This is a genomic window from Gordonia sp. CNJ-863, assembly GCF_001942325.1.
Lineage (GTDB): Bacteria > Actinomycetota > Actinomycetes > Mycobacteriales > Mycobacteriaceae > Gordonia > Gordonia alkanivorans.
The window spans coordinates 1-96388 of the sequence record NZ_MKKG01000014.1; the positions used below are offsets into that span (position 1 = coordinate 1).

The following is a 96388-nucleotide window of genomic DNA, read 5'->3' on the forward strand; positions in this document are numbered from 1 at the left end:
ACGAAGGTCTCCCGGTTGTGAAGTGTGTGTCGTAGCAGCTCCACTTCACGACGGGAGACCTTCGCTGTTCAACGACCCACTACCGCGTGTCGTCGCAATCCCTCAACCAACCTGCCTGGGCAGTACATCTAGCGGCCTAGGACGCGCCCTCTCAAGGCGGTAGCGCGGGTTCGAATCCCGTCGGGGCTACAGAAGCACCCTCCCTCTGTCCAGCAGGGGGAGGGTGCTTTTCTCTGTGCGACAGAGCAACTCGCCCGTATCGCGATGTGGTGATCGCGAGACGGGCGAGTCCGTGAGTGCGGGGATTGGGTTACAGGTACTGCGCGGTGCTTCCCGACGCCGGCATCTCCGGGATGCCGAGCTTGCGGTGATCCCACGAGCGGACGCGTGAGGGCACCAGGCGGACGGCCACGCGCTTGTGCATCATCTGCTCGACGAAGGGACGCGACTCCTCGGTGTAAGGGGCCGTGTAGCGCTCCCAGACGCTGATCCCTATCTTCAGGCAGGAGTCGGGGTCGTCGAGGATCTCGGCGGTTCCCTCGAAGCTGACGCCGCGCAACGTGTCGTAGGTGTCGCCGTCCTCGATCATCACCGTGCACCGGTTGTTGCGGCGGAGGTTGACCGCCTTCTGCGACTTGGACTTCGTCTCGAACCAGATCTCGCCGTCGATGACGCCGTACCACATGGCGACGAGGTGGATGCCGCCGTCGGGGCCCGTGGTCGCGAGGGTGGCCGTGCGGCTGCGTGTGACGAAGTCCTCGATCTCGGCGTCGGACATGACGATCTGGTTGCGTTGGTTGACTCCCATGTGACGAAGCTATCCGACGGACCCGTCGCACGGAACGGTCACTATCGGGAGCGGCCGTGAAGGTTGGCAGGTCCCCGATAACCGGTCCAGTCGGTCCTAGAGCCAGTTCTTACTTGCGGTCGGTCAGTCGATCTCGCAGCCCACGGGGTGGTGCTGGTGGGTGCATCGGGCAGCGTACTCGGCCGGGGTCTTGTAGCCCAGCGCTGAGTGGCGGTGTCGGTGGTTGTGGTCGTCTTTGAAGTCTTCGATGACCACGCGGGCCTCCAACAGGGTGGGCCAGCAGTTGCGGTTCAAACACTCGTCGCGCAACCGGTTGTTGAACGACTCGATGAACCCGTTGTTCCACGGCGTGCCAGGCGGAATGTAGGAGATCCCCACCGACCCTGCACAGAACGTCTGGAGGGCCTCAGAGATGAACTCAGGGCCGTTGTCCATGCGCAGCACCTTCGGTGGGCCACCCCAGATCGCGAAGGTCTTCTTCAACTCCTCGATCAACCGGTCGGCGGCGATCGAGCGATCCACAATGTTGAGCAGCGACATCCGGGTGTGTTCATCGACCATGGACGCGATCTTGATCTTGTGTCCGTCGACAGTGGAGTCGAACTGAAAGTCCAATGCCCACACCACTTTCGGTGCGTCCGCGGTGACAATCGGCACCGACGACTGGCCGGCCCGTTTACGCCGCGGCGCCCGGCGCCCGGCGCACCTGCAATCCTTCTTCCTTCCACAGCCGGTGGACCTTCTTCTTGTTCACGGTGTCGCCTTCGTCGAAACGCAGCCAGGCCCACGCCCGACGGAACCCGTGGCGTGGGTTCTGACGGGCGTAGGTTCGTAGCTGCTGGCGCAGGCCAGCATCCGGGTCAGCCGGGGTGTGCGCTTGCGGCAGTTGACGATACGCTGAACGAGCAAGCCCAACAACCTTGCACGCCTTGCGTTCTGACATGTTCATCACGTCTTTGAGCATGTCGATGGCGGCGCGTTTGGCGGTTGGGCTCAGAATTTTCCCTTGGCGATCTCCCGTAGCGCGTCCTTCTCCAACTCGGCATCGGCGAGCAGCCGCTTGAGCCGGCCGTTCTGCTCACGCAGCTCCTTGAGCTCCTTGGCCGCGTCACCGTCCATGCCGCCGTACTGGCGGCGCCAGTTGTACAACGTCGCTGCCGACACCTCGAGGTCGGCGGCGATCTCCTCGCCGGTCTTGCCCTGCGCCGCCAACTCGTCAGCCCGGCGCAACTTGCGCACAATGTCCTCTGCCGAGTGGCGCTTGCGTCCTGCCATGATCCTCATCGTCCCTTCTCTGCCCTCAACAGGGCAATCAGGACTCTAAAACAGACCGGACCGGTTCACGGGGGACACGCCAAGGTGACTCAGGCGCGGGAGGTCTGCAGGCGCTTGTGGATCGCGTCTGCGGCGGCGAGGAGATCGGCGGCCCACCGGGCGCCGGGCCGTCGGCCCATGCGGTCGATCGGGCCGGACACCGAGATCGCCGCGACGACGTCGCCGTTGCCGTCGCGCACGGGCGCAGAGACGCTCGCCACGCCCGCGGCACGTTCGCCGGCACTCTGGGCCCAGCCGCGGCGTCGGATCTCGTGCAGTGTCCGTTCACCGAAGACGCTGTCGTGCAGCAGTGCGCGCTGCGTCGCGGGGTCGGCCCAGGCGAGCAGGACCTTGGCCGCGGAGCCGGCGGTCATCGGGAAGCGCGTTCCGACGGGCACGGTGTCGCGGAGTCCGGTCGGCGGTTCCATCGCCGCCACGCACACGCGCTCGGCACCTTCGCGGCGATAGACCTGTACCGATTCGCCGGTGATGTCGCGGAGCCGGGGAAGGACCATCAGGGCCGACTCGGTCACGGGATCGTGGGCGGATGCGGCGAGTTCGCCGAGGGCCGGCCCCGGCTGCCAGCGGCCGGTGATGTCGCGGGCGAGGAAGCGGTGGGTCTCGAGACCCACCGCCAGACGGTGGGCCGTGGCACGCGGGAGCCCGGTCCGCTCGCACAACTCCGAGAGGTTGCACGGGGCCTCCGCGATGGCATGGAGCACAGCCACGGATTTGTCGAGTACGCCGATTCCGCTGCTGACTCCGGATGCGCTATCCTTTCCCATAGGACGATACTAGCTGTCCAAATAGTGAGATGCACGTTTCATCGCGAGATGGGCGTGCACCGTCCGCCGAACCCGAGAAGATATCGAGTGCAGCCATGAGCAACAGCCCAGCCCAGCCGCTTACTCTTGCCGAGAAGGTCTGGCGCGACCACGTTGTCGTGCCCGGTGAAGCAGATGCGTCCGGAACCAGGAACCCGGACCTGATCTACATCGACCTCCATCTCGTGCACGAGGTCACCAGTCCGCAGGCCTTCGACGGCTCCGGTTGGCGGGACGTCCCGTGCGGCGTCTCGACCTGACGATCGCGACCGAGGACCACAACGTCCCGACGATCGACATCGACAAGCCGATCGCCGACCCGGTGTCGCGCACCCAGGTCGACACCCTCCGCAAGAACTGCGAGGAGTTCGGTGTCCGGCTACACCCGATGGGTGATGTCGAGCAGGGCATCGTGCATGTCGTCGGCCCGCAGCTGGGTCTGACGCAGCCCGGCATGACCGTGGTGTGCGGTGACAGCCACACGGCCACCCACGGCGCCTTCGGATCGATCGCGATGGGTATCGGCACCAGTGAGGTGGAGCACGTCCTCGCCACGCAGACGCTTTCGCTGCGTCCGTTCAAGACGATGGCGATCAACGTCGACGGCGAGCTGCCGCCCGGCGTCACGGCCAAGGACCTCATCCTGGCGATCATCGCCAGGATCGGCACCGGCGGTGGGCAGGGATACATCCTCGAGTACCGCGGCGAGGCGATCCGCAAGCTCTCGATGGAAGCCCGGATGACCGTGTGCAACATGTCGATCGAGGCCGGCGCCCGCGCCGGGATGATCGCTCCCGACGAGGTCACCTACGAGTTCCTCAAGGGGCGTCCGCACGCCCCGAAGGGTGCCGAATGGGATGCGGCTGTTGCCTACTGGGACAGCCTGCGCACCGACGACGACGCCGTCTTCGACGCCGAGGTCCACATCGACGCCACCGAGCTGACCCCGTTCGTCACCTGGGGAACCAACCCGGGCCAGGGCGCCCCGCTGGGATCGACCGTTCCGAACCCCGCAGAGTTCGGTGACGAGGTCGCGTCGAGCGCCGCTGCGAAGGCCCTCGAGTACATGGACCTGAAACCCGGTACGCCGTTGCGTGACATCAAGGTCGACACCGTCTTCGTCGGATCGTGCACCAACGGTCGCATCGAGGATCTGCGCGCGGTCGCCGACGTGCTCAAGGGGCGCAAGCTCGCCGACGGCATGCGGATGCTCATCGTGCCCGGCTCGATGCGGGTCCGCGCCCAGGCCGAGGAAGAGGGTCTCGGGGAGATCTTCCTGAACGCCGGCGCCGAGTGGCGTCAGGCCGGTTGCTCGATGTGTCTGGGAATGAACCCGGATCAGCTCGCGCCCGGCGAGCGTTGCGCGTCGACGTCGAACCGCAATTTCGAAGGGCGGCAGGGCAAGGGCGGACGGACCCACCTGGTGTCCCCGGCTGTCGCGGCCGCGACCGCGATCCGCGGGACGCTGTCCGCTCCGGCCGATCTCGGTTGAGTAACCCCCAGACCACATTCCAGACAACTTCCGAACAGGGGCTTTGAAAAATGCAGCCGTTCACCGAACACACGGGCATTGGCGTCCCGCTGCGCCGCAGCAACGTCGACACCGACCAGATCATCCCGGCCGAGTACCTGAAGCGCGTGACCCGCACGGGCTTTGAGGACGGTCTGTTCGCCGGGTGGCGCACCGATCCGGACTTCATCCTCAACAACGAGCCGTGGAGCAACGGCTCGGTGCTCGTCGCCGGTCCGGACTTCGGCACCGGTTCCTCGCGCGAGCACGCGGTGTGGGCGCTGTCCGATTTCGGGTTCCGCGTGGTGATCTCGTCTCGTTTCGCCGACATCTTCCGCGGGAACGCCGGTAAGGCCGGGCTCGTCGCTGCCCAGGTCGAGCAGTCCGACGTCGAATTGCTGTGGAAGCGACTCGAAGAGAGTCCCGGGATGGAAATCACGGTGAGCCTTGTCGATAAGACCGTCACCGCCGGAGACCTCGTGGTGCCGTTGGCAATTGATGACTACACGCGGTGGCGCCTGATGGAGGGTCTCGACGACATCGGATTGACGTTGCGCCAGGTAGACGCGATTTCCGAGTACGAATCGAAGCGCCCGTCGTTCAAACCGAGGACTCTCGAGGACTGACCGGAGACCCTTGTCGGCCGCGCGAACGGCCGGGTCCCGCCGAAGCGGAGACCTTGTGAGCTGACATGCGATTTCGCAACACGGCGTCTTAATTGGCGTGGAAGATGGACGTTTTCAAATTCGACGTTTACCGTGTGTTGGTAGCTGGCCGAAAATCGGTCAGATCAGCTTGCGGAGGTACTCATGAACAAGGCGGAGCTCATCGATGAGCTGACCAAGAAGCTCGACGCGGATCGCAAGACTGCGACTGAAGCCGTCGAGCTCGTCGTCGACACGATCGTTCGCGCGGTCCACAAGGGCGAGAGCGTGACGATCACCGGCTTCGGTGTTTTCGAGAAGCGGAAGCGCGCGCCGCGCGTGGCTCGCAACCCGCGCACGGGCGAGACCGTGAAGGTCCGTGCTACTTCGGTTCCCGCGTTCCGTCCGGGCGCTCAGTTCAAGGCCGTCGTGGCCGGCAAGCAGAAGCTTGCTGCCAGCGGTCCGGCTGTGAAGCGCGGCAGCGGCACCACCACCACGGCGGCCAAGAAGGCGGCCCCGGCGAAGAAGACCGCGGCAAAGAAGGCCACCCCGGCCAAGAAGACCGCGGCCAAGAAGGCGCCGGCCAAGACCACGGCAGCGAAGAAGACCACCGCGGCCAAGAAGCTGCGCCGGCGAAGAAGACGACCGCAGCAAAGAAGACGACGACCGCGGCGAAGAAGACCACCGCGGCCAAGAAGCTGCGCCGGCGAAGAAGACCGCGGCAAAGAAGGCTCCGGCCAAGAAGACTGCGGCCAAGAAGGCTCCGGCCAAGAAGTCGACGCGTCGCTGAAAACCGGCCCGGTAGGGCAAACCTCTCAGATCAACCCCTGGTGACTTCCCCGCCAGGGGTTGATCTGTGTCCGGGGGTGCTCAGCCCGGGGGCAGTGGACTCGCGATGTGATCGGCCGCCACGAGCCGGCCGTCGAGAAGAGAGCAGACCCATACGCTGCCCTTGCGGTTCGACGCCTTCGGCAGCGTGATCCCGTCCTGCTCGGCCCACCATTCCATGAGCGGCGGGATCACCTTGCCCTGGCTGCACACCGCCAGGGTGTCCGGCATCTCGGACGCCAGCTCCCGGATCCGGCGTTGTGCCGCCGCCGGATCCGCGCGGTAGACCTCTTCGGAGAGATCCGGCTCGCTCCGCGCCTCGACCTCGAGGCGGTCCCGCAGCGGCTCGAGCGTCTGCTCGCAGCGCACCCGATCTGCGGCGTGAACCCGACGGGCGCCGAAGGCCAGCAGAAGGGGGACGAGCGCCGCCGACTGCGTGCGTCCGACGGCGTCGAGCGGACGGAGGCGGTCGTCGCCCTTGTACTGAGAGCGCCGACCGGCCTTGGCGTGGCGCACCAACAACAGGGTGTGCAGATCGGCCGGCAGCCGCGTGAACTCGCTCAGGATCTCGCGATCCAACTCGTGGCTCAGTGTCTCACGCGCCTTCTCGACCGTGAGCCAGCGCAATTCGTCGACCTCGTCGTCCGGGGTGAACGCAGCGTCGCCACCGCGCGCCGACCAGTAGCGCACGTGTTTGCGACCTGCCTCGACGTCGTAGTGGACATCGCCCAGGTGCCGTCCGAGGACGACGTGTTGTCCGGTCTCCTCGGCGATCTCGCGAACCGCGGTGTCGACGAGGGTCTCGCCCGATTCACCCTTGCCCTTCGGGATCGTCCAGTCGTCGTAGCGCGGCCGGTGGACGACGGCGATCTCCACGTCCTCCGTCGCCGTCGAGCCCGACGTCCCCGGACGCCAGACCACGGCGCCCGCGGCCCACACATCCTTCGGCGGGTTCTTACTCATCGGTGATCACCGTCGGGACGGGGCGCCGAGATCGGCCGGTCACGAAATGGTCTCCGGCCGACGACGATTGCGGCGCATCATCTGCCGCTGGTGATCGCGGACCTCTTCGCCGGCGGCGGGTGAGGCCACCCAGCTACCGTCGGTCTGCAGGACCCAGCAACGGGTGCGGGGGTCGAGGGCCGAGTCGAAGATGTCGCCGAGCTCGCCGGCAAGACGCTTGTCGCGTACGTTCACCATCACCTCGACGCGGCGGTCGAGATTGCGGTGCATCATGTCGGCGCTGCCGATCCAATACTCGTTCTGGGCACCGAAATGCAGGATTCGCGAGTGCTCGAGGAACTGACCGAGGATGGACCGGACGTTGATGTTGTCGCTGACACCTTCCATCCCCGGGCGCAGTGCGCTGATGCCGCGGACCACCACGTCGACCGGAACCCCGTTCTGGGACGCGCGATACAGCGCGTCGATCACCTGCTCGTCGACCAGCGCGTTGGCCTTCAGCTGCACGCGGGCACGATCGTCGCCCGCGCGGAACAGTTCGATCTCGCGGTGGATTCGCTCGATGATGCCCGCCCGGATGCCCTGCGGGGCAACGAGGATGTTCCGGTACTCCTTCTTGCGTGAGTATCCGGTCAGCGTGTTGAACAGGTCGGTCAGGTCCGCGCCGATGTCGGGGGCGGCCGTCAGCAGGCCCACGTCCTCGTACAACCGCGCGGTCTTCGGGTTGTAGTTGCCGGTGCCGATGTGGCAGTAGCGCTTGATCGTCGAGCCCTCACGCCGCACCACGAGACACGTCTTGCAGTGCGTCTTGAGTCCCACGAGTCCGTAGACGACGTGCACTCCCGCCTGCTCGAGTTGCCGGGCCCACTTGATGTTGGCCTGCTCGTCGAAGCGGGCCTTGATCTCCACCAGCGCCACGACCTGCTTGCCTGCCTCGGCGGCGTCGATGAGCGCGTTGACGATCGGGGAGTCACCCGAGGTGCGGTACAGCGTCTGCTTGATCGCGAGGACCTGAGGGTCGGCCGCGGCCTGTTCGATGAAGCGCTGCACGCTCGTCGAGAACGAATCGTAAGGGTGGTGCACGAGGACATCACCCTCGCGCAGCGTGGAGAAGACGCTCTTGGGCGTCTCCCGTTCGCCGAACGCCGGGTGCGTGCCCGGCACGAACGGGCGGTCCTTCAGATGCGGCCGATCGAGGTCGTAGAGCTCGAAAAGCGAAGACAGATCGAGCAGACCGGGCACCTGGATGACGTCGGCCGGGTTCACGTCGAGTTCGCGCAGCAACAGTTCGAGCATGTGCTCGCTCATGTCGTCGGCCACTTCGAGTCGGACCGGCGAGCCGAACCGGCGTCGGGCGAGTTCCCGCTCGAGCGCCTGCAGGAGATCCTCGTCGCGATCTTCCTCTACCTCGAAGTCGGCGTTGCGGGTGATCCGGAAGGCGTGATGCTCAACGACTTCCATGCCAGGGAACAGGTTGCCCAGGTTGGCGGCGATGAGGTGCTCCATGGGGAGGTACACCGCCTGTTTGGGGCGCCCGTCGTCGGCGCCGCGGTACGGCACCAGCTGATCGACCCGGATGAAGCGGTTCACATTGTCGGGGACCTTCACTCGCGCGAAATGCTCGCCGCTCTCGTTGATGTCTTTGACGGTCACCGCGAGGTTCAGCGACAGGCCGCTGATGTACGGGAACGGGTGAGCCGGGTCGACGGCCAGCGGCGTCAGGACGGGGAAGACCTCGTCCTGGAAGTAATCGACCATGCGGGCGCGTTGTTCGTCGGTCAGCTGCGACCAGGAGACGACATAGATGTCGTTGGCGGCCAACGCCGGCCGGACCGAGTCGAGGAAGACGCGGGCATGGCGGTCGGCGATGCTCTGCGTGCGGCCGGCGATGCGCATCAGCTGCTCGCGCGGGGACAACCCGTCGGCGGACCGGACCGACAGACCCGTCTCGTCGCGACGCTTCAGGCCGGCGACCCGGACCATGAAGAACTCGTCGAGGTTGGAGGCGAAGATGGCGAGGAACTTCGCCCGCTCGAGGAGCGGCAGCGAGGTGTCCTCGGCGAGGGCCAGCACACGGGAGTTGAAGTCGAGCCAACTCAATTCGCGGTTCAGGTACCGGTCCTCGGGCAGGTCCGCGGACTCGTCGGGGACGAGGGTTGCGGCCGGCGGTGCATTGGGGATCGGCGTGGTCGTGACCGTTGCGGTGGTCGTTGAGGTGTCGTCGGCAGGGCTCACCCGTCAATCATGGCTCAAACTCACCGCGCTTGGGATGGGTCGGAGGCCGGAACCTCACCGTCGGCGGCACGATGTCCGAATCGGCACGGTGCGACAGGCGAAGTCGCGCACCCTCAGACGTGACGCGGACCGATCGTCACAGACGACGCAGAGCGTCGGCGGTGTGGAGGCCGAGGCCGAGTGCGCGTGCGGCGTCGAGATCGGTTGCGGTGTCGACGTCCGTACGCAGATCGGTCCACCGCGTGTGCGCGGGGTCGAGTTCGACGGCGCCGGCGGCTCGGTGCGCAGCCGCCGATCCCGGGCCGAAACGCGGTGCGTCGTCGAGCGCGCCGGGGTCGTCGGGGGTGAAGGTGCCGTGCAGCAGAACGGTGCCGGTCCCGTCGCGGTCGGTGAGGAAGCTGAGTCGGTGGGCCGGCGCCTCCTGCAGAACCTCGCGCATCGAGTCGCTGGTGGCAGCGGGCAGATCGGCCTGGACGAACACGACCCGCGTCGAATCCGGCCACGTCTCCCGCGCCCACCGTGCACCGTGACCGAAGGCGACGTTGAGTCCCGGGCCTGCGGGCGGGGAGACCACCTCGGGCAGCCCATGGGTACCGGCGCGTTGCGCGGCGGCGAGCACGTCGTCGTCGGGACTGACGACCACCACCCTCGAGACGCCGGCACCGCGCAGCGCCTCGACCGTGTCGAGGAACATCGCCAGGACCAGCCAGCCGCGGGTCGTCGGATCGTCGTGGCCGAAGGCCGACGCCAGCGTGGCCGCCAGCCTCGACTTCGCGCGATGCAGACTCTTGACCGCCAGCACGGCCGCGACCGTCGCCCCGCCGGCCGCGGGGCTCCCCGAGGCGGCGCTGAGGTCGACGCTCATGTCGACGGCGCTGTGGTCCATGCTGACCATCATGGTCCACCACGGGACCGTGGGTGACATTCCGGGTCGGTCAGAAGTGGACTGGCATTAGGGTGGGCAGGTAGTCGTTCGGTCCGGTGAAACGGACACGGGGCAGGAGGAGTGCGGTGCGCGCGGCGGTCATGGGTGCTGGTTCCTGGGGTACGGCGGTGGCGAAGGTTCTCGTCGACGCGGGGACCGAGACGGTCATCTGGCTCGACGCCCGGAACTGGCCGATGCGATCAACTCCGAACACGTCAATCCGAACTATCTGTCGGACATCACGCTGCCCGGAGAACTCACTGCGACCAGCGACCCGGTGGCGGCCCTGAGCGGCGCCGACATCGTTGTCTGCGGGGTGCCGTCGCAGTCACTGCGGGAGAATCTCAAGCAGTGGACTCCGCACATCGGCTCCGATGCGTCGCTGGTGTCGCTCGCCAAAGGCATCGAGACCAGCACGCTGCTGCGGATGAGCGAGGTCATCGCCGAGGTCACCGGAGTGGCCGACGACCGGATCGCGGTGCTCACCGGACCCAACCTCGCGCACGAGGTCGCCGAAGGGCAGCCCGCGGCGACCGTGATCGCCTGCACCGACGAATCACGCGCGGTCACCCTGCAGAGTGCTTTCAGCACGCGCTACTTCCGCCCCTACACCAACACCGACGTCATCGGATGCGAGATCGGCGGCTCGGCGAAGAACGTGATCGCCCTCGCGTGCGGTATCGCCAGCGGCGTCGGATTCGGCCAGAACACGCTCGCCACGATCATCACCCGCGGTCTCGCCGAGACCATCCGCCTGGGCGTTGCCGTCGGCGCAGAAATCGAGACCCTCGCCGGACTCGCGGGTGTGGGCGACCTGGTCGCAACCTGCTCGTCCCCGCTGTCGCGGAACCGGAGCTTCGGTGCGCGGCTGGGCGAAGGGGCGACGATGGCCGAGGCGCAGGCGGCCACCAACGGGCAGGTCGCGGAGGGCGTGAAGTCGTGTTCGTCGGTACGCGCGCTCGCCGAGAAGCATCAGGTCCCGATGCCGCTCACGGACGCGGTGCACAAGGTGTGCCACGACGGGCAGTCGGTCGCCGACGCCATCAACTCACTGCTCGGCCGCAGTGCCAAGCCGGAGATCTACCGGGACTGAGCCCGGCGGAGCCGACCCGCGGAATCCGGCGGCAGGTCAGCCGAAGTCGAGTGGGCCGCGTTCGAGTGTCTGGTCGATGAAACCCGAGATGTCGGTGATCGGACCGTTCCCGGCATTCGACGGAACCCACAGCGCGACGTAGGGACGGTGGTCGACGCATACGTAGGCCTGGCCGGAGCCGTCGACGGTGTCGGTGATGAACCACTGCACACCGGCCTGGCCCGCGGCGTGGATCTCCTGGAGGTTGCTCGTCGGGGACAGTTCCGCCGGACGGGTCACACCGCAGCGGAGCGTCAGATCGTCGCCGGACCCCTCCGCGGGCCAGGTCGCGCGGTCCCCGGAGATCTCCTTGCTGCCGAATCCCTCGAACGTCTGCGGCACCGCCTCGAGCAGTCGCGTGCAGTCCGCTGATGCGCTGCCGTCCGCGGCATAGGACTCGACGGGATTCACTGTGTCGGGGCGCAGCGCGGCGAACGCTATGAATCCCGCGATCACCATGATGGGGATGGCGACGAGGGTCGCGATGAGCGCAGGACTCAGCCGGGAGTCGGTGCCGTAGCGCTCGTCGGCGACGGGGTCCTCGGTGGCTGTGGCGTCGTCGCCACGGGCCGGGTCACCGGCGACCGGGTCGTCCACGGGATCCTGCGGGGTGTCATCCGAACCTGCTGACGTCACGCCACCACATTAGGAGCCGTGCACGTCTGCGCCGACGCCGGGACCGGGGAACCGTGACCCGCGGGTGTTGCCGACCACCGAGCAGGTCAGGGTGCGGGTGATCCCGTCGACCTTCTGGATCTGAGGAACCACATTCTCGGTGAGTTGCGTCGCATCGGCGGCATCCACCCGGACGATCACGTCATAGGGTCCGCTGACCTCTTCGGATGAGGCGACCCCCGAGATCTCGGCGATCGTCGCCGCCGCCAGGGCGGCTCTACCGACCTCGGTCTGGATCAGTATGTATGCCTGAACCACGGACATCCTCTCCGTTCGTGCCCCATCGCCGACACGGGCTGTCGAATCCGGCGGCAATGGGTGCTGCGCGGCGAACACCGTTCGCCGTGAGCCCAATACACTGTGGCACACATTGTCACCGACAAACCCGCTCGCGCGCGACTCAAAGCGGACCCGACGAGAGTGAGACCCGACAAGTGACCCCCGAGGAAGTCGGTACCAACGGCCCCGACAACGTCGGTATGGACAGGTCCGACAGCGGTGGCTCAGACGGCCCCGACTCCGTCGGTATGGACAGGTCCGACTCCGTCGGTATCGACAGGTCCGACTCCGTCCGTATCGACAGGTCCGACTCCGTCGGGGAGATCGGCGAGCGGGCGGTGATCGCCGCACTCACCGCGGCAGCGACCGCGGCCGGGCCCGTTGACGACATCGTGATCGGCTCGGGCGACGACGCGGCCGTCCTCGACATCGGCGGGTCGGCGGTCATCAGCACCGACACGGTGGTCGAGGGACGGCATTTCCGGTTCGACTGGTCGACGCCGCAGCAGATCGGGGCGCGGGCGGTGGTCCAGAGTTCGGCCGACGTCGCCGCGATGGGTGGTCGGACGACAGGGCTGGTGGTGTCCATCGCCTGCCCGGCTGCGACTCGAGTGGGCGTCATCCTCGACCTCAACGACGGTGTCGTCGGCGCCGCACATGCGCTGGGCGCACGAGTTCTCGGCGGGGACCTGGTGGCGGCGGAGCAGGTGGTCGTGAGCGTCACCGCGGTCGGGGCGCTCGAAGGTCGACGGCCGGTGTCGTTGGGCGGTGCCCGTCCTGGCGACGTACTCGCCGTGAGCGGTCCCCTGGGTGCGAGCGCCGCCGGGCTCGCGGTGCTGTCGACGCCCGGCGTCGACGATGCGCAGTGGACGGAAGTGGTTGCTCTGCATCGTGTTCCGATGCCTGATCTGAGTCAGGGTCCCGTCGCGGCCGCTGCCGGAGCGCATGCGATGACCGACATCTCCGACGGTCTCGTCGAAGAACTGATCACCATGTCGCGGGCCGCGCAGGTGGCGATGGCCGTCGAGGTCGCCGCGGTGCCGCGACGACCCGATCTGGCCCGCCTGGCAACGGAACTCGGAGCGGAAGTGGACGAATGGGTTCTGACGGGTGGCGAGGATCACCACCTGCTCGCGGCCTTCGACGCCGCGTCCGTGCCCGACGGTTGGACCGTGATCGGGTCGGTCCGCGAGGCCACGTCGACGACCCCGGAGGTGTGGGTCGACGGCCGGCGCGTCGGCGGACCCGACGGACCGGACCTGCACGGGTGGCAGTCGTTCGCCGAGCCGCGCGGATGATGTGCCGAATCCGTACGGTTCCGCCACCGGAACCGCCGCGCTCCACGACACTGTGGACATGGACTCGCGATCCGATTCCGCCGGCGACTCATCGTCGTCGATCCTCCTCGCGACCGTCGTCAACCCGGCCGGACTGACGCTGGCGAAGACGGTCACCCCGGAACGCGTCCCGGTGTTCGCGTCGGTGGGGCTCGGCGCCAGTCCGTCGTGGCATGCCTTCGCGATCGACCAGACCGGAATCGCGTTCAGTGACGAGGTCGGGGTGGTGGGGGACCAGCGCATCCGGATCGATCTCGGCGCGCGGGTGGAGGTGGACCCGACGCTGAGCTGGGCGCCCGGCGAGTTCTTCGGCCTCGCCGGGGATCCGGTGCCGCAGTGCGCCCGTGGCACCCTGCGTCGCGTCGTCGCGGAACTGGCGGATGCCGGCCTGCACGCCATGGTCGGCCACGAACTCGAGTTCGTTCTCCTGGCTGCGGACGGATCGCCGCTGCCGTCCGCTCCGTGGACCCCGTATGGCGCGGTCGGGCTGCTGGAGTACGAGGAGTTCGTGCGGGACGTCCTCGTCTCGTGTCGTGCCGCGGGTATCACGGTCGAACAGCTGCATCCGGAGCATGCGCGTTGGCAGTTCGAGGTTTCTCTGGGGCCGGCGGACCCCATCACCGCCGCCGACCGGCTGGTACTCACGCGGCTCATCATCGGTCGCCTTGCCCGCAAACACGGTCTGCGCGCCGGCTTTTCCCCTAAACCCTTCGTCGACGAAGCCGGATGCGGTGCTCATCAACATGTCTCGTTACACCGTGGAGGTCGGCCCCTGTTCTCGGGCGGAACCGGCGTCGCCGGGATGACGCCAGACGGTGCCCACGCGGTCGCAGGCATAGTCGACGCGCTCCTCGAACTACAGGGTGTGCTGTGCGGATCGGTGGTGTCAGGCTTGCGCATGCTGCCCGGTCAGTGGGCCGGCGCGCACGTCTGTTGGGGCGTGGAGAACCGCGAAGCGGCGGTGCGCCTGGTCCGTGCGGACTCGGCAGACGCGAGTGCCGCTGATGCCCGGCGAGATACATCGGACGTCAGGGGACGGGGTGCCAACGTCGAGGTGAAGATCGCCGACCCGTCGGCGAACGTCTACTTCGCCACCGCCGCCATCCTGGGCGCGGCGGCGGCCGGAATCGAGCGGAAGGCCACCCTGCCGCCCGAGGTCGGCGTCGACCCGCGCACCCGTGCAGCCGGGGAACGAACACTGCTCTCCACCGATCAGAGCGAGGTTGTCGACCGGATGGACGTGTCGCCGCTGCTGCGCGGGATCCTGGGCGACCCGGCGGTCGATGCGCTCGTGGCGGTCCGCCGGTACGAGGTCACCCACATCCCCGATCACACCCCCGAAGCACTCACCGAACGGTTCCGGCTGGCCTGGAGCGTGTGACCGGCGCGGGCGGGCACGGACCGCTGTCCGTACGTGGCTAGAGTCTCCGTATGGCGATCTACGCACTCGACGACCGCGAGCCCGTTCTGGGCAACGACACCTATGTCCATCCCGATGCGGTGGTGATCGGAGCCGTCACTCTGGGTGACGGCGTCTCGGTATGGCCCGGCGCCGTCCTGCGCGGCGACTACGGCACCATCACCATCGGTGAGCGCAGCAACATCCAGGACGGCACGGTCATCCACTGCACCGTCTTCGAACCGACCGTGATCGGCGCCCGCTGCGTCGTCGGACACAACGCGCACATCGAGGGCGCGACCATCGGCGACGACTGCCTCATCGCCTCCGGCTCGGTGGTCCTCAACGGTTCGACGGTCGGCAACGGAGCGATCGTCGGAGCCGGCGCCGTCGTCCCGTTCAAATTCGACGTGCCGCCGCGCCGCATGGCGCTCGGCGTGCCCGCCCGCCTGCGCGAGAACTACGAGGTCCCCGACGGACACACTGACCTCAACAGCGACATGTACTTCCAGAACGCCCAGTACTACCGCAAGTCGCTGCGGCGACTCGACTGACACGAATGACCGCACCGATGGGACCGATGGGGAGACCGGAGTGACCGCACCGACCAAACCGCTCGCCGAGATCATCGACCCCGGCTGGGCCGAGGCCCTCGCCCCGGTCGAGCCGATCATCACCGAGATGGGCCAGTTCCTGCGCAACGAGATCGCCGAGGGACGCCGCTATCTGCCCGCCGGGCAACACATCCTGCGGGCGTTCACCCGGCCGATCGACGACGTGCGCGTGCTCATCGTCGGGCAGGACCCGTACCCGACTCCGGGACATGCTGTCGGACTGAGCTTCTCCGTGGCCCCCGACGTACGTCCGATCCCGCGGTCGCTGGCCAACATCTACACCGAGTACTGCTCGGATCTCGGATATCCGATGCCGAGCAACGGTGACCTCACCCCGTGGGCGGACAACGGAGTGTTGTTGCTGAACCGCGTCCTGACGGTCGCGCCGGGGGAGCCCGCGTCTCATCGCAAGAAGGGCTGGGAGACGGTCACCGAATGCGCGATCAAGGCACTCGTCGACCGCGACGAACCGCTCGTCGCGATCCTGTGGGGCAAGGACGCCGCCTCGCTGCAGGAGTGGTTGCCGGACGTCCCGACCATCGTCTCCGCACACCCGTCACCGCTGTCCGCATCGCGCGGCTTCTTCGGGTCGCGCCCGTTCAGCCGGGCCAACGAAGAACTCGCCGACCTCGGCGCCGACCCGGTGGACTGGCGACTGCCCTGATCTGGGCTCCCCGAGGTGCGAGGAGCGATAGCGGTGAGCGTCGACGGGCCTGGTGAGAGCGACTTACCAGGCCCGTCGAGGCTCGCTTGCAGCGATGAGAGTCAGCGACTCTTGCCGAACTCCGGCGCGCGCTTGCCCACGAACGCGTCGACCCCTTCGATGCCTTCGGCCAGCCCCGACCGCTCGGAGATGGAGCGACCCTCGAGGGCGAGCTGCTCGATGAGCGAGTTCTCCGACGAGACCGAGAGCAGGTGCTTGGTGCCGGAGTCGGCGGAGCGCGGCCCGGCGGCGATCTTCTCGGCGTTGGCGCGCGCCACGGCCTCGACGTCCTCGTCGGCGACGACCTCGGAGAAGATGCCCCAGTTCAGCGCGTCGTCGGCGGAAAGAACCCGGTCGGTGAGGATGATCTGGCGGGCCCGGGCCGCGCCGACCGCACGGGGGAGGGTCCAGGTGAGTCCGCCGTCGGGGGTGAGGCCGATGCCGCGGTACGCGGGACGCAGCTTGGACGAGGTGCCGCCGATCGCGACGTCGGCGTGCAGGACCAGCGACATGCCGGCTCCGGCCGACCAGCCCTTCGCGGCGGCGACGACCGGGATATCGGCCTCGTACAGGGCCGTCACGAAGGCATGGAAGTTGTCGGCGATCAGGCGCAGGTAGGTGGGGCGATCGTCGGCGGCGGCGAAAGCGCGCACGTTGCCGCCTGCACAGAAGTTCTTGCCCGGACCGACGAGCAGCACCGCGCCCACGTCACGACGGCCACGTGCCACCTCGCGCAGCGCCTGGGTGCCGGCGGCGATCCCGCCGTCGTCGAGGGAGTTGCCCGCGCCGGCAGCCGACACCGCGATCGTCAGGACGCCGTCGGCCTCGCTGACGAGTGTGGGGGCGTCGGGCCGAGTGATTTCCGTGGCAGGGGATTGTGTGGAGGTCATGCGCGAAACATTATCCCGCCCACACCAAAGACCCGACGCCGGGGAGCTTGCGCTCGGTGGCATCGGGTCTTGTGCTCTCGGAACCCCAAGTCACCCGCGTGGCGGGTGACGCGGAGGTCAGACAGCTGCGGTCTTGCCGGCCTTCAGGCAGGAGGTGCAGACGTTCTTACGCTTGCGGTTGCCCGGGGCGACCTCGACGCGAACAGACTGGATGTTCGGGTTCCAGCGGCGGTTGGTACGGCGGTGCGAGTGAGACACCGACTTGCCGAAGCCCGGGCCCTTGCCGCAAATGTCGCAGACGGCAGCCATCGTCGAACTCCCTTGATAGATGAATATGGTCTGGTGGTCAGCCTCTCGGATCGGCACCACCGGAAGGTGTGCGCGTGGACCGAAAGGCAACCCTGCAAGGATAACCAGCTCGGGTGGGCGTGACCAAATCCGGGTCGGACCGCCTCGCCTCGTGGTGCGGAGGTCCCCGGACCGTCGGGGACGCCGAGTAACCTGACACACATCCTTCCGGCAGGTCCCGTCGGCCCGCGACCCAGCCCCGTCGTATGCCCACGTCAGAGCGAGAAAGAGTCACCGCGTGATCGCCCGTACAATCAACCCGCAGCTGCTGCGCGACTGGGCCCGTGTCTGTGTCGACCAGCTCGAGGAGTTCCGCGGTGAGATCAACGACCTCAACGTCTTCCCGATCCCGGATTCGGACACCGGCAGCAACATGCTCTTCACCATGCGTGCTGCCGCGGAGGCTGCCGATGCGACATCGGATGAGGCGTCGTTGCCGCAGGTCGCGCGCGCGATGGCCGACGGAGCGGTGGCGCAGGCCCGCGGAAACTCGGGCATCATCCTGTCGCAGGTCCTCGTCGGCCTGGCCGACGGTGCGGAGATCCTCGGCGACACCGACTCCTTGACCTTCGGTGATCTGGCGTCGCTCGGCCTACGGCTGGGATCACTGGCCGCGACCCGTGCGGTCAGCGAACCCCGCGAGGGCACGGTGCTCACACTGGTGCGGGTGGCCGCCGAGTCGGCCGCGGCGCATGAGAAGGAGACCGCCGCCGACATCGTCCGGGCCATCGCCGACGACTGTGCCGAGGCGCTCGAACGCACACCGGAGCAGTTGTCGGTACTCGCCTCCGCCGGTGTCGTCGACGCCGGCGGTCGCGGCTTCCTGGTGATCGCCGACGCGATGGTCCGGGTGATCACCGGCGTGGCCCACCGCCGGCGCCGCTACCGGGGCATCCTCACCGACAGCGCGACCCTCGGACACGGCGTCGACGACTCGTGCGTGGAGAGCAGCGACCAGGACTTCGAGGTCATGTATCTGCTCGACGGCGCGGCCGGTGACCAGATCGCCGGACTCCGCGAACGGCTGAACGAACTCGGCGACGCCGTGGTCATCGTCGGCGACAGTTCGAGCGGCGAGGGCGAGCGCTTCTCCGTTCACGTCCACACCTGCGAACCCGGTGCCGCGGTGGAGGCCGGCGCGGGACTGGGGCGACTGTCGGATGTTCGCATCAGCTGTTTCGCGCTGGATGCCATTCGCGCACAAGTCGATTCGAACGAGCCCCCGCCCCGGCACAAGCGTGCGGTGGTCGCGGTCACATCCGGTGAGGGTGCCGCCGACCTCTTCGCCGAGGCCGGGGCGACCGTACTCCGTGCCGACGACGGGCTGACCGCACGCGCGTTGGGGCAGGCGATCCGCGACACCGACAGTGCGCATGTCGTCGTGATGGCCAACGGCGCGTTGAGCTCTCAGGATCTGGTCACTGTCACCACCGAGGTGCGTTCGACGCAGCGGTCGGTGCTGATGCTCCCGACGTCGTCGATGACCCAGTGTCTGGCCGCGCTCGCGGTGCACGACCCGAGCGAGATCCCGGATGTCGACGCCTATGCGATGGCCGAGGCCGCCGCCGGTGCGCGGTGGGGGTCGCTGCAACTCGCGACCACCAAGATGATGACGCTGGCCGGGATGTCGGACGTCGGCGATGTACTCGGACTGATCGGCGACGACGTCCTGGTGGTGGCGCCCGATCAGACCTCCGCGGGCACCGCGCTCATCGACCTGATGCTCGCGACCGGCGGTGAACTGGTGACGGTGCTCGCCGGAACCGACGTCGACGAGGACGCGCTCGAGGCCGTCGGCGAGCAGATGCGCCGCAGTCACCCCGGTATCGAGCTCGCGATCTACCGGACCGGGCAGCGCAGCGATCTGCTGCAGGTGGGTGTCGAGTGAACGAACTCGCTCTGGCGGATTCGCTGTCCGACGTCCTCGGGTCCAAGCCGGCCGAGAAGCTCGCAGGACTCGGCGTGACAACGGTCGGGGAACTGCTGCGCTACACACCCCGTCGGTACATCCGGCGTGGTCTCGTGGCCGACCATCAGCGACCCGAGCCGGGGGAGTGGCTCACCATCGTCGGCCGGATCACCAAGTCCGACCTGATCCAGATGAAGAGTCGTCGCGGCCAGTTCCTCAAGGTCAAGGTCACCGACGACAACGAGGTCTACGAGGCGAGCTTCTTCAACCCGAAGTTCATCCGCCACCAGCTGCGCCCCGGGGCCCGGGTCATGATGGCCGGCACGGTCAAGTACTTCCGCGAGCAGATCCAGCTGTCGCATCCGGAGTGGATGATCCTGCCCGACGGTGATCCCGAGATCGAGGACCACGTCGTCGGCTCCAAGATGCTGACCGAGATGTACGCCGTCGAGGAGGAGATCGCCCGGGAAGAGGGTGCTCATCCGCTCGTTGCGATGTTCGACCGCGAGATCCTGCCGATGTACCCGGCGACCAAAGAGGTTCAGACCTGGGACATCCTGGGTGCGGTGCGCCGGGTTCTGGACCATTGCGCGCCGATCCCCGACGCGTTGACCGATGCGCAGCGTCGTGAGCGCGGGCTCGTCTCGACCGACGAGGCGATCCGCAAGATCCATCTGCCCGACTCCGAGGACGACGTGAAGGTCGCCTCGCATCGACTCAAATTCGATGAGGCGCTGGCGATCCAGACGGTGCTCGCACAACGACGCCTCGCGGGTCGCAGCGATTCGGCGCCGCCGTGCCCGCATGTGCCCGGCGGTCTCGAGGACAAGCTGCGCGAACGTCTTCCGTTCACGCTCACCGAGGGTCAGGTTGCGGTGGGAGAAGAACTCGCCGAGGATCTCGCGCTCGCGGAACCGATGTCGCGGTTGCTGCAGGGCGAGGTGGGTTCCGGTAAAACCCTCGTCTCGCTGCTCGCGATGCTGAGGGTCGTCGACAACGGATACCAGTGCGCGATCCTCGCACCCACCGAAGTGCTTGCCGCGCAGCATCACCGGACGATGAAGAAGATGCTCGGTGACCTCGCCGACGGAGGCGAGCTGACCGCGGCCGAGGGGGCGACCCGCATCGCCCTGCTGACCGGGTCGATGAAGACCAAGGGGCGACGCGAGACACTGCTCGACGTGGTGACCGGTACCGCGGGCATCGTCATCGGTACCCATGCCCTGCTCGAGGAGAAGGTCGAGTTCTTCGACCTCGGCCTCGTCGTGATCGACGAACAGCACCGGTTCGGCGTCGAACAGCGTGATGTGTTGCGCAACAAGGGGCGTGATGGTCGAATCCCGCACTTCCTGGTGATGACCGCGACGCCGATCCCGCGCACCGTCGCGATGACCGCCTTCGGCGACCTCGAGACGTCTGTCCTGCGTGAGCTTCCCCGCGGACGTCAGCCCATCTCGACGTCGGTGGTGCCGATGGGCCGGCAGAACTGGGTCGACCGGGTGTGGTCGCGTGCCAACGAGGAGATCGATGCCGGCCGCCAGGTCTATGTCGTCTGCTCGCGCATCGGCGACGACGACTCACCAGAACCCGAACCCGGCCCCGACGGCGAGAAGGGGCCGAAGACCACGTCGGTGGTCGAGCAGTACGAGGCCCTGGTGGCCGGTCCGTTCGCGCATCGTCGGGTGGAGATGCTGCACGGCCGTCTGGCGCCGGAGGAGAAGGCGGCGATCATGGACGCGTTCGGCCGCGGCGAGGTCGATGTCCTGGTGTCCACCACCGTCATCGAGGTCGGTGTGGACGTGCCCAACGCGACCACGATGGTCATCGTGGACGCTGAGCGGTTCGGTGTAAGTCAGCTCCATCAGCTGCGGGGCCGCGTCGGTCGTGGGCAGCATGCGGGGCTATGTCTGCTGATGACCAACAGCAACGAGATCTCCCAGTCGATGCAGCGCCTGCGCGCGGTCGCCGGGTCGAACGACGGCTTCGAACTCGCCCGCGTCGACCTCGAGCAACGTCGCGAAGGTGACCTGCTCGGTTCGTTGCAGTCCGGTGTCAACACCTCGCTGCGGTTCCTGTCGCTTCTCGAGGACGTCGAGGTGATCGAAGACGCGCGCGGACTCGCGGAGGACGTCGTGAGCGAGGACATCACGCTGTTGCATCACCGGCCACTGGCCGATCTCGTCGACGGGATTCTGGTTCCGCAGAAAATCGCGTATCTCGACAAGTCCTGACCGGCGGTCGCTACCCGCTTGTGGAACCGTGCGGGACCGCATTACGTCAAAGTCCCATGGTCCTTCACGAGGCGACGTTCCGTTCGCCGACGCTGCGGCGGTTGCGTATGCGTCTGCGGTGGATCGGCCGGAACGGTTCGGCATCCGGGTCGTGGTCGGCGAGGCAGTGGTGGTTGCTGGTCTTCGCGGTGGTCACGGCGATCGTGGTCGCGGTGGGGTCGGGTGGCTTCGGTCCGCGCCCCGACACCGACCCGCGGGTGCGGGCCACGGCGCGAGAAGCACTGGCGCGCTTGGCGTCCATCCCCGTGTACGCGCAGCGTCCGGACCGCGACGACTACGACCGGAGGGCGTTCGGCTCGGCGTGGACGGATGCGGTGGCCGTGGCCGGCGGTGGCAACGGATGCGACACCCGCAACGACATCCTGGCCCGCGATCTGCAGGACATCCGGGCCGGACCGGTCCCGAGTTGCCCGAGAGCGGTTGTCGCCGGGGAGTTCCGGAGTCCGTACAGCGGCGAGTTCGTTGTGTTCCGTCGTGACCGTGGGGCGTCGACCGTGCAGATCGATCACATCGTGCCGCTGGCCTACGCCTGGGACATGGGCGCGTGGTCGTGGGAATTCGGCCGACGACTCGAGTTCGCGAACGATCCGGCCAACCTGGTCGCCGTCGACGGGGCGTCGAATCAGGACAAGAGTGACTCGGAACCGGCGCGCTGGATGCCGCCGGCGCGCGGGTTCTGGTGTCAGTACGCGATCCAGTTCGTGACCGTCAGCGTGACATACGGTTTGACGATCGACGTGGAGTCACGGGAGGTGCTCGCCGACGCGCTCCGTTGCGCCGGTTGACGTGATTCAGGCGGTTTCGCCACCGGATGCGTTGTGCAGCAGATTCAATCCCACGACGCCGACCAGGATGAGTAAGATGCACCCGAGACGGGCGAGTCCGGCGGGTTCGCGGAGGAACAGCTTGCCGTAGAGGGCGGTTCGGCACGTCCGACACTCCTCACCAACCCGGCTCCACACTCGTTCGTCACCCTAAGTGCGGCCGGGCCGGTCCGCTGGCCGAGCGCTCGACCAGGTCAGGCCGAGAACGTCGGTCGCCCACCCGTGGGACGCTTGAGCTGCGAGAACGCTGAGGTGGCACCGATTGTGGTAATCGCGGAGTAGAGCGCCTGCGCCTCGTCGCCGGTAGGGATGTCGGAGAGCACCGGGCCGAAGAAGTGAGTGCCGTTGATGCCGGTGATGGGGCTGCCGCCGGTCTCTCCCAGTGCTTCCTGGCTCCGCTGGTGCGCTGTTCCCAGTGTGTCGTCCCACGAGTCGTCGTCCATGGCGTCGGCCAATTCGGGAGGGAGCCCGGCCTCGGCGAGGATCTCGGCGACCACAGCGGGGGTCATCTCATCACCGGCGTGGTGGATGCGGCGGCCCATCGCTGTGTAGAGCGGCTCAACCGAATCGGCGCCGTTCTTCGCGATGGCGGCCATGAAGACCCGGCCGAGACGGCGCGAGGTGTCCCATTGCCGGCGCTGCTGGTCCGACGCGGGCTCCCGATCCTCGTTCAGGACGGCCAGGCTCATCACGTGCCAGGCGACGGTGTCATCGTGTCTCTCGGCCTGGTCGGTGAGCCATCGCGATGCGGCCCATGCGAAGGGGCACACGGGATCGAAGTAGAAGTCGAAGCGGGTCATGACAACTCCTGTCGTGTCAGGGGATTCTTTTCCGGGGTCGTCGGGGTCAGGACTGATCCGACAGGGCGTCGATCGCGGCCTGCAGCTTCGTGGCGGCGTCGCGCGCGACGGACTCGAGGTCGGGCTCTCCCGAGACCTGAACCATCAGAGCCGGATTCATCGCCTCCACGAGTGTCGTGCCGGGGTGGTCCGGGTCCGACCGGACGACGACATTGCACGGCAACAACAATCCGATCTGACGTTGGACCCCGAGTGCTCGGTGGGCCAGAGGCGGATTGCAGGCGCCCAGGATCAGGTACGGCTCCATGTCCTCGTCGAGCTTCTTCTTCAGGGTGGCCTGGACATCGATCTCGGTGAGGACGCCGAAACCCTGGTCGGCGAGCGCGGCGCGCGTGCGTTCGACCGCTTCGTCGAAGGGGACGCTCATCGTGGTGCTGAGTGCGAGTGACATTGTCTTCCTTTCATATCGGCCCCGTCCCGGGCCACACGGGTTGTCATCCGTTGGCCCGGGACGGAACCGGTTCGGGGGTCAGTGCGCGAAGCTGATCTTCGGGAGGACGCGACGCAACCAGGCGGGTGACCACCATGCGGCGCGGCCCGTGATCCGCAGCATTGCCGGAAGCAGGGTGAGGCGGATCAGAACGGCATCCAGCAGGACGGCGACACCGAGGATGATGCCCATCTCCTTCGGGGGGAGAGGTTCGGCCAGGGCGAAGGTGAAGAACACCGCCACCATGACCGCTGCCGCGGCGAAGATGATCCGGCCGGAATGGGCCATCCCGTCGACCTGGGCACTTGTTGCGCTGTCGGACCGCTCGAAGTGTTCCTTCGTGGTGGCGAGCAGGAAGACCGTGTAGTCCATCGCGATCGCGAAGATCATCGCGAAGAAGAACACCGGTCCCCACCCGTCGAGGAAGCCCTGGGGTGTGAAGCCCAACAGGTCCGCGAGGTGGCCGTCCTGGAAGATGAGCTTTGCCACGCCGAAGGCAGCTGCCGTCGACAACAGGCTGACCACGGTGCCGATCAGGGCGATCAGCGGTGCCTGCAGCGAGACCAGGAGCAACACGAAGCCCAGGATGAGGATGACGGCGACGACCAGCGGGAAGTAGTCGTTCAGGGCCTGCTGGAGGTCGAGGTTCTCGGTGGGTGCGCCACCGACCAGTGCATCGCTCGGCAGGGCGCCGCGCAGGTCGTCGACGATCGTGCCCATCTGCTCATCGGACGGGTCGACTGACGGAAGTGCCTGCATGAGAACGTAATCGGAGCCGTCAGCGGCGGGCATCGGAGGGGTCACCATCTCGATCCCCGGCGACTTGGAGGCGATCGCGGCGGTCTGCTGCGCCTCGCCGGCGGGTGCGACGATCTGCAGCATGCCGGGTGCGCCCTCGCCCATCTGTGACTGGACGAGTTCGTAGCCCTGACGCACCGGCGCGTCCTCGGGGACGACGGTGATCGACGGCATCGCGACCTTCAGGCCGAACACCGGGATCGACAGCGCGATGAGAACAGCGAGGGAGCCGGCGGCCACCGTCCAGGGGTGACGGTGCAGGAAGAGTCCCCAGCGGGCGAACACGGGTGAACGGTGTTGCTGGCGGCGGGCATACGGCAACGACACCGCATTGACCCGGGGACCCAGCTTGCCCAGTGCGGCGGGCAGCAAGGTCAGGGTGGCGGCCAGGACGAAGACGACGGCGAGCATGATGCCCACGGCCATCGTGCGCACCGCGGGTGCGGGAACCAGCAGCACCGCCGACAGGCTCACCAGGACGGTGATGCCGGAGAGCAACACCGCTTTTCCTGCGGTGTCCATGGTTTCGGCGACCGCGGCACGCATGTCGTCGGCGTGGCCGCGGATCGCATCGCGGAAGCGCGACACGATGAACAGTGCGTAGTCGATGCCCAGGGCCAGGGCGAACATCATGGCGAAGTTGATGGCCCACACGGAGATCGGGGTGACCTGGTTGAGGAGGACCAGTCCGCCCGCGGATGCGACGAGTCCGGCGATGGTCAGCAGCAGAGGGAGTCCGGCAGCGACGAGCGATCCGAAGGCGAGCACCATGATGGTCAGGGTGACGGGCCAGGAGAACAGTTCGGCCTTGATCATCGCGTCGTGATTGGCCTTGTTGAAGTCACTCCACAACGCCGACGCGCCGGTCGGATAGACCTCGACGCCGTTGCCGGACAGACCGGTCAGCTCGTCTTTGTGTTCGTCGACCGCCCGCACCATGTCGTCGGTGTTGGCGGCAGCGCCGATGAGGACGATGCCGGTGTGACCGTCGGGGCTGATGGACATCCCCGGCTGTGGTGGCACGACCTGGGCGAATCGGTCATCGGTCGCCGCGAGTTCGGTGATCTGTCCGACGACGGCCTGGACCGTGGGGCTCTCGACGCGGTCACGGTCGGAGTGGACGACCACCTGGACCGCCGCCGAGGAGTTTCCGCCGAAGTGTTGCTGGGCCAGCTCGCGGACCTGGACGGACTCGGACCCGTTGGCCTGCCATCCGGCGCCGGCGAGGGAGGAGAACACCGAGGGTGCCGCCGCTCCCAGGACCACCAGGAGCAGGACCCAGACGCCGAAAACCCAACGGGCGCGACCCGCCATCGTCGCGCCCCAGCGTCCGAGGAGCCCGGCTGTGGGACCCGAGGTATCAGGTGCTGCTTCGTCTTCGGACAAGGCCGAATTCGACGACATGAGAATCCTTTCGTTTTATACCCCTAGGGGTATCCAATCTGGCGTCGAACATACCCCTGGGGGTATCCTTGGGTCAAGGGGCCGATATCGATCGGTTGCGGAAACGGCGGAATGCCGAGACAGGAGAGGTCGGAGTGACCAGTGATGTGAGGGTCCGTGCGGCCGTCGACGACGAGGCTATGGGTGCTGTCCTGAATCGGCTTCGACGCGCTCAGGGCCAGCTTGCGGGCGTGATCGCCATGATCGAGGCGGGTCGGGACTGCACGGACGTGGTCACGCAGCTCGCAGCGGTGTCACGAGCTCTGGATCGTGCCGGCTTCAAGATCGTGGCGTCCGGGATGCGGCAGTGCGTCGAGGCTGTGGACGGTGAGCGGGCCCCGCTGTCGGAGGCGGAGCTGGAGAAGTTGTTCCTCGCCCTGGCATGAGGGGCGGGCCCGGACGCCCGCCGGGTGACGGTTACGGGAACGGAAGAGGGGGGCCGAGGAATCGGCCCTCCCTCTTCGATGATCGTCGGATGGGTGTTCGCGGGTCGGGTGCTGGGCCCTCAGCGTGGACATGAGGCGCGCGGGAGTCCGGCCTTCGCCATGAGCAGGCTGGCCGGGCACCACCCGACCGCGCTGTAGAGCAGCAGATTTGCGGCCACGAAGAGGGTGAGCACGGTCCACCACGGGGACACCGTCAGCACGAGGATGACGCTGACCGTCACCATCACGCCCGCAAGCGCGGGCACCATCCGCTCCACGGTCAATCGGGGCTGGTGGGTCTCGGTTGTGGGGGTCATGGGTTCTTCTTTCTGTTCCGGGGTCGTCTGACTGTCAAGGGACGATAACTCTGACCAATATACCCCCTGGGGTATAGTTACGGCGAGTGCAGACGAAAGGACTCTCAGAACATGTGTCAACCGGTGACCTGTCGAACGTGTGGCAAGACCACCTGGTCGGGCTGTGGTCGTCATGTCGACGCCCTCAAGCGCCGCGTCCCCGACTCCCAGTGGTGCGACGGGCACGCGAAAGAGTCGTCCCGACGCTCGAAGTGGTGGTCCCGCGCCTGACCGGACCGGATCTCTTTGGGGACGTGCGCGGCCCGGCGCTACTCTTGAGAACGGCATATCTCCCGCGACGACCTCGTCGCGGCGACCACCCGCGAAGTCGAGGAAGTTGATGAGCGCACCCACCGCAGAGCCCTCCGTCGCAACAGGCGAGTCCGACACCGAGAAGGTCGTCCTCGGACTCGCCAGAGCTGCGAAATCGGCATCCCGCTCGCTGGGTGGACTGACGACAGCGGACAAGAACGACATCCTGCTCGCGGCAGCCGACGCCATCGAGGCCGCCACGGAGACGATTCTCGCGGCCAACGCCGAGGACATCAAGCGCGCCGAGGAGGCGGACACCGAGGCGAGCCTGCTCGATCGTCTCCGTCTCGATGCAGCCCGGGTCGTCGGCATCGCCAACGGTCTGCGGCAGGTCTCGGTCCTGCCCGACCCCATCGGTGAGGTCGTCGCCGGCAAGACCCTGCCCAACGGACTCCAGCTCCGACAGCTCCGGGTTCCCCTCGGTGTCGTCGGCATCGTCTACGAGGCGCGTCCCAACGTCACGGTCGACGCGTTCGGCATCGCCTTCAAGTCGGGCAACGCGGTGCTGCTCCGCGGATCGTCGTCGGCTCGGTCGTCGAACGCCGAACTCGTCCGCATCCTGCGGGAGACCCTGTCCTCCAAGGGAGTCAGCGCCGACGCGGTGTCGTTGCTGCCCAGCGAAGATCGCTCGAGCGTCACCGCACTCATCCGCGCCCGCGGGCTCGTCGACGTCGTGATCCCGCGTGGCGGTGCCGGACTCATCGAGGCCGTCGTCTCCAACGCGACCGTCCCGACCATCGAGACCGGCGTCGGCAACTGCCACGTCTACGTGCACGCGCTCGCCGACCTCGACGTCGCCGTCCGCGTCATCCTCAACTCCAAGACGCGCCGGCCGAGTGTCTGCAACACCGCCGAGACCGTCCTCGTCGACAAGGCCGTCGCCGCCGACGCGCTGCCCCGGATCACCCAGGTGTTGCAGTCCCAGGGCGTCGTCATCCACGGCGACGAACCCGGCATGGAACCGGCCACCGAGGACGACTGGTACAAGGAGTACCTGTCGATGGACATCGCGCTGAAGGTCGTCGACGATCTCGACGCCGCGGTCTCGCACATCGACACCTACGGCACCGGGCACACCGAGGCGATCATCACCACCGACCTCGCGGCCGCGGACGAGTTCACCCGCCGCGTCGACGCCGCCGCCGTCATGGTCAACGCCTCCACCGCCTTCACCGACGGCGAGCAGTTCGGGTTCGGCGCCGAGATCGGCATCTCCACCCAGAAGCTGCACGCCCGCGGCCCGATGGGCCTGCCCGAACTGACCTCCACCAAGTGGCTGGTCTGGGGCAACGGCCACGTTCGGCCGGCCTGATGACGACCCCCGCCGAGTACACCGCCTCCGGACCGCAGGTCGTCCCGTCGTTCACGTCGGTCGACGACGTCGTCTCGAAGCTGCGTGAGACCGGCTACCTCGCCGACGACGCCACCGCGACGTCGACCTTCCTCGCCGACCGGCTCGGCAAGCCGCTGCTGGTCGAGGGGCCCGCCGGTGTCGGCAAGACCGAACTGGCCAAGTCGATCGCCGCGGCCACGGACGCCGAACTCGTCCGCCTGCAGTGCTACGAGGGCATCGACGAGGCGCGGGCGCTCTACGAGTGGAACCACGCCAAGCAGATCCTGCACATCCAGGCCACCGGCAACCGCGCCTGGGAAGAGGCGAAGACCGACATCTTCTCCGACGAGTTCCTGCTGCCGCGTCCGCTGCTGAAGGCGATCTCGCGCGAGGGCCCGACCGTGCTGCTGATCGACGAGGTCGACAAGGCCGACGTCGACATGGAAGGTCTGCTCCTCGAGGTCCTCAGCGACTTCGCGATCACCATCCCCGAGATGGGAACGGTTGCCGCGCAGCGTCGCCCGATCGTGTTGCTCACCTCGAATGCCACCCGTGAACTGTCCGAGGCGCTCAAGCGTCGTTGTCTGTACCTCTACATCGACTTTCCCGACGCCGAGCGGGAGAAGGAGATCCTCGCATCGCGGGTACCGAATCTGTCGGCGTCGCTGAGCGCGGAGCTGGTGCGCATCGTCGGCGTGCTGCGGACGCTGGACATCCGCAAGAAGCCGTCGGTGGCCGAGACGATCGACTGGGCCAACACCTTGCTCGCACTCGGTGCGGGTGAGCAGGCCGACACCAAGCGCGGCGGCCTCGACGACGGCCTCATCGCGCGCACGCTCGGTGTGGTGCTCAAGCACCGGCCCGATCTGAAGACGGCTCTCAAAGAACTCAAGCTGGGCTGATGACGACTCCGCTCGTCGCGCACCTCACCGACTTCGTCGACGAGCTGCGCCGTCGCGGGATCGTCGTCGGGCCGTCGGCCCTGATCGACGCGGCGAGCGCGATGGAGGTCCTCGACCTGTTGGAGCGCTCCCGCCTCCGCGAGGGTCTGGCGACGACGCTGCTCGTCGACAATTCGCATCGCGGGGTCTTCGACCGCGTCTTCGATCTGTGGTTCCCGGTGGGCGCGGGGATGCGCACCATCACCGAGGACCTGCCGCGCGACGAGGACGGCAACCTCGACGTCGAGGCGGTACGGGACGCGCTCGCGGAGATGCTGGCCGACGACTCGGCGGCCGGTGACGGTCGACTCGAGCAGGCGATTGCGATGATCGTCGACGAGCTGGGACGCTATGGCTCGACGAAGGGTGAGGCCTTCTCGGCTTACCAAGCGATCTCCGCGGTGAGCCCGCAGACGCTGATCGCCAAGATCGCCGCGGCGATGGCCGGGGACGGCGAGGGCGACGCGGGCCGGCCGGGCACGGAGCCGCTGTACCGGCAGGCCGCCCGGCAGAAGGCCGCCGATCTGCGGGCCGCGATCGAACGCGAGACGCAGCGTCGGATGGCCGACCGCAACGGCCGTGACAAGGTCGGCGCGTACGCGGTGCCGCCGCTGCCGGAGAACGTCAACTTCCTGTCCGCGGGCGCCAAGGAGCAGGTGGAGATCCGCAAGACCATCGAGCCGCTGGCCCGGCTGCTCGCGGCGAAGCTCGAGACGCGACGACGCCGGGCCCATCGCGGTGCGGTGGACGTGCGCAAGACCCTGCGTGCGTCGATGTCCACCGGCGGTGTCCCGATCGAACTCAGTCACCGCAAGCCGCGTCCCGGCCGCCCGGAGCTGATCATCATCTGCGACGTGTCGGGGTCGGTCGCCGGGTTCAGCCAGTTCACCCTGCGACTGGTGTACGCACTCCGGCAACAGTTCTCGAAGGTGCGGGTGTTCGCGTTCGTCGACACCGTCGACGAGGTGACCGAGTTCTTCGACCACGGCGAAGAGGACTTCGGTGCGGCGATGCACCACATGATCTCGACCGCACGGATCTCGACGCGCGACGGGCATTCGGATTACGGGAACATGCTCGCCGGCTTCGTGGGCGACTATGCGGAGACGCTGACGCATCGGGGAGCGCTGCTGGTCCTCGGCGACGGCCGTAACAACTATCACGATGCGCACGTCGATGCGCTCGCCGAACTCGTCGAACGTGCCCGTCACGCCTACTGGTTGAATCCCGAGGCGAAGGAGCATTGGGGGACCGGTGACTCGGCCGCCACCGATTACGCGGAGGTCATCGACATGTTCGAATGCCGCAATGCGACGCAGCTCGGCACGGTCATCGCCGACCTGCTGCCGATCTGAGCGCGGCGTCACCGCGTAGACTGACCGTCCATGTCAACCGACCGCCATCGTGCGCGCCGCATCGGCGTGATGGGTGGCACGTTCGACCCGATCCACAACGGGCACCTGGTGGCGGCGAGCGAGGTCGCTCATCGCTTCGAACTGGATGAGGTGATCTTCGTCCCGACCGGGCGCCCGTGGCAGAAGCTGGGCGAGCACACGACGGTGAGTCCGCCCGAGGACCGGTACCTGATGACGGTCATCGCGACGGCGTCGAATCCGCAGTTCAGCGTGAGTCGCGTTGACATCGACCGGGACGGCGACACCTACACCGTCGACACGTTGCGCGATCTGCGGAAGCAACTGCCGGACGCGCAGCTGTACTTCATCACCGGCGCCGATGCGCTGGAGTCGATCCTGTCCTGGCAGGATTGGGAGGAATTGTTCGACCTCGCTCGCTTCGTGGGCGTGAGCCGGCCCGGCTACGAGCTCGACGCCACCCATCTGGCCCAGCATCTCGCGCAGATGCCGGACGACACGCTGCACCTGCTGGAGATCCCGGCGCTGGCGATCTCGTCGACCGAATGCCGCACACGTGCGGCGCAGGGTCGTCCGGTCTGGTACCTGGTGCCCGACGGCGTCGTGCAGTACATCGCGAAGAGGAAGCTGTATCGTGCGCCTCGGGCGTCGTCGCCCGGGGTGTCCGCGCCGGGAGCGGAGCGAGCGGGTGTCGAGCCCTGAGGGAATTTCGAGAGGACTTGTGTGACTGCGTCAGCTGAAGCGTTGGAGATGGCCAAGGTGGCTGCTCTGGCGGCCGCGGAGAAGCTCGCCCATGAGGTGACGGTGATCGATGTGTCGGAACAGTTGGTGATCACCGACGCCTTCGTCATCGCGTCGGCGGACAACGAGCGACAGGTCAATTCGATCGTCGACGAGGTCGAGGAGAAGTTGCGCGAGGCCGGGCACAAGCCGCTGCGTCGCGAGGGCACCCGTGAGGGGCGTTGGGCGCTGCTCGATTACGCCGAGATCGTCGTGCACATCCAGCACACCGACGAGCGCCGCTTCTACGCGCTGGAGAGTCTGTGGAAGGACTGCCCGGTCGTCGAGGTCGAAGGACTTACGTGAGCGGGGGTCCCGACACCCACGACACTTCGGTCGAGCGTCTGACCCCGGTCGTCCGGCGGCTGATCCTGTTGCGCCACGGGCAGACCGAGTACAACGCGGGCAGCCGTATGCAGGGCCAGCTCGACACCGACCTCTCCGAGCTGGGTGTGCGGCAGGCGAATTCGGCCGCGAACGAACTGGCGAAGCGGCAACCGCTGGTGATCTGGTCGTCGGACCTGAAGCGTGCCCGCGACACCGCGGAGGCTCTCGCACAGCGGACCGGCCTTCCGGTGACAACCGATGTGCGCCTTCGTGAGACGCATCTCGGCGAGTGGCAGGGTCTGACGCATCTCGACGTCGACGAGGTCATGCCGGGCGCACGGGCGGTGTGGCGCGACGACGCGACCTGGACGCCGCCGGGTGGCGAGAGCCGCGTCGACGTGGCGAGGCGCTCCACTCCGCTGGTCGACGAGCTGATCGAGCAGTTGCCGGACTGGGGTGTCGGCGACAATCCCGAGGCGCCGGTGGTGCTGGTGGCCCATGGTGGGGTCATCGCGGCGATGACCGCGGCGCTCCTCGGTCTGCCGGTGGACAACTGGCCGGTCTTCGGTGGTCTCGCGAACACCAGCTGGGTGCAGCTGTCGGGCCATGGTGTGCCCGGCGACCTTCCGCGGTGGCGGCTCGACGTGTGGAACGCGTCGGCCGAGGACTCGGACCCCGCCGTTCAGTGACCGACGTGAACGGCGGCGCCCCCTCGGGAGAGCGCTGCATGATGGTCCTGTCCGATTCGCTGGCCTACTACGGTCCGGTCGGCGGGCTGCCCGCGAACGATCCGCGGATCTGGCCGTCACTCGTCGGCGCCGACGTGGACCTGCCGGTGAAGCTGTTCGGCCGGATCGGCTGGACGAGCCGCGACGTCTGGTGGGCGCTGACCCAGGACCCGAACATCTGGGCCACCGTGCCGCACACCGATGTCGTCGTGCTGGCGTTCGGCGGCATGGACACGTTGCCCTCGCCGCTGCCGACCGCGCTGCGCGAGCAGATTCGCTACGTGCGACCGAATCGGCTGCGGCAGTTGGTGCGTGACGCGTACTCGTGGGTGCAACCCCGTGGCGCGCGTCTGGGGTGGCCGCTGGCGTTGCCGCCGAAGGTGACCGTCGAATATCTCGAGAAGATCCATGAGGCCCTCTCACAGCTCCGTCCGGATCTGCCGATCGTCGTGTGCCTCCCGCCGACGCACAGCAGCCCGTATTACGGCCATGTCCACACGGGCCGAATTCCGACGACGGCGGCGATGGCGCGGTGGGCGGAGCAGCACGGGTTGCCCTGCGTCGACTTCTATCCGGTGACGCGGGACGCCTTCGAGGATCCGGCGGCGGCGATGAACCCGGACGGCATCCACTGGGGCTTCTCCTGCCATCGTCAGATCGCCGATCTGGTGACGCCCGTGGTCGAGAAGAGTCGGGCGAACACGTAGTCGACGGACGTCGCGACTCCCATGTGAGGTCCGACCGGTGAACCGGCTAACGTAGACGGGTGCCTGTCGTCGTCGTCACAGATTCGTCGTCTCGGTTACCGGAGTCGGTCACCGAGCACTACGGGATCCGGCAGGTCCCGCTACATGTCACGATCGAGGACAAGGACTACCGCGAGGGCGTCGACTACATCCCGGAGGATGTGGTGTCGACACCGGGCGTGACCACCTCGGGTGCCAATCCGAGTGAACTGACGGAGTACTTCGAGTCGGCACTCGAAGCGAGCGAAGGTGCCGGCGTGGTGGCGGTGCACATGTCGCGAAAGCTGTCCGGCACGTGGAGCTCGGCGCGGCTGGCAGCCGAGAAGTTCTCCGGGCAGGTCCGCATCGTCGACTCCCGATCCGTCGGTCTCGCAGTGGGTTTCACCGCCATCGGGGCGGCGCAGGCGGCCGCGAACGGCGCCGACCGGGATCGCGTGTACGAGTCCGCGATCCGGCAGGCCGCGACCGTCGACTCGCTGCTGTGCGTCCAGCAGCTCGACAACCTGCGCCAGAGCGGCCGGATCTCCGCCGCCGGCAGGCTCTTCGGTTCGGCACTGTCGATCAAGCCGATCCTGCACATGGTCGACGGCACGCTCCAGCTCAAGGAACGTCACCGCACCTTCTCCAAGGCGCTCGACAAGATGGTCGACGCGGCGGTCGAATCCGCAGGAGGACGCGCGGTCACGGTCGGCGTCCAGCACTGCGAGACCCCGGACGTCGCGGCGGAAGTCCTCGCCACGCTGCGCAACCGTCTACGGATGGTGACCTCCGAGCTGACCGTCGACCTCGGACCGATCCTCGGCTCCCATGTGGGTCCCGGATCGGTCGGTATCGTCATCGCCTCGCACCTCGACCCGATCGAAGGGCTCGAGGAGAGCTGAGCGCGGTCCGGTCGGGACCTGAATCGGGAATCGGTGCACAGTCTGGTTGCTGTCCACAGATCTCTCGGCTGCGCGCCGGGCCACGTCGATTCGGCACTGAACCGCCCTAGCGTGTGGCGCCATGAGCGCATCAGGACGGCGGAATCCGCTGGACCGTCTGGGACCGGTCGTCGAGCCGCCGGCTCGTCGGGATCTGTCTCCGGCCGCTGCCGAATCCGACCCGCCGCCCGGTGTCGGTGACCCGGGCGCGGCTGTCGCAGTCGAGGAGCCCGCGCATCCCGGTTGGGGGATCGGCGGGATGCCGACGTGGCTGGATGCGCCGCCGTCGCCGTCGCCGTCGCCACCGCGGCGTGGTCGGGTCGGGCGATTCGACGACGTGCTCGACCCGGACGCCGACTCTCCGGGCGGGGACTGGGACGAGGACGACGACCCTGTTGCACGCCGACGCTTTGCCGTGGCACCGCCCGCGGCGATCGCGCTGATCGCGGTCGGGGTGATCGCCTGCGTCGTGGCGGGATTCGGACTGTTCCGCGGAACGGATACGACGCCGGTGGTGGACTTCGGTGCACCCGGACCGTCGTCGACGTCAGAGGTGTCGGCGCCGACTGCCGCGCAACCGAGTACGACGCCGGCGCAGTTGGTCGTGAGTGTCGTCGGCCTCGTGAACAAACCCGGACTGGTTCGTCTGGCTCCCGGAGCACGGGTCGCGGAGGCGATCGAACAGGCCGGTGGCGCCCGTAAGGGTGCGGATCTGTTGTCGCTGAATCTTGCTCAGGTCCTGCGCGATGGCGATCAGGTCCTCGTGGGCTACGCCGGTGGTGAGGGGCAGATGTCGATGCGCAGTGCGGTGGTCGGTGCGGAAGGTGCTGCGCCGGCGCCCGGTCCCTCGGCGGGCCCGGGCAGTCCGCCACCGGCGTCGTCGGCGGCGGAGGCCGGCGGTCGGGTCAACCTGAACACGGCGACCGAGACCGAACTGGATGCGCTGCCCGGGGTCGGGCCGGTGACGGCGAAGGCGATCCTCGACTGGCGAGAACGCAACGGCCGCTTCATGTCTGTGGGTCAGCTCGCCGAGGTGGACGGGATCGGTCCGGCGCGGCTGGCCAGACTTCGTGACCTCGTGACGGTCTGAGGATGGACTTTCGGCTGCTGGTGCCGGCGGTGGTGGTGTGGTCGGTGACGGCGTGCGGTCTGATGGCCCCCGTTGGTGTCGGCGTCGGCATGGCGATCGTCGCGTCACTGGTGGCCGTCGTCGGTGTGGTCGGTTCCCGCCGGTTCGGCTGGGAGTTGGTGGGGCTCGTCGTCGTGGGAGCCGGTCTGGCCGCCGCTTGTGCGGCATCGCTCGCGCTCCGGCAGGAGGCGCGCGCCGACCACCCGCTGGCACACGTGTCGGGCAAGGCGACGGCGGTCATGACCCTGCGCAGCGATCCGACCCCGATCGGACCGGCGAGGCAGGGGCGGATTCGCGTACGCGTAGGCGTCGAACAGATTGGCGGTCAGCGGGTTACGTCCGCGCCCGCGGACCTGCGTGCCGCGGCGCGGGCATGGTCGGGGTTGCTGCCCGGCCAACGGGTTGTCGCGGTCGTGAAGGTACGGCCACCGCCGAGCCGAACGCTCCTCGTCGCATCGCTGACCGCCTCGACTCCGAAGCTGATCGGCGGCCCGCCCGCGTATCAGCGAGTCGCCGGATCGATCCGGCAACGCCTGCAGCTGGTGGCCACCCGCGGCCTCGATCCGGAGGCCGCGGGTCTGCTGCCGGGTCTGGTGCTCGGCGACGAGAGTGGCGTGCACGAGGATCTGCGCGACGACTTCCGCGCCGCCGGACTGAGCCATCTCACGGCGGTGTCCGGGGCGAACTTCGCGATCGTCTGCGGCGCTGCGCTTCTCATCGTCCGGAGCATCGGGGTGCCACCGCGTGCCGCGGCGGTCGTCGGGCTGGTGGTGATCCTCGGATTCGTGATGCTCGTCCGACCCACGCCGAGCGTGTTGCGGGCAGCGCTGATGGGTGCGGTCGGGGTGCTGGCGCTGTTCGCGTCGCGTCGGTCGCAGTCGATGCCGGCTCTCGGGGCCGCGGTGATCGGTGGTCTCCTGTGGTGGCCGGAACTCGCTCTGCAACCAGGCTTCGCGCTGTCGGTGGCGGCCACCTGCGCCATCGTGCTGTGGGCACCGCGGCTGCGGGATCGGTTGCGGGGGTGGCGGTGTCCACCGGGGTTGGCGGAGGTGATCGCAATGGCGGTCACCGCGCAAGTCGTCACCGCTCCGATCGTCGTGCTGGTCACCGGTCAGCTGTCGGTGGTCGGGATCGTCGCCAATCTGCTCGTCGCGCCCGTCGTCGCGGTCATCAGTGTGGTCGGTACCGTTGCTGCCCTCGTGGGTGCGATCGGTCCACCGGATGGGGTCGGCGCGGGGATCGCGGAACTGTTGGTCCGTGCGCTGGGGCCGGAACTGTGGTGGATGATCTGGTGCGCGCACACCCTCGGCGGTCCGGGGTGGGCCAGTGTCGAGGTGTTCGGGTGAGGAGAAGTTGAGGCAGATGCCCCACGCGGGTGAGGCGGGTCGCGGACGACGCTGGGGTCATGAACACACATACACCCCGAGAAGTCGTCACCGAAGCCCGCGCTCACCCACGGCTCGCCGACGGCGATGACGAGCGATTCGCCGGGTACGGCGTCATGGGCCTGCCGTTTGCGTCGAGCCACTATCTGGCCCTGCGCGACATGGTCGCCAGTTCCATCGGACCCGCGTATCGGTCCGTCTGGCATCGAGATCCGCACGGCCTCTGGACGCTTTACACCACAACCGAGCCGGACCAGAGTTGCCCACGCTACTTCGGCGCGGGCGCGACCACACGGCGCGTTCCGTCGATCAATGTCGGATGGGCCGACGACCAGACGTTCGAGGTGACGATGGGCGACACGCTCCGCTGGACGGTGGAGCTGGCCTCGTCACCGGCGACCCGGCTGATGACCACGCTGAGCGGTGCGACGCCCACCGCAGCGTGGCGCAGCCGGACCATGCTGCACGCCGTCGGGCCGATGGCGACGCTCATGCTGCGCGCCGGCCGAATCCGCATGTGCGCCCGGACCCCCAACGGGCCGCAGTTCCGCGGGACACCGCTGTACGTCTGGCGCGTCGCCGACAGCCGGGCGTGGCTGGACGGTGAGACTTTCGGTTCTCCCGCACCACTCGACGAACAGATCAGCATCGGCGACATCCCCCTCCCGCAACGCGGACTGTTCTTCGTCGGCCGATCGGCTTTCGATGCACCCGACGCCGCAAACGACACCACGCACGCCTTCACCGACACAGGAGTACAGACATGACCACGATGGAATCGCCGTCGCCAACGGACACCGCCCCGGCGGCAACCCTTCTCACCCGCACCGTCTACCTCGCCTATGGGGTGACTGCCTACGTCGCCTTCCTGGTGGTGTTCCTGTGGGCGATCGCGTTCGTCGAGAACGCCTCGATCGTCATCGGCGGCGTCGATATCGTGCCGCGGACCATCGATCGTGGCGGGCCGTCGACGGGGGTCGTGGCGGCGGTGGTGGTCGACCTCGGACTGCTGACGCTGTTCGCCGCGCAGCACAGCGTCATGGCGCGCGACGGGTTCAAACGTCGGTGGACGCGCATCGTGCCCCAGCCGATCGAGCGCAGCACCTACGTCCTGGCGGCGACCGCGTGCCTGGCAGCTCTGCTCTGGTGGTGGCATCCGATCACCACCACCGTGTGGGACGTCTCCACATCGGCCTTGCGGTGGGTCCTCGTCGCGGCGTCGTTGTTCGGCTGGGTCCTCGTCCTGACCTCGACGTTCCACATCAACCACTTCGACCTGTTCGGTCTGCGACAGGTGGTCGCCAACGCGCGTCGGCGGCCGCTCCCGCCGTATCGGTTCATCACACCCCTCTGGTACGGAATCGTGCGACACCCGATCTACCTGGGCTTCGTCATCGCGTTCTGGGTGGCCCCGACGATGACCGCCGGACATCTTCTGTTCGCCTGCGCGACAACGGGATACATCTTCATCGGTATCCACTTGGAGGAACGGGATCTGATCCGGGACTTCGGGAACGACTATGTCGAGTATCGGCGTCGCGTCCCGATGCTGGTGCCCGGGCTGCGTGCGCGTCGAGCGTCGGGGCCGGCGCACGCGCGAGTCGCCTGACACCCGAGGCGATGAGCGCGACAATGAACGTCATGAGCCCGCAAAGGGTGCTTCCGCGTCGAGTCGAGGTGCTGGCCGGCCTGTCCGTCGCCATCGACCTCGGACTCGGTCAGCCAGCCGAGCACATGCTGCGGTCGGCGGTCATCGCCACGCGATTGGCGCGCCGGCTGGGGCTCGACCGATCGCAACAGGACACCGTCTACTACGCGACGCTCGTGATGTGGATCGGCTGTCACGCCGACTCCGCCGAGTACGCGCGCTGGTTCGGCGACGACATCGCGGTGCGCCGCGACGCCTATCTCGTCGACTGGTCGGGACTTCCGTATCTGCGTTTCCTCATCGGCAATCTCGTTCGCGGAGAATCACTTCCGCATCGGATGAAGATCATGGCCGAACTCTTCCGGGATTCGCGCGGCAATATCGCGGCACTCGTGCACTCGCACTGCCTGTCGGCGGCTGCGCTGGCCGGCCACATCGGACTGGGTCCCGACGTCGAGCAGGCGATCACCTACACGTTCGAGCGCTTCGACGGGGGAGGGCTTCCCGGCGGGGTGTCCGGTGTGGAGATCCCGATCGAGATGCGGGTGGCACAACTGGCCGACATGGCCGAGGTCCACCAGCGCACGTATGGCGTCGACGGAGCGGTCGCGATGGCGCGGAGCCGGCGGGGAGGGCACTTCGATCCCGACGTCGTCGATGCCTTCGTCGACGATCCCGCGACTCTCTTCCCGGCTGACTCCGACGATCCGTGGGAGCTGGCGTTGGCGATCGCGCCGGATGCCGAGCTCCGTCTCGACGATCCGGGACTGGACCATCTGCTGCTCGCCATCGGAGATTTCGTCGACCTGAAATGTCCCTTCGCGCTGGGGCATTCACGCGGAGTGTCGGCGCTGGCCGAATCGGCTGCGGGGCACCTCGGTGTCGAACGATCGGACATCGACGCGACTCGTCGTGCGGGGTGGCTTCATGACGTCGGGCGAATCGGGGTGTCGAATCAGATCTGGTCGAAGGCCGGGGACCTCACCGCGGCGGAGTGGGAGCGCGTCCGCATGCACCCGTATCTCACCGACCGCGTCCTCACGCGCATCCCGGGTCTCCGGGACGTGGCACGCATCGCCCGGACCCACCACGAGCACCTCGACGGGACCGGCTATCCACTGGGACTCAACGGACCGGCGCTCGGGCAGCCGGAGCGTATTCTCGCTGCCGCAGTCACGTATCGGTCGGCGGTCGAACCCCGGCCGTACCGGGCGGCGATGTCGACGGACGAGGCGGTCGCACGGCTCGAGCGCCGCGCCCATCGCGGTGAACTCGACGCCGACTGCGTCGAGGCCGTTCTCGCCGCCGCCGGACACGCGCGGACCCGGGCGCGGCACAGCGACGCGTTGACGCGGCGGGAGCGGGAGATCCTCGGACTCGTCGCGCGTGGGCTGTCCAACCGGGACATCGCGTCGAAGCTCGTTCTGAGCGAGAAGACGGTGCGCAATCATGTCGAGCGGACGTATACGAAGATCGGGGCGTCGAATCGGGTGGGCGCCAGCCTGTACGCGCTGGAGAACGGGCTCGCGGGGTCGTCGTAGGTCCGTGGTCTGAGAACCGCCCGGCACGGGCCGGGCCGCACGCACGACGCCGGGACCGCCGCCGTAGTCCCCGCAGCCATGTCGGCCCGATCTGGCACGATGAGCACGTGACCGATCGCCTGCACCTGCTCCTCGGAGACGACGACTTCCTGACCGGCCGGGTGATCTCCGCGGTGGCGGAGGCGACGTCGAAGGAGGCGGGCACACCGGTCCCGGTGACCCGGGTGCGTGCGGGTGACGTCAGCGAACACGAGCTCGCCGAGTTGCTGAGCCCGTCACTGTTCGCCGAGGAACGCATCGTCGTCGTCGAGTCTGCTGCCGAAGCCGGTAAGGAGCCGGCGGCGCTCATCGCGACGACGGCCACGTCGCTGCCCGAGGGCATCACGCTGATGGTGATCCACTCCGGTGGGGGACGCGCGAAGTCGATGGTTCCGGCGTTGAAGAAGGCCGGCGCCGTCGAGCACGCGACCACCGCGCCGAAGTGGGCATCGGACCGGATGACCTTTGTCCGCAACGAGTTCCGCTCACTCGGTGTGAAGGTCAGCGCCGACGTCGTCGAGCAGGTCGTCGAGAGTGTCGGTTCCGAACTGCGTGAGCTCGCTGCCGCATGCGCCCAGCTCGTCGCCGACACCGGCGGCAAGGTGAACCGCGAGAGCGTGCAGCTGTACTACCAGGGCCGGTCCGAGGTGACCGGCTTCGAGGTCGCCGACAAAGCAGTCCTGGGGGACCGGGCCGGAGCACTCGAGTCGCTCGCCTGGGCGCTGCACCACGGAGTGCCGCGCGTACTCCTGGCCGACGCCCTCGCCGAAGCCGTCCACGCCATCGCCCGCATCCGGCCGATGGGGTCGATCGACCACTTCGCCGCCGCCTCCGAACTCGGCATGCCGCCGAACCGGGTCAAGAGCGTGCAGGCGAAGGCCAAGGCATGGGACTCGGAGTCGATCGCCCGCGCGGTCGGGGTGGTCGCGAAACTCAACGGCGATGTCAAGGGACAGGCCGCCGATGCCGACTACGCACTGACCTACGCCGTCGCCGCGGTTGCAGATCTCCGGCCGGACGGGCGTCGTCGGAACTGAGTCGGCAGTAGGTATCGGCTACTGCCGACTGGCCGAGTCTCGGTCAGCGGATCGGCGTCGAAACTCGTCCCCCTGACGCGATAGCGGGGGCAATGTGCCCTCGGGCGCCAGTCACGGGGACGACTTCTCACCCAGGCGAGGGGAGCGACTCAACCGCGCGCGGCCGGGCGGACGGTGTCTCTCAGCAGAGAAGAACGACGATCACCCCGGCAACCGCGTGGATGCTACCGGGGTGATCGTGAGTATGAACATATGGCGGCGCGCCATGCGCCGAGGCGACCCGGAGGTCGGAGTGGGTCAGCTCAGAGCTTGTTGACCGCGAGAGCGATGGCCGACTTCTTGTTGGCGGCCTGGTTGGCGTGGATGACGCCCTTGCTGGCGGCCTTGTCGAGCTTGCGGCTCGCAGCCTGACCGAGCTCGGTAGCCTTGTCCTTGTCGCCGGACTCGACGGCCTCGCGGAAGCTACGGATCGAGGTACGCAGGGCCGACTTCACCGACACGTTGCGCTGCCGGTTCTTCTCGTTGGTGCGGTTGCGCTTGATCTGAGACTTGATGTTCGCCACGCGTGTTACCTCTGTCGTTGCTGGTGGATATGTCTGTCTGTTCTGGTCGGGCGGCGGACCGGTTGGCCCGAACTCGCACCGCGCGGCGTCGGCGCGTGAAGGATCTTCACGGCGTCACCGCAACAGCGGACAACTTTACCAGCCGGGATCAGTCAGCCCAAAATCCGTCGTCGGGCCGATGCGCGCCGAAAAGAATCATCGTGGGCAAAAGTCTAGGCTCGAGTCATCATGTCCGTCGTTTACGTACACATCGGCCTCCCGAAGACCGGCACCACGCACCTGCAGGATCGACTCTGGCGCAACCGTGACCTGGCGTTGCAGACGTCCGGGTTGCTCTATCCGGGCAACGTCATCTCCGATCACTTCCACGCCGCGGTCCACCTCCAGCCAGAGCGCTACCTCGACTGGGCCGACCCGGCCTTCTCCGGGGTGTGGCCCAAGCTGCTCGGGCAGATGCGGGCCTGGCCCCAGACCTCGCTGCTGTCGCATGAGCTCTACAGCACCGCGACGAGCGAGCAGATCGAGCGGCTCCTGGCCGATCTGTCGTTCGCCGACGAGGTGCACGTCATCGCAACGGTTCGCGACCTCGCCCGCCAGCTCCCGTCGGTCTGGCAGGAGAACGTCAAGAACCAGCGGCGTGCCTCCTTCGACGAGTTCGTCGACGCGGTCGCGTTCGCGGCGGAATCGAACACGGTGGGTGAGGTGTCCGCGGAGAATGCCGGTCCGCTCGTCGAGGACGAACCGTTCTGGGAGTTCCAGGACCACGTCGGCATCCTCGCCAAGTGGGCGAAGTTCGTCGGACCCGAACGCGTCCACGTGGTGACCGTGCCGCGCGGTCGGCCGGCGCAGGGCGACGCCCTCTGGGATCGCTTCCTCCGCGTCCTGGAGGTCGACGCGGCACCGCTGAACATCCCGGTGCCCAGCCTCAACAGCTCGCTGTCGGCGTCGCAGGCCGAGTTCCTCCGCGGTCTGAACCAGCGCCTGCAGCCGGAGACCATCGAATGGCGCCGGTACGAACGCATCATCAAGGGGCAGGTGATCGGCGAGATCCTGTTCGAGGCGCGCTCGGGCGCGCCCCAGGGGCTGACGGTCAAACACCGGCAGTGGGCCGCCGCGCAGGCGGCCACGATGGTGGAGGCGGTACGCAGCGCGGGATACGACGTCGCAGGCGACCTCGCCGACCTCGAGGTGTCGGCGGACGGTGCCGCCGACGACGCGCCGATGCCCTCCGATCGCGAGGTGCTCGACGTGGCTCTCGACACGATCGCCTCGATGGTCCTCGCCGCGCCGCTGCCCAAGGTCGGACCGCCGATGAAGACGCGCGCAGCCAATGTCCTGCGGCGAGTCAAGCGCCGCGCCCTCGCGATGCGACGTTCGCTCTGAGGCGCCGGCGCATGGCGCGCACGACACGGTCGGCCAACCGTGGTGCCGATTTCGCGGTTATGCGGCACCATGGCAATTTATGACCCCCGCATCGACAAGTGCGCCCGCCAAGAAGGCGCCGCGAAAGTCCGCATCCGCGAAGACAACGACGTCGAGCTCGTCCGGGAAGGCGGCCTCGGGCCGCTCCGGATCGTCGAAGAGTTCGGGGTCAGGAGGCAGATCCCGCAAGTCGAGCGGTGAGGAGAACTTCACCGGGAACTTCGGTGGGTACTCAAAAGGTCCGTACGGCAAGGCATATGACGAGATGTTCGATGCCGCGGGCGATGTGCGCACCCCGTATCGCGGCATCTACAAGGCGATGTCCGACGAGGACTCGTCCGACCTGGTCGAGGCCCGCGTCGAAGCGTTGGGCCGCGCCTACCTCGATCAGGGTGTGACCTTCTCGCTGTCCGGCCAGGAACGCCCCTTCCCGTTGGACATTGTGCCGCGCGTGATTTCGGCCGGGGAGTGGAGCAAGCTCGAAGCGGGTATCACCCAGCGCGTGCAGGCCCTCGAGTTGTTCCTCGACGACATCTACGGTGAGCAGGAGATCCTGCGCGACGGCGTGCTGCCGAAACGGCTCGTCCACTCCTGTGAGCACTTCCATCGGCAGGCAGCAAACATTCGGCCGCCCAACGGTGTTCGCATCCACGTCGCCGGCATCGACCTGATCCGCGACGAGAACGGCGACTTCCGGGTCCTCGAGGACAACCTGCGGTCGCCGTCGGGTGTCTCATACGTGCTCGAGAACCGCCGCGCGATGGCGCGCGTGTTCCCCGACCTCTTCTCCAAACACCGCGTCCGCGCGGTGGCCGACTATCCGAGCCATCTGCTGCGTGCGCTGCGCGCATCGGCGGCGTTCAACGAGGCCGACCCGAACATCGTCGTGCTCACCCCGGGGGTGGCGAACTCCGCGTACTTCGAACACTCGCTGCTCGCACGCCTGATGGGTGTCGAGCTCGTCGAGGGCCGAGATCTGTTCTGCCGCGACAACGTCGTCTACATGCGCACCACCGAGGGCGAACAGCGCGTCGACGTCATCTACCGCCGCATCGACGACGACTTCCTCGACCCGATGCAGTTCCGCCCCGATTCGATGCTGGGTGTCGCCGGACTGCTCAATGCGGCCCGCGCCGGCAACGTGGTCATCTCGAGCGCGGTCGGCAACGGCGTCGGCGACGACAAGCTGATTTACACCTACGTCCCGGAGATCATCGAGTACTACCTCGGTGAGAAGCCGAGTCTGCAGAACGTCGACACCCTGCGCTGCTGGCTTCCCGAGGAGTGCGAGGAGGTCCTCGACCGCATCGACGAGCTCGTCGTGAAACCCGTTGAGGGATCGGGTGGATACGGAATCGTCTTCGGGCCCGAGGCCACCAAGGCGGAGCTGGACACCCTGGCCCGCAAGGTGCGCAACGATCCGCGCGGCTGGATCGCACAACCCGTCGTGCAGCTGTCGACGGTGCCGACGAAGATCGGCAACGAGATCCGTCCGCGTCACGTCGACCTGCGTCCGTTCGCCGTCAACGACGGCGAGTCGGTCTGGGTCCTGCCCGGCGGCCTCACTCGCGTCGCCCTGCCGGAGGGATCGTTGGTGGTGAACTCCAGCCAGGGAGGTGGTTCCAAGGACACCTGGGTGCTCGCCAGCCGGACGTCGGAGGCCGAACGCGAACTCTCCGGCGCGAAGGTGGTCACCACCAGTGGCGTCGCCGCGGCCCGGCCCGCCGACAGCGCCCCCGACCCGGTGCACACCCAGACCCAACAGCAGCAACAGCAGGGCGGTGATCCCCGATGATGTTGGCGCGCAACGCCGAGTCGTTGTACTGGATCGGCAGGTACGTGGAGCGCGCCGACGACATGGCGCGCATCCTCGACGTCGCGATCCACCAGCTGCTCGAGGACACCACCGTCGACGTCGACCAGCAGGCGCGACTGATCATCCAGGTACTCGGGCTCGAGGCGCCGGAGACCGACGAGGAACTCGACGTCTGGTCGCTGACGGAACGCGTGGCCTACGATGCCGACGCGGTCGGGTCGATCGTCGACCTCATCCGCGCGGCACGCGAGAATGCGCGCGGCGCAAGGGAAGTCACGTCGAGCGAGCTGTGGGAGTGTCTCAACACCACCTACAACGGACTCGACGCCGCCGAACGCCGGTCGCGCCGCCTCGGTCCGCACGAGTTCCTCTCGTACGTGAAGAACCGTGCGGCCATGTTCGCCGGCCTCGCCGACGCCACCCTCAGCCACGACGACGGCTACCGCTACCTGCTGCTCGGCCGCTCCGTCGAGCGGGTCGACATGACGATCCGAATGCTGTTGTCGCGAGCGGGGGATCGAACCTCGTCGCCCGCATGGGTCAACGTGCTGGTCTCCGCCGGCGGTCACGACACCTTCCTGCGCACCTACCGCGGCGTCCTCGACGCGGAGAACATCGTCGAGTTCATGCTGCTCGATCGCCTGTTCCCGCGGTCGATCTTCCACGCGCTCAGCGTCGCCGAACGCAACCTCGGGCAGCTCGAGAAGGGTCCCAGCCGCGTCGGAGCCCAGGCCGAGGCCCAGCTGTTGCTCGGTCGGGCGCGGAGCTCGCTGGAGTTCCTCGAGCCCGGCGAGCTGCTCGACGGGCTGCAGGAACGTCTGGTTGATCTGCAGGACACCTGCCGGGCCGTCAACGAGGCGGTCACCAAGCAGTACTTCCATGTGTCGCCGTATGTCTCGTGGGCCGACACCCGCGTCAGCGACGGCCAAGCGATCGAGGAGAGTGAACTGTGAGCTGGCGTCTGCGCGTCGTCCATTCCACCGGTTTCGCGTACAACAGTCCCGTCACCTCCTCGTACAACGAGGCCCGGATCACGCCCCGTAGCGACGCCCGTCAGAACGTGATCGTCAACCGTGTCGAGACCGTGCCGGCCACCAGGTCGTATCGCTACACCGACTACTGGGGTACGGCGGTCACCGCCTTCGATCTCCATGCGCCGCACGAGGAACTCGAGGTGTCGGGGATGTCGGTGGTGGAGACCGAGGCCGGACAGCGACCAGCCGAGGAAGACCAGGTCTCGTGGGAGGACATCCGCAGCGAGGCCGTCATGGATCGCTACGACGAGATGCTCTCCAACACCACCTATGTGCCGAAGAACCGGCAGCTGATCGCGGCGGCCAAGAAGGTCGCCAAGGGGCTCACCCCGGCGGAGACGGTCGAGGCGCTGTCCCGGTTCGTCCATGAGGAGATGGAGTACGTACCCGGCACCACGGGCGTGCACACCACCGCCGTCGACGCCTGGAACGAGCGCAAGGGGGTCTGCCAGGACTACGCCCACCTCACCCTGGTGATGTTGCGCGGCCTGGGAATTCCGGCCCGCTACGTGTCGGGGTACTTGCATCCGAAACCGAATGCGGCGATCGACAAGACGGTCCAAGGCCAGAGCCACGCATGGATCGAGGCATGGACCGGCGGCTGGTGGGGCTACGACCCGACCAACGACACTCCGATCACCGAGCAGCACGTGTCGGTCGGCGTCGGCCGCGACTACGCGGATGTGTCGCCACTCAAGGGGGTCTACACCGGTGGTGGCGCAACGGATCTCGACGTCATCGTGGAGATCACGCGGCTGGCGTAGGGGAGTGCTCAGCGCCAGCCGAAGCGCGACCTGAGTTCGTCGGCGACCGCGTCGAAACGGCGACGGTCGAGGATTGCGCCCTCGCGCCGGATGCCGTCGGCGTCGACGACGAGGACACGGTCGAGGCGGACGAAGCTCGGCCGATTCTGTGAGTCCCAGGTCCCGGTGCCGACGGCGAACCAGTCGTCGTCGTCCCGGTGGTAGTCCTTGCTCGACAGCATCAGACCCAGAACCTCCTCGAAAGTGCCACCGTCGGCGGTCTCGGCGTTGGCGTCGCGGCCCACCACGAGCACCGGGCGGTCCTTGCCCTGGTTGGGGTCGTCCTCGTAGGCGACCCAGGTCCACACGATCTCGCCGGGGTCGGCGTCGCCGTCGAGTTCGGGGTTGTAGCTGATCGTGCGGGCGACCTCGGCGGTGGGACGGAGGCGGGACCGGATGCTGCGGCTCGTCACGGCCGGAATGCTCTCATCAGGAACTCGTCGACCGCGTCGGCGGTCAGCTGCGCGGTCGGCTTCTTCTTCGGGTTGAGGTCGTGACCGACCTTCTCGAGTTCGACGATCCGCGTCGGCGCGTCGATCAGGCCGATCGCCTCGGCCATCTCCTCGGTGGTGCCGAACGGGTCGGTGCTGCCGTGGACGACGAGGGTCGGCACGGTGATCGACGGCAGGTGTTCGGTGCGCAGCCGGTCGGGCTTGCCCGGCGGGTGCAGGGGATAGGAGCTGAGCAGCAGGCCGTCGGCGAGGTCGGTGCCGTCCTCGGCGACCGCCATCGACGCCTGACGCCCGCCGTAGGAGTGGCCGCCGACGAACAGCGGGCCGTCGGACTCCTCGCGGAACGTCGCGCAGGCGGCGCGGATGCCGTCGCGGTCGGCCGGCGACGTCGACGGACTCGGCGGTCCCTTGGGTCGGCGCCGGCGATAGGGGAGGTCGATCCGGGCGACGACGTAGCCGCGCGAACTCAGTTCGTCGGCGAGCGCGCGCAGGATGACCGCGTCGCGGTTGCCGCCCGCGCCGTGCGCCAAGACGATCGTGGCGCGAGGAGTGCCGTCCGGGCGGTGCACGTCGGCGGCGACGTCCTCGGTCTCGACGGTGGCGATGGTGGTCCCTGGCTTTTTCGACTCGGCGGACTCGGCTGTCACGGCTGCCACGGTAGCGCCCCACCATCCGCTTGGGCACCATTCGCGGCGCTCATGAGAACATGGTGGTCAACGTACGTGTCCATCCTCGAGGAGTAGTTCCAATTCCCACCTTCGTCGACACAACCTTCACCGACCCGGCGCGCATCCGGAACTTCTGCATCATCGCCCACATCGACCACGGAAAGTCGACGCTGGCCGACCGGATGCTGCAGCTCACCGGTGTCGTGGAAGAGCGCCAGATGCGGGCGCAGTACCTCGATCGCATGGACATCGAGCGTGAGCGCGGCATCACCATCAAGGCGCAGAACGTGCGGTTGCCGTGGCAGCTCGACGGTGACGACTACGTAGTGCACCTCATCGACACCCCCGGTCACGTCGACTTCACCTACGAGGTGTCGCGTGCGCTCGAGGCGTGTGAAGGCGCGGTCCTCCTCGTCGACGCCGCTCAGGGCATCGAGGCACAGACGCTCGCCAATCTGTACCTCGCGATGGAGAACGACCTCACCATCATCCCGGTCCTGAACAAGATCGACCTGCCCGCGGCCGACCCCGAGCGTTACGCCGCCGAGCTCGCCCACATCGTGGGCTGTGAGCCCGAGGACGTCCTGCGGGTGTCCGGCAAGACCGGCGTCGGCGTCGGCGAACTGCTCGACGAGGTCATCCGCAAGGTGCCCGCCCCCGTCGGGAACGCCGACGCGCCGGCACGCGCGATGATCTTCGACTCGGTCTACGACACCTACCGCGGCGTGGTCACCTACGTCCGTGTCGTCGACGGCAAGATCGTGCCGCGCGAGAAGATCCAGATGATGTCGACCGGCGCGACCCACGAACTGCTCGAGGTCGGCATCGTGTCGCCGGAACCGAAGCCCACCCAGGGACTCGGCGTCGGCGAGGTTGGCTACCTCATCACCGGTGTGAAGGACGTGCGCCAGTCGAAGGTCGGTGACACCGTCACCAGCGCCCGCAACGGCGCGAGCGAAGCGCTGACCGGATATCGCGAACCGCGGCCGATGGTCTACTCGGGCCTGTACCCGATGGACGGTTCCGACTATCCGGTCCTGCGTGAGGCGCTGGAGAAGCTGCAACTCAACGACGCCGCGCTCACCTACGAGCCGGAGACGTCGGTGGCGCTGGGCTTCGGATTCCGCTGCGGCTTCCTGGGTCTGCTCCACATGGAGATCACCCGCGAGCGTCTCGAGCGCGAGTTCAACCTGGACCTCATCTCCACCGCACCCAACGTGGTGTACCGCGTCGTGATGGAGGACGGCTCCGAGCACATCGTCACCAACCCGTCGGACTGGCCGGAGGGCAAGACCCGCCACATCTACGAGCCGGTCGTCAAGACCACGGTGATCGCGCCGAGCGAGTTCATCGGCGCCATCATGGAACTCTGCCAGTCGCGGCGCGGCGAGCTCGGCGGCATGGACTACCTGTCGGAGACCCGCGTGGAACTCCGCTACACCCTACCGATGGCCGAGATCATCTTCGACTTCTTCGACTCGCTGAAGTCGCGCACCCGCGGCTATGCATCTCTCGACTACGAAGAGGCAGGCGAGCAGGAAGCCGACCTGGTCAAGGTCGACATCCTGCTCCAGGGCGAGGCCGTCGACGCGTTCAGCGCGATCGTCCACCGCGACGCCGCCTACGCCTACGGCAACAAGATGGCGCTCAAGCTCCGCGAGCTCATCCCGCGTCAACAGTTCGAGGTCCCGATCCAGGCGGCCATCGGCTCGAAGATCATTGCGCGCGAGAACATCCGGGCGATCCGCAAGGATGTGCTCGCGAAGTGCTACGGCGGCGACATCAGCCGTAAGCGCAAGCTGCTCGAGAAGCAGAAGGAAGGCAAGAAGCGGATGAAGACCATCGGCCGTGTCGACGTCCCGCAGGAGGCGTTCGTCGCGGCGCTCTCCACCGATGCCGCAGGTGACAAACCGAAAGGGAAGTAGATGACGGGGCAGGACAGCGCAACCAATCCGGTACTGGCACAGAGTGATCTGCCCTACGATCTGACGGACTTCGCGTCGATCTCCGACGACGACTTCCTGCCCGCCTTCCGTGAGGCGATGGCGTCGCACCTCGCCGAGGTCGAGGCCATCGCCGCCGATCCCGCGGAACCGACCTTCGGCAACACGATCGAGGCGCTGGAGCTGTCGGGTCGCGACCTGGCCCGCGCGTCGGGCATCTTCTTCAATCTCGTCGGCCCCGACACCAACCCCAAGCGCAACGAGATCTCCCAGGAGCTCTCGACGCTGTTGACCGACCACGGCAACACGATCGCGATGAACCCGGTTCTGTTCGGCCGGATCTCGGATCTCGCGTCCCGCGCCGACGACCTCGACCTGACCGAGCCGCAGCGTCGACTCCTCGACAAGCGGTACCGCGAGTCCGTGCGTGCCGGTGCCGGTCTGCCGGAGGCCGAGCAGGAGGAGATGCGCCAGATCGCCTCCCGGCTCGCGTATCTGACGACCACGTTCTCGCAGAAGATCCTCGACGACACCAACGATTCGGCGGTCCTCGTCGAGGACGCGTCGGACCTCGACGGCTTGTCCGCCGGCCAGATCGCGGCCGCTCGACGCGCGGCGGCCGATGCCGGCCACGAGAGCGGCCACCTGATCACCCTGGAACTCCCGACCAGCCAGTCCGTGCTGACCGAGTTGACGAATCCTGCCGTGCGGCAACGGGTGTTCGACGCGTCGGTGAACCGCTGCGCGCGCGGCAACGACCACGACACCCGGGAACTCGTCCTCGAGATCGTGCGTCTGCGTGCTCGCCGTGCCGAATTGCTCGGGTACCGCGACCACGCCGAGTTCGTGATCGCCGAGCAGACCGCGCCCGACGCGTCCGCGGTCGACGACCTGCTGCGGGAACTCAACCGATCGGCGATGCGTGCCGGGGGTCGGGAACTGACGCGGCTCACCGAGTTCGCCGAAGGCGCCGAGATCGGACCCGCCGACCTGACCTTCTGGCTCGAACGTGAGAAGCAGGCCAAGTCCTCGGTACCGCTCGACGGTTTCGCCGACTACTGCGAACTCGACACCGTCCTGACGCGCGGAGTCTTCCACGCCGCCAACAAGTTGTACGGCCTGACGTTCGTCGAACGGACGGGACTGCCCGTCTATCACCCCGACGTGCGCGTCTGGGAGGTGCGGGACGACTCCGGCACCGGCATCGGACTGTTCCTCGGCGACTTCTACGCGCGGCCGTCCAAGCGCGGCGGTGCCTGGATGAACAACATCGTCGACCAGTCGTCGGTGCTGGAGACCCAGCCGATCATCGTCAACGTCCTGAACCTGACGAAACCCGATGAGGGGCAGCCGTGTCTGCTCACCATCGATCAGCTGACGACCCTGTTCCACGAGTTCGGGCATGCTCTGCACGGTCTGCTGTCGTCAGTGCAGTACCCGTCGCAGTCGGGGACATCGGTGCCGCGTGACTTCGTCGAGTTCCCGTCGCAGGTCAACGAGATGTGGGCCCTCCACCCGGATGTGCTCGCCAACTATGCGCTGCACCACGCGACCGGTGAGGCGATCCCGGCCGAACTGGCCGCCGCCGCACGGGAGTCCGCCGGCGCCGAGACCGCGCACGGGACCATCGAGTACCTCGCGGCGTCGTCGCTCGATCTGGCCTGGCATCGGTTGACGGTCGAGGAGGCCGCGGCCGTCACCGACGTCGAGGCGTTCGAGGCGAAGGCGCTCACCGAGGTCGGCCTGCAGACCGACCTGATCCCGCCCCGCTACCGCAGCGCCTACTTCAACCACATCTTTGGCGGCGGCTACTCGGCCGGCTACTACAGCTACATCTGGTCGGAGGTCCTCGACGCCGAGACCGAACAGTGGTTCCTCGCCTCGGGCGGCCTGGAGCGCGACAACGGGCGACGCTTTGCCGAGGCGACGCTGTCGCGCGGTGACAGCATCGACCCGCTGGTATCGCACGAGGCGCTGATCGGCCGTAAACCGCAGATCGAGCCGCTCCTGCGTCGTCGGGGGCTCGCGGCTTGAGCCGGGTTCGATCATGACAAGGGGACAACGCCACAACCTCGCCCGGTTCGCGGTGCTCAGCATCGTGACCGCGGTGGTCGTGTTCGGCCTCAAGCTGCTGGCCTGGTGGATCACCGGGTCGGTGGGCCTGCTGTCCGACGCGCTCGAATCGATCGTCAACGTCGTCGCCGCCGTGGGCGCGTTCGTCGCACTACGCGTCGCCGCGAAGCCGCCGGACCGGGGGCACAACTTCGGGCACACCAAGGCCGAGTACTTCTCGGCGGTTTTCGAAGGTGTCCTGATCGTCGTGGCGGCGGTGATCATCGTCGTGACCGCGATCGACCGGCTCATCAACCCCCGCGAGCTCGAAGAGATCGGGCTCGGCCTCGGCATCTCGGTGGGCGCCACGGCCCTCAACGCGGCGGTGGGGTTGATCCTCATCCGCGCCGGCCGCAAACACCGGTCGCTGACCCTCGAGGCCGACGGCAAGCATCTGATGACCGACGTGGCGACCACCGTCGGCGTCCTCGTGGGTGTGTTCCTCGTCGCGTTGACCGGCTGGCTGCCCCTCGACCCGCTGATCGCCATCGCTGTCGCGATCAACATCATGGTCGTCGGTACCCGGCTCGTGTGGCGCTCGAGTGCGGGACTGATGGATTCCGCGCTCCCCGCCGAGCAGCGCTCCGCCATCGACGACGTGCTCGACCGGCACCGCACCGACGGCATCGTCTTCCACGACATCCGCACCCGCGAGGCCGGTCACGAACGGTTTCTGCAGCTCCACATGCTCGTGCCCGGCGACTGGTCGGTGCAGCGCGCCCACGATCTCACCGAGGTCGTCGAGGACGACCTGCACGCAGCGGTCCCGGACCTGAACATCACGACGCACGTCGAACCGGTCAACGATCCGCGCGCCTACGAAGACTGGCGGTTGGAGTAGAGGGTCAGGGTGCTCACCGTGTGTGTGCATGGCCTGGGCGGAGTTCAGATCTCGATGATTTCAACTCCGGCGAGGCCCTTGCGGGTTGCTAGCGTGATCCGGTCCCGCCGGTCACCGCCCTGTCCCGACCGGCCCCGCTGAGTCTTGGAGGAAGAGTGAGCGCTGGCCCTGTCACGCCGCGTGGCACCCGGGTGCTGGTGAGCCTTCTGGCGTTGGCGATGGTGTTCGTCGCGGGCTGCGGTGGCGGATCGACCGACGAGCCCGGCGGAGTGGACATCTCCAGCGGCGACCGGCACCTCGATCTGGTCGCCTACGCCGTCCCCAAGATCGGCTTCGACGAGATCATCCCGGCGTTCCGCGACACCCCGGAGGGCCACGGCATCGGCTTCTCGGCGTCGTACGGCGCCTCCGGTGATCAGTCGCGCAAGGTGGCCCGTCGTGTTCCGGCCGACGTCGTCAACTTCTCCGTCGAACCCGACATCACCCGCCTGGTGAAGGCGGGTCTGGTCGACGAGGACTGGAAAAAGCAGGCACCCAACAACAGCACCCCGTTCGGGTCGGTCGTCGCGCTGGTGGTCCGCAAGGGCAATCCGAAGGGCATCCGCGACTGGGACGATCTGCTGAAGCCCGGTGTGCAGGTGGTCACCCCGAACCCCGGCAGCTCCGGGTCGGCGAAGTGGAATCTGCTGGCACCGTATGCCGCGCTCAGCGACGGCGGCCGGGATTCGCAGGCCGGCCTCGACTACGTGGCCAAACTGGTGCGCGACCACATCAAGGTGGTGCCCAAGTCGGGCCGCGAGGCCACCACGGCGTTCGAGCAGGGTCAGGGCGATGTCTTGATCAGCTACGAGAACGAGGCGATCATGCTCGACAAGGCCAACTCCACCGCCGCCCCGAACAGCCAGGTCGAATACGTGATCCCGCCGCAGACTTTCAAGATCGAGAACCCCGTCGCGGTCGTCAACACCTCCGACGACAAAGCGGGCGCACGCTCCTTCGTGGACTTCCTCTTCACCCCGGAGGCGCAGCTGATCTGGGCCGAGCAGGGATTCCGGCCGGTGGACCCCGCGGTCATCGAGGCGACCCGGGATCGGTTCCCCGGTGACATCGCGAAGCTGTGGACCATCGCCGAACTCGGCAAGGTGCTCGGGGAGGGCACCGCCGAGGACAACGACGGCAAGGACCTGACCGGCTGGAAGGCCGTCGACGAGGCGCTGTTCGGCAAGAAGGGCGCCATCACCAAGATCTACGACTCAGGGGGTAAGCAGTGACCTCGGTCGACTCGACGGCCACGGAGACCGGGACACCCGTTCCCGACTCCCGGCCGCCACGCGGGTTCCTCGGACGCTCGCGGACCTTCGCCGGCGTGAGCCCGATGACCATCGGCGTCGCCTGGCTCTGGCTCAGCGTCATCGTGCTGCTGCCACTCGCGGCGATCACCGTGCAGTCCTTCGACGACGGCTGGAGCGGCTTCTGGGAGGCCGTCTCGGCGCCCGCCGCGGTGGACGCCATCTGGATCACCGTGGTCGTGTCCGTCGTCGCGGCGCTGATCAACGTCGTGTTCGGCACGCTGATCGCGTGGGTGCTGGTCCGCGACGAGTTCCCCGGCAAGGGATTCGTCAACGCCATCATCGACCTGCCGTTCGCGCTGCCGACGATCGTCGCCAGTCTCGTGTTGTTGTCGCTGTACGGGCCGAACAGCCCCATCGACATCCAGCTCAACGCCACCAAGCCCGCTCTGGTGATCGCGCTGACGTTCGTCACGCTGCCGTTCGTGGTCCGTCAGGTGCAGCCGGTGCTCATCGAACTCGACGTCGACGTCGAGGAGGCCGCGGCGGTACTCGGCGCCAACAACCTCACGATCTTCCGCAAGATCATCCTGCCCGCGCTGCTGCCGGCGATCCTGATCGGTGCCGGCCTGGCCTTCACCCGCGCCATCGGCGAGTTCGGTTCGGTGGTGCTCATCGGCGGCAACATCCCGGGCGACACCCAGGTGGCCTCGCAGTACATCCAGCAGCAGATCGAGATCGACGCGCCGATCGACGCGGCCGCGATCTCGGTGGTCCTGCTGCTCATCGCCTTCGTCGCACTGCTCATCCTGCGCGTCGCCGGACGGTGGCAGTCCAAGCGGGAGGACGCTGACCGATGAAGGTGTCGAACCCGACCAAGTACACGCTGCGCACCATCGCGCTCGTCTACCTGTTCGTCCTCCTGATGGTTCCGGTCGGCACCATCTTCTACCGCTCCTTCGAACACGGCATCGTCCAGTTCTGGGAGTGGATCACCACCCCGGCGGCCATCTCCGCACTGCAGCTCAGCCTGCTCATCGTCGCCATCGTCGTGCCGCTCAACGTGGTCTTCGGCGTGATCACTGCGCTGGCCCTGGCCCGTGGGCGGTTCCCCGGCAAGGGATTCCTGCAGGCCGTCGTCGACTTGCCGTTCGCGGTGTCACCGGTGGTCGCCGGTGTCGCGCTGATCCTCCTCTGGGGCCACGGCGGCTGGTTCGGCGGCATCGAGAGTCTCGGCTTCCGGATCATCTTCGGCTTCCCCGGGCTGGTGCTGGCCACGCTGTTCGTCACGCTGCCGTTCGTCGCCCGCGAGGTCGAACCGGTGCTCCGGGAGATCGGCACCGAACAAGAAGAGGCCGCCGCGACGCTGGGCGCCAGCAATTGGCAGGTCTTCTGGCGGGTCACCCTCCCGGCGATCCGCTGGGGCCTGACCTACGGCATCGTTCTGACCGTCGCGCGAGCGCTGGGCGAATACGGCGCGGTGACCATGGTGTCGTCGAACTATCCCGGCGTGTCCCAGACGCTGACGCTGCTGGTCCACTCCCGCTACACCGACGACTACAACGAGTTCGGCGCCTACGCGGCCGCGACCCTGCTGATGTTCGTCGCCATCCTGGTGCTCGTCCTGATGTCCCTGATCGAGCGCCGCGCCAAGTCCCGCCTCGTCGACGCCAGCGAATCCACCTCGGGCGACGTCGAACTCACCGAGGTCGACCTCACCCCGCCGCACGGGCCGGCATCCGTCGACGCCAAGCAGATCGTCCATCCCAACGCCCAGCACAAGGAAGGCGTGTGACATGTCCATTCAGGTGATCGGCGCGAACAAGCGCTACGGCGACTTCGCCGCCCTCGACAACGTCTCCATCGACATCCCGGACGGTCAGCTCACCTCGTTGCTGGGGCCGTCGGGCTCCGGCAAGTCGACGCTGCTGCGGGCGATCGCCGGCCTCGACACCCTGGACTCGGGCACCGTCCGGATCAATGACAACGACGTCTCGCAGAAGTCACCGCAGAAGCGCGACATCGGATTCGTGTTCCAGCACTACGCCGCGTTCAAACACCTCACCGTGCGCGACAACATCGCCTTCGGCCTCAAGATCCGCAAGCGGCCCAAGAAGGAGGTCGACGCCAAGGTCGACCAGCTGCTCGAGGTGGTCGGACTCTCCGTCTTCCAGCACCGGTTCCCGGCGCAGCTGTCGGGTGGCCAGCGGCAGCGGATGGCGCTCGCCCGCGCACTTGCCGTCGACCCCAAGGTGCTGCTCCTCGACGAGCCGTTCGGCGCCCTGGATGCGAAGGTGCGAGATGACCTGCGCCGCTGGCTGCGTCGTCTCCACGAGGAGGTGCACGTCACCACCGTGCTGGTCACCCACGACCAGCAGGAGGCGCTCGACGTGAGCGACCGCATCGCCGTCCTCAACAAGGGACGCATCGAGCAGGTCGGTACCCCCGACGATCTCTACGACCGTCCGGCCAACGAGTTCGTCGCGTCGTTCCTCGGTTCGACGGTCCGCCTGAACGGCGAACTGGTTCGCCCGCACGACATCCGGATCGGACGCACCCCGGAGATGGCCTCGCCGGCCGCCGACGCATCGCTCGATACCGGTGTGATCAAGGCGACGGTGCTGCGCGTCGTGAACCTCGGCTTCGAGACCCGTGTCGAGCTCGTGGCCGCGACCACGGGCGACGAGTTCGCCGCCCAGATCACCCGCGGCGACCAGAACGCCCTCAACCTGCAGGCCGGGGAGACCGTGTACGCGCGGGCCACCAAGGTCGCGGCGCTGACCGAGGCCTGAACATCTCGATCGTCAGTGATTCGCGGGCTGGAACGTGTGCTGGTGTTCGGCTTCCTCGGCGCGGATCACGTGCATGACCGCGTTGATCAGCGCGAGGTGGGTGAACGCCTGCGGGAAGTTGCCGAGCTGCTGGCCGGTCTTCGCGTCGATCTCCTCGGCGTAGAGCTTGAGGGGGCTCGAGTAGGACAGGAGTCGCTCGCACAGGGTCTTCGCGCGTGACAGTTCGCCGATCTCGACGAGCGCCGACACAAGCCAGAACGAACAGATCGTGAAGGTGCCCTCCTCGCCGGTGAGGCCGTCATCGGTCTCCTCGACCTTGTAGCGCAGCACCAGGCCGTTGTCGGTCAGCTCGTCGGCGATCGCGAGAACCGTTGCGCGGACACGAGAGTCGTCGGGCGGAAGGAACCGCAGCAGCGGCACGAGAAGCAGCGACGCATCGAGCGCGTCGTTGCCGTAGCGCTGGGTGAAGACCCCGCGGTCGTTGACGCCGTGGGCAAGGATGTCGGCCTTGATCTCGTCGGCGATCGCCGCCCACTCGCGGGCGTGCTTCTCCTCGCCGTGCATGGTCGCGAGGCGGGAACCGCGGTCGAGAGCCACCCAGCACATCACCTTCGACGAGGTGAAGTGCTTCGGTTCGCCGCGCACCTCCCAGATGCCGCGGTCGGGTTCGCGCCAGTGCTTGATCGCTTCCTCGACCTGAGCCTTGAGGACGGGCCACAGAGTCTCGGGGACCGCCTCGTGGGACTTGATGTTGAGGTACACCGAGTCCAGCATCGTGCCCCAGATGTCGTGCTGCGCCTGGTTGTACGCACCATTGCCGATGCGGACGGGGCGGGCGCGTCGTAACCGGAGAGGTGGGTGAGCTCTTCCTCTTCGAGCGTCCGCTCGCCGCCGACGCCGTACATCACCTGCAGGGGATGCCGTTCGCCGTTGGTGATGCCGGAGACGTCGGCGATGAAGGAGAAGAAATCGTCGGCTTCACGATCGAGGCCCAGCGTGTACAGCCCCCACAGCGCGAACGTCGAATCGCGCACCCACGCATAGCGGTAGTCCCAGTTACGTTCGCCCTGAGGGGTTTCCGGCAGCGAGGTGGTCGCGGCGGCCAGGAGCGCGCCGGTCGGGGAGTAGGTGAGTCCCTTGAGGGTGAGCGCGGAGCGTTGCAGATGGGAGCGCCACGGATGGTCGGGGAACGTGCCGATGTTGATCCACTGCCGCCACGACTCGGCCGTGGACCACATCTTCTGGGCCGCCTCGTCCCAGTTCTGCGGTGCAGGAAACCGAGACCAGCTCAACGCGACGAACCGGTTGTCGCCCTCGACGAGACGGGTGCGCGCACGCGCTTCACGGCCCTCGAGTCCGAGACGGAGGTCGGTGGTGAGTTTGAGAGTGGGCATGTCCGCGTCGGACTCGGTGTCCTTGGCGGTCGCGATGGCCTCGCCGTAGGCCGGGCCGGTGTACTCCCACTTGGTCGTACCCCGGTGGTAATCGAACGCCGGTTCACAACTCATGTGCAGTTCGACGGTGCCTGACACACACCGCACCGTGCGGAGCAGGATGTGCTCGGCGTCCCAGTCGGTGGGCGTACGGCGATGAGTGCGGGAGCGTCGCTCGTTGTCGTGCCACGGGCCCATGACCAGGGCATCGCGCACGATGATCCAGCCGGTGTCGGTCTGCCACGTCGTCTCGACCATCAGGCTGCCGGGGAGGTACCGGCGGTCGACGGGCACGCTGACGCCGTACGGCGCGAGGCGGAAGTGGCCGGCGCTCCGATCGAGCACCGCCCCGAACACGCTCGGCGAATCGGGACGCGGCACGCACATCCACTCGACGGAGCCGTTGCGGGCGATGAGGCAGTTGGTCTCGGTGTCGGACAGGAACGCGTAGTCGCCGATTGGGGGAAAGGCGCTCCGGTGCGCCGGGTTGGTCGGCGGCATCGGTGCCGGTCCCGGCACGCTGACTCGTGCGGCGTCGGTGCCGGCGCCCTGTGTGGGGGTCGCGGTCGGCAGGGACGTTACGGTGGAGTCATCTGCAACAGACATGGGATCTATCATTGCGACGGGCGCTGTCCGACGCCAGTCGGCCCGAACGGGGCCGGGCAGACAGATGAACCGAATCGGACGGACGAGGTGATGAGGTGACGGCGTTCTTCGCCTGGTGGGACGGCGTGGAGGAGTGGCTGACCGGCCTGTCCTTCGTTCCGCAGCTCTTGGTCACCGTCGCCGTGGTGATTCCGGTCGCGATCCTGCTCGCCTATGTTCTCAATCTCCTGGTCGACCTGGCGGCAACGCTGTTCGACCGCCGACGCTTCGCCGACGACGATGGGACCGGACTGTGAAACTGATGCGCTCGCCGGTCACCCTCGCGCTGCTGGCGTTGCTGGTCCTCGTCGTGATCGCCTGGCTCGTCACGATGTGAGAAGGCCGTCGGACCCCATCGGGGAACGACCTGACGGGCGGTCAGCGCCCGGCGATCACCGTGCGACGCTGTGCGGCCGTGCGATAGAGGCCGCAGATCCCCTCGACGACGTCGGGGTGCGCGCCGAGCGGTCCGGCCACGAGCGTTTCGTCGGCCAGCGCGTCCAGAGCCGACTCGACCCGCTCGATCAGCAGACCGGCCGACAAGAAGTACGGACTGAGTGCGATGCGCTCGGCACCGACGGCCTGGAGTCGACGGACCGCCGTGGCGACGGCGCGGTTGCCCGAACCGAGTTTGGTCGCGAAGACCACCTCGACCGGCCGATGCAGGTACGTGGAGAGTTCGATGGCCCGGCGTCGGACGTGACGGTCGGCGGATTCGTCGGAGGAACCGACCGCCGACAGGATCACGCCGTCGCGCTCGTGAAGCCCGGCTTCGAGCAGACGGTCGGCGAGTGCTGCGGTGAACGACCGGGTGCCGATGACGTCGGTCTGCTGTGCGAACGGCCGGTGCTCGGCGATGATCGCCGGTAGGTCGATCTTGTGGTGATACCCGGCGGACAGCAGCAGCGGGACGACGACCGGATCGTCACCGGTCTCGCTCCCGGTCGCCAGACTTCGCCGACGAGCGGCTCGTCGAGATCGAGGTAGGACAGGACCACCTCGACGCCCGGAAGCGTGGCGGCGACGGCGTCGCGCACACGGCGCGCGGTCGCGCCGAAGCGCGGATCGCGACTGCCGTGTGCGACGAGGACGAGAACCGGACTCACACCAACTCTTTGAGGTGCAGCGGCGCGAGTGCGTCGCCCACCAGGCCGGCGGCGAGGGTGTTGCCACCCTGCGGGTCGATCAGCAGGAAGCTGCCCGACTCGCGGTTCACCTGGTAGTCGTCGGCCGGGATGGGCTCGGCGGTCTGTACCGAGATCCGCACGATCTGGTTGAGCTCCACCGATTCCGGGGCCTCCACGAGCGCCAGGTTCTGCTCGTCGAAGAGGGCGTCGAGCCCACCGACGATGGCCTGCGTCGTCTTGGTGCCGTGTTTGAGGAGCAGACGCGCACCGGGGCGCAGCTGCTTCTCGGCGAGCCAGCAGACGGTCGCGGTGAACTGCTGCACCGGCTCCGGGGCGTCGACCGCGGCGGCGATGAGGTCGCCGCGCGAGATGTCGACGTTGTCGGCGAGCAGGATCGTGACGCTGCGCCCGGTGTGCGCGGACTCCAGCGGACCGTCGGCGGTGTCGATCTGGCTGACGGTGGTTCGCTGACCCGACGGCAGGACGACGACCTCGTCACCCACCGACACCCGTCCGGCGGCGATCTGACCCGCGTAACCGCGGTAGTCGGGGTATTCCGCGGTGCGGGGGCGGATCACGTACTGCACCGGGAAGCGCAGGCCCACCGGGGCACGCTCGGTGAGGTTGGGGACCGTCTCGAGGTGCTCGATGAGGGTCGGGCCGTTGTAGAACGGGGTGTTCTCCGAGCGGTTCGCGATGTTGTCGCCGTGCAGCGCGGACACCGGGATGGCGGTGACCTGGTCGTCGGACCAGCCGAGCGAGCGGGTCAGTTCGGCGAACTCGGCGGAGATCTCGGCGAACACCGATGCCTGATCGTCGACGAGGTCGATCTTGTTGACCGCCAGCACCAGCTGCGGCACACCGAGAAGGGCCATCACCGCGGCGTGGCGGCGGGTCTGCGAGACGACGCCGTTGCGGGCGTCGACGAGCAGGATCACCAGCTGGGCGGTGGAGGCGCCGGACACGGTGTTACGCGTGTACTGCACGTGGCCCGGGGTGTCGGCGAGCACGAAAGAGCGTGCGGGCGTAGCGAAGTAGCGGTACGCCACGTCGATGGTGATGCCCTGCTCGCGCTCGGCGCGCAGGCCGTCGACGAGCAGCGACAGGTCGGGCCCTTCGAGCCCGCGGTCCACCGATGCTTTGGTCACTGCGTCGATCTGATCGGCCAGGACGGATTTCGTGTCGTACAACAGGCGGCCGACGAGCGTCGACTTGCCGTCGTCCACACTGCCCGCAGTGGCGATGCGGAGAAGGTCGGGTGCGTGTCTCATGTCAGAAATATCCTTCGCGCTTGCGGTCTTCCATGGCGGCCTCGGAGACCCGGTCGTCGCCACGGGTGGCGCCGCGCTCGGTCAGCCGCGACGCGGCCACCTCGTCGAGCACGGCCTCGTTGTCGGCGGCGTCGGAGAGCACCGCGCCGGTCGACGAGCCGTCGCCGACGGTGCGGTAGCGCACCGAGAGACGCTGCAGCTCTTCACCTTCGCGGGGTCCGCCCCAGACGCCGGGGGTCATCCACATGCCGTCCCGCAGGAAGACGTCACGTTCGTGGGCGTAGTAGATCGAGGGGAGCAGAACCTGCTCGCGGGCGATGTAGCGCCAGATGTCGAGCTCGGTCCAGTTCGACAGCGGGAACACGCGCACGTGCTCACCCGGGGCGTGACGGCCGTTGTAGAGGTTCCACAGCTCGGGACGCTGACGCTTCGGGTCCCACTGGCCGAAGGCGTTGCGCAGCGAGAAGATCCGCTCCTTGGCGCGCGAGCGCTCCTCGTCGCGGCGACCGCCGCCGAAGACCGCGTCGAAGCGGTTCTCGGTGATGGCATCGAGCAGCGGGATGGTCTGCAGCGGGTTGCGGACGCCGTCGGGGCGCTCGGTGAGCCGGCCGTCGGCGAGGTAATCCTCGACCTTGGCGACGTGCAGGCGCAGGTTGTGACGGTCGACGACGTCGTCGCGGAACTTTAGGACCTCGGGCAGGTTGTGCCCGGTGTCGACGTGCAGCAGCGAGAACGGCAGCGGCGCAGGCCAGAACGCCTTCAGTGCGACGTGGAGGAGGACGGTCGAATCCTTGCCGCCGGAGAAGAGGATCACCGGGCGCTCGAATTCGCCTGCCACCTCACGGAAGACGTGGATAGCCTCGGATTCGAGGGCGTCGAGGGTGGTGAAGTCGTCGGCCTCGGCGGAGACGGTGGTATCGCGGATTGGTTCGGTGACGGTCATGCGTGGAGCCCACATTCTGTCTTGGCGCGACCGGCCCAGCGGCCACTGCGCGGATCGGATCCGGGTTCGGGTTTGGCGGTGCACGGTGCACAGCCGATGGAGGGGTAGCCTTCGTCGACCAGCGGGTTGACGAGCACGCCGTTGGAGTCGATGTAGTCCTGCATCGTCTCGTCGGACCACGCTGCGATCGGGTTGATCTTGACCAGCCCGAAGCCCTCGTCGAACGAGATGAGCGGCGCGTTGGCCCGGGTCGGCGCCTCCACGCGGCGGATGCCGGTGATCCAGGCGTCGTAACCGGCAAGGCCCGCCTTGAGCGGCACGACCTTGCGCATGCGGCAGCATTCGCCGGGATCGCGCGCGAAGAGGTTGCGGCCCAACAGTTCATCCTGTTCGGCGACGGTGTGCTCGGGGTTGAGGTTGACCATCCGAACCCCATACACCTGTTCGACGGCGTCACGGGTGCCGATGGTCTCGGCGAAGTGGTAGCCGGTGTCGAGGAACAGGACCTTGACCGGGTCGCCGCCGAGGTGTTCGCGGTCGATGTTCTTCACCGCGAGATCGACGAGGGCGGCGTCCTGCATGTTCGACGCGACGACGAAGTTGGTGCCGAAGGTCTCCGCGGTCCACCGGATCAGTTCCTCCGGGGTGGCGTCGGGACCGAGGTCGGCCGCGCCCTTCGCCGCGATCGCCCGGAGTTCGTCCTCGCTGTGGCGGCGGCCGGTGGCCGGTGCCGGGGTGCTGATGGTCATCGGAGAGCCTCCTCGTCGGCGCGAACGGCCCACTGCGCGAACCGTTCACCCTCTTCGCGCTGGTCCACGAAGTTGCGGACCACGCGCTCGATGTAGTCGCCGAGCTCGGTGCCGAGCACCTTGTGCTGGCGCAGCTTGCGACCGAAACCGGAGTCCAGGCCGAGGCTGCCGCCCAGGTGGACCTGGAAGCCGTCGGTCTGGTTGCCGTCGGCGTCCTCGACGAGCTGTCCCTTGAACCCGATGTCGGCGATCTGCGACCGTCCGCAGGAGTTGGGGCAGCCGTTGATGTTCACGGTGATCGGCACGTCGAGCTTCGAGTTGATGTCGGCGAGCCGCTCGTCGAGTTCCGGCGCGAGAACCTGTGAACGCTTGCGGGTCTCGGTGAACGAGAGCTTGCAGAACTCGATACCGCTGCACGCCAGCAGGTTCCGGCGCCACTGGGTCGGCCGGCCGTGCAGGCCGAGCGGCTTGAGCTCGTCGATGAGCCACTCGACCTTGTCGTCGGGGACGTCGAGGACGATCAGCTTCTGGTACGGGGTGAAGCGCACGCGGTCGGAACCGACGGCGGCGACGGCCTCGGCGGTCTTGGTCAGGATCGTGCCCGACACGCGACCGGCGATGGGGGAGAAGCCGATCGCGTTGAGTCCGTTGCGCAGCTTCTGCACACCGATGTGGTCGATCGGGCGTTCGGGCTGCACCGGAGCCGGGCCGTCGATCAGCTTGCGGCCGAGGTACTCGTCCTCGAGGACCTGACGGAACTTCTCGATGCCCCAGTCCTTGATGAGGAACTTCAGGCGTGCCTTGGCGCGGAGGCGGCGATATCCGTAGTCGCGGAAGATCGAGACCACGGCCTCCCACACGTCGGGCACCTCGTCGAGCGGGACCCAGGCGCCGACGCGCTGGGCGAGCATCGGGTTGGTGGACAGGCCTCCGCCGACCCAGAGATCGAGGCCCGGGCCGTGTTCGGGGTGGACGACGCCGACGAAGGCGACATCGTTGATCTCGTGGACCACGTCCTGCTGGCCGGAGATCGCGGTCTTGAACTTGCGCGGCAGGTTCGAGTACTTCGGGTCGCCGATGTAGCGGCGGACGATCTCGTCGATGGCCGGGGTGGGGTCGAGGACCTCGTCGAAGGATTCACCGGCGAGCGGCGAACCCAGCACGACGCGGGGGCAGTCGCCGCAGGCCTCGGTGGTCTTGAGGCCGACGCCTTCGAGGCGCTCCCAGATCGTCGGGACGTCCTCGATGCGGATCCAGTGGTACTGGACGTTCTCGCGGTCGGAGAGGTCGGCGGTGTCGCGGGCGAACTCGGTGGAGAGTTCGCCGAGCGTGCGCAGCTGCGCGACGTTGAGTGCGCCGGCGTCGCAACGCACGCGCATCATGAAGTGCTTGTCTTCGAGGATGTCGATGTTCTCGTCGCCGGTCCAGGTGCCGTCGTAACCCTCGGCGCGCTGGGTGTAGAGGCCCCACCAGCGCATCCGACCGCGCAGGTCCTGCTTGTCGATCGAGTCGAAGCCCTGCTTGGAGTAGATGTTCTCGATACGGGCGCGGACGTTGAGGGGGTTGTCGTCCTTCTTGACCTGCTCGTTGGGGTTCAGCGGCTCGCGGTAGCCGAGCTTCCACTGACCTTCGGCGCGGCGCTTGGCCGGGCGTGCCTTGCGGGCGGGACGAGCGCGCTTCTCGGTGCCGGCCTCTCCTGCAGCAGCGGGGTTGACGGCATCAGGCTGTGCGTCCGTGCTGGGGACAGCAGCAGGGGCGTCGGTTGTGGACGTCATGAAATCTCCTGTGCCGGCGCACAGGGCCGGCGTTCATTGCACGAAAAAGTGGGCTGAAACGTGCCGGCATCCCTGGGATTCAGGGATCAATCGGGGCCGAGACGTCGCTAGATGCGACAGAAAGCGCTGTTGACGCGCTTGAGATCAATGTGGCGACGCGCTGCGAGCCACACCCCTGGGAAAATCACGAGGTCCATAGTGCCACGATCTCCATCGCCTCGTCTACTTGGGGTTATTTTCCATCATGATGATGGAAACGCCTCTGCGCCGGCGCGACCGGAGGTCACCTCGAGTCGGTCGAGGACACGCGTCGTTGTTGTTCCCGGCCTGAGCCGCGACGTTGTCCGCCCCGGCCGAGCCGGCGATTTCGGTGCTGACGTCGAGGTCGTCATGATGGAACGGTGAAGGTCGACATCGAAGCAGCCACCCCCGAGCTCACCGCGCAGCTCATCGACGGGGCGTGCCGAGACGTCGACCCCGACGTGCCGTTCGGCCTGTACCTGCACGTCCCGTTCTGCGCGACCCGCTGTGGCTACTGCGACTTCAACACCTACACCGCGGGGGAGCTCGGCTCGACGTCGTCGCCGGAGTCCTGGCAGGAGGCGGTCGCCGCGGAACTGGAGTCGGCGGCCCGGCTGCTGGCGCCGACCCGGAAGGTGTCGACGATCTTCGTCGGCGGCGGTACGCCGTCTCTCCTCGGCGCCGACGGACTCACCCGGCTGCTCGACGCGGTGCGCGCCAACTTCGACCTCGCCCCCGACGCCGAGGTCACCACCGAGTCGAACCCGGAGTCGACGTCGCCGGCGTTCTTCGAGCAGCTGCGCGGGGCCGGGTTCACCCGCATCTCGCTCGGCATGCAGTCCGCCGCCCAGCACGTGCTCAAGGTCCTCGACCGGGTGCACACGCCAGGACGCGCGGTCGCCGCGGCGCGGGAGGCCCGGGCGGCCGGCTTCGACCACGTCAACCTCGACCTCATCTACGGCACCCCCGGCGAGACGGACGCCGACCTGCACACCACCCTCGACGCCGTGCTGTCCGCGGGCGTCGACCATGTGTCTGCCTACGCGCTCATCGTCGAGGACGGCACCGCGCTGGCGCGTCGAATCCGGCGCGGCGAGATGCCCGCACCCGACGACGACGTGCTCGCCGACCGCTACAAGATCCTCGATGATCGGTTGGGTGCCAACGGTTTCGGCTGGTACGAGGTGTCGAACTGGGCGCTCGACGACGCTGGTGCGTGCCGCCACAATCTCGCCTACTGGAACAGCTCGGACTGGTGGGGGATCGGCCCGGGCGCGCACTCGCACGTCAACGGGGTGCGCTGGTGGAACGTGAAGCATCCGGCGCGCTATGCGCAGACGCTCAAAGAAGGCGTGTTGCCCGCGGCGTCGTCGGAACAGCTCACCGCCGAGGACCGCCACATGGAGGCGGTCATGCTCACCACCCGACTCCGGACCGGACTGCCGAACGACCTCCTCGACGACGCCGAACGTGCGAACGCCGAAAAGCTGTGCGCCGACGGCCTGCTCGGCTCGACGGGCGGTGCCTACGTCCTCACCGACGCCGGCCGGCTTCTCGCCGACGGTGTGATCCGCCGCGTGCTCTGGGGCTGAGCCGCGGTTTACCAGGGCCGCTCGGGGCGCGACGGGCTCGTCCAGCCGGTCGATCGGGCGCCTCGACGATGAGCCCCACCACCGCCAGGGGTTTCGGGCGCGCCACGCGGCGGACGGACCGGTTCGGGCGGGACGTCGACGATGCGGGGACGGGCCGGGATCTCGGCGGTGTCGTCGAGCTGCTCCTCGAGGGGGCGCGCGCCCTCGGAGAGGTCGAGGGCGTCGAGATCGAGGGTGCGGGCGTGGATGATGTTGCGGTTCCGCAGCGCCGAGCGCACCGCGCGGTGGAGTCCGTCCTCCAGGTAGAGGTCGCCCTCCCAGCGGACGACGTGCGCGAAGAGGTCGCCGTAGAACGTCGAGTCCTCGCTGAGCAGCTTGTCCAGGGCCAGCACCTTGGTGAGCGTGATCAGCTGGTCGAGTCGCAGCTGTCGCGGTGGGATCTTGGCCCAGCCCCGCGTCGACAGCTTGTGGTCGGGATAGGGCCTGCCCTCCCGCACCCCCTTGAAGATCATGTGACTCCGCGCCGGTTTCGTAGTATGGACGTACCCAGTATGGGACGTACCCAACTCTATGGCCCAACCCCATGGACCGGGACTCGGATCAGGAGGTGTACCGCGTGTCCACAACGGATGACCGTCGATTCGAGATCCTCCGCGCGATCGTGACCGACTACGTCGAATCGCAAGAGCCCATCGGATCGAAGGCACTCGTCGAACGGCATCAGCTCGGGGTGTCGAGTGCGACCGTCCGCAACGACATGGCGGTACTCGAGGCCGAGGGGTACATCACCCAGCCGCACACCAGCTCGGGTCGAGTCCCCACGGACAAGGGCTACCGGATGTTCGTGGACCGCATCAGCGAGATCAAGCCGCTCTCGTCGGCGGAACGTCGCGCCATCCTGTCGGTGCTCGACTCCGGCGTCGACCTCGACGACGTGCTGCGACGCTCGGTGAAGCTGCTGGCCCAGCTGACCCGCCAGGTGGCCGTCATCCAGTACCCGGTGCTGTCGGCGGCCCGCGTCCGGCATCTCGAGGTCGTCTCGCTCTCCCGGTCGCGGTTGCTGCTCGTCGTGATCGTCGACAACGGCCGTGTCGAACAGCGGATGGTCGCGCTGAACGAGGACCACGACGAAGAGGACATCAGTCGTCTGCGTGACATGTTCTCCGCGGCGCTGCACGGCAAACGGCTCGCCGAGGCGTCGGCGGCGGTGGCCGAGCTCGCCAACTCGGCACCCGACGACATCCGGGGTGCGGTCCTCAGCATCGCCACCGTTCTCGTCGAGACCCTCGTCGAACGCGGCGACGACCGGCTGGTGCTCGGCGGCACCTCCAACCTGGCGCGGTCGGCGAGCGACTTCACGCCGGTCGTCGGCGGCATGGACACCGTCCTCGAAGCGCTCGAGGAGCAGGTCGTCGTGCTCAAGATCCTCGCCACGACACAGGACATGGGCCAGGTCACAGTGCAGATCGGAGAGGAGACGCAGACCGAGAACCTGCGTGGGACCTCGGTGGTGTCCACAGGGTACGGTGCATCGGGAACCGTGTTCGGCGGCGTCGGTGTGCTCGGCCCCACACGGATGGACTATCCGGGAACCATCGCGTCGGTCGCAGCCGTTGCCAAATACATCGGTGAGGTGCTCGCCGAACGATGACCGCCGCCCCGGCGACGGACGTCAGGTGAGGGCCCCAACCGGTCGACGGCAGAATCGAGTGGTTCCACTGCGTACCGCGCGGACGTGCGTCCACACCGATGGCGCGCACCGCGTGGGCACCAACTGAGACCGAAGGATCACTACAACCGTGGCACGTGACTATTACGCAATCCTGGGTGTGGCGAAGGGTGCCAGTGACCAGGAGCTCAAGCGCGCCTACCGCAAGAAGGCACGCGAACTGCATCCCGACGTCAACCCGGGCATGGAGGACGAGTTCAAGGAGGTCAGCACCGCGTACGAGGTGCTGACCGATCCGGAGAAGCGCCGCATCGTCGACGCCGGTGGCGACCCCCTCGCGGGTGCGGGTGCCGGGGGGTTCGGCGGATTCGGCGGCGGAGGCGGCGGATTCGGCGACGTCTTCGAAGCCTTCTTCGGCAACGGCGGCGCCTTCGGCGGTGGCGGCGGTTTCGGGTCGGGACGCGGTCCCCGCTCGCGCGTCCAGCCGGGTGAGCCCGCGCTCGTCAACCTCAAGCTCGATCTCGCCGAGTGCGCCCAGGGCGTCAACAAGGAGATCACCGTCGACACCGCGATCCTGTGCGACGCGTGCACCGGGTCGGGAACCAACGGCGACAGCAAACCGGTCGCCTGCGACACCTGCCACGGTGCCGGCGAGATCCAGTCGGTGCAGCGCTCGTTCCTCGGTCAGGTCATGACCGTCCGCGAGTGCCCGACCTGCCACGGCGTCGGCGAGGTCATCCCCGATCCCTGCCACAAGTGCGGCGGCGACGGTCGCGTGCGTTCGCGTCGCACCATGACCGTCCGCATCCCGGCCGGCATCGAGAGCGGCATGCGCGTCCGGCTCAGCGGCCAGGGCGAGGTCGGCCCCGGCGGCGGTCCGGCCGGCGACCTCTACGTCGAGGTCACCGAGCGGCCGCACGAGGTCTTCTTGCGCGACAAGGACGACCTGCACTGCACCCTGAAGGTCCCGATGGTCGACGCCGCGCTCGGTGCCGAGTTCGACGTCGAGACCATTCTCGGCGATCCCGTCACCGTCAAGATCGACCCGGGCACGCAGCCCGGCCAGGTGGTCAAGCTGCGCGGCCAGGGTATGCCGCACGTCAGCTCGGGTGTCCGCGGAAACCTGCACGTCCATCTCGACGTGGTGGTGCCGACCAAGCTCGACAGTGCCCAGACCGACGCGCTCAAGAAGCTCAAGAAGGTGGCGCAGGACGAGATCGAGGTGGTCAACACGTCGGCCGCGGCCGCCCCGGGCGGACTCTTCTCACGACTGCGCAACGCATTCGCAGGCAAGTGAGCCCACCGCTTTTCTGGGCGGACTCCGTCCCTGCCCCGGGTGCCGACCTCATCCTCAGCGGGCCGGAGGGCCGGCATGCGGTGACGGTCGCGCGCCTCGGGGTGGGGGAGCGCATCCTCGTCGGCGACGGCGCGGGATCGGTGGCCGGATGCGAGATCCGGGAGATCACCGGCAAGGGCACCCTCGTCGCGTCGGTGCGTGAGTTCTCCTTCCAGGCGCGTCCCGCCCCGCAGGTGACCCTTGTGCAGGCCTTGCCGAAGTCCGAACGGTCTGAGCTGGCCGTCGATCTCGCGACCGAGGCCGGCATCGACGTGATCGTGCCCTGGCAGGCGATGCGCTGTGTCGCACGGTGGACGGGCAAGGCGGACAAGGGCGTTGCCAAGTGGCGGGCCGCGGCGTCGGCTGCCGCCAAGCAGAGCCGCCGACCCTGGATTCCCGAGGTCACCGACCTCGCCACCACCATCGACGTCCGCGCGCGGTGCGCCGACGCGGTCGCCGCCGGCGGTGTGGTCGCCGTGCTGCACGAGGAGGCGGCGCGGCCCCTCGCCGAACTGCCGCTCGCCGATGCGAGCGAGATCGTGCTCGTCGTCGGTCCCGAAGGCGGACTCGACGACGCCGAGGTCGCCGACCTGACCGCGCTCGGTGCCCATTCGGTGGTGCTCGGCCCGGAGGTGCTGCGTACCTCGACGGCGGCCGCGGTCGCGCTGGGTGCGATCGGTGTGCTGACCGGACGGTGGTCGCGATGAGTACCGTCCGACGCTGCGCCGTACGACGCACCAAGATCGAATACGGCACCGAGCCTTCCCAATTCGGCCACGTATACCTCCCGCGTGACGGCCTCGACCCCGCGACGCCGGCCCGGGTGGTCGTGCTCGTCCACGGCGGCTCGTGGTCGGTGGAGTACGGTTCGACGATCCAGACCGCAGTCGCCCGCACGATGGCCGAACGCGGTGCGGTCGTGTGGAACATCGAGTACCGCCGCGTCGGGGAACCGGGCGGCGGCTGGCCGAACACCGGGCGCGACGTGGTCGAGGCGATCCGGGCCCTCGACGGCTCGGTGCGCGATGCGCTGCAAGAACAGGACGTCGACCTCCGCGCGATCGACTTCTCCTCGGTGGGCGTCGTCGGGCATTCGGCCGGAGGCCAGCTCGCAGTGTGGGCCGTCGGCAAGCTCGGCGCACGTACCGCCTCGACCACCATCACCACCGTCGTGGCCCAGGCAGCGGTCCTCGACACCGTCTCCGCGGCAGACAAGGAATCCCTGCGCGCCCTGATGGGCCGCCCGTACAGCGAGTCACCGCGCCGCTACGAAGAGGCATCGCCCATGCTCGCGCCGGTCTTCGACGCGCACGTCGTCGCGATCACCGGTGACGACGACGACCTCGTGCCCGACGTGGTGAGCCGCCGGTACGTCGACGACGCGATCTCCCGCGGACAGTCGGCCGAACTGATCGTCGTACCCGGTGAAGGTCATGAGGCGTTCGTCGACCCGCGCACCGATTGTGCGCGGCAGACGATCCGGGTGCTGGGGATCTAGGGATATGGCTTGCCGTCGGAGCGGGCATAGTCACTTGGCATGACCGACCAGTCCACACCGGTACCCGAATGGGCGAGGATTCGCGTCCACACCCGACGGACGTATGTGGCCTTGGCCCTCTTCGGAGCCCTCGGACTGTTCTGGCTGTGGCACCTGGCGCGATCGCTGGCTGACAGTCGCTTTGTGGACGGGGCGTTCTACGTGTGCGCGTCGGCGGCCTGCGCAGCCGTGCTCTGGGCGTCTGTGCTCGTCTTGAAGAACCGTGCACGGTCCATCGCGGCGCCAGGGACGGCTGATTCGGTTCCGGGTGGGGTTCGGTTCTCGACATCGCGTGGACTTCGCGTGGCCTACCGCATGGCTATGACTTTCATCGCCATCTCGTCCGGCTTGTTCGCCGTCGGTACCTGGCTTGGACAGTTCGACTTCTCGATGAGCTCTGGGCAGAAGTTGATCTTGCCCCTGGCCGCTGCCGCGGTTGCCAGCTACGCGGTTGGTGCGCTGACTTGGTTCGCGGCGGGATTTCTGCGGTATCCCGGCGTTGAGGTTTCCCCAGATGGGCTGTCCACCAACGGGTTTCGGCTGAAACAGACGGTCACGTGGGATGATGTCGCGGACATCGTTCCTCTTGCAGACGGGAAGAACCCGGAGATCGATGTTGTCCTGAAGGATCGTGCACGGGCCGGCGTCGACATTTTCTACCGGGGTCCATTTGCACCGGCGTATCTGCAGGCTCAACGTTCTGTGCGCATCACCGCCGATCTCTTCGCCAGTGGAGCCCTACCCCTGCTGGACTTCCTGGACTACTACGCCTCCAGTCCCGACGATCGTGCCGAGCTGGCCGACGGTCGGGCTCTGCGTCGGTTGGCGTCGATGGGGCAACCGGCAGCGGACCGCTGAGACGGTCCCGAAATATTGCCTGCTGATCGGCTGTTGCATAGCGATACACTGACCACACAACTGCACGTTTCCTTCAGTGAATCCCCACTGTGGGGTGACGGACCCGTGCAGTCCACAACCGCAGACCCCAGGAGTGATTTCATACGTGAGTGACGACAACCCCGACCCGAGCGGGCAATCCAGCCGTACGCAGCCGCGCCGGTCTGGGGTCACATCCAACGTCGAAGTCTCTCCCGGAGTGGTGTTCGGGCTGCTCGGCGCCAGTGACGTCAACCTTCGGACGCTCGAGCAGCTGCTTCCCGCCGACATCCACGTGCGCGGCAACCAGGTGACGTTGACCGGCGAGCCCGCCGATGTCGCCGCCTCCGAACGCGTCATCGCCGAACTCACCGACCTCGTCGGACGTGGCACCCCGCTGACCCCGGACCTCGTCCGGCACAGCGTGTCGATGCTCTCCGACGGCGGCCAGGAATCGCCCGCCGAGGTGCTGTCGCTGGACATCCTCTCGCGCCGCGGCAAGACGATCCGGCCCAAGACGCTGAACCAGAAACACTACGTCGACGCCATCGACGACAACACCATCGTGTTCGGGCTGGGTCCGGCCGGCACCGGCAAGACCTATCTCGCGATGGCCAAGGCCGTGCAGGCCCTGCAGTCGAAGTCGGTCAACCGCATCATCCTCACCCGCCCGGCCGTCGAGGCCGGCGAACGCCTGGGCTTCCTGCCGGGCACGCTGAGCGAGAAGATCGACCCGTATCTGCGTCCGTTGTACGACGCCCTGCACGACATGATGGACCCCGAGGCGATCCCGAAGCTGATGGCAGCCGGGGTCATCGAGGTGGCTCCGCTGGCCTACATGCGCGGCCGCACGCTCAACGACGCCTTCATCATCCTCGACGAGGCGCAGAACACGACGAGCGAGCAGATGAAGATGTTCCTGACGCGCCTGGGCTTCGGCTCCAAGGTGGTCGTCACCGGTGACGTGACCCAGGTCGACCTCCCGGGCGGTGCGAAGAGCGGCCTGATGGCGGCGACCGCGATCCTCGAGGGCATCGACGACATCCACTTCTCCCGGCTCACCAGCCAGGACGTCGTCCGGCACCGCCTGGTCGCCGACATCGTCGACGCCTACGGTCGCGCGGAGGAGAATCAGCGCACCGGTGCACGCATCGACGCCGCGATCGGCGGCAACCGCGCGGCGCGTCGTGCGGCTTCTCAGGGGCGTCGCTCATGAGCATCGAACTGGCCAACGAGTCCGGGGTCGAGGTCCCGGCCGAGCTGATCATCGACGCCGCGCGGTTCGCGGTGAACGCGATGGACGTGAACCCCGGCGCGCTGCTGTCGGTCCTCTGCGTCGACGAGGACACCATGGCCGACATGCACGTGCAGTGGATGGATCTTCCCGGACCCACCGATGTGATGAGCTTCCCGATGGACGAGCTCGTCCCGGGCGGCCGTCCCGACGCCACCGATCTCGGTCCGGCGATCCTCGGCGACATCGTGCTGTGTCCCGAGTTCGCCCGGAAGCAGGCTCGCGAAGCGCGGCGCTCCTTCGAGCACGAACTCGCGATGCTCACCATCCACGGCGTGCTCCATCTCCTCGGCTACGACCACGCCGAGCCCGAGGAAGAGCGCGAGATGTTCGGGCTGCAGAACGAGATCCTCGACGCCTTCTACGCCGACCGGCACCGGCGCGCGCAGGATCAGCGCCAGACCGACCGTGATTCGCGGCTGCTGTCCAACATCGGATTCACCGGAACCGAAGCGGGGTCCGGGGACGCGGGGACGACCGGACGGTCCGAGGAGGACTGAGCGTGCCCTCCGACTATTGGTTCATCGTGGCCGCAGTCGTACTGATCGGGCTCGGCGGTTTGTTCGCCGCAGTCGACACCGCGGTCTCGACTGTCTCCACGCCCGCGTCGACGACATGGTCCGGGAAGGTCGGGCCGGCGCACGCCGCCTCGCGATCATCCTCGACTCCCGCGCCACCTACCTCGGGCTCGTGGTCCTGCTGCGAGTGGCCTGCGAGGCCGCGGCCGCCGCACTGATCGCCGTGGCGGCGACCCGATGGCTCGGCGTCGGTTGGGGTCTCGTCGTGGCGATCACCGCCATGACGGTCATCTCCTATGTCGCCATGGGCGTCGGGCCGCGCACCCTCGGCCGCCAGCACGCGTACACGATCGCGCTGTCGACGTCGTACCTGTTGTCGGCGCTGGGCATCCTGCTGAAGCCGGTGACCCGCCTGCTGATCCTCATCGGTAACGCCCTGACCCCGGGCCGCGGCTTCCGAAACGGCCCGTTCGCCACCGAGATCGAGCTGCGCGAGGTCGTCGACCTCGCCGAGGCGCGGGGTGTGGTGGCCGCCGACGAGCGCCGGATGATCCACTCGGTCTTCGATCTCGGCGACACCAGCGCACGCGAGGTCATGGTGCCGCGGCCGGAGATGGTCTGGATCGAGGCCGACAAGAACGTCCTGCAGGCCACCAATCTCGCGACACGGTCGGGGCATTCGCGTATCCCGGTCATCGGCGAGAACACCGACGACGTGCTGGGGATCGTCTACCTCAAGGACATGGTCCAGCGGACGGTCGCCACGCGGACCGACCCGACCACGCTGCGCGTCTCCGACATCATGCGCGACGCGGAGTTCATCCCGGATTCCAAGCCGCTCGACAAGGTTCTCGCCGACATGCAGCTCACGCGCAACCACATGGCGATCCTCGTCGACGAGTACGGCGGCATCGCCGGGCTGGTGACGATCGAGGACGTCCTCGAGGAGATCGTCGGCGAGATCACCGACGAATACGACACCGACGAACTCGCACCCGTCGAGGATCTCGGCGACGGATCGTACCGTGTGTCGGCGCGCCTTCCTGTCGAGGATCTCGGCGAGCTGTTCGACGTCGAGATCGAGGAGGAAGAGGTCGAGACGGTCGGCGGACTCGTCGCGCTCGAACTCGGCCGGGTCCCGCTGCCCGGAGCCCGGGTCAAGTCGCACGGCCTGCAGCTCGTGGCCGAGGGCGGTCCCAATCGCAAGGGACGCCAACGCATCATCACGGTCCTCGTCACGCGCGTCCCCGGGTCCGGTGCCGACGGCCAGGATTCGCAGCGCCACGAATCCTCCGGCGGTCGAGGGCATTCCGGCCGGCAGGGTCGCCATGACCGGACCGCGGCCCGCGAACACGAGGACGAGGCCCACCGCAACAACCACGAGCAACCGACAGCAAGGATGAATCAGTGACCGAGACCCTCGCCGACGAGGATCAGAAGCTCGTGGTGCTCGCCCGCGGAGCACTCGCGCGTGCCGAGGCGCGTTCCGGAGCGGCCGTTCGTGACGGCGACGGCCGCACCTATGCGGGGGCCGAGGTCCGCACCAAGACCCTCACGCTCAGCGGCCTGCAGGTCGCGGTCGCCTCGGCGATCTCGAGTGGGGCCACCGCCTTCGAAGCGGCGGTGCTCGTCAACGGCGACGCCGACGATCCCGGTCTCGCGACCCTGCACGAACTGAGCCCGCAGGCCTACATGTACGTCACCGATGCCGCCGGCCGGCCGCAGCAGCGACTCGGCGGCGCCGATGTCTGAGTCCGCCCCCGAGTTCCGTTCCGGCTTCGTCTGTTTCGTCGGCCGCCCCAACACCGGCAAGTCGACGCTCACCAACGCGTTGGTGGGGGAGAAGATCGCGATCACCTCCAACCGGCCGCAGACCACACGCCACACCATCCGCGGCATCGTCAACCGGCCCGACGCGCAGCTCATCCTCGTCGACACCCCGGGACTGCACCGGCCGCGCACCCTGCTCGGCAAGCGGCTCAACGAGCTGGTCCGCGACACGTACTCCGAGGTCGACGTGATCGGCGTCTGCATCCCGGCCGACGAGGCGATCGGCCCCGGCGACCGCTGGATCATCTCGCAGGTCCGCGAGATGGCTCCGCGCACCACGCTTCTCGGCGTCGTCACCAAGATCGACCGGGTCGGCCCCGAACAGGTCGCCAAACAGCTCATGGCGCTCTCCGAACTCCTCGGCCCCGACGCCGAGGTGGTGCCCGTGTCGGCCAAGTCGGGCAAGCAACTCGACGTCCTGAGCGACCTGCTCGTCAGCCTCATGGAAGAGGGCCCGGCGTTCTATCCCGACGGTGAGCTCACCGACGAACCCGAACAGGTTCTCATGGCCGAGTTCATCCGCGAGGCCGCGCTCGAGGGCGTCCATGACGAGCTGCCGCATTCGCTCGCCGTGGTGATCGAGGAGGTCATCGACCGCGAGGACCGGCGACCGGACCAGCCACCGATGGTCGACGTCCACGCGGTGCTCTTCGTCGAGCGGGACAGCCAGAAGGGCATCATCATCGGGCGCAAGGGAGCGCGCCTGAAAGAGGTCGGTACAGTTGCGCGCGCACAGATCGAGCGGTTGCTGGGGACCAAGGTCTACCTGGATCTGCACGTGAAGGTCGCGAAGGACTGGCAACGCGACCCCAAGCAGCTCCGCCGACTGGGCTTCTAGACGAGAAGATTGACGGCACCGTCCTCGCGGACAAGGGCCGCGGGGGAGGTACGTCGATGGGAACGCACGAGTCGCAGGAGACCTCCGACACAGGTCGCGGAGCGCACGAGGCGCCGGAGGTCGAGGAACCGACCGGACGGACCATCGCCGGGGTGCTCGGATCGCCCCGGTTCTGGCTCGCTCCGCTGATCCTCGTCGCGGTGCTGTTCTCGCTCATGGCCGCGCTGTACATGTCGGCCGTCGTCGACCCGCAGCGCCACCTCCACGACTTCCCGATCGCCCTCGTCAACGAGGACTCCGGCGGCGAGGTGACCGGCGCCGACGGCAAGGCCACCGAGCAGAACATCGGCGGTCAGGTCGCCGACGGCATCATCTCCTCGGCCGCCGACAACGGCATCGTCGTCCGGCGCACCGATCGGTCGACCGCTCTCGGCGAACTGAACAGCGGCAAGGTGTACGGCGTCGTCATCATCGGTTCGAACTTCACCAATCGTGCAGTCGCGCTGGGACGTTCGACGGTGCTCCCGGCGCAGCGACGCGCCCCGCCATCGACATCTTCATCAACCGCGGGTCCGGCGCCTTCGCGTCGTCGATCACCACGACGTTCGCCGAGCAGGTGACCACGCGGGTCAACGCCGAGGTCGGGCAGCAGCTGACCGCGCAGGTGCGCGAGCAGCTCGACCGCAACGACGTCACGTTCACCGGTGCCGCTCAGCTCGCGCTGGCGAGTCCGGTCTCGGTCTCGGTGTCGGAGCCGACGCCGCTGCCGCAGGGCGCCGGAAACGGATTGTCGGCGTTCTACCTCACGCTGCTCCTGGTGCTGGCCGGCTTCACCGGCGCGATGATGGTGAGCATCGTCGTCGACGGCATGCTCGGTCAGACGCCCATCGAGTACGGCCCGTTCTACCAACTCCGCGAACGTCTCGCGATCAGCCGCTGGGCGACGCTCGCCGCCAAGTGGACCATCATGTTCCTCGTCTCGGTGGTGCTCTCGACCCTGTTCATCGCGGTGGGCTCGTGGGTGGGTACGTCACTGCCGAACGCCTTCGTGCTGTGGCTGATCTCGATCCTCGCGATCTTCGCGGTCGGGGTGAGCGCGAGCGCGATGATGGCCGTGTTCGGCAACGCCGGCCTGCTGTTCAATCTCGTGTTCTTCGTCGTGTTCGGCCTGCCGTCGTCGGGCGGAACACTGCCGCTCGAGGCGAGTCCGCGGTTCTTCGAGTGGATCGCGGCGATCGAGCCGATGCACGTCATCTACCTCGGCGTTCGGTCGGTCCTGTACTTCGACGCCGACCTGTCCGCCGGGCTCGCGCGGTCGGTCGTCCAGTGCTTCATCGGCCTGCTCCTCGGCGTGCTGCTGGGTCTGCTCGGCACCAAGTACTACGACCGCAAGGGTTGGCACCGCTACCCGGGTGGCATGACGCTCCCGCCGAAGCTCGACAAGATCGTCAACGCGGGCTGACCGGGTTCTACGCCCCGCCCCCTTGCGCGGAAACCTGGCACGGTGGATGCATGGGTACGTCGGTGGAGATGTCGATCGCGGAGATGTCGGCCGCTTTGCACGACCTGCGGGACGAGCTCGACCGTGCGGAAGAGCTCGCGGGGCCGCTGATCTCCGCGGTGGCCGAACAGCATCGGCAGAGCGCGCGCAACCTCGTGCACTACGTCACGGTGCGACGGCGGGATCTGCGTCCGCTGCAGTCGTCGATGGCCGCCCACGGGTTGTCGAGTCTCGGCCGGATGGAATCGATCGTCTACTCCTGGATCGAGACGGTCATCGAGACCGTCGACGCCCTCGCCGCAGGCAGACGCAGACACCCGATCTGGGGTGATCTCTCCGACGGGGTACGGGTTCTCGGCGCCAACCGCGACCAGTTGTTGGGCAGCGTGCACCCGGGTGGGGCCGACGACGTGACCGCCGACCGGCCCGGCGACGAGCACGGTAGACGAGCCAGCCGGGTGATGGTCACGATGCCGACCCAGGCCGCCGACGACCCGGATCTGGTGCGACGCATGGGCGAGGCCGGGATGGATGTGGCACGGGTGAACTGCGCCCACGACGGACCCGCCGGATGGGCGCGGATGATCGAGTCGGTGCGCGGACTCCCCGGGCGCGTGCGTGTCGCGATGGATCTGGCCGGGCCCAAACTCCGCACCGGACCGCTCGAGCCGGGACCGAAGGTCGTCAAGGTGAAACCCGTCCGAGCCGACGACGGGACCGTCGAACGCCGATCACGGGTGCGGATGAGTACGACCCCGCCCGATCCCGATCACGCCCTGCCCGACGGCATCGACGCGATCATCCCGGTCGACGACCTCGGCGCGGTGTGCCAGGGCGACCGACTCCGGCTTCGCGACGCACGCGGTCGCCGTCGACGCCTGGACGTCGTCGCGGTGTCCGAGGCCGGGATCGACGGCGAATGCGATCGCACCGTCTACTACCGGACCGGGGCGTCGATCACGGGAAAACGGCTCCGCGGAAAGGCTCTCGTCGTCGGGGATTTGCCGGAGAAGCGCCAGCATCTGCTGATCCGCACCGGCGACGAGATCCGACTCCAGCGTGACCTCGCGCCCTCACCCGCGACCAGGGTCGGACCACATCGGATCGGATGCGAACTCGGGAACGCCTTCGACGATGTCGAACCGGGGCACCGGGTGCTGTTCGACGACGGGAAGATCGCCGGACGCGTGCGCGAGAGGTTCGACGACGAGATCGTCGTCGACATCGAACGCGCCGGCCCGAAGGGCACCAAACTGCGAGCCGAGAAGGGCGTCAACCTCCCGGACACCACTCTCCACATCCCCGCGCTGACACCGGAGGACCGCGCAGCTCTCGAGTTCGTGGCGACGCACGCGGACATGGTCAACTTCTCGTTCGTCCGGTCGCCGGAGGATGTCGCCGACCTCATCGCCGAACTCGAGCGCCTCGACGCCCGGAACGTCGGGATCGTGCTCAAGGTCGAGACCCGCGCCGCGTTCGAATCGCTGCCGCAGATGCTCTTCGAGGCGATGCGATGGGATGCGGTCGGCGTGATGATCGCGCGAGGGGACCTCGCCGTGGAGGTCGGGTTCGGCCGGCTGGCCGAGGTGCAGGAGGAGATCCTGTGGCTCTGCGAGGCCGCGCACATTCCGGTCATCTGGGCCACGCAGGTTCTCGACGGCCTGGCGAAGAAGGGTGTTCCGTCTCGTGCTGAGGTCACCGACGCCGCGATGAGCCGCCGTGCCGAGGGGGTCATGTTGAACAAAGGTCCGTACATCGTCGAGGCCATCGAGGCGCTCACCTCGATCCTCGACCGGATGGGCGGCCACGTCGAGAAGAAACGGTCGCTGCTGCGTCCGCTCACCTCGTTCGACATCAGCCCGCGCTGACCCACTGCTGCTCGAGTAGACCCGAGCTTGCGAAGGGCGTATCGGAAGGGCATGTCGGGGTCGGCGGTGTCGGTGGACGGTGGGACAATCGGCGGGTGAGGTTCTACCGGGATGAGGCCGTCGTGCTCCGCCAGCACAAGCTGGGCGAAGCCGACCGCATCATCACCCTGCTGACCGCGGAGCACGGGCTCGTGCGCGCGGTCGCCAAGGGGGTGCGCCGGACACGGTCGAAGTTCGGCGCCCGTCTCGAACCCTTCGCCCACATCGACGTGCATCTGTACCCGGGTCGCAGCCTCGACGTCGTCACCCAGGTGCACAGCCTGCACGCCCTCACCGACGCGATCGTCGCCGATTACGGGCGCTACACGACGGCCTGCGCGGTCCTCGAGACCGCCGAGCGGCTGGCGGGTGAGGAACGCGCACCCACCCGCCAGCTGCACCGCCTCACGGTGGGTGCGTTGCAGGCGCTGGCCGAGGACCGTCGGCCGCGGGAACTGATCCTCGACGCCTACCTGCTGCGCGCCATGTACAGCGCCGGCTGGATGCCCGCGCTGGAGGAATGTGCGCGCTGCGCCAACCCCGGTCCGCACCGGGCCTTCCACGTCGCCGCCGGCGGGGCGGTGTGCCTGCACTGCCGGCACCCGGCTCGGCCACCCCGTCGCCCGGCGTGCTCGACCTCATGGACGCGCTGTTCCGCGGTCAGTGGGAACACGTGGAGGAATCGTCGAACTCCCTGCGCCGCCAGGCCAGCGGCCTCACCGCCGCGCATCTGCAATGGCATCTCGAACGTCAGCTCCGAACCCTGCCGCTCATCGAACGCACGGCGCCTCATAGGCTGATGGAAACGGGTGTCGAACCAGTGGTGGACGACGGGGTGAGGAGAGTCGACGATGGCGTTGCGGCCGGGTAGTTCGTCGAAGGGACGCAAGCCGACGAGCCCACGTACGGAGGTTCGTGCCCCGGATCCCCATCCCAGCGGTGCTCGGCCCCCGGCCATTCCCGCCCAGTTCGTGCCCAAACACGTGGCTCTGGTGATGGACGGCAACGGGCGCTGGGCCACCGACCGCGGACTGCCGCGAACCGAAGGACACAAGCGCGGTGAGGCCGTCCTGATGGACACCGTCTGCGGCTGCATCGAATTGGGCGTCGGATGGCTGTCGGCCTACGCCTTCTCGACCGAGAACTGGTCGCGCAGCCCCGAAGAGGTGCGTTTTCTGATGGGCTTCAACCGCGACGTCATCCGCCGGCGCCGCGACGAGATGCACGAGATGGGCGTTCGTGTCCGCTGGGCGGGTCGCCGACCCCGACTGTGGCGCAGCGTCATCCGCGAACTCGAGATCGCCGAGGAACTGACCAAGGACAACACCGTGATGACGCTGACGATGTGCGTCAACTACGGTGGCCGCGCCGAGATCGCCGACGCCGCCCGTGAGATCGCCCGTCGCGCCGCACGTGGCGAGATCGATCCCGAGCGCATCACCGAGTCGACCTTCGCGCGTTACCTCGACGAGCCCGACATGCCCGACGTCGACCTGTTCCTGCGTCCGTCGGGTGAACAGCGCATCTCGAACTTCCTGCTGTGGCAGTCGGCCTACGCCGAGATGGTCTACCAGGAGAAGCTGTTCCCCGACTTCGACCGCCGCGACCTGTGGGACGCGTGCCTCGAGTACGCCTCCCGCGACCGTCGCTTCGGTGGGGTGAACCCGTCGTGACCGATGCCGCCGCACTGCTCGAACGTACCGCCGTCATCGTGGCCGAGCTCGGTCCCGTCGACCGACCCGACGCGGAATCGGTTGTGGTGCAGGTCGGTCCGACGCGTGCATCGATCCGGGTGCTGACGCTGTCGGACGGCCTCGACGTCCTCGCCGTGACCCAGATGGTGGCCATGGACCTGCCCAACACCCCGACCCTGCGCGACGACGTGGAGGCCTTCGGCGCTCAGTTGAGCTTCGGGAGTCTGCGTCGGTCCGATCCGGCCGGTGTCACGACAGACGTGTTGCAGTACTACACATTTCCAGCGGGCCGACTCGACGACCTGCCGCTGCTGACGGTCCTGCACATCGTACTCGCCGCCGGGGTCGACGCCGCCGAGCGACTGGTGGCGACGTAGCACTTCCGGACTGAGGTCGCTCCACGCTGCGTCAGTTGCGCTGGCACCCTTGGCAGTTCGCGCACAGGCCGAAGACCTCGACCGTGTGATTGATGTCGGTGAAGCCGTGTTCGGCGGCGATGGTCGCGGCCCACTTCTCGACCGGGTCGGCCTGCACCTCGACGGTGGTTCCGCAGTTGCGGCACACCAGGTGATGGTGGTGTCCCGACGAGCAGTGGCGGTACCGGGTTTCGCCGGACCCGTCCCACAGGACGTCGATCTGACCGGCCTGGCTCAGGGCCTGCAGGTTGCGATACACGGTGGTCAGGCCGATGGACTCGCCTCGGCCCTTGAGGATCTCGTGGAGTTCCTGGGCCGAGCAGAAGTCGTCGGTGCCGGCGAGGGCGTCGGCGATGGCCGCGCGCTGGCGCGTCGAACGGACTCCGGTGACCGGCTGCGGGCCGGATGCCTCGACGCCGGTCATTCGGACACCACCGACGGGCCGCGGTTGGTCTCGTTCGCGTGGACCAGTGCGTCGACGACGATGTGGGCGACGTGGTCGTCGAGCAGTTCGTAGGTGATCTCGCGACCGTTGCGATGGCCGCGGACGACGCCGGCGTCCTTGAGGACGCGAAGGTGCTGGCTGACGAGCGGCTGGCTCAGACCGAGGTGGCCGACGAGTTCGTGCACACACTGGACGCGCTCACGCAGAGAGAGCACGATCGCGACGCGGGTGGGGGAGGCGAGAGCCCGCAACAGATCGGCGGCGGCTTCCCGTGCGGCGGCGTCGGAGTCGTCGGCCGGTCCGGACGCGCCGAACTGCCCGGATCCCTTGATGGGTTCAGCCGACATGTCACTCCTCCCGGAACGCTCGCGTCACAGCACTGCCGCCATTCTAACGGAAATGGTTTTCAATCAGTGACGGCGGAGTCAGCCTTCGGTCCGTTGCCGCCGTTCGACCGACGGAACGCCGTCGGGACCGTTCGTCGCGAGCGCGTAGGCGGCCACCGCGTGGGCGACCGCGGCGGCGTTGACGGCCAGCAGATCGGTGTTGATGTTGTCGATCGTGTCGCGGGGGCTGTGATAGTTCGGATCGAAGGCCACCCCGGCCTCTCCGCCCCACATCTCGGCTTCCTTCTCGCTCTTCTTCCGCTCGGCCCCGGTTGCCACGCCGCCGGCCGGAATACCGACCGCGATGAACGGACCGTAGTCGGATCGACCGTCGAAATCGGCCGCGCCCAGCTGGATTCCCCGGTCGGCGTAGAACTTCGCGAAGACGCGTTCGATGCCGTCGGAACCGGCCGGACCCGCCGCGGCGCCCTTGCGTTCGGAGTCGTCGCCGTCGTAGGTGAAGTACCCGCCGTTGGGGGAGGCGAGCATGTCGAAGTTCAGATACAGCGCGAGGGCGCGTCGTCCGGCGGCGTCGAGACCGCCGACGTACTCGCGGGAGCCGACCAGACCGTCCTCCTCGCCGCCCCAGAACGCGAAGCGCATCCGGTGGGGGACCCGGGGTGACGACCCGAGGCGCAACGCCGTCTCGAGGACCGCCGAACTTCCGCTCGCGTTGTCGTTCATGCCTGGTCCTACGACGACGCTGTCGAGGTGGGCGCCCGCCATCACGACGTCGTCGGGCGTCCCGGTGCGGGTCTCGGCGATGATGTTGCGGGTCGTGATCGGGGTGGTCTCCGCGTCGACCTCCAGCCGCAGTTGCTCGGCCTCGCGCACCTGGTCGGCGTCGTCGCGTGCCACCGCGAGAACGGGTATGGCCGGCACGTCTTCGGTGCCAAGGGTCAACCCGAACGGCGGCCCGTCTTCGTTGTTCACGATGACGACTCCGACCGCTCCCGCCGACTGAGCGTGGCGGGCCTTGTCCGTGAAGGTGCAGTCACCACGGGTGATCACCGCGAAGGCCCCGCGCACGTCGGCCGGGAAGTCGGCGGGTGCGCACCCCGCAGCGGCGACGGTCACCGGTTTCGCGGTGACCGGCTCGCGGGTCCCGACCGAGTACTCGAGCACGTGTCCCTTCACGTCGCGGCCGTCGGCGGAGAACTTCACCGACTCGAGGTCGTAGCGCTTGTAGCTGAACTCCGGCGTCGTGACCTCGAACCCGGCGCCGCGCAGTAGTCCGGCTACGTAGTCGACCGAGGCGTCGTAGCCGGGGGTACCCGACGCGCGGGTCCCGCCGTGGTTGTCCGCGATCTGCTGGAAGGCTCGGACGTGCCCCATGACGCGGTCGAGGGTGACCGCGTCGGCCAGACCGGCCGGGGTGACCTCGCCGATCGGCGGTTGGACGGCCGGCGTCGAGACGGGCGCCGAGGTGGCGCTGCGCACCGGGCTCTCGGTTCGGTCGCCGGTACAGCCGGCGAGAAGGGCCACCGTGGCCGCGGTCGCGACGACGGGCAGCAATCGAGCTCGAGGGATCACCCTGCCACTGTGACAGTTCCGGCGGGGCGGCATCGCCGGTGGAGGTGGACGGCCTACCGAACCGACTGGTTTCGTCGAACGCAGGTCCCGCTCGGTAGTCTGTAGGGGTTGCCGTGCGCACGCTGACCCCACCCGGTCGCACCGCGCACGAGCAGGACAGTTCAAAAGCCGAATACCTCAACCCGTGGAGAGCAGTTAACCGTGGCCGCCCAGTCCAAAGTGGAATCCGTCGTCAACCTCGCCAAGCGCAGGGGTCTGGTCTACCAGTGCGGTGAGATCTACGGCGGCACCAAGTCGGCCTGGGATTACGGCCCGCTCGGCGTCGAACTCAAGGACAACATCAAGCGGCAGTGGTGGCGGAACATGGTCATCAGCCGTGAGGACGTCGTCGGTCTCGACTCGTCGGTCATCCTGCCGCGCCAGGTCTGGGAGGCGTCGGGCCACGTCGAGGTGTTCACCGATCCGCTCGTCGAGTCGCTGCACACCCACAAGCGCTACCGCGCCGATCACCTGATCGAGGCCTACGAGGCCAAGCACGGCCACCCGCCGGAGAACGGCCTGGCCGACATCAACGACCCGGAGACCGGCCAGCCCGGCAACTGGACCGAGCCCAAGGCGTTCAGCGGTCTGATGAAGACCTTCCTCGGCCCCGTCGACGACGAAGAGGGGCTGCATTACCTCCGTCCGGAGACCGCGCAGGGCATCTTCGTGAACTTCAAGAACGTGATGACCACCGCGCGCAAGAAGCCGCCGTTCGGCATCGCGCAGATCGGCAAGAGTTTCCGCAACGAGATCACGCCGGGCAACTTCATCTTCCGCACGCGCGAGTTCGAGCAGATGGAGATGGAGTTCTTCGTCAAGCCGGGCGAAGACGAAGAGTGGCACCAGTACTGGATCGATCAGCGCTTCAACTGGTACACGAACCTGGGTATCGATCCGGAGAACCTGCGACTCTACGACCACCCCAAGGAGAAGCTGTCGCACTACTCCAAGCGGACCGTCGACGTCGAGTACAAGTTCGGTTTCGCCGGCAACCCGTGGGGCGAGCTCGAAGGCGTCGCGAACCGCACCGACTACGACCTCTCGACCCACAGCAAGCACTCCGGTGAGGACCTGTCGTTCTTCGACCAGGCCACCGGCGAGCGCTACACGCCGTACGTCATCGAGCCGGCAGCCGGTCTGACCCGTTCGCTGATGGCGTTCCTGTGCGACGCCTACACCGAGGAGGAGGTGCCGAACGCCAAGGGCGGCACCGACACCCGAACGGTGCTGCGCCTCGACCGTCGCCTCGCCCCGATCAAGGTCGCGGTCCTGCCGCTGTCGCGCAACGAGAAGCTGTCGCCGAAGGCGCGCGATCTCGCCGCCGAACTGCGCAAGCACTGGAACGTCGAGTTCGACGACGCGCAGGGAATCGGCAAGCGTTACCGCCGTCAGGACGAGATCGGCACGCCGTTCTGCGTGACCGTCGACTTCGACACCCTCGACGACCAGGCCGTGACCGTGCGTGAGCGCGACACCATGAGCCAGGAGCGCGTGGCCCTCGACAAGGTCGCCGAATATCTCGGCGGCAAGCTGCTCGGCGCCTGATCGCCCGCCGCCACACCCGGGTAGCGGGGTGTGGCGGAACGGTCACGATTCCGCCTGACCTGCTGATGTCTGTCACACTTGATGGCGAGTTGTCGCGCGGAGGAGGGCATGGGGCCGTCATGTGCGCGACGAGAGAGTGAGTGGAGTCGTGTCTGTCAGCGGGAAAGTCGTTCATTACGACGCAAATCGGGGATTCGGGTTCTTGGCGCCGGAGTCGGGCGGTGCCGATGTGTTCCTCCACATCAACGACATCGACATCGACGAGAGCTCGCTGAAGCCGGGTGCCAAGGTGTCGTTCGACATCGAGGAGACCGATCGCGGTTCCAAGGCGATCAACGTCGCCGTGACCGAGGCGGCTCCGGCCGACGATTCGGCAGGTGCGCGTGCGCATCGTCGCGACGAGCACCACGGTCGTGGGGATCGCGGCGATCGGGGCCACCGTCGTGACGATCGTGACGACCGCGGCAGCCGACGCCCGCGCGGCGGCAGCGGTTCGCTCGATGCAGGCGCCTTCACCGAGGAGCTGACCGAGTTGCTCCTCGACGCCGACGACGACCTCACCGCACGCCAGATCGTGGCCATCCGCCAGCGGGTCACCGATTTCGCGGTCGGCCGGGGCTGGGTGCTTGACTAGCACCCAATCCGGTTCCGGCGCTGCCGGCCATGTCCTCCCGGCCGTGGCCGCCTACGGCGACGAGGCCGTCGAACGTTATGTCCCCGAGGGTGCCAAGGTCGCGAGTCTTCCGGGCACCCGAACGGATCATCGCAGCGATTTCGCGCGCGACCGTGCGCGCGTGCTGCACTCTGCCGCGTTGCGTCGGCTGGCCGACAAGACACAGGTCGTCGGACCACGCGAAGGCGACACCCCGCGTACCCGGCTGACCCATTCTCTCGAGGTGGGTCAGATCGGGCGGGGCATCGCCATCGGCCTGGGTGCCGAACCCGACCTCGTCGAACTCGCCGGCCTCGCCCACGACATCGGGCATCCGCCGTACGGGCACAACGGGGAACGGGCGCTCGACGAGGTGGCCGTCGACTGTGGCGGCTTCGAAGGCAACGCGCAGAACCTCCGCATCCTCACGCGGCTGGAACCGAAGCTGCTCGACGCCGACGGCGTCAGTGCGGGCCTCAATCTGACGCGCGCGTCGCTCGACGCGACGCTGAAGTACCCGTGGACGCGGCGTAGTCCCGGCGGAAAGTTCGGCGCCTACGACGACGATGCCGCGACGCTGGACTGGGTTCGCCGGGACGCCCCGGGGGCCCGGAAGTGCATCGAGGCGCAGATCATGGACTGGTCCGACGACGTCGCGTACTCCGTGCACGACCTCGAGGACGGCGTCATCGGCGGTCGTATCGACCTCCGCAGCCTCGGCGACCCGCAGGACCGTCGGGAGATGGCCGAGATCGGCGCCAAGGAATTCCCGGGCCTCGACCCGGAGGCACTCGTCGACGCGGCCCAGCGACTCTACGAGATGGACATCGTGCGGGCGGTCGGCGTCTTCGACGGCACGCTCGACTCCTACGTCGCCCTCAAGCGACTGACCAGTGAGCTCATCGGGCGGTTCGCGTCGGCGGCCCTCACCGGCACCCGTGCGGTGGTCGGGGACCGGCCGGTGTCGCGCTACGACGCCGACCTCGAGGTGCCGCCGCTCATCGCCGCCGAGGTCCCGATGCTCAAGACCATGGCGCTGCGGTTCATCTTCTCCAACGAACGCCACAAGTCGACCCAGCAGCGTCAGCGGGAACGCATCCACCGCGTCGCGAACTGGTTCGCCGAAGCCGCTCCCGGCGGACTCGACCCGATCTTCGTGCCCTGGTGGAACGCCGCAACCGACGACGCCGCCCGGATGCGGGTGATCGTCGACCAGATCGCGTCGATGACCGAGGGCCGCCTGGAACGCACCGACAAGCAGAACTCCGGGGCTCAGGCGCACCTGGGGTGAGGTCGGTCGGCCGGGTGCTGTCGGCGTGTGTGAAGCGCCCGGTCATCCCCGCGTCGGGAGGTCACTACACTGGACGCGTGGCAGGCCGAATCCCCGATCGTGACATCACGGCGATCCGTGAGCAGACGAGGATCGAGGACATCGTCGGCGACTACGTCGCACTGCGCCGCGCCGGCGCCGACAGCCTCAAGGGACTGTGCCCGTTCCACGACGAGAAGTCGCCGTCGTTCCACGTCCGTCCCAACCACGGTCACTTCCACTGCTTCGGCTGCGGTGAGGGCGGCGACGTCTACAGCTTCCTGCAGAAACAGGAGCACGTCAGCTTCGTCGAGGCCGTGGAGCAACTCGCCGACCGGCTCGGCTACCAGATCAACTACGAGGGTGGCGGCACCGCGATCAAGCGGGACCGTGGCACGCGCGCCCGACTCGTCGCCGCCAACGCCGCTGCCGCGAAGTTCTACCAGGCAGCCTTGCAGACCCCGGAGGCGCAGGCGGCGCGGGACTACCTGTCCGAGCGCGACTTCGACGCCGCGGCCGCCGTCCAGTTCGGCTGCGGATACGCGCCCGCCGGCTGGGACACGATGACCAAGGCCCTGCTGTCGCAGGGTTTCGAGTTCAGTGAGCTCGAGGCGGCCGGCCTGTCCAAGCAGGGCCGCAAGGGTCCCATCGACCGATTCCACCGTCGACTCCTCTGGCCCATCCGCAATCTCGGCGGCGACATCATCGGCTTCGGTGCCCGCAAGCTCTACGACGATGACAACCTCGGCAAGTACATGAACACGCCGGAGACCATGCTGTACAAGAAGTCTCAGGTGTTGTTCGGGCTCGACCACGCGAAGAAGAGTATCGCCAAGGGGCATCAGGTCGTCGTGGTCGAGGGTTACACCGACGTCATGGCCATGCATCTCGCCGGCGTCACCACCGCCGTCGCCTCGTGTGGCACGGCCTTCGGTGAAGACCATCTCGCGCTGATCCGTCGCCTGATGATGGACGACTCGTACTTCCGCGGTGAGGTGATCTACACCTTCGACGGCGACGACGCCGGAAAGGCCGCGGCCCTCAAGGCTTTCGAGGGGGAGCAGTCCATCTCCGGCCAGACGTTCGTGGCCATCGCGCCCGACGGTATGGACCCGTGCGAACTCCGTCAGGCCCGGGGTGACACCGCGGTCCGCGACCTCATCGCTCGCCGGGTGCCGATGTTCGAGTTCGCGATCAAGACACTGCTCACCGAACACGACCTGGACACCGCCGAGGGGCGCGTGCATGCCCTGCGTGACACGGTCCCCGTCGTTGCCCGCATCAAGGACATCGCGCTGCGCGACGAGTACGCCCGACAGCTCGCCGGCTGGGTCGGCTGGGAGGAAGTCAGCCAGGTTCTCGGTCGCGTGCGCGAAGAGGGCGCGAAGATCCGGAAGGCAAAAGGCGGCGGGGATTCCGGGCGCAGTGGCCGGCGCGGTGCTCCGGCACGCAACCGGCCGGAGGCGGAGGCGGCGCCGACGTCCGCACGCCCCCAGCCGAACGACCCGCGGCTGTGGCCGCAGCGTGAAGCCCTCAAGGCTGCGCTGCAGTACCCGGCGATCGCCGGCACCGTCTTCGACTCGCTGCCCGTCGAATGCTTCGACGAACCCGCGTATGCCATTGTGCGGCAAGCGATGATCAGTATCGGCGGCACGTCGTCGGGTCTGGGTGGGGCCGCCTGGGTCGACTCCGTCCGCAACGCCGTCGACGATCCGGTCATCGACCCGCTGGTCACCGAGCTCGCCGTCGAGTCGATGCCCGTCGATGAGGAGAACATCGCGCGCTACATCACCAGCGTCCTCGCCCGGTTGCAGGAGGTGTGGGTCGGTTCGCAGATCGCCGACATCAAGTCCCGTCTACGCCGGATGGCCCCGAGCGACGACCCGGACGGCTACAACGCCGTCTTCGGCGATCTCGTGGCGCTGGAGGCGTATCGCCGCAGCCTGCTGGAGCAGGCACTGGACCCGACGGTCGGCGCCGGCTGAGTCCGACCCTCGACGCGATGAGTTCTCGTCGTTCGCCCGGTCTGTCCATCGACCACGTCTGAACGGAGAACATCACATGGCGACGACGATCTACTCGGCATCAGCATCGCTCGACGGCTTCATCGCCGGTCCCGGCGGCGACATGTCCTGGCTGACCCGATTCTTCGGCGAGGACGCAGCCGAGGGCGGCGACAGCACAGCAGCTCTGCGCCTCCGGGAGGGGACCGGCTCGCTGCTGGTGGGTAATCGGAGCTTCCGGGGCGACGACCCCAACAAGGGCACCGATCGCGAAGGCGCCTTCGAGGGTGAATTCCTGGGGCCGACAGTGGTTCTCACGCACAACCCGCCCGCCGAGCCGGTGGAGGGCGTCACCTTCGTCACCGACCTGGACCGCGCCGTGGAGGAAGCACGGCGCCTGGCGGGCGACGCGTACGTCACCGTCATCGGCGCCGACGTCGCACGCCAGATGATCGACGCCGGACTGCTCGACGAGGTCCTCATCTTCCACGTCCCGGTCTTCCTGGGCGACGGGGTCCGGGTCTTCGATCGACCCGGCGGCGGGGAGGTGCGGCTGACGCGTATCCCCGGCGAGGCCGAGTTCTGGTGCCGCGTCGAGAGGTGAGCGGGGTCGGGTGTCGCGCGGTGTGAGAGGCTGGATTCATGACGACGGTGTCGATCGGCGATCTCACGGTGAGCTACTCGGAACAGGGGGGCGGCGAATCCTCCTCAGCGCCAATTGTTCTGGTGCACGGACTGGGCGAGGACAGCCGTAGCTGGACGCACACGCAGCGCGACCTGGCCGACCTGCACACCTACGCCTACGACCTTCGCGGCTTCGGTTCGACGACGGTCGGGGAGGCCGAGGGGACCCTGGATCAGCTCGGACGGGATCTCGTGGGGTTCCTCGAGACGGTGACCGGTCCCGCGATCGTCGTCGGCTTCTCCGCCGGCGGGACGATCGTGCTCTGGGCCGCTGCCGAACGGCCGGATCTGGTGAGCCGCGCCATCGTCCTCGGTACGTCCTCGGTGGTGGGACGAGCCGCGGCCGAGTTCTACAAGCAGCGCGCCGATCAAGCCGCCGACACCTCGAGCGACGAGTTCCGCACCGCGATGCGCGACGATACCGTCGCCGGTCTGGTGTCCGCTCACGATCGCGTCGACGAGATCACGGCCGGGAGGCTCGAGGCGGTCGGGGACGGTGCCGGCTACGCGAACGCGGCCCGCGCGATGGCGGGAGTGCGCGAGGAGCCCCTGACGCCGAGGCTGTCCGAGATCCGGCAGCATGTCGACGTCATCGCCGCAGACCGAGACGCGCTGTGTCCGGAGAAAGCGGCGAAGATGATCGTCGACGGCCTGTCGGACGTGACCTATCGGGTGATCCCGGATGCCGGGCACCTGATGAACGTCGACAACCCGGACGCCGTGACCGCGGCGCTGCGCGAGGCGATCGCCGGCGACTGATCGTCGTCTGGTGGTGGGGAGTGCGGGACTTGAACCCGCGACCAATCGATTATGAGTCGACGGCTCTAACCAACTGAGCTAACTCCCCGTGCGGGCACCCGGCCCGCGGGAGGAGATTACCGCACCGGGGATGGGGCACTGCAGCCAACTGCGGCGGAAAACGGTCGACAGTCGACGGCGCTACACTGGCCGAAATCGGACACGGCGCGATGGGAGAGTGTGCGGATGACGGTCGGGGAGGGGTCCCACGGTGGCGGCGAGCTGCCGGAGAGCCTTGTCGACGTGGCCGGCCGCCGTATCCGGGACGCCATCCTCAGTGGCGACCTGGCGCCGGGACAGAAGATCGTCGAGGAGACGCTGTGCGCCGACCTCGGGATCAGCCGGGCTCCCGTGCGTGAGGCGTTGCGGCTGCTCGCGCAGCAGGGGCTCGTCGAGCATCAGCCGCGTCGTGGGGTCCGGGTCGCGGAGTGGTCGCGTCGGGACATCCTGCAGCTGTTCGAGCTGCGTCAGGTGCTCGAGCGGTACGCCGTCGAGGCCGCCCTGCCGTTGACCGATCCGGAGTCGCAGCTCGCACCTCTTCGTGCGGCGATCGACGCGATGCGCCGTGCCCCAGACGATCTCGCACGCGACGACGCCCACCGTCGGTTTCACGCAGCGGTCGTCGGACTCGCCGGGAACCGGCAGCTCGACATCACCCTCGAGCCGATCCTGCTGAAGCTCCAGCTGCCGATGGCGGTCAACCTCCGGACCGAGACCGCCGACCACCACGGACCCGACGACGGGTTCAACCGGCACCAGGCAATCCTCGACGCGCTCGAACGCAACGACGCCGCGGCGGCGATCAGCGCCCTCCATGATCACGGCCACCTCCACTATCTGGATTTGGTGTCGGCGACCGCAGAGCACAAGCACCCTCACTGACCTGCTAACACAATCGACACACGCACGTTCCGCAGACGCCATTATTCTGTCGACAATCGACGGTATGACTCTTTCAGGCGGGCCTACCACAGGTCCCACGGTTGCCGAGATCCTCGACTCGCACCTGCACGGCAGCGGGTCTCCGTCCCGCACCGCGCGCGTGGTCCTCGACGCCATCGAGGCGCGGGGTGACGACGGAATCTGGCTGTCGACGGTGCCGCGCGACGAGGTTCTCGCCGCGGCCGCGGAACTCGAGAACCGACCCGGCGCACGCGATCTACCGCTGTACGGAGTCCCGTTCGGCGTCAAGGACTCCATCGACGTGGCCGGCGTCCCGACCACGCTCTCGTGCCCCGGCTACGCGTACACGCCCGACGCCACCGCGCCCGTTGTGCAGCGTCTGCTCGACGCCGGAGCCCTCTACATCGGCAAGACCAACCTCGATCAGTTCGCCACCGGCCTCAACGGCACACGAACCCCGTACACGATGCCGCGCGGGGTCTACGGCCACGAGATGATCTCCGGCGGTTCGAGTTCCGGCTCGGCGCTCGCAGTTGCACTCGGCGACGTGCCCTTCGCCGTCGCCACCGACACCGCCGGCTCGGGACGCGTGCCCGCCGCGCTCAACGGCATCATCGGATACAAGCCGTCGCGCGGACTGATCAGCACCGTGGGGCTGGTTCCGGCGTGCAAATCCCTGGACTGCATCACGGCGATGACCGCGACCGTCGACGACATGGACCGCGTCATGAGCGTGATGATGGGCCGCGACGACGCCGATCCGTGGTCGCGCGACCGGGGGCCCGGATTCGACGGGTCGACGATCACGATCGGTCTCCCGCCGGTGGAGGAGTTGGAGTTCTTCGGCGACGACGCCATGCGGGATGCGCATCTGGCGTTCCGAAACCGCCTGAAGCATCTGGGGTTACCGGGCGGGGTCGAGATCGTCGACGTCTCCCTGGCACCGTTCCTGGCAGCAGGGGAGCTCCTGTACTCGGGTCCGTGGGTCGCCGAGCGGCTCGTCGTGTTCGGGGACTTCCTCGCCGCGAAGCCCGACGAGATCCACCCTGTGGTCCGCGACATTCTCCGCAGCGGCGAGAAGTACACGGCCGTTCACGCTTTCGCTGCGCTGCAGAGATTGCGGGAGCTCAAAGCCGAGGTCGGACGCATCTGGTTGGGGACCGACGTCCTCGTGGTGCCGACGATCGGGCGGACCTTCACCGTCGACGAGGTTCTGGCGCAGCCGATCGCGACCAACACCATGCTCGGCCACTACACGCATTTCGGAAACCTCCTCGACCTCACCGGGATCGCGGTTCCCCAGGGCGTGACCTCCGATGGGCGGCCGCACAGCGCGATGCTCCTCGGGGCCGCGCTCACCGACGACACCGTGCTCCACCTGGCGGCCGCACTGCTCGACGAGCCGCGTGACCGGTCCATGTCATCCAGCGCTGCCCGTACCCCGACCACGCTGCCAGCGTCCTGAAACCCGACAACCACCCGCCCGGGAGGCCACCCGATGTCCGAGACCGTCACCCTCGAGGCACTACCCGGTCCGATCGAACTCGATCTGGACCACACCGCACTGATCATCATCGACATGCAGCGAGACTTCCTGTTGCCGGGCGGTTTCGGCGAAGCACTCGGCAACGACGTCGCGCAGTTGCAGCGCGTCGTCGAACCCCTTGCGGCGCTGCTCGATGCGGCGCGGGCAGCCGGGATGCTCGTCATCCACACCAGGGAAGGGCATCTGCCGGACCTGTCGGATTGTCCACCGGCCAAGCTCCACCGCGGTGCGCCGTCGAAGCGGATCGGCGACCCGGGTGCGTTCGGGCGCATCCTGATCCGCGGCGAGTACGGGCACGACATCGTCGACGAACTCGCGCCGCTCGACACCGAGGTTGTCATCGACAAGCCCGGCAAGGGTGCGTTCTATGCGACGGAACTGTCGAAGGTGCTGGCCGACAACCAGATCACCCAGTTGCTCGTGACCGGCGTGACCACCGAGGTGTGCGTCCACACCACCACGCGTGAGGCCAACGACCGCGGCTTCGAATGCGTCGTCGTATCCGATTGCGTCGGTTCGTATTTCCCCGGGTTCCAGCGTGTGGGTCTGGAGATGATCGCCGCGCAGGGCGGCATCTTCGGCTGGACCGCTCCCGGCGCCGCGATCATCCCGCTGCTGAAAGAGCGGGCGCCCGCGGAACCCGCCGTCTGACATCGACCACTCATCCAGTCGAGACATCGGCGTCTCGTTTTCCCCACCAACCCCCAGTAGCCCGGAGGAATTCATGAGCGCCACCACCGATCCAGCTCCGACCACCGACCCGCCGTCACCGACTCCGACGACGAAGGTCGCCTGGTGGACGCGCGGAGACACCAACGCCTTCTTCGGTCTCGGCTTCAACATCCTGGTCAACGTCCTCACGTTGACCGGCTTGATGATCGGCGTGATCGGCCTCAGTCCCGGCAACGTCCTCGGCACGGTTCTGCCCGCGCTGGGCGTCGCCTGATCCTCGGCAACCTGTACTACACGTTCCTGGCACGAGGCCTCGCCGCGCGGGAGGGACGCGACGATGTGACGGCCCTGCCGTACGGGCCGAGTGTGCCGCACATGTTCATCGTGGTGTTCGTCGTGATGCTGCCCGTGTATCTGAACACCAAGGACGCCATCCAGGCTGGCAGGCCGGTCTGGCGTGGGCGTTCATGATCGGCGTCATCGTGATGATCGGCGCGTTCGTCGGACCCTATGTCCGCAAGCTGACGCCGCGTGCAGCGATGCTCGGCACCCTGGCCGGTATATCGATCACCTTCATCTCGATGCGTCCGGCAGGGCAGATCTGGGAGGCCGCGTGGATCGGTCTGCCGGTGCTCGCGATCATCCTCATCGGCTTCTTCACCGATGTGAAGCTGCCGGGCAACGTGCCCGTCGGACTTGCCGCGTTGCTCGTCGGTACGGCGATCGGCTGGGCCGGCGGGTTCATGTCGGTGCCGGACCTCACCGCGGCAGTCGAGGACATCGCGGTCGGCATCCCGGATCAGCGCTTCGACCTGCTGTTCAACGGTCTCGGTGATCTCGCGCCACTTCTTGGCACCGCGATACCGCTGGGCGTCTACAACTTCACGGAGGCGATGAGCAACGTGGAGTCCGCTGCGGCGGCGGGGGACAACTACAACCTGCGCAGCGTGCTGCTCGCCGACGGTGCCGGGGCGTGCATCGGTGCGGCGTTCGGTTCGCCGTTCCCGCCGGCCGTGTACATCGGGCACCCGGGATGGAAGGACGCCGGCGGCCGCGCGAGCTACTCGCTGGCCAGTGGCGTCGCGATCGGTGTGCTGTGTTTCCTCGGTCTGTTCGGGGTGCTGAACTACCTGCTGCCTGTGCCCGCGATCGTGCCGATCCTGCTCTTCATCGGTCTGCTGATAGGCGCGCAGGCCTTTCAGGCCGTGCCGCGTCTGCACGCGGTCGCGGTGGTCGCGGCGCTGCTGCCGAACCTGGCGGAGTGGGGTCGGGGACTCATCGACAACGCGTTGTCGGCAGCGGGTACGACCGTCGACGAGGTGGGCATGGAAGCGATGAACGGCGCCGGCGTGATCTACGAGGGACTCAAGACGCTGGGCGAGGGCGCGGTCCTCGTCGGCCTCATCCTCGGCACGATCGTCACCTTCATCCTGGAGAAGAAGTTCCACTTCGCGGCCATCGCCGCGGCGGTGGGGGCGGTGCTGTCCTTCATCGGGCTCATCCACGCACCCGAGGTGTCGTGGGCGGCCGCGCCGGAGGTGTCGCTCGGCTACCTGTTCTTCGGCGTCGTGTGCCTGGCCTACTGGTTACTGCCCGGAGCGCGGACTCCGGTGGAGGTCGACGAATCCGACGTCGTGGCCGGTCACTGAGCTCGTAGGATCTGCGGCAGTTGGTTCCGGATATCGGAACCAACTGCCGCAGCTGTCTCCTCGTTGACCTGCCGTTTTGTTGTCCGGCGGCGGCATGCGCTAGAGTCTGTCCTCGGTTCAAGTGATGCGCTCACGGCGCTGAACGAGAGCCAGAGCAATCCCCCATAGCTCAATTGGCAGAGCATTCGACTGTTAATCGAACGGTTACTGGTTCGAGTCCAGTTGGGGGAGCAGAACAAGAAGCCCGCCCCTGCGAAAGCAGGCGGCGGGCTTTTTCTGTGGGCTCTCTTGTAGTTTCATGCCGTCGGGTTCCGCACCGCGGTGCAGGTTGCAGGTTGGGTAACTGGTTCGGCTCGCAGTCCAGGTACCCAGTGCGCGATCAGAGGGCCTGGTGCACGGATAGGTGACAGGGTTAGTCACGCGGCCTGAGGGGCCTCGTGGTTGATGATGGTCTCGAATTCAATGGGGGTCAATCTGCCGAGGCGGTCCTGTCGTCTGCGGCGGTGGTAGG

General features: G+C 67.7%; 82 protein-coding genes, 2 tRNA genes and 10 pseudogenes. 65 read left to right on the forward strand and 29 right to left on the reverse strand.

What is annotated here, in order from left to right:
- Positions 1–310: 310 nt before the first annotated feature.
- From BJF87_RS09075 to BJF87_RS09090, 3 genes and pseudogenes are all read right to left on the reverse strand, one after another.
- Entirely contained in the window at positions 311–808 is a 498-nt protein-coding gene (locus tag BJF87_RS09075; RefSeq protein WP_035751256.1) for a PPOX class F420-dependent oxidoreductase, read from the reverse strand.
- Positions 809–931: 123 nt separating this feature from the next.
- Positions 932–2083, reverse strand: a pseudogene (locus BJF87_RS09080) (IS3 family transposase).
- An 89-nt stretch (positions 2084–2172) separates the two neighbouring features.
- Complete coding sequence (locus BJF87_RS09090; protein WP_075862971.1) at positions 2173–2907, reverse strand: IclR family transcriptional regulator; 735 nt, start codon at positions 2905–2907, stop codon at positions 2173–2175.
- Between the two features lie 95 nt (positions 2908–3002).
- Between BJF87_RS09090 and leuC the strand changes: the two are divergent.
- The 3 genes and pseudogenes from leuC to BJF87_RS09105 all read left to right on the forward strand — a co-directional run bounded on the left by leuC (position 3003) and on the right by BJF87_RS09105 (position 5890).
- Positions 3003–4438: pseudogene (gene leuC, locus BJF87_RS09095) on the forward strand (3-isopropylmalate dehydratase large subunit).
- 50 nt (positions 4439–4488) lie between these two features.
- Positions 4489–5082: a 3-isopropylmalate dehydratase small subunit gene (leuD, locus tag BJF87_RS09100; RefSeq protein ID WP_075862972.1), complete on the forward strand. Its 594-nt coding sequence runs from the start codon at positions 4489–4491 to the stop codon at positions 5080–5082.
- A gap of 183 nt (positions 5083–5265) precedes the next feature.
- Positions 5266–5890, forward strand: a pseudogene (locus BJF87_RS09105) (HU family DNA-binding protein).
- A gap of 80 nt (positions 5891–5970) precedes the next feature.
- On the opposite strand, the gene BJF87_RS09110 reads toward BJF87_RS09105, so the two are convergent.
- From BJF87_RS09110 to cofC, 3 genes are all read right to left on the reverse strand, one after another.
- Complete coding sequence (locus tag BJF87_RS09110) at positions 5971–6891, reverse strand: NUDIX hydrolase (RefSeq protein WP_035751261.1); 921 nt, start codon at positions 6889–6891, stop codon at positions 5971–5973.
- A 39-nt stretch (positions 6892–6930) separates the two neighbouring features.
- Positions 6931–9126 carry an RNA degradosome polyphosphate kinase gene (locus tag BJF87_RS09115; RefSeq protein WP_006359369.1) on the reverse strand — a complete coding sequence of 732 codons (2196 nt, stop codon included), beginning with the start codon at positions 9124–9126 and terminating at the stop codon, positions 6931–6933.
- A 136-nt stretch (positions 9127–9262) separates the two neighbouring features.
- Positions 9263–10012, reverse strand: coding sequence for a 2-phospho-L-lactate guanylyltransferase (gene cofC, locus BJF87_RS09120; RefSeq protein ID WP_075862988.1), 750 nt, complete (start codon positions 10010–10012; stop codon positions 9263–9265).
- 125 nt (positions 10013–10137) lie between these two features.
- On the opposite strand from cofC, the pseudogene BJF87_RS09125 reads away from it, so the two are divergent.
- Positions 10138–11144 (forward strand): annotated as a pseudogene (locus tag BJF87_RS09125) (NAD(P)H-dependent glycerol-3-phosphate dehydrogenase).
- Positions 11145–11180: 36 nt separating this feature from the next.
- Here the strand turns inward: BJF87_RS09125 and BJF87_RS09130 are convergent.
- On the reverse strand, positions 11181–11819 hold the full coding sequence (locus BJF87_RS09130) for a DUF3515 domain-containing protein (protein ID WP_035751263.1): 639 nt from the start codon (positions 11817–11819) through the stop codon (positions 11181–11183).
- 9 nt (positions 11820–11828) lie between these two features.
- Positions 11829–12122: an Lrp/AsnC ligand binding domain-containing protein gene (locus BJF87_RS09135; protein ID WP_006359365.1), complete on the reverse strand. Its 294-nt coding sequence runs from the start codon at positions 12120–12122 to the stop codon at positions 11829–11831.
- Positions 12123–12385: 263 nt separating this feature from the next.
- On the opposite strand from BJF87_RS09135, the gene BJF87_RS09140 reads away from it, so the two are divergent.
- From BJF87_RS09140 to BJF87_RS09155, 4 genes are read left to right on the forward strand one after another with little or no spacing between them, the layout of a single operon-like run.
- Positions 12386–13435, forward strand: a complete 1050-nt coding sequence (locus BJF87_RS09140) for a thiamine-phosphate kinase (RefSeq protein WP_075862989.1) — start codon at positions 12386–12388, stop codon at positions 13433–13435.
- 58 nt (positions 13436–13493) lie between these two features.
- Entirely contained in the window at positions 13494–14855 is a 1362-nt protein-coding gene (locus tag BJF87_RS09145; protein WP_075862990.1) for a glutamine synthetase family protein, read from the forward strand.
- Positions 14856–14905: 50 nt separating this feature from the next.
- A complete protein-coding gene (locus tag BJF87_RS09150; RefSeq protein WP_006359362.1) occupies positions 14906–15427 on the forward strand; it encodes a gamma carbonic anhydrase family protein in 522 nt (173 codons plus the stop codon).
- 40 nt (positions 15428–15467) lie between these two features.
- Entirely contained in the window at positions 15468–16151 is a 684-nt protein-coding gene (locus tag BJF87_RS09155) for a uracil-DNA glycosylase (protein WP_006359361.1), read from the forward strand.
- 101 nt (positions 16152–16252) lie between these two features.
- Here the strand turns inward: BJF87_RS09155 and BJF87_RS09160 are convergent, their stop codons facing one another.
- Positions 16253–17080 (reverse strand): enoyl-CoA hydratase/isomerase family protein, encoded by an 828-nt coding sequence (locus BJF87_RS09160; protein ID WP_035751264.1) that lies wholly within the window; start codon positions 17078–17080, stop codon positions 16253–16255.
- A gap of 117 nt (positions 17081–17197) precedes the next feature.
- Positions 17198–17389: a 50S ribosomal protein L28 gene (rpmB, locus tag BJF87_RS09165; RefSeq protein WP_004023092.1), complete on the reverse strand. Its 192-nt coding sequence runs from the start codon at positions 17387–17389 to the stop codon at positions 17198–17200.
- 277 nt (positions 17390–17666) lie between these two features.
- On the opposite strand from rpmB, the gene BJF87_RS09170 reads away from it, so the two are divergent.
- The 3 genes from BJF87_RS09170 to BJF87_RS09180 are packed head-to-tail and all read left to right on the forward strand — an operon-like array spanning position 17667 to position 22413.
- On the forward strand, positions 17667–19316 hold the full coding sequence (locus BJF87_RS09170; protein ID WP_075862973.1) for a DAK2 domain-containing protein: 1650 nt from the start codon (positions 17667–17669) through the stop codon (positions 19314–19316).
- Positions 19313–21568 (forward strand): ATP-dependent DNA helicase RecG, encoded by a 2256-nt coding sequence (gene recG / locus BJF87_RS09175; RefSeq protein ID WP_042376365.1) that lies wholly within the window; start codon positions 19313–19315, stop codon positions 21566–21568. The genes BJF87_RS09170 and recG overlap by 4 nt, the downstream gene beginning before the upstream one ends.
- A 56-nt stretch (positions 21569–21624) precedes the next feature.
- Positions 21625–22413, forward strand: a complete 789-nt coding sequence (locus BJF87_RS09180) for an HNH endonuclease family protein (RefSeq protein WP_035751268.1) — start codon at positions 21625–21627, stop codon at positions 22411–22413.
- 6 nt (positions 22414–22419) lie between these two features.
- Here the strand turns inward: BJF87_RS09180 and BJF87_RS09185 are convergent, their stop codons facing one another.
- The 4 genes from BJF87_RS09185 to BJF87_RS09200 all read right to left on the reverse strand — a co-directional run bounded on the left by BJF87_RS09185 (position 22420) and on the right by BJF87_RS09200 (position 25944).
- Positions 22420–22590 (reverse strand): hypothetical protein, encoded by a 171-nt coding sequence (locus tag BJF87_RS09185; RefSeq protein WP_230461813.1) that lies wholly within the window; start codon positions 22588–22590, stop codon positions 22420–22422.
- A 56-nt stretch (positions 22591–22646) separates the two neighbouring features.
- Positions 22647–23252, reverse strand: coding sequence for a hypothetical protein (locus tag BJF87_RS09190; RefSeq protein WP_035751269.1), 606 nt, complete (start codon positions 23250–23252; stop codon positions 22647–22649).
- 46 nt (positions 23253–23298) lie between these two features.
- The gene (locus tag BJF87_RS09195) at positions 23299–23703 is read right to left on the reverse strand and encodes a DUF302 domain-containing protein (protein WP_006359353.1); all 405 of its coding nucleotides are present in this window, start codon (positions 23701–23703) and stop codon (positions 23299–23301) included.
- 78 nt (positions 23704–23781) lie between these two features.
- Positions 23782–25944: an MMPL family transporter gene (locus BJF87_RS09200; protein ID WP_006359352.1), complete on the reverse strand. Its 2163-nt coding sequence runs from the start codon at positions 25942–25944 to the stop codon at positions 23782–23784.
- Positions 25945–26123: 179 nt separating this feature from the next.
- Here BJF87_RS09200 and BJF87_RS09205 point away from each other — a divergent pair, with 179 nt between their 5' ends.
- On the forward strand, positions 26124–26369 hold the full coding sequence (locus BJF87_RS09205) for a metal-sensitive transcriptional regulator (RefSeq protein ID WP_035751379.1): 246 nt from the start codon (positions 26124–26126) through the stop codon (positions 26367–26369).
- 119 nt (positions 26370–26488) lie between these two features.
- Here the strand turns inward: BJF87_RS09205 and BJF87_RS09210 are convergent, their stop codons facing one another.
- Positions 26489–26725 carry a DUF2892 domain-containing protein gene (locus BJF87_RS09210; RefSeq protein ID WP_035751273.1) on the reverse strand — a complete coding sequence of 79 codons (237 nt, stop codon included), beginning with the start codon at positions 26723–26725 and terminating at the stop codon, positions 26489–26491.
- A gap of 379 nt (positions 26726–27104) precedes the next feature.
- On the opposite strand from BJF87_RS09210, the gene BJF87_RS09215 reads away from it, so the two are divergent.
- The 14 genes from BJF87_RS09215 to holA all read left to right on the forward strand — a co-directional run bounded on the left by BJF87_RS09215 (position 27105) and on the right by holA (position 41003).
- Entirely contained in the window at positions 27105–28388 is a 1284-nt protein-coding gene (locus BJF87_RS09215; RefSeq protein WP_035751275.1) for a glutamate-5-semialdehyde dehydrogenase, read from the forward strand.
- The gene (locus BJF87_RS09220) at positions 28388–29311 is read left to right on the forward strand and encodes a MoxR family ATPase (RefSeq protein WP_051405848.1); all 924 of its coding nucleotides are present in this window, start codon (positions 28388–28390) and stop codon (positions 29309–29311) included. The genes BJF87_RS09215 and BJF87_RS09220 overlap by 1 nt, the downstream gene beginning before the upstream one ends.
- Positions 29311–30705 carry a VWA domain-containing protein gene (locus BJF87_RS09225; RefSeq protein WP_035751279.1) on the forward strand — a complete coding sequence of 465 codons (1395 nt, stop codon included), beginning with the start codon at positions 29311–29313 and terminating at the stop codon, positions 30703–30705. Before BJF87_RS09220 ends, BJF87_RS09225 begins: the two co-directional genes overlap by 1 nt.
- Before the next feature lie 30 nt (positions 30706–30735).
- Positions 30736–31425 (forward strand): nicotinate-nucleotide adenylyltransferase, encoded by a 690-nt coding sequence (gene nadD / locus BJF87_RS09230; protein WP_035751281.1) that lies wholly within the window; start codon positions 30736–30738, stop codon positions 31423–31425.
- A gap of 21 nt (positions 31426–31446) precedes the next feature.
- Entirely contained in the window at positions 31447–31809 is a 363-nt protein-coding gene (gene rsfS / locus BJF87_RS09235) for a ribosome silencing factor (protein ID WP_035751282.1), read from the forward strand.
- Positions 31806–32519: a histidine phosphatase family protein gene (locus BJF87_RS09240; protein ID WP_006359344.1), complete on the forward strand. Its 714-nt coding sequence runs from the start codon at positions 31806–31808 to the stop codon at positions 32517–32519. The genes rsfS and BJF87_RS09240 overlap by 4 nt, the downstream gene beginning before the upstream one ends.
- A gap of 38 nt (positions 32520–32557) precedes the next feature.
- Positions 32558–33265 carry a diglucosylglycerate octanoyltransferase gene (gene octT / locus BJF87_RS09245; RefSeq protein WP_230461963.1) on the forward strand — a complete coding sequence of 236 codons (708 nt, stop codon included), beginning with the start codon at positions 32558–32560 and terminating at the stop codon, positions 33263–33265.
- A 59-nt stretch (positions 33266–33324) separates the two neighbouring features.
- Positions 33325–34185 (forward strand): DegV family protein, encoded by an 861-nt coding sequence (locus BJF87_RS09250; protein ID WP_006359342.1) that lies wholly within the window; start codon positions 33325–33327, stop codon positions 34183–34185.
- Positions 34186–34306: 121 nt separating this feature from the next.
- A complete protein-coding gene (locus tag BJF87_RS09255; RefSeq protein WP_075862974.1) occupies positions 34307–35314 on the forward strand; it encodes a ComEA family DNA-binding protein in 1008 nt (335 codons plus the stop codon).
- Positions 35315–35316: 2 nt separating this feature from the next.
- Positions 35317–36699 (forward strand): ComEC/Rec2 family competence protein, encoded by a 1383-nt coding sequence (locus tag BJF87_RS09260; RefSeq protein WP_075862975.1) that lies wholly within the window; start codon positions 35317–35319, stop codon positions 36697–36699.
- A gap of 59 nt (positions 36700–36758) precedes the next feature.
- The gene (locus BJF87_RS09265; RefSeq protein WP_075862976.1) at positions 36759–37505 is read left to right on the forward strand and encodes a hypothetical protein; all 747 of its coding nucleotides are present in this window, start codon (positions 36759–36761) and stop codon (positions 37503–37505) included.
- On the forward strand, positions 37502–38347 hold the full coding sequence (gene mddA / locus BJF87_RS09270) for a methanethiol S-methyltransferase (RefSeq protein ID WP_075862977.1): 846 nt from the start codon (positions 37502–37504) through the stop codon (positions 38345–38347). The genes BJF87_RS09265 and mddA overlap by 4 nt, the downstream gene beginning before the upstream one ends.
- A 23-nt stretch (positions 38348–38370) precedes the next feature.
- Positions 38371–39927, forward strand: a complete 1557-nt coding sequence (locus BJF87_RS09275; RefSeq protein WP_075862978.1) for an HD domain-containing phosphohydrolase — start codon at positions 38371–38373, stop codon at positions 39925–39927.
- Between the two features lie 107 nt (positions 39928–40034).
- On the forward strand, positions 40035–41003 hold the full coding sequence (holA, locus tag BJF87_RS09280) for a DNA polymerase III subunit delta (protein ID WP_006359336.1): 969 nt from the start codon (positions 40035–40037) through the stop codon (positions 41001–41003).
- Between the two features lie 302 nt (positions 41004–41305).
- Here the strand turns inward: holA and rpsT are convergent, their stop codons facing one another.
- Entirely contained in the window at positions 41306–41566 is a 261-nt protein-coding gene (gene rpsT, locus BJF87_RS09285) for a 30S ribosomal protein S20 (RefSeq protein ID WP_006359335.1), read from the reverse strand.
- Positions 41567–41794: 228 nt separating this feature from the next.
- Here rpsT and BJF87_RS09290 point away from each other — a divergent pair, with 228 nt between their 5' ends.
- The 4 genes from BJF87_RS09290 (at position 41795) to BJF87_RS09305 (ending at position 46602) form a co-directional block, all read left to right on the forward strand.
- Positions 41795–42949, forward strand: a complete 1155-nt coding sequence (locus tag BJF87_RS09290) for a hypothetical protein (RefSeq protein ID WP_006359334.1) — start codon at positions 41795–41797, stop codon at positions 42947–42949.
- 79 nt (positions 42950–43028) lie between these two features.
- Positions 43029–44783 carry a circularly permuted type 2 ATP-grasp protein gene (locus tag BJF87_RS09295; protein ID WP_040004209.1) on the forward strand — a complete coding sequence of 585 codons (1755 nt, stop codon included), beginning with the start codon at positions 43029–43031 and terminating at the stop codon, positions 44781–44783.
- Positions 44780–45757: an alpha-E domain-containing protein gene (locus tag BJF87_RS09300; RefSeq protein WP_006359331.1), complete on the forward strand. Its 978-nt coding sequence runs from the start codon at positions 44780–44782 to the stop codon at positions 45755–45757. Before BJF87_RS09295 ends, BJF87_RS09300 begins: the two co-directional genes overlap by 4 nt.
- Positions 45754–46602: a transglutaminase family protein gene (locus tag BJF87_RS09305; RefSeq protein ID WP_006359330.1), complete on the forward strand. Its 849-nt coding sequence runs from the start codon at positions 45754–45756 to the stop codon at positions 46600–46602. The genes BJF87_RS09300 and BJF87_RS09305 overlap by 4 nt, the downstream gene beginning before the upstream one ends.
- An 8-nt stretch (positions 46603–46610) precedes the next feature.
- Here the strand turns inward: BJF87_RS09305 and BJF87_RS09310 are convergent, their stop codons facing one another.
- Both BJF87_RS09310 and BJF87_RS09315 read right to left on the reverse strand, forming a co-directional pair.
- The gene (locus BJF87_RS09310) at positions 46611–47054 is read right to left on the reverse strand and encodes a type II toxin-antitoxin system PemK/MazF family toxin (protein ID WP_006359329.1); all 444 of its coding nucleotides are present in this window, start codon (positions 47052–47054) and stop codon (positions 46611–46613) included.
- Positions 47051–47749, reverse strand: a complete 699-nt coding sequence (locus BJF87_RS09315) for an alpha/beta fold hydrolase (RefSeq protein ID WP_006359328.1) — start codon at positions 47747–47749, stop codon at positions 47051–47053. Before BJF87_RS09315 ends, BJF87_RS09310 begins: the two co-directional genes overlap by 4 nt.
- Before the next feature lie 50 nt (positions 47750–47799).
- Here BJF87_RS09315 and lepA point away from each other — a divergent pair, with 50 nt between their 5' ends.
- From lepA to BJF87_RS09350, 7 genes are all read left to right on the forward strand, one after another.
- Complete coding sequence (gene lepA, locus BJF87_RS09320) at positions 47800–49686, forward strand: translation elongation factor 4 (protein WP_035751383.1); 1887 nt, start codon at positions 47800–47802, stop codon at positions 49684–49686.
- Complete coding sequence (locus BJF87_RS09325) at positions 49687–51738, forward strand: M3 family metallopeptidase (protein WP_006359326.1); 2052 nt, start codon at positions 49687–49689, stop codon at positions 51736–51738.
- 13 nt (positions 51739–51751) lie between these two features.
- Positions 51752–52657: a cation diffusion facilitator family transporter gene (locus BJF87_RS09330; protein ID WP_006359325.1), complete on the forward strand. Its 906-nt coding sequence runs from the start codon at positions 51752–51754 to the stop codon at positions 52655–52657.
- A 155-nt stretch (positions 52658–52812) separates the two neighbouring features.
- The gene (locus tag BJF87_RS09335; protein WP_075862979.1) at positions 52813–53928 is read left to right on the forward strand and encodes a sulfate ABC transporter substrate-binding protein; all 1116 of its coding nucleotides are present in this window, start codon (positions 52813–52815) and stop codon (positions 53926–53928) included.
- Positions 53925–54806, forward strand: coding sequence for a sulfate ABC transporter permease subunit CysT (cysT, locus tag BJF87_RS09340; RefSeq protein WP_075862980.1), 882 nt, complete (start codon positions 53925–53927; stop codon positions 54804–54806). The genes BJF87_RS09335 and cysT overlap by 4 nt, the downstream gene beginning before the upstream one ends.
- A complete protein-coding gene (gene cysW, locus BJF87_RS09345; protein WP_035751302.1) occupies positions 54803–55741 on the forward strand; it encodes a sulfate ABC transporter permease subunit CysW in 939 nt (312 codons plus the stop codon). Before cysT ends, cysW begins: the two co-directional genes overlap by 4 nt.
- A 1-nt stretch (position 55742) precedes the next feature.
- On the forward strand, positions 55743–56738 hold the full coding sequence (locus BJF87_RS09350; RefSeq protein WP_075862981.1) for a sulfate/molybdate ABC transporter ATP-binding protein: 996 nt from the start codon (positions 55743–55745) through the stop codon (positions 56736–56738).
- Between the two features lie 12 nt (positions 56739–56750).
- On the opposite strand, the pseudogene BJF87_RS09355 reads toward BJF87_RS09350, so the two are convergent.
- Positions 56751–58777 (reverse strand): annotated as a pseudogene (locus BJF87_RS09355) (glycoside hydrolase family 15 protein).
- A gap of 95 nt (positions 58778–58872) precedes the next feature.
- Between BJF87_RS09355 and BJF87_RS09360 the strand changes: the two are divergent.
- Positions 58873–59073 (forward strand): hypothetical protein, encoded by a 201-nt coding sequence (locus tag BJF87_RS09360; RefSeq protein ID WP_035751305.1) that lies wholly within the window; start codon positions 58873–58875, stop codon positions 59071–59073.
- A gap of 121 nt (positions 59074–59194) precedes the next feature.
- On the opposite strand, the pseudogene BJF87_RS09365 reads toward BJF87_RS09360, so the two are convergent.
- The 5 genes and pseudogenes from BJF87_RS09365 to BJF87_RS09385 form a co-directional block, all read right to left on the reverse strand.
- Positions 59195–59922, reverse strand: a pseudogene (locus BJF87_RS09365) (sirohydrochlorin chelatase).
- A complete protein-coding gene (locus tag BJF87_RS09370; RefSeq protein WP_006359320.1) occupies positions 59919–61214 on the reverse strand; it encodes a sulfate adenylyltransferase subunit 1 in 1296 nt (431 codons plus the stop codon). The pseudogene BJF87_RS09365 and the gene BJF87_RS09370 overlap by 4 nt, the downstream one beginning before the upstream one ends.
- A gap of 1 nt (position 61215) precedes the next feature.
- Positions 61216–62172 carry a sulfate adenylyltransferase subunit CysD gene (gene cysD, locus BJF87_RS09375; protein ID WP_006359319.1) on the reverse strand — a complete coding sequence of 319 codons (957 nt, stop codon included), beginning with the start codon at positions 62170–62172 and terminating at the stop codon, positions 61216–61218.
- Positions 62154–62906 (reverse strand): phosphoadenylyl-sulfate reductase, encoded by a 753-nt coding sequence (locus tag BJF87_RS09380; RefSeq protein WP_006359318.1) that lies wholly within the window; start codon positions 62904–62906, stop codon positions 62154–62156. The genes cysD and BJF87_RS09380 overlap by 19 nt, the downstream gene beginning before the upstream one ends.
- Entirely contained in the window at positions 62903–64681 is a 1779-nt protein-coding gene (locus tag BJF87_RS09385; protein ID WP_075862982.1) for a nitrite/sulfite reductase, read from the reverse strand. Before BJF87_RS09385 ends, BJF87_RS09380 begins: the two co-directional genes overlap by 4 nt.
- Positions 64682–65082: 401 nt before the next feature.
- Here BJF87_RS09385 and hemW point away from each other — a divergent pair, with 401 nt between their 5' ends.
- Positions 65083–66294: a radical SAM family heme chaperone HemW gene (hemW, locus tag BJF87_RS09390; RefSeq protein WP_006359137.1), complete on the forward strand. Its 1212-nt coding sequence runs from the start codon at positions 65083–65085 to the stop codon at positions 66292–66294.
- 8 nt (positions 66295–66302) lie between these two features.
- On the opposite strand, the gene BJF87_RS09395 is transcribed toward hemW, so the two are convergent.
- A complete protein-coding gene (locus BJF87_RS09395) occupies positions 66303–66806 on the reverse strand; it encodes a type II toxin-antitoxin system VapB family antitoxin (protein ID WP_006359136.1) in 504 nt (167 codons plus the stop codon).
- A 104-nt stretch (positions 66807–66910) separates the two neighbouring features.
- Between BJF87_RS09395 and hrcA the strand changes: the two genes are divergently transcribed.
- From hrcA to BJF87_RS09470, 15 genes and pseudogenes are all read left to right on the forward strand, one after another.
- On the forward strand, positions 66911–67945 hold the full coding sequence (hrcA, locus tag BJF87_RS09400; protein WP_006359135.1) for a heat-inducible transcriptional repressor HrcA: 1035 nt from the start codon (positions 66911–66913) through the stop codon (positions 67943–67945).
- A 148-nt stretch (positions 67946–68093) separates the two neighbouring features.
- Positions 68094–69260 carry a molecular chaperone DnaJ gene (gene dnaJ / locus BJF87_RS09405; protein ID WP_006359134.1) on the forward strand — a complete coding sequence of 389 codons (1167 nt, stop codon included), beginning with the start codon at positions 68094–68096 and terminating at the stop codon, positions 69258–69260.
- On the forward strand, positions 69257–70006 hold the full coding sequence (locus tag BJF87_RS09410) for a 16S rRNA (uracil(1498)-N(3))-methyltransferase (protein WP_075862983.1): 750 nt from the start codon (positions 69257–69259) through the stop codon (positions 70004–70006). The genes dnaJ and BJF87_RS09410 overlap by 4 nt, the downstream gene beginning before the upstream one ends.
- Positions 70003–70797, forward strand: coding sequence for a S9 family peptidase (locus BJF87_RS09415; protein WP_075862991.1), 795 nt, complete (start codon positions 70003–70005; stop codon positions 70795–70797). The genes BJF87_RS09410 and BJF87_RS09415 overlap by 4 nt, the downstream gene beginning before the upstream one ends.
- 39 nt (positions 70798–70836) lie before the next feature.
- Positions 70837–71694, forward strand: coding sequence for a hypothetical protein (locus BJF87_RS26625; RefSeq protein ID WP_262338917.1), 858 nt, complete (start codon positions 70837–70839; stop codon positions 71692–71694).
- Between the two features lie 145 nt (positions 71695–71839).
- Complete coding sequence (locus tag BJF87_RS09425; protein WP_075862984.1) at positions 71840–72928, forward strand: PhoH family protein; 1089 nt, start codon at positions 71840–71842, stop codon at positions 72926–72928.
- Positions 72925–73506, forward strand: a complete 582-nt coding sequence (gene ybeY / locus BJF87_RS09430) for an rRNA maturation RNase YbeY (RefSeq protein ID WP_006356722.1) — start codon at positions 72925–72927, stop codon at positions 73504–73506. The genes BJF87_RS09425 and ybeY overlap by 4 nt, the downstream gene beginning before the upstream one ends.
- Positions 73507–73508: 2 nt before the next feature.
- Positions 73509–74935: pseudogene (locus tag BJF87_RS09435) on the forward strand (hemolysin family protein).
- Positions 74932–75276: a cytidine deaminase gene (locus tag BJF87_RS09440; RefSeq protein WP_075862985.1), complete on the forward strand. Its 345-nt coding sequence runs from the start codon at positions 74932–74934 to the stop codon at positions 75274–75276. Before BJF87_RS09435 ends, BJF87_RS09440 begins: the two are co-directional and overlap by 4 nt.
- Positions 75269–76192 carry a GTPase Era gene (era, locus tag BJF87_RS09445; RefSeq protein ID WP_006356725.1) on the forward strand — a complete coding sequence of 308 codons (924 nt, stop codon included), beginning with the start codon at positions 75269–75271 and terminating at the stop codon, positions 76190–76192. The genes BJF87_RS09440 and era overlap by 8 nt, the downstream gene beginning before the upstream one ends.
- Positions 76193–76248: 56 nt before the next feature.
- Positions 76249–77654 (forward strand): annotated as a pseudogene (locus tag BJF87_RS09450) (YhgE/Pip domain-containing protein).
- A 50-nt stretch (positions 77655–77704) separates the two neighbouring features.
- Positions 77705–79561, forward strand: a complete 1857-nt coding sequence (locus tag BJF87_RS09455) for a pyruvate kinase (protein ID WP_006356727.1) — start codon at positions 77705–77707, stop codon at positions 79559–79561.
- Between the two features lie 95 nt (positions 79562–79656).
- A pseudogene (recO, locus tag BJF87_RS09460) lies at positions 79657–80471 on the forward strand (DNA repair protein RecO).
- Positions 80452–81273, forward strand: a complete 822-nt coding sequence (locus BJF87_RS09465; protein ID WP_006356729.1) for an isoprenyl transferase — start codon at positions 80452–80454, stop codon at positions 81271–81273. The pseudogene recO and the gene BJF87_RS09465 overlap by 20 nt, the downstream one beginning before the upstream one ends.
- The gene (locus tag BJF87_RS09470; RefSeq protein WP_006356730.1) at positions 81270–81671 is read left to right on the forward strand and encodes a hypothetical protein; all 402 of its coding nucleotides are present in this window, start codon (positions 81270–81272) and stop codon (positions 81669–81671) included. Before BJF87_RS09465 ends, BJF87_RS09470 begins: the two co-directional genes overlap by 4 nt.
- Before the next feature lie 31 nt (positions 81672–81702).
- Here BJF87_RS09470 and BJF87_RS09475 read toward each other — a convergent pair whose 3' ends face one another.
- From BJF87_RS09475 to BJF87_RS09485, 3 genes are all read right to left on the reverse strand, one after another.
- Positions 81703–82134 carry a Fur family transcriptional regulator gene (locus BJF87_RS09475; protein WP_005199285.1) on the reverse strand — a complete coding sequence of 144 codons (432 nt, stop codon included), beginning with the start codon at positions 82132–82134 and terminating at the stop codon, positions 81703–81705.
- Complete coding sequence (locus BJF87_RS09480) at positions 82131–82502, reverse strand: helix-turn-helix transcriptional regulator (protein ID WP_006356731.1); 372 nt, start codon at positions 82500–82502, stop codon at positions 82131–82133. Before BJF87_RS09480 ends, BJF87_RS09475 begins: the two co-directional genes overlap by 4 nt.
- Before the next feature lie 78 nt (positions 82503–82580).
- Positions 82581–84074, reverse strand: a complete 1494-nt coding sequence (locus BJF87_RS09485) for a M28 family peptidase (protein ID WP_262338920.1) — start codon at positions 84072–84074, stop codon at positions 82581–82583.
- 201 nt (positions 84075–84275) lie between these two features.
- Between BJF87_RS09485 and BJF87_RS09490 the strand changes: the two genes are divergently transcribed.
- The 6 genes from BJF87_RS09490 to BJF87_RS09515 all read left to right on the forward strand — a co-directional run bounded on the left by BJF87_RS09490 (position 84276) and on the right by BJF87_RS09515 (position 91068).
- A complete protein-coding gene (locus BJF87_RS09490) occupies positions 84276–85661 on the forward strand; it encodes a glycine--tRNA ligase (RefSeq protein WP_006356756.1) in 1386 nt (461 codons plus the stop codon).
- A 148-nt stretch (positions 85662–85809) separates the two neighbouring features.
- Positions 85810–86295 carry a cold-shock protein gene (locus BJF87_RS09495; RefSeq protein ID WP_042376324.1) on the forward strand — a complete coding sequence of 162 codons (486 nt, stop codon included), beginning with the start codon at positions 85810–85812 and terminating at the stop codon, positions 86293–86295.
- Positions 86288–87604, forward strand: a complete 1317-nt coding sequence (locus BJF87_RS09500) for a deoxyguanosinetriphosphate triphosphohydrolase (protein ID WP_075862986.1) — start codon at positions 86288–86290, stop codon at positions 87602–87604. Before BJF87_RS09495 ends, BJF87_RS09500 begins: the two co-directional genes overlap by 8 nt.
- A gap of 77 nt (positions 87605–87681) precedes the next feature.
- The gene (gene dnaG / locus BJF87_RS09505; protein ID WP_075862993.1) at positions 87682–89607 is read left to right on the forward strand and encodes a DNA primase; all 1926 of its coding nucleotides are present in this window, start codon (positions 87682–87684) and stop codon (positions 89605–89607) included.
- A 76-nt stretch (positions 89608–89683) separates the two neighbouring features.
- The gene (locus BJF87_RS09510; RefSeq protein WP_035751317.1) at positions 89684–90229 is read left to right on the forward strand and encodes a dihydrofolate reductase family protein; all 546 of its coding nucleotides are present in this window, start codon (positions 89684–89686) and stop codon (positions 90227–90229) included.
- A gap of 38 nt (positions 90230–90267) precedes the next feature.
- On the forward strand, positions 90268–91068 hold the full coding sequence (locus tag BJF87_RS09515; protein WP_075862987.1) for an alpha/beta fold hydrolase: 801 nt from the start codon (positions 90268–90270) through the stop codon (positions 91066–91068).
- Between the two features lie 11 nt (positions 91069–91079).
- Here BJF87_RS09515 and BJF87_RS09520 read toward each other — a convergent pair.
- A tRNA-Ile gene (locus tag BJF87_RS09520) sits at positions 91080–91156 on the reverse strand.
- A 137-nt stretch (positions 91157–91293) separates the two neighbouring features.
- On the opposite strand from BJF87_RS09520, the gene BJF87_RS09525 reads away from it, so the two are divergent.
- From BJF87_RS09525 to BJF87_RS09545, 5 genes and pseudogenes are all read left to right on the forward strand, one after another.
- Positions 91294–91989, forward strand: coding sequence for a GntR family transcriptional regulator (locus BJF87_RS09525; RefSeq protein WP_035752752.1), 696 nt, complete (start codon positions 91294–91296; stop codon positions 91987–91989).
- 64 nt (positions 91990–92053) lie between these two features.
- On the forward strand, positions 92054–93475 hold the full coding sequence (locus BJF87_RS09530) for an allophanate hydrolase (protein ID WP_035752750.1): 1422 nt from the start codon (positions 92054–92056) through the stop codon (positions 93473–93475).
- A gap of 33 nt (positions 93476–93508) precedes the next feature.
- On the forward strand, positions 93509–94207 hold the full coding sequence (locus BJF87_RS09535; RefSeq protein WP_035752748.1) for a cysteine hydrolase family protein: 699 nt from the start codon (positions 93509–93511) through the stop codon (positions 94205–94207).
- A 73-nt stretch (positions 94208–94280) separates the two neighbouring features.
- Positions 94281–95877, forward strand: a pseudogene (locus BJF87_RS09540) (regulator).
- 158 nt (positions 95878–96035) lie between these two features.
- Positions 96036–96108 (forward strand) — tRNA-Asn (locus tag BJF87_RS09545).
- The last annotated feature ends 280 nt before the right edge of the window (positions 96109–96388 follow it).

What these genes read in the sequence shown, in the direction of transcription:
- ybeY (WP_006356722.1), top strand. Translation starts at nt 72,925, where the DNA reads ATGAGCATCGAACTGGCCAACGAGTCCGGGGTCGAGGTCCCGGCCGAG.
- BJF87_RS09260 (WP_075862975.1), top strand. Translation starts at nt 35,317, where the DNA reads ATGGACTTTCGGCTGCTGGTGCCGGCGGTGGTGGTGTGGTCGGTGACG.
- BJF87_RS09215 (WP_035751275.1), top strand. Translation starts at nt 27,105, where the DNA reads ATGAGCGCACCCACCGCAGAGCCCTCCGTCGCAACAGGCGAGTCCGAC.
- BJF87_RS09275 (WP_075862978.1), top strand. Translation starts at nt 38,371, where the DNA reads ATGAACGTCATGAGCCCGCAAAGGGTGCTTCCGCGTCGAGTCGAGGTG.
- octT (WP_230461963.1), top strand. Translation starts at nt 32,558, where the DNA reads ATGATGGTCCTGTCCGATTCGCTGGCCTACTACGGTCCGGTCGGCGGG.
- BJF87_RS09475 (WP_005199285.1), bottom strand. Translation starts at nt 82,134, where the DNA reads ATGACCGGCGTCGAGGCATCCGGCCCGCAGCCGGTCACCGGAGTCCGT.
- rpmB (WP_004023092.1), bottom strand. Translation starts at nt 17,389, where the DNA reads ATGGCTGCCGTCTGCGACATTTGCGGCAAGGGCCCGGGCTTCGGCAAG.
- lepA (WP_035751383.1), top strand. Translation starts at nt 47,800, where the DNA reads ATGGTGGTCAACGTACGTGTCCATCCTCGAGGAGTAGTTCCAATTCCC.
- BJF87_RS09200 (WP_006359352.1), bottom strand. Translation starts at nt 25,944, where the DNA reads ATGTCGTCGAATTCGGCCTTGTCCGAAGACGAAGCAGCACCTGATACC.
- BJF87_RS09535 (WP_035752748.1), top strand. Translation starts at nt 93,509, where the DNA reads ATGTCCGAGACCGTCACCCTCGAGGCACTACCCGGTCCGATCGAACTC.
- BJF87_RS09210 (WP_035751273.1), bottom strand. Translation starts at nt 26,725, where the DNA reads ATGACCCCCACAACCGAGACCCACCAGCCCCGATTGACCGTGGAGCGG.
- BJF87_RS09515 (WP_075862987.1), top strand. Translation starts at nt 90,268, where the DNA reads ATGACGACGGTGTCGATCGGCGATCTCACGGTGAGCTACTCGGAACAG.
- BJF87_RS09385 (WP_075862982.1), bottom strand. Translation starts at nt 64,681, where the DNA reads ATGACGTCCACAACCGACGCCCCTGCTGCTGTCCCCAGCACGGACGCA.
- BJF87_RS09135 (WP_006359365.1), bottom strand. Translation starts at nt 12,122, where the DNA reads ATGTCCGTGGTTCAGGCATACATACTGATCCAGACCGAGGTCGGTAGA.
- BJF87_RS09205 (WP_035751379.1), top strand. Translation starts at nt 26,124, where the DNA reads ATGGGTGCTGTCCTGAATCGGCTTCGACGCGCTCAGGGCCAGCTTGCG.
- BJF87_RS09265 (WP_075862976.1), top strand. Translation starts at nt 36,759, where the DNA reads ATGAACACACATACACCCCGAGAAGTCGTCACCGAAGCCCGCGCTCAC.
- BJF87_RS09380 (WP_006359318.1), bottom strand. Translation starts at nt 62,906, where the DNA reads ATGACCATCAGCACCCCGGCACCGGCCACCGGCCGCCGCCACAGCGAG.
- BJF87_RS09530 (WP_035752750.1), top strand. Translation starts at nt 92,054, where the DNA reads ATGACTCTTTCAGGCGGGCCTACCACAGGTCCCACGGTTGCCGAGATC.
- BJF87_RS09075 (WP_035751256.1), bottom strand. Translation starts at nt 808, where the DNA reads ATGGGAGTCAACCAACGCAACCAGATCGTCATGTCCGACGCCGAGATC.
- BJF87_RS09220 (WP_051405848.1), top strand. Translation starts at nt 28,388, where the DNA reads ATGACGACCCCCGCCGAGTACACCGCCTCCGGACCGCAGGTCGTCCCG.
- BJF87_RS09190 (WP_035751269.1), bottom strand. Translation starts at nt 23,252, where the DNA reads ATGACCCGCTTCGACTTCTACTTCGATCCCGTGTGCCCCTTCGCATGG.
- BJF87_RS09180 (WP_035751268.1), top strand. Translation starts at nt 21,625, where the DNA reads ATGGTCCTTCACGAGGCGACGTTCCGTTCGCCGACGCTGCGGCGGTTG.
- BJF87_RS09465 (WP_006356729.1), top strand. Translation starts at nt 80,452, where the DNA reads ATGGCGTTGCGGCCGGGTAGTTCGTCGAAGGGACGCAAGCCGACGAGC.
- BJF87_RS09295 (WP_040004209.1), top strand. Translation starts at nt 43,029, where the DNA reads ATGACCCCCGCATCGACAAGTGCGCCCGCCAAGAAGGCGCCGCGAAAG.
- BJF87_RS09140 (WP_075862989.1), top strand. Translation starts at nt 12,386, where the DNA reads ATGGACAGGTCCGACTCCGTCGGTATCGACAGGTCCGACTCCGTCCGT.
- cofC (WP_075862988.1), bottom strand. Translation starts at nt 10,012, where the DNA reads ATGGACCACAGCGCCGTCGACATGAGCGTCGACCTCAGCGCCGCCTCG.
- BJF87_RS09150 (WP_006359362.1), top strand. Translation starts at nt 14,906, where the DNA reads ATGGCGATCTACGCACTCGACGACCGCGAGCCCGTTCTGGGCAACGAC.
- BJF87_RS09525 (WP_035752752.1), top strand. Translation starts at nt 91,294, where the DNA reads ATGACGGTCGGGGAGGGGTCCCACGGTGGCGGCGAGCTGCCGGAGAGC.
- BJF87_RS09300 (WP_006359331.1), top strand. Translation starts at nt 44,780, where the DNA reads ATGATGTTGGCGCGCAACGCCGAGTCGTTGTACTGGATCGGCAGGTAC.
- cysD (WP_006359319.1), bottom strand. Translation starts at nt 62,172, where the DNA reads ATGTGGGCTCCACGCATGACCGTCACCGAACCAATCCGCGATACCACC.
- nadD (WP_035751281.1), top strand. Translation starts at nt 30,736, where the DNA reads ATGTCAACCGACCGCCATCGTGCGCGCCGCATCGGCGTGATGGGTGGC.
- BJF87_RS09090 (WP_075862971.1), bottom strand. Translation starts at nt 2,907, where the DNA reads ATGGGAAAGGATAGCGCATCCGGAGTCAGCAGCGGAATCGGCGTACTC.
- cysW (WP_035751302.1), top strand. Translation starts at nt 54,803, where the DNA reads ATGAAGGTGTCGAACCCGACCAAGTACACGCTGCGCACCATCGCGCTC.
- leuD (WP_075862972.1), top strand. Translation starts at nt 4,489, where the DNA reads ATGCAGCCGTTCACCGAACACACGGGCATTGGCGTCCCGCTGCGCCGC.
- BJF87_RS09480 (WP_006356731.1), bottom strand. Translation starts at nt 82,502, where the DNA reads ATGTCGGCTGAACCCATCAAGGGATCCGGGCAGTTCGGCGCGTCCGGA.
- BJF87_RS26625 (WP_262338917.1), top strand. Translation starts at nt 70,837, where the DNA reads ATGACCGACCAGTCCACACCGGTACCCGAATGGGCGAGGATTCGCGTC.
- BJF87_RS09370 (WP_006359320.1), bottom strand. Translation starts at nt 61,214, where the DNA reads ATGAGACACGCACCCGACCTTCTCCGCATCGCCACTGCGGGCAGTGTG.
- BJF87_RS09290 (WP_006359334.1), top strand. Translation starts at nt 41,795, where the DNA reads ATGTCCGTCGTTTACGTACACATCGGCCTCCCGAAGACCGGCACCACG.
- BJF87_RS09395 (WP_006359136.1), bottom strand. Translation starts at nt 66,806, where the DNA reads ATGATCTTCAAGGGGGTGCGGGAGGGCAGGCCCTATCCCGACCACAAG.
- BJF87_RS09195 (WP_006359353.1), bottom strand. Translation starts at nt 23,703, where the DNA reads ATGTCACTCGCACTCAGCACCACGATGAGCGTCCCCTTCGACGAAGCG.
- BJF87_RS09350 (WP_075862981.1), top strand. Translation starts at nt 55,743, where the DNA reads ATGTCCATTCAGGTGATCGGCGCGAACAAGCGCTACGGCGACTTCGCC.
- era (WP_006356725.1), top strand. Translation starts at nt 75,269, where the DNA reads ATGTCTGAGTCCGCCCCCGAGTTCCGTTCCGGCTTCGTCTGTTTCGTC.
- BJF87_RS09145 (WP_075862990.1), top strand. Translation starts at nt 13,494, where the DNA reads ATGGACTCGCGATCCGATTCCGCCGGCGACTCATCGTCGTCGATCCTC.
- BJF87_RS09330 (WP_006359325.1), top strand. Translation starts at nt 51,752, where the DNA reads ATGACAAGGGGACAACGCCACAACCTCGCCCGGTTCGCGGTGCTCAGC.
- BJF87_RS09455 (WP_006356727.1), top strand. Translation starts at nt 77,705, where the DNA reads ATGGGTACGTCGGTGGAGATGTCGATCGCGGAGATGTCGGCCGCTTTG.
- BJF87_RS09415 (WP_075862991.1), top strand. Translation starts at nt 70,003, where the DNA reads ATGAGTACCGTCCGACGCTGCGCCGTACGACGCACCAAGATCGAATAC.
- BJF87_RS09110 (WP_035751261.1), bottom strand. Translation starts at nt 6,891, where the DNA reads ATGAGTAAGAACCCGCCGAAGGATGTGTGGGCCGCGGGCGCCGTGGTC.
- BJF87_RS09255 (WP_075862974.1), top strand. Translation starts at nt 34,307, where the DNA reads ATGAGCGCATCAGGACGGCGGAATCCGCTGGACCGTCTGGGACCGGTC.
- BJF87_RS09160 (WP_035751264.1), bottom strand. Translation starts at nt 17,080, where the DNA reads ATGACCTCCACACAATCCCCTGCCACGGAAATCACTCGGCCCGACGCC.
- BJF87_RS09510 (WP_035751317.1), top strand. Translation starts at nt 89,684, where the DNA reads ATGGCGACGACGATCTACTCGGCATCAGCATCGCTCGACGGCTTCATC.
- BJF87_RS09325 (WP_006359326.1), top strand. Translation starts at nt 49,687, where the DNA reads ATGACGGGGCAGGACAGCGCAACCAATCCGGTACTGGCACAGAGTGAT.
- BJF87_RS09225 (WP_035751279.1), top strand. Translation starts at nt 29,311, where the DNA reads ATGACGACTCCGCTCGTCGCGCACCTCACCGACTTCGTCGACGAGCTG.
- mddA (WP_075862977.1), top strand. Translation starts at nt 37,502, where the DNA reads ATGACCACGATGGAATCGCCGTCGCCAACGGACACCGCCCCGGCGGCA.